At 69.6% G+C, this 111,384-nt stretch carries 110 protein-coding genes and 1 pseudogene (1 of these 111 only partly in view); 52 read left to right on the top strand and 59 right to left on the bottom strand.

The window, feature by feature from the left end; translation table 11 throughout:
- Nucleotides 1-121: 121 nt before the first annotated feature.
- The 3 genes and pseudogenes from ACWDNU_RS02245 to ACWDNU_RS02255 form a co-directional block, all read right to left on the bottom strand.
- Entirely contained in the window at nt 122-529 is a 408-nt protein-coding gene (locus tag ACWDNU_RS02245; RefSeq protein WP_449667391.1) for a CBS domain-containing protein, read from the bottom strand.
- Nucleotides 508-1,246: pseudogene (locus ACWDNU_RS02250) on the bottom strand (Acg family FMN-binding oxidoreductase). Before ACWDNU_RS02250 ends, ACWDNU_RS02245 begins: the two are co-directional and overlap by 22 nt.
- A gap of 114 nt (nt 1,247-1,360) precedes the next feature.
- On the bottom strand, nt 1,361-2,101 hold the full coding sequence (locus ACWDNU_RS02255) for a CPBP family intramembrane glutamic endopeptidase (protein ID WP_449667392.1): 741 nt from the start codon (nt 2,099-2,101) through the stop codon (nt 1,361-1,363).
- A 37-nt stretch (nt 2,102-2,138) separates the two neighbouring features.
- Here ACWDNU_RS02255 and ACWDNU_RS02260 point away from each other — a divergent pair, with 37 nt between their 5' ends.
- Nucleotides 2,139-2,618, top strand: a complete 480-nt coding sequence (locus tag ACWDNU_RS02260) for a hypothetical protein (protein ID WP_449667393.1) — start codon at nt 2,139-2,141, stop codon at nt 2,616-2,618.
- 94 nt (nt 2,619-2,712) lie between these two features.
- Here the strand turns inward: ACWDNU_RS02260 and ACWDNU_RS02265 are convergent, their stop codons facing one another.
- The gene (locus ACWDNU_RS02265; protein WP_449667394.1) at nt 2,713-4,188 is read right to left on the bottom strand and encodes a multicopper oxidase family protein; all 1,476 of its coding nucleotides are present in this window, start codon (nt 4,186-4,188) and stop codon (nt 2,713-2,715) included.
- A 376-nt stretch (nt 4,189-4,564) separates the two neighbouring features.
- Entirely contained in the window at nt 4,565-6,547 is a 1,983-nt protein-coding gene (locus tag ACWDNU_RS02270) for an APC family permease (RefSeq protein WP_449667563.1), read from the bottom strand.
- Nucleotides 6,548-6,704: 157 nt separating this feature from the next.
- On the opposite strand from ACWDNU_RS02270, the gene ACWDNU_RS02275 reads away from it, so the two are divergent.
- The 5 genes from ACWDNU_RS02275 (at nt 6,705) to ACWDNU_RS02295 (ending at nt 11,935) form a co-directional block, all read left to right on the top strand.
- Entirely contained in the window at nt 6,705-6,899 is a 195-nt protein-coding gene (locus ACWDNU_RS02275; RefSeq protein WP_449667395.1) for a hypothetical protein, read from the top strand.
- A 144-nt stretch (nt 6,900-7,043) separates the two neighbouring features.
- On the top strand, nt 7,044-8,270 hold the full coding sequence (locus ACWDNU_RS02280; protein WP_449667396.1) for a cation:proton antiporter: 1,227 nt from the start codon (nt 7,044-7,046) through the stop codon (nt 8,268-8,270).
- 39 nt (nt 8,271-8,309) lie between these two features.
- The gene (locus tag ACWDNU_RS02285) at nt 8,310-8,756 is read left to right on the top strand and encodes a CBS domain-containing protein (RefSeq protein ID WP_449667397.1); all 447 of its coding nucleotides are present in this window, start codon (nt 8,310-8,312) and stop codon (nt 8,754-8,756) included.
- 16 nt (nt 8,757-8,772) lie between these two features.
- Entirely contained in the window at nt 8,773-10,062 is a 1,290-nt protein-coding gene (locus tag ACWDNU_RS02290) for an ArsB/NhaD family transporter (protein ID WP_449667398.1), read from the top strand.
- Nucleotides 10,063-10,165: 103 nt separating this feature from the next.
- Nucleotides 10,166-11,935 carry a chloride channel protein gene (locus tag ACWDNU_RS02295; protein WP_449667399.1) on the top strand — a complete coding sequence of 590 codons (1,770 nt, stop codon included), beginning with the start codon at nt 10,166-10,168 and terminating at the stop codon, nt 11,933-11,935.
- A gap of 60 nt (nt 11,936-11,995) precedes the next feature.
- Here ACWDNU_RS02295 and ACWDNU_RS02300 read toward each other — a convergent pair whose 3' ends face one another.
- Nucleotides 11,996-12,577 (bottom strand): TetR/AcrR family transcriptional regulator, encoded by a 582-nt coding sequence (locus tag ACWDNU_RS02300; RefSeq protein ID WP_449667400.1) that lies wholly within the window; start codon nt 12,575-12,577, stop codon nt 11,996-11,998.
- A gap of 83 nt (nt 12,578-12,660) precedes the next feature.
- On the opposite strand from ACWDNU_RS02300, the gene ACWDNU_RS02305 reads away from it, so the two are divergent.
- Entirely contained in the window at nt 12,661-13,611 is a 951-nt protein-coding gene (locus tag ACWDNU_RS02305) for an NADP-dependent oxidoreductase (protein ID WP_449667401.1), read from the top strand.
- Between the two features lie 8 nt (nt 13,612-13,619).
- On the opposite strand, the gene ACWDNU_RS02310 is transcribed toward ACWDNU_RS02305, so the two are convergent.
- The 3 genes from ACWDNU_RS02310 to ACWDNU_RS02320 are packed head-to-tail and all read right to left on the bottom strand — an operon-like array spanning nt 13,620 to nt 17,210.
- Complete coding sequence (locus tag ACWDNU_RS02310) at nt 13,620-15,362, bottom strand: FAD-dependent monooxygenase (protein WP_449667402.1); 1,743 nt, start codon at nt 15,360-15,362, stop codon at nt 13,620-13,622.
- A 57-nt stretch (nt 15,363-15,419) separates the two neighbouring features.
- Entirely contained in the window at nt 15,420-16,343 is a 924-nt protein-coding gene (locus ACWDNU_RS02315) for a VOC family protein (RefSeq protein WP_449667403.1), read from the bottom strand.
- 15 nt (nt 16,344-16,358) lie between these two features.
- Nucleotides 16,359-17,210 (bottom strand): fumarylacetoacetate hydrolase family protein, encoded by an 852-nt coding sequence (locus ACWDNU_RS02320; RefSeq protein ID WP_370937131.1) that lies wholly within the window; start codon nt 17,208-17,210, stop codon nt 16,359-16,361.
- A gap of 114 nt (nt 17,211-17,324) precedes the next feature.
- On the opposite strand from ACWDNU_RS02320, the gene ACWDNU_RS02325 reads away from it, so the two are divergent.
- Nucleotides 17,325-18,005: a GntR family transcriptional regulator gene (locus ACWDNU_RS02325; RefSeq protein WP_370937130.1), complete on the top strand. Its 681-nt coding sequence runs from the start codon at nt 17,325-17,327 to the stop codon at nt 18,003-18,005.
- A gap of 47 nt (nt 18,006-18,052) precedes the next feature.
- Here ACWDNU_RS02325 and ACWDNU_RS02330 read toward each other — a convergent pair whose 3' ends face one another.
- Together ACWDNU_RS02330 and ACWDNU_RS02335 are read right to left on the bottom strand one after the other, a co-directional pair.
- Nucleotides 18,053-19,060 carry an FAD-binding oxidoreductase gene (locus tag ACWDNU_RS02330; protein WP_449667404.1) on the bottom strand — a complete coding sequence of 336 codons (1,008 nt, stop codon included), beginning with the start codon at nt 19,058-19,060 and terminating at the stop codon, nt 18,053-18,055.
- A gap of 1 nt (nt 19,061) precedes the next feature.
- On the bottom strand, nt 19,062-20,291 hold the full coding sequence (locus ACWDNU_RS02335) for a cytochrome P450 (RefSeq protein ID WP_449667405.1): 1,230 nt from the start codon (nt 20,289-20,291) through the stop codon (nt 19,062-19,064).
- 136 nt (nt 20,292-20,427) lie between these two features.
- Between ACWDNU_RS02335 and ACWDNU_RS02340 the strand changes: the two genes are divergently transcribed.
- Complete coding sequence (locus tag ACWDNU_RS02340) at nt 20,428-21,357, top strand: AraC family transcriptional regulator (RefSeq protein ID WP_449667406.1); 930 nt, start codon at nt 20,428-20,430, stop codon at nt 21,355-21,357.
- Between the two features lie 14 nt (nt 21,358-21,371).
- On the opposite strand, the gene tcuA is transcribed toward ACWDNU_RS02340, so the two are convergent.
- The 4 genes from tcuA to ACWDNU_RS02360 are packed head-to-tail and all read right to left on the bottom strand — an operon-like array spanning nt 21,372 to nt 25,496.
- The gene (gene tcuA / locus ACWDNU_RS02345) at nt 21,372-22,865 is read right to left on the bottom strand and encodes an FAD-dependent tricarballylate dehydrogenase TcuA (RefSeq protein ID WP_449667407.1); all 1,494 of its coding nucleotides are present in this window, start codon (nt 22,863-22,865) and stop codon (nt 21,372-21,374) included.
- Nucleotides 22,862-23,551: an MFS transporter gene (locus ACWDNU_RS02350; protein WP_449667408.1), complete on the bottom strand. Its 690-nt coding sequence runs from the start codon at nt 23,549-23,551 to the stop codon at nt 22,862-22,864. The genes tcuA and ACWDNU_RS02350 overlap by 4 nt, the downstream gene beginning before the upstream one ends.
- The gene (locus ACWDNU_RS02355; RefSeq protein WP_449667409.1) at nt 23,548-24,264 is read right to left on the bottom strand and encodes an MFS transporter; all 717 of its coding nucleotides are present in this window, start codon (nt 24,262-24,264) and stop codon (nt 23,548-23,550) included. Before ACWDNU_RS02355 ends, ACWDNU_RS02350 begins: the two co-directional genes overlap by 4 nt.
- A gap of 59 nt (nt 24,265-24,323) precedes the next feature.
- Nucleotides 24,324-25,496, bottom strand: a complete 1,173-nt coding sequence (locus ACWDNU_RS02360; RefSeq protein WP_449667410.1) for a PrpF domain-containing protein — start codon at nt 25,494-25,496, stop codon at nt 24,324-24,326.
- A 108-nt stretch (nt 25,497-25,604) separates the two neighbouring features.
- Between ACWDNU_RS02360 and ACWDNU_RS02365 the strand changes: the two genes are divergently transcribed.
- Entirely contained in the window at nt 25,605-26,519 is a 915-nt protein-coding gene (locus ACWDNU_RS02365; protein ID WP_449667411.1) for a LysR family transcriptional regulator, read from the top strand.
- 101 nt (nt 26,520-26,620) lie between these two features.
- Here the strand turns inward: ACWDNU_RS02365 and ACWDNU_RS02370 are convergent, their stop codons facing one another.
- Nucleotides 26,621-27,088, bottom strand: a complete 468-nt coding sequence (locus ACWDNU_RS02370) for a hypothetical protein (RefSeq protein WP_449667412.1) — start codon at nt 27,086-27,088, stop codon at nt 26,621-26,623.
- A gap of 138 nt (nt 27,089-27,226) precedes the next feature.
- On the opposite strand from ACWDNU_RS02370, the gene ACWDNU_RS02375 reads away from it, so the two are divergent.
- Nucleotides 27,227-27,358: a hypothetical protein gene (locus ACWDNU_RS02375; RefSeq protein ID WP_449667413.1), complete on the top strand. Its 132-nt coding sequence runs from the start codon at nt 27,227-27,229 to the stop codon at nt 27,356-27,358.
- Between the two features lie 58 nt (nt 27,359-27,416).
- Complete coding sequence (locus ACWDNU_RS02380; protein WP_449667414.1) at nt 27,417-27,689, top strand: hypothetical protein; 273 nt, start codon at nt 27,417-27,419, stop codon at nt 27,687-27,689.
- A 42-nt stretch (nt 27,690-27,731) separates the two neighbouring features.
- Here ACWDNU_RS02380 and ACWDNU_RS02385 read toward each other — a convergent pair whose 3' ends face one another.
- The 3 genes from ACWDNU_RS02385 to ACWDNU_RS02395 form a co-directional block, all read right to left on the bottom strand.
- Nucleotides 27,732-28,028, bottom strand: coding sequence for a DUF1905 domain-containing protein (locus ACWDNU_RS02385; RefSeq protein WP_370937120.1), 297 nt, complete (start codon nt 28,026-28,028; stop codon nt 27,732-27,734).
- Between the two features lie 81 nt (nt 28,029-28,109).
- Entirely contained in the window at nt 28,110-29,477 is a 1,368-nt protein-coding gene (locus ACWDNU_RS02390) for a sensor histidine kinase (RefSeq protein WP_449667415.1), read from the bottom strand.
- Entirely contained in the window at nt 29,474-30,154 is a 681-nt protein-coding gene (locus ACWDNU_RS02395) for a response regulator transcription factor (protein WP_370937118.1), read from the bottom strand. The genes ACWDNU_RS02390 and ACWDNU_RS02395 overlap by 4 nt, the downstream gene beginning before the upstream one ends.
- A gap of 232 nt (nt 30,155-30,386) precedes the next feature.
- Between ACWDNU_RS02395 and ACWDNU_RS02400 the strand changes: the two genes are divergently transcribed.
- The gene (locus tag ACWDNU_RS02400) at nt 30,387-30,902 is read left to right on the top strand and encodes a DUF4232 domain-containing protein (RefSeq protein ID WP_449667416.1); all 516 of its coding nucleotides are present in this window, start codon (nt 30,387-30,389) and stop codon (nt 30,900-30,902) included.
- A 37-nt stretch (nt 30,903-30,939) separates the two neighbouring features.
- On the opposite strand, the gene ACWDNU_RS02405 is transcribed toward ACWDNU_RS02400, so the two are convergent.
- Genes ACWDNU_RS02405 through ACWDNU_RS02430 form a run of 6 tightly spaced genes read right to left on the bottom strand, consistent with a single transcriptional unit; the run spans nt 30,940 to nt 38,249 of the window.
- Complete coding sequence (locus ACWDNU_RS02405) at nt 30,940-31,623, bottom strand: class II aldolase/adducin family protein (RefSeq protein ID WP_370937116.1); 684 nt, start codon at nt 31,621-31,623, stop codon at nt 30,940-30,942.
- On the bottom strand, nt 31,620-32,381 hold the full coding sequence (locus ACWDNU_RS02410) for an SDR family NAD(P)-dependent oxidoreductase (protein ID WP_449667417.1): 762 nt from the start codon (nt 32,379-32,381) through the stop codon (nt 31,620-31,622). The genes ACWDNU_RS02405 and ACWDNU_RS02410 overlap by 4 nt, the downstream gene beginning before the upstream one ends.
- Nucleotides 32,378-32,662 carry an acetone carboxylase subunit gamma gene (locus tag ACWDNU_RS02415; protein WP_370937114.1) on the bottom strand — a complete coding sequence of 95 codons (285 nt, stop codon included), beginning with the start codon at nt 32,660-32,662 and terminating at the stop codon, nt 32,378-32,380. Before ACWDNU_RS02415 ends, ACWDNU_RS02410 begins: the two co-directional genes overlap by 4 nt.
- On the bottom strand, nt 32,659-34,632 hold the full coding sequence (locus tag ACWDNU_RS02420) for a hydantoinase B/oxoprolinase family protein (RefSeq protein WP_449667418.1): 1,974 nt from the start codon (nt 34,630-34,632) through the stop codon (nt 32,659-32,661). Before ACWDNU_RS02420 ends, ACWDNU_RS02415 begins: the two co-directional genes overlap by 4 nt.
- Nucleotides 34,632-36,743: a hydantoinase/oxoprolinase family protein gene (locus tag ACWDNU_RS02425; protein WP_449667419.1), complete on the bottom strand. Its 2,112-nt coding sequence runs from the start codon at nt 36,741-36,743 to the stop codon at nt 34,632-34,634. Before ACWDNU_RS02425 ends, ACWDNU_RS02420 begins: the two co-directional genes overlap by 1 nt.
- A gap of 24 nt (nt 36,744-36,767) precedes the next feature.
- The gene (locus ACWDNU_RS02430; RefSeq protein WP_449667420.1) at nt 36,768-38,249 is read right to left on the bottom strand and encodes an aldehyde dehydrogenase family protein; all 1,482 of its coding nucleotides are present in this window, start codon (nt 38,247-38,249) and stop codon (nt 36,768-36,770) included.
- 183 nt (nt 38,250-38,432) lie between these two features.
- Between ACWDNU_RS02430 and ACWDNU_RS02435 the strand changes: the two genes are divergently transcribed.
- A complete protein-coding gene (locus ACWDNU_RS02435; protein ID WP_370937110.1) occupies nt 38,433-39,224 on the top strand; it encodes an IclR family transcriptional regulator in 792 nt (263 codons plus the stop codon).
- A gap of 46 nt (nt 39,225-39,270) precedes the next feature.
- Here the strand turns inward: ACWDNU_RS02435 and ACWDNU_RS02440 are convergent, their stop codons facing one another.
- From ACWDNU_RS02440 to ACWDNU_RS02455, 4 genes are read right to left on the bottom strand one after another with little or no spacing between them, the layout of a single operon-like run.
- On the bottom strand, nt 39,271-40,503 hold the full coding sequence (locus tag ACWDNU_RS02440; RefSeq protein ID WP_449667421.1) for an FAD-dependent oxidoreductase: 1,233 nt from the start codon (nt 40,501-40,503) through the stop codon (nt 39,271-39,273).
- Between the two features lie 8 nt (nt 40,504-40,511).
- Nucleotides 40,512-41,114 (bottom strand): maleylpyruvate isomerase family mycothiol-dependent enzyme, encoded by a 603-nt coding sequence (locus ACWDNU_RS02445; RefSeq protein ID WP_449667422.1) that lies wholly within the window; start codon nt 41,112-41,114, stop codon nt 40,512-40,514.
- A complete protein-coding gene (locus tag ACWDNU_RS02450; RefSeq protein WP_449667423.1) occupies nt 41,114-41,944 on the bottom strand; it encodes a fumarylacetoacetate hydrolase family protein in 831 nt (276 codons plus the stop codon). Before ACWDNU_RS02450 ends, ACWDNU_RS02445 begins: the two co-directional genes overlap by 1 nt.
- A complete protein-coding gene (locus ACWDNU_RS02455) occupies nt 41,941-43,083 on the bottom strand; it encodes a cupin domain-containing protein (protein ID WP_449667424.1) in 1,143 nt (380 codons plus the stop codon). The genes ACWDNU_RS02450 and ACWDNU_RS02455 overlap by 4 nt, the downstream gene beginning before the upstream one ends.
- 66 nt (nt 43,084-43,149) lie before the next feature.
- Between ACWDNU_RS02455 and ACWDNU_RS02460 the strand changes: the two genes are divergently transcribed.
- Complete coding sequence (locus ACWDNU_RS02460) at nt 43,150-43,908, top strand: IclR family transcriptional regulator (protein ID WP_449667425.1); 759 nt, start codon at nt 43,150-43,152, stop codon at nt 43,906-43,908.
- A gap of 3 nt (nt 43,909-43,911) precedes the next feature.
- Here ACWDNU_RS02460 and ACWDNU_RS02465 read toward each other — a convergent pair whose 3' ends face one another.
- From ACWDNU_RS02465 to ACWDNU_RS02480, 4 genes are all read right to left on the bottom strand, one after another.
- Complete coding sequence (locus ACWDNU_RS02465; RefSeq protein ID WP_449667426.1) at nt 43,912-44,109, bottom strand: hypothetical protein; 198 nt, start codon at nt 44,107-44,109, stop codon at nt 43,912-43,914.
- A gap of 192 nt (nt 44,110-44,301) precedes the next feature.
- Nucleotides 44,302-45,483, bottom strand: a complete 1,182-nt coding sequence (locus ACWDNU_RS02470) for an AI-2E family transporter (RefSeq protein WP_449667427.1) — start codon at nt 45,481-45,483, stop codon at nt 44,302-44,304.
- Nucleotides 45,480-45,755 (bottom strand): hypothetical protein, encoded by a 276-nt coding sequence (locus ACWDNU_RS02475; protein ID WP_449667428.1) that lies wholly within the window; start codon nt 45,753-45,755, stop codon nt 45,480-45,482. The genes ACWDNU_RS02470 and ACWDNU_RS02475 overlap by 4 nt, the downstream gene beginning before the upstream one ends.
- Nucleotides 45,756-45,778: 23 nt before the next feature.
- A complete protein-coding gene (locus ACWDNU_RS02480; RefSeq protein ID WP_449667429.1) occupies nt 45,779-46,417 on the bottom strand; it encodes a TetR/AcrR family transcriptional regulator in 639 nt (212 codons plus the stop codon).
- Nucleotides 46,418-46,549: 132 nt separating this feature from the next.
- Here ACWDNU_RS02480 and ACWDNU_RS02485 point away from each other — a divergent pair, with 132 nt between their 5' ends.
- The 5 genes from ACWDNU_RS02485 to ACWDNU_RS02505 all read left to right on the top strand — a co-directional run bounded on the left by ACWDNU_RS02485 (nt 46,550) and on the right by ACWDNU_RS02505 (nt 52,290).
- Entirely contained in the window at nt 46,550-48,109 is a 1,560-nt protein-coding gene (locus tag ACWDNU_RS02485; protein ID WP_449667430.1) for an FAD-dependent monooxygenase, read from the top strand.
- 11 nt (nt 48,110-48,120) lie between these two features.
- Nucleotides 48,121-49,032 carry a VOC family protein gene (locus ACWDNU_RS02490; protein ID WP_449667431.1) on the top strand — a complete coding sequence of 304 codons (912 nt, stop codon included), beginning with the start codon at nt 48,121-48,123 and terminating at the stop codon, nt 49,030-49,032.
- Nucleotides 49,032-49,856 (top strand): alpha/beta fold hydrolase, encoded by an 825-nt coding sequence (locus tag ACWDNU_RS02495; RefSeq protein ID WP_449667432.1) that lies wholly within the window; start codon nt 49,032-49,034, stop codon nt 49,854-49,856. The genes ACWDNU_RS02490 and ACWDNU_RS02495 overlap by 1 nt, the downstream gene beginning before the upstream one ends.
- Nucleotides 49,857-49,919: 63 nt before the next feature.
- Nucleotides 49,920-50,420, top strand: coding sequence for a GntR family transcriptional regulator (locus tag ACWDNU_RS02500; RefSeq protein WP_449667564.1), 501 nt, complete (start codon nt 49,920-49,922; stop codon nt 50,418-50,420).
- A gap of 418 nt (nt 50,421-50,838) precedes the next feature.
- Nucleotides 50,839-52,290 carry an amidase gene (locus ACWDNU_RS02505; RefSeq protein WP_449667433.1) on the top strand — a complete coding sequence of 484 codons (1,452 nt, stop codon included), beginning with the start codon at nt 50,839-50,841 and terminating at the stop codon, nt 52,288-52,290.
- Between the two features lie 65 nt (nt 52,291-52,355).
- Here ACWDNU_RS02505 and ACWDNU_RS02510 read toward each other — a convergent pair whose 3' ends face one another.
- Nucleotides 52,356-52,505 (bottom strand): hypothetical protein, encoded by a 150-nt coding sequence (locus ACWDNU_RS02510; RefSeq protein WP_449667434.1) that lies wholly within the window; start codon nt 52,503-52,505, stop codon nt 52,356-52,358.
- A gap of 95 nt (nt 52,506-52,600) precedes the next feature.
- On the opposite strand from ACWDNU_RS02510, the gene ACWDNU_RS02515 reads away from it, so the two are divergent.
- On the top strand, nt 52,601-52,750 hold the full coding sequence (locus ACWDNU_RS02515) for a hypothetical protein (RefSeq protein WP_449667435.1): 150 nt from the start codon (nt 52,601-52,603) through the stop codon (nt 52,748-52,750).
- Between the two features lie 23 nt (nt 52,751-52,773).
- Here the strand turns inward: ACWDNU_RS02515 and ACWDNU_RS02520 are convergent, their stop codons facing one another.
- From ACWDNU_RS02520 to ACWDNU_RS02530, 3 genes are all read right to left on the bottom strand, one after another.
- The gene (locus ACWDNU_RS02520; protein ID WP_449667436.1) at nt 52,774-53,988 is read right to left on the bottom strand and encodes a cytochrome P450; all 1,215 of its coding nucleotides are present in this window, start codon (nt 53,986-53,988) and stop codon (nt 52,774-52,776) included.
- 92 nt (nt 53,989-54,080) lie between these two features.
- Nucleotides 54,081-57,146 (bottom strand): BTAD domain-containing putative transcriptional regulator, encoded by a 3,066-nt coding sequence (locus ACWDNU_RS02525; RefSeq protein WP_449667437.1) that lies wholly within the window; start codon nt 57,144-57,146, stop codon nt 54,081-54,083.
- 29 nt (nt 57,147-57,175) lie between these two features.
- Nucleotides 57,176-58,000 carry a hypothetical protein gene (locus tag ACWDNU_RS02530; RefSeq protein ID WP_449667438.1) on the bottom strand — a complete coding sequence of 275 codons (825 nt, stop codon included), beginning with the start codon at nt 57,998-58,000 and terminating at the stop codon, nt 57,176-57,178.
- Between the two features lie 426 nt (nt 58,001-58,426).
- Between ACWDNU_RS02530 and ACWDNU_RS02535 the strand changes: the two genes are divergently transcribed.
- The 9 genes from ACWDNU_RS02535 to ACWDNU_RS02575 all read left to right on the top strand — a co-directional run bounded on the left by ACWDNU_RS02535 (nt 58,427) and on the right by ACWDNU_RS02575 (nt 68,034).
- Nucleotides 58,427-59,890 (top strand): hypothetical protein, encoded by a 1,464-nt coding sequence (locus tag ACWDNU_RS02535; protein WP_449667439.1) that lies wholly within the window; start codon nt 58,427-58,429, stop codon nt 59,888-59,890.
- The gene (locus ACWDNU_RS02540; protein WP_449667440.1) at nt 59,887-60,168 is read left to right on the top strand and encodes a hypothetical protein; all 282 of its coding nucleotides are present in this window, start codon (nt 59,887-59,889) and stop codon (nt 60,166-60,168) included. Before ACWDNU_RS02535 ends, ACWDNU_RS02540 begins: the two co-directional genes overlap by 4 nt.
- A 152-nt stretch (nt 60,169-60,320) precedes the next feature.
- A complete protein-coding gene (locus ACWDNU_RS02545; protein ID WP_370937081.1) occupies nt 60,321-60,635 on the top strand; it encodes a hypothetical protein in 315 nt (104 codons plus the stop codon).
- Nucleotides 60,636-60,733: 98 nt separating this feature from the next.
- Complete coding sequence (locus ACWDNU_RS02550) at nt 60,734-61,498, top strand: helix-turn-helix domain-containing protein (protein WP_449667441.1); 765 nt, start codon at nt 60,734-60,736, stop codon at nt 61,496-61,498.
- Between the two features lie 47 nt (nt 61,499-61,545).
- Nucleotides 61,546-61,959 carry a VOC family protein gene (locus ACWDNU_RS02555; RefSeq protein WP_449667442.1) on the top strand — a complete coding sequence of 138 codons (414 nt, stop codon included), beginning with the start codon at nt 61,546-61,548 and terminating at the stop codon, nt 61,957-61,959.
- 213 nt (nt 61,960-62,172) lie between these two features.
- Entirely contained in the window at nt 62,173-62,739 is a 567-nt protein-coding gene (locus ACWDNU_RS02560) for a YbaB/EbfC family nucleoid-associated protein (RefSeq protein ID WP_449667443.1), read from the top strand.
- Nucleotides 62,740-62,769: 30 nt separating this feature from the next.
- Nucleotides 62,770-63,123, top strand: a complete 354-nt coding sequence (locus ACWDNU_RS02565) for a type VII secretion target (RefSeq protein WP_449667444.1) — start codon at nt 62,770-62,772, stop codon at nt 63,121-63,123.
- Complete coding sequence (locus ACWDNU_RS02570; RefSeq protein ID WP_449667445.1) at nt 63,120-67,517, top strand: DUF6531 domain-containing protein; 4,398 nt, start codon at nt 63,120-63,122, stop codon at nt 67,515-67,517. Before ACWDNU_RS02565 ends, ACWDNU_RS02570 begins: the two co-directional genes overlap by 4 nt.
- The gene (locus ACWDNU_RS02575) at nt 67,507-68,034 is read left to right on the top strand and encodes a hypothetical protein (RefSeq protein ID WP_449667446.1); all 528 of its coding nucleotides are present in this window, start codon (nt 67,507-67,509) and stop codon (nt 68,032-68,034) included. Before ACWDNU_RS02570 ends, ACWDNU_RS02575 begins: the two co-directional genes overlap by 11 nt.
- Nucleotides 68,035-68,238: 204 nt before the next feature.
- Here ACWDNU_RS02575 and ACWDNU_RS02580 read toward each other — a convergent pair whose 3' ends face one another.
- The 3 genes from ACWDNU_RS02580 to ACWDNU_RS02590 all read right to left on the bottom strand — a co-directional run bounded on the left by ACWDNU_RS02580 (nt 68,239) and on the right by ACWDNU_RS02590 (nt 69,752).
- Complete coding sequence (locus tag ACWDNU_RS02580) at nt 68,239-68,364, bottom strand: hypothetical protein (RefSeq protein ID WP_449667447.1); 126 nt, start codon at nt 68,362-68,364, stop codon at nt 68,239-68,241.
- A complete protein-coding gene (locus ACWDNU_RS02585) occupies nt 68,361-68,774 on the bottom strand; it encodes an acyl-CoA thioesterase (protein WP_449667448.1) in 414 nt (137 codons plus the stop codon). Before ACWDNU_RS02585 ends, ACWDNU_RS02580 begins: the two co-directional genes overlap by 4 nt.
- Before the next feature lie 513 nt (nt 68,775-69,287).
- On the bottom strand, nt 69,288-69,752 hold the full coding sequence (locus ACWDNU_RS02590) for an RICIN domain-containing protein (RefSeq protein WP_449667449.1): 465 nt from the start codon (nt 69,750-69,752) through the stop codon (nt 69,288-69,290).
- 227 nt (nt 69,753-69,979) lie between these two features.
- Here ACWDNU_RS02590 and ACWDNU_RS02595 point away from each other — a divergent pair, with 227 nt between their 5' ends.
- The 4 genes from ACWDNU_RS02595 (at nt 69,980) to ACWDNU_RS02610 (ending at nt 74,839) form a co-directional block, all read left to right on the top strand.
- Nucleotides 69,980-71,914 (top strand): ATP-binding protein, encoded by a 1,935-nt coding sequence (locus ACWDNU_RS02595; RefSeq protein WP_449667450.1) that lies wholly within the window; start codon nt 69,980-69,982, stop codon nt 71,912-71,914.
- Complete coding sequence (locus ACWDNU_RS02600; protein WP_449667451.1) at nt 71,902-72,573, top strand: response regulator; 672 nt, start codon at nt 71,902-71,904, stop codon at nt 72,571-72,573. The genes ACWDNU_RS02595 and ACWDNU_RS02600 overlap by 13 nt, the downstream gene beginning before the upstream one ends.
- Before the next feature lie 169 nt (nt 72,574-72,742).
- Nucleotides 72,743-73,717, top strand: coding sequence for an alpha/beta hydrolase (locus ACWDNU_RS02605; RefSeq protein WP_449667452.1), 975 nt, complete (start codon nt 72,743-72,745; stop codon nt 73,715-73,717).
- 81 nt (nt 73,718-73,798) lie between these two features.
- Entirely contained in the window at nt 73,799-74,839 is a 1,041-nt protein-coding gene (locus ACWDNU_RS02610; protein WP_449667453.1) for a GlxA family transcriptional regulator, read from the top strand.
- Between the two features lie 8 nt (nt 74,840-74,847).
- Here the strand turns inward: ACWDNU_RS02610 and ACWDNU_RS02615 are convergent, their stop codons facing one another.
- The 3 genes from ACWDNU_RS02615 to ACWDNU_RS02625 are packed head-to-tail and all read right to left on the bottom strand — an operon-like array spanning nt 74,848 to nt 77,783.
- A complete protein-coding gene (locus tag ACWDNU_RS02615; RefSeq protein WP_449667454.1) occupies nt 74,848-75,768 on the bottom strand; it encodes an NAD-dependent epimerase/dehydratase family protein in 921 nt (306 codons plus the stop codon).
- A gap of 40 nt (nt 75,769-75,808) precedes the next feature.
- Complete coding sequence (locus ACWDNU_RS02620) at nt 75,809-76,588, bottom strand: alpha/beta fold hydrolase (RefSeq protein WP_449667455.1); 780 nt, start codon at nt 76,586-76,588, stop codon at nt 75,809-75,811.
- Nucleotides 76,575-77,783, bottom strand: a complete 1,209-nt coding sequence (locus ACWDNU_RS02625; RefSeq protein ID WP_449667456.1) for a saccharopine dehydrogenase family protein — start codon at nt 77,781-77,783, stop codon at nt 76,575-76,577. Before ACWDNU_RS02625 ends, ACWDNU_RS02620 begins: the two co-directional genes overlap by 14 nt.
- A 70-nt stretch (nt 77,784-77,853) precedes the next feature.
- Here ACWDNU_RS02625 and ACWDNU_RS02630 point away from each other — a divergent pair, with 70 nt between their 5' ends.
- The 5 genes from ACWDNU_RS02630 (at nt 77,854) to ACWDNU_RS02650 (ending at nt 82,242) form a co-directional block, all read left to right on the top strand.
- Nucleotides 77,854-78,429, top strand: a complete 576-nt coding sequence (locus ACWDNU_RS02630; protein ID WP_449667457.1) for a TetR/AcrR family transcriptional regulator — start codon at nt 77,854-77,856, stop codon at nt 78,427-78,429.
- 95 nt (nt 78,430-78,524) lie between these two features.
- Nucleotides 78,525-79,451 (top strand): acetoacetate decarboxylase family protein, encoded by a 927-nt coding sequence (locus ACWDNU_RS02635; RefSeq protein WP_370937064.1) that lies wholly within the window; start codon nt 78,525-78,527, stop codon nt 79,449-79,451.
- 7 nt (nt 79,452-79,458) lie between these two features.
- Nucleotides 79,459-81,042, top strand: coding sequence for a succinic semialdehyde dehydrogenase (locus tag ACWDNU_RS02640; protein WP_449667458.1), 1,584 nt, complete (start codon nt 79,459-79,461; stop codon nt 81,040-81,042).
- Nucleotides 81,043-81,094: 52 nt separating this feature from the next.
- Nucleotides 81,095-81,799, top strand: a complete 705-nt coding sequence (locus ACWDNU_RS02645) for a type 1 glutamine amidotransferase domain-containing protein (protein ID WP_449667459.1) — start codon at nt 81,095-81,097, stop codon at nt 81,797-81,799.
- A 311-nt stretch (nt 81,800-82,110) separates the two neighbouring features.
- Entirely contained in the window at nt 82,111-82,242 is a 132-nt protein-coding gene (locus ACWDNU_RS02650; RefSeq protein WP_449667460.1) for a hypothetical protein, read from the top strand.
- A gap of 148 nt (nt 82,243-82,390) precedes the next feature.
- Here the strand turns inward: ACWDNU_RS02650 and ACWDNU_RS02655 are convergent, their stop codons facing one another.
- Entirely contained in the window at nt 82,391-83,782 is a 1,392-nt protein-coding gene (locus ACWDNU_RS02655) for a KamA family radical SAM protein (RefSeq protein WP_370937061.1), read from the bottom strand.
- A gap of 121 nt (nt 83,783-83,903) precedes the next feature.
- Here ACWDNU_RS02655 and ACWDNU_RS02660 point away from each other — a divergent pair, with 121 nt between their 5' ends.
- Genes ACWDNU_RS02660 through ACWDNU_RS02670 form a run of 3 tightly spaced genes read left to right on the top strand, consistent with a single transcriptional unit; the run spans nt 83,904 to nt 87,926 of the window.
- Nucleotides 83,904-85,505, top strand: a complete 1,602-nt coding sequence (locus tag ACWDNU_RS02660; protein ID WP_449667461.1) for an amidohydrolase — start codon at nt 83,904-83,906, stop codon at nt 85,503-85,505.
- A gap of 10 nt (nt 85,506-85,515) precedes the next feature.
- A complete protein-coding gene (gene lnt, locus ACWDNU_RS02665) occupies nt 85,516-87,135 on the top strand; it encodes an apolipoprotein N-acyltransferase (RefSeq protein WP_449667462.1) in 1,620 nt (539 codons plus the stop codon).
- Between the two features lie 23 nt (nt 87,136-87,158).
- Nucleotides 87,159-87,926, top strand: a complete 768-nt coding sequence (locus ACWDNU_RS02670; protein ID WP_370937058.1) for a polyprenol monophosphomannose synthase — start codon at nt 87,159-87,161, stop codon at nt 87,924-87,926.
- 66 nt (nt 87,927-87,992) lie between these two features.
- Here ACWDNU_RS02670 and ACWDNU_RS02675 read toward each other — a convergent pair whose 3' ends face one another.
- From ACWDNU_RS02675 to ACWDNU_RS02685, 3 genes are all read right to left on the bottom strand, one after another.
- On the bottom strand, nt 87,993-89,075 hold the full coding sequence (locus tag ACWDNU_RS02675; RefSeq protein ID WP_449667463.1) for an SRPBCC domain-containing protein: 1,083 nt from the start codon (nt 89,073-89,075) through the stop codon (nt 87,993-87,995).
- Entirely contained in the window at nt 89,072-89,416 is a 345-nt protein-coding gene (locus ACWDNU_RS02680) for an ArsR/SmtB family transcription factor (protein ID WP_449667464.1), read from the bottom strand. Before ACWDNU_RS02680 ends, ACWDNU_RS02675 begins: the two co-directional genes overlap by 4 nt.
- Before the next feature lie 79 nt (nt 89,417-89,495).
- Nucleotides 89,496-89,933 (bottom strand): winged helix-turn-helix transcriptional regulator, encoded by a 438-nt coding sequence (locus ACWDNU_RS02685; RefSeq protein ID WP_449667465.1) that lies wholly within the window; start codon nt 89,931-89,933, stop codon nt 89,496-89,498.
- A gap of 86 nt (nt 89,934-90,019) precedes the next feature.
- On the opposite strand from ACWDNU_RS02685, the gene ACWDNU_RS02690 reads away from it, so the two are divergent.
- A complete protein-coding gene (locus tag ACWDNU_RS02690) occupies nt 90,020-91,192 on the top strand; it encodes an MFS transporter (protein WP_449667466.1) in 1,173 nt (390 codons plus the stop codon).
- Nucleotides 91,193-91,518: 326 nt separating this feature from the next.
- Here ACWDNU_RS02690 and ACWDNU_RS02695 read toward each other — a convergent pair whose 3' ends face one another.
- From ACWDNU_RS02695 to ACWDNU_RS02705, 3 genes are all read right to left on the bottom strand, one after another.
- Nucleotides 91,519-91,866: an RNA polymerase-binding protein RbpA gene (locus ACWDNU_RS02695; RefSeq protein WP_009078445.1), complete on the bottom strand. Its 348-nt coding sequence runs from the start codon at nt 91,864-91,866 to the stop codon at nt 91,519-91,521.
- Nucleotides 91,867-92,092: 226 nt separating this feature from the next.
- Entirely contained in the window at nt 92,093-92,854 is a 762-nt protein-coding gene (locus tag ACWDNU_RS02700; RefSeq protein WP_370937053.1) for a thymidine kinase, read from the bottom strand.
- 22 nt (nt 92,855-92,876) lie between these two features.
- Entirely contained in the window at nt 92,877-94,277 is a 1,401-nt protein-coding gene (locus ACWDNU_RS02705; RefSeq protein ID WP_449667467.1) for an MFS transporter, read from the bottom strand.
- A gap of 250 nt (nt 94,278-94,527) precedes the next feature.
- Between ACWDNU_RS02705 and ACWDNU_RS02710 the strand changes: the two genes are divergently transcribed.
- Nucleotides 94,528-95,232, top strand: coding sequence for a transglycosylase family protein (locus ACWDNU_RS02710; protein ID WP_449667468.1), 705 nt, complete (start codon nt 94,528-94,530; stop codon nt 95,230-95,232).
- On the opposite strand, the gene ACWDNU_RS02715 is transcribed toward ACWDNU_RS02710, so the two are convergent.
- Nucleotides 95,165-96,163, bottom strand: a complete 999-nt coding sequence (locus ACWDNU_RS02715; RefSeq protein WP_449667469.1) for a helix-turn-helix transcriptional regulator — start codon at nt 96,161-96,163, stop codon at nt 95,165-95,167. The two genes, ACWDNU_RS02710 and ACWDNU_RS02715, sit on opposite strands and share 68 nt — an antisense overlap.
- Before the next feature lie 40 nt (nt 96,164-96,203).
- Nucleotides 96,204-96,980: a glycerophosphodiester phosphodiesterase family protein gene (locus ACWDNU_RS02720; protein ID WP_449667470.1), complete on the bottom strand. Its 777-nt coding sequence runs from the start codon at nt 96,978-96,980 to the stop codon at nt 96,204-96,206.
- A 66-nt stretch (nt 96,981-97,046) separates the two neighbouring features.
- Here ACWDNU_RS02720 and ACWDNU_RS02725 point away from each other — a divergent pair, with 66 nt between their 5' ends.
- The 3 genes from ACWDNU_RS02725 (at nt 97,047) to ACWDNU_RS02735 (ending at nt 99,290) form a co-directional block, all read left to right on the top strand.
- Nucleotides 97,047-97,427: a hypothetical protein gene (locus ACWDNU_RS02725; protein WP_370937048.1), complete on the top strand. Its 381-nt coding sequence runs from the start codon at nt 97,047-97,049 to the stop codon at nt 97,425-97,427.
- A gap of 97 nt (nt 97,428-97,524) precedes the next feature.
- On the top strand, nt 97,525-98,346 hold the full coding sequence (locus ACWDNU_RS02730) for a hypothetical protein (protein WP_449667471.1): 822 nt from the start codon (nt 97,525-97,527) through the stop codon (nt 98,344-98,346).
- 44 nt (nt 98,347-98,390) lie between these two features.
- Nucleotides 98,391-99,290, top strand: a complete 900-nt coding sequence (locus ACWDNU_RS02735) for a helix-turn-helix domain-containing protein (protein ID WP_449667472.1) — start codon at nt 98,391-98,393, stop codon at nt 99,288-99,290.
- A gap of 213 nt (nt 99,291-99,503) precedes the next feature.
- Here the strand turns inward: ACWDNU_RS02735 and ACWDNU_RS02740 are convergent, their stop codons facing one another.
- The 3 genes from ACWDNU_RS02740 to ACWDNU_RS02750 form a co-directional block, all read right to left on the bottom strand.
- Nucleotides 99,504-99,968: an SRPBCC family protein gene (locus tag ACWDNU_RS02740; protein ID WP_370937046.1), complete on the bottom strand. Its 465-nt coding sequence runs from the start codon at nt 99,966-99,968 to the stop codon at nt 99,504-99,506.
- A 4-nt stretch (nt 99,969-99,972) separates the two neighbouring features.
- A complete protein-coding gene (locus ACWDNU_RS02745; protein WP_370937045.1) occupies nt 99,973-100,998 on the bottom strand; it encodes a tyrosine-type recombinase/integrase in 1,026 nt (341 codons plus the stop codon).
- A 657-nt stretch (nt 100,999-101,655) separates the two neighbouring features.
- Nucleotides 101,656-102,366, bottom strand: coding sequence for an SDR family NAD(P)-dependent oxidoreductase (locus ACWDNU_RS02750; RefSeq protein ID WP_449667473.1), 711 nt, complete (start codon nt 102,364-102,366; stop codon nt 101,656-101,658).
- A gap of 60 nt (nt 102,367-102,426) precedes the next feature.
- On the opposite strand from ACWDNU_RS02750, the gene ACWDNU_RS02755 reads away from it, so the two are divergent.
- Nucleotides 102,427-103,020, top strand: coding sequence for a hypothetical protein (locus ACWDNU_RS02755; RefSeq protein WP_449667474.1), 594 nt, complete (start codon nt 102,427-102,429; stop codon nt 103,018-103,020).
- Here ACWDNU_RS02755 and ACWDNU_RS02760 read toward each other — a convergent pair.
- Together ACWDNU_RS02760 and ACWDNU_RS02765 are read right to left on the bottom strand one after the other, a co-directional pair.
- A complete protein-coding gene (locus ACWDNU_RS02760; RefSeq protein WP_449667475.1) occupies nt 103,017-103,883 on the bottom strand; it encodes an LLM class flavin-dependent oxidoreductase in 867 nt (288 codons plus the stop codon). The genes ACWDNU_RS02755 and ACWDNU_RS02760 overlap by 4 nt on opposite strands.
- A 41-nt stretch (nt 103,884-103,924) precedes the next feature.
- Nucleotides 103,925-104,884, bottom strand: coding sequence for an EamA family transporter (locus ACWDNU_RS02765; RefSeq protein WP_449667476.1), 960 nt, complete (start codon nt 104,882-104,884; stop codon nt 103,925-103,927).
- A gap of 117 nt (nt 104,885-105,001) precedes the next feature.
- On the opposite strand from ACWDNU_RS02765, the gene ACWDNU_RS02770 reads away from it, so the two are divergent.
- The 4 genes from ACWDNU_RS02770 (at nt 105,002) to rox (ending at nt 109,505) form a co-directional block, all read left to right on the top strand.
- Entirely contained in the window at nt 105,002-105,607 is a 606-nt protein-coding gene (locus ACWDNU_RS02770) for a TetR/AcrR family transcriptional regulator (protein WP_449667477.1), read from the top strand.
- Nucleotides 105,591-107,207: an acyl-CoA dehydrogenase family protein gene (locus ACWDNU_RS02775; RefSeq protein ID WP_449667478.1), complete on the top strand. Its 1,617-nt coding sequence runs from the start codon at nt 105,591-105,593 to the stop codon at nt 107,205-107,207. The genes ACWDNU_RS02770 and ACWDNU_RS02775 overlap by 17 nt, the downstream gene beginning before the upstream one ends.
- A 52-nt stretch (nt 107,208-107,259) precedes the next feature.
- Nucleotides 107,260-107,904, top strand: coding sequence for a class I SAM-dependent DNA methyltransferase (locus tag ACWDNU_RS02780; protein ID WP_449667479.1), 645 nt, complete (start codon nt 107,260-107,262; stop codon nt 107,902-107,904).
- A 176-nt stretch (nt 107,905-108,080) separates the two neighbouring features.
- A complete protein-coding gene (gene rox / locus ACWDNU_RS02785) occupies nt 108,081-109,505 on the top strand; it encodes a rifampin monooxygenase (RefSeq protein WP_449667480.1) in 1,425 nt (474 codons plus the stop codon).
- 69 nt (nt 109,506-109,574) lie between these two features.
- Here the strand turns inward: rox and ACWDNU_RS02790 are convergent, their stop codons facing one another.
- Together ACWDNU_RS02790 and ACWDNU_RS02795 are read right to left on the bottom strand one after the other, a co-directional pair.
- Nucleotides 109,575-110,348, bottom strand: coding sequence for a PE-PPE domain-containing protein (locus ACWDNU_RS02790; RefSeq protein WP_370937036.1), 774 nt, complete (start codon nt 110,346-110,348; stop codon nt 109,575-109,577).
- Between the two features lie 179 nt (nt 110,349-110,527).
- A protein-coding gene (locus ACWDNU_RS02795) for a fumarylacetoacetate hydrolase family protein (protein WP_449667481.1) crosses the window boundary here: on the bottom strand, nt 110,528-111,384 show its 3' portion. 55 nt of this gene lie beyond the right edge of the window; the window shows 857 of its 912 coding nt (coding positions 56-912); its start codon lies beyond the right edge, outside the window; its stop codon occupies nt 110,528-110,530.

The following is a 111,384-nucleotide window of genomic DNA, read 5'->3' on the forward strand; positions in this document are numbered from 1 at the left end:
GCCGCCAGAGGTCCTCGGGTCGTACGTGAGGGGAACCCTGAGGGAATCAGATTCCCTGAGGGTTCCCCTCACGTACGTTGGCGGTGCCGGACGCGCCGGAAGCCCCGCGTTACTGCTTCGTTCAGGACGCCCCGGCGGCGGGAAGCACCCGGAGCACGTCCTGGAACGTGACCATGCCGACGAGGACGCCGTCGTTCAGCACCGGGAGCGAGCGGATCCCGGCTTCGGTCATGCGGCGGGCCAGTTCGCCGCACTCCAGATCGGCCGCCGCGCCGAGACCCGGCGTGCGCACGACCGACCCGGCAGTGCGGTGTCCGACGATCATCGCGCCGGCGTCCGGGTCCACGTCGCCGGGAATTCCCGCACGGATCACGTCCTCCTCGGTCAGCAGGCCCAGCAGCCGCCCTCGGGTGTCGACGACCGGCAGAGCGGTGAATCCGTGCCGGGCCATCAGCCTGCCCGCCTCGGGCAGGGGCGCCGAGGAGGTCACGGCGATCACCGGCGTGGTCATGATGTCGCGCGCGTGCATGGGAGTCTCCGTTCGTCGCGTCCCGATTCGGCTTCGAGCGGCTGCAGCACTTCGTCGATCCCACGTCGCGGAGTCGCTGGCAACGGGTCCGCGTTGGCCGGTGCCCAGCCCACGCGCAGGACCATCTGCGGGAACGCGCCCGAGGTGACCTTCTCCTCGAGGGTGCGGCGGACGTCGGGAAGTTCGAGCGGCTCGGTCAACGGGCAGCTGGCGAGGCCGAAACGGGTCGCGGTGAGCAGTGCGGCGCTCGGCGTCGTCGGCGAGGCGCACCATGACGCCTTCATCAGCCACGGTTTCGGCGATGGCCTCAAGATGCCCGCGCGGAACCTGCCACGAACTGTGGCGGCGGCGATCGGTGCGACGGCGGGGGATCGCGGCGGCGAGCGCGACCTCGTCGAGGGTGGGCTCGTGCCGGTGAAGTTCGATGGAAGCGAGATGCTCCGGCTCCGCCGGGTTGGGCAGCCGGTGCACTTCGGCGCGCCAGCCGAGCGCGGCGAAGGCGATCCGCGCGTGGTGCAGGGCGGCCCCGCAGCTGATCATCAGATCGCGCCCGTCCGGGTCGGTCTGGGCGAGCTGCCGCGCCGGATCGGCGTAGAGGTGCAGGGATCGGTGCCCGACCGCGAAACGCCACGGCTGGGAGTTGTGCACCGACGGCGCCCGGACGGCCGTCCCGACCGCGGTCGTGACGGTGTAGTCGTCGGGAAGTCCGCGTTCCATGGTCGGCCTGCCTTGTCGTCTCGTCCGATGATGCGTCGACAGTGGCAGGCGCCGCGGATCCCGGGGCGGGGCCGGAATCCCCAGGGCGCGGGGACTTTCGCCGGTCGCGGCCGCTCAGCGGGAGACGAGCGCCCAGGCCAGCACCAGCCCGCCCGAGTTGGTGGCCAGGTGCACCAGCATCGGGGCGAGCAGCCCGCGCCCGGTGTAGCGCCACCAGCACAGGAACACGCCCACTCCCGCCGCGGCGGCCATCGCCAGCACCGAGATCATCGGGAGCGGCAGCCCGCCGACCGTCTGGTGCACGGCCTCGTTCTGGGTGAGCGCGAGCGACGGCAGCAGATGCCAGAGTCCGAACAGCGCGGACGCGCCGAGCACTGGCCACCACCGCCAGCGTTCGCCCGCGCCGAGCAACGCCGGAAGCACGCCGCGGAACGCGACCTCTTCGATCAGGACGGTGCCGAGCGGGATCCGTACCACCGCGAGCCACATCAGCTGCCCGAATCCGTGGGAGCCGACCCGCCCGTCGTGGAACAGCACGCGCAGCGGCGGGATCGCGGCCGCGAGACCGAAACCGAGCGCCACGACCGCGAAACCGCCGAGCCCGAACCACAGCGCCCTGCGCGCGTGCTGGCGGTTGAACCCGACCTCAGCCCAGCCGACGCCGGCGCTGCGGGCAAGGACCAGCAGCACGACAGCGGTGACCGCGCCGCAGACCGGATAGGCCCAGCCGGGCAGCACCCGGTTGGCCAGCACGGTCGCCGCCGCGAGCAGCAGCACGGCGGGGAGCACAGTGAGGGCACGACGCCGGAAAGCGGTGACTTCCGGCAGTTTCGGGACAACGGCGGAGGCAGACATCGTCCTTCCAGTGTGCCTGCGGAAAGGGACAATGGCGATGCCGACCACGGAGCGCGAACCGTATCTGGATTTCCTTCGCGCGGTCAGCCTGGTCGTCGTCGTGCTGTGGCACTGGGCGTTCACGATCCCGCACTGGACGCCGACCGGTCCGCAGCCCACGAACCTGCTCGCGTACTTCCGGGGCCTGTGGGTGCTCACGTGGTTCCTGCCGGTGTTCTTCTACGTCGGCTTGCTTTCGCTGCTGGCGCTCATGGCGTGGCTGTACGAGCGGTTCGACGTCCTGGTGCTGGTCTGGCTCGGCGGCATCGCGCTGCTGGTCGCCGACGTTTGTCATCGTCGCGCTGCTGGCCTTCCGGATCGGCCTGCGCGAGATGCTGCGCCCGGCCGTCGAGCGAGGACTGGCGAAACCACGCTGGCAGCGCGCGACGGCGGTCTTCACCAGGTACTCGCTGCCGTTGTTTCTCTTCCACACCAGCGGAATGGCTCTAGCCCGCGCGGTCGTGTACTTCGGTTTTGACCGGCACGTGGCCGATGACCGCGCGCCGGATTGGATCTGGTGGGCTGAACGTCCGCTGGCGATTCTCGGTCCGTTGCTGTTCACGGTGCCGGGATCAGGTGCAGTTGAACAGGGTCATGAAGCCGTAGTCCATGTGCAGTTGCTGGTGGCAGTGCAGCAGCGAGAGACCCGGTTGGTCGGCGAGGAAGTCGAGGTCGAGCTTCTGGTAGCCGCCGAGCATGACGACGTCCTTGAACAGCCCCGCGGTGGGGGTGCCGGCGACGGCGGCGACCTCGACGGTGTGCCGGTGCAGGTGCACGGGGTGCACGTCGTCGGTGGCATTGCGCAGGCGCAGCCGGTACCGCTTGCCGCGCTGGACCGGGATCACCGGCTGGTTGAGGGCCATCGAGTAGGACTTGCCGTTGAGGGTCCAGGTGTTGAATCCGCCGACGGCGGCGTTGCGTTTCTCCACCAGCAGCTCGATGGTCTGGTCCGGCACCGCGGCGCCGGCTCCGGCGCGGGCGAAAGTCCGGTAGTCCCAGGTGAACGGGCTGGGCGCGGTCCACTGCGGGGGACCGGCGCTGCCGGCGTATTCGACAGCGATGCCCATCCCGGCGCCGCGGTCGCTGTCGGCCAGGTCGCCGAGGACCCACACTCCGGGACGGTTCATCTCCACCACCGCGGAGACGCGTTCCGAAGTGCCGATCCACAGCACCGGAACCCGCGCCTGGGCGGGCACCGGATTGCCGTCCAGCGCGACGACGCGGAAGACGTGGCCGGGCAAGGCGAGGCTGCGGATCTCGGTGGCGCTGCCGTTGAGCACGTGCAGCAGCATCCGCTGCCCGGCCCGGACCTTGATCGGTTCGCCCTGGCCGAGCTTGCGGCCGTTGACGCTGAACGCGCCGTAGCCGACCTCGTAGCCGCGCGGCATCCCGCGGCCGAGCGAATCGGCCATCGCTTTCTCGCCCCGATCCTTGAGTTCCGGATCGGGCGCACCGGCCAGGAAACCGGCGGCCATGTCCCCGCCGCGGCTGAGCGTGGGCGCGAATTCCTTCAATACCAGGAAAACTTCCTGGTCGTAGGTGCCGGGATTGAGCTTCGGCTCAATGTAGACCGGCCCGACGAGCCCGCCGTACTGGCCCTTCGCAAGATCGCTCCCGGCGGCCAGATGGCTGTGGTAGAAGCGGAATCCCGCCGGCCCGGGCGTGAACGAGACACGTCGGGTGCCGTGCGCGGGAACGAACGGAGTGCCCTCCTCCGCGGATCCGTCGACATCCGCGGGCACATGCTGGCCGTGCCAGTGCACCTGCTCCGGGACGTCAGTGTCGTTGTGAACGTCCACCACCGCCGGGCGGCCCTCGGCGAACCGCAGCAACGGACCCGGGAACTGTCCGTTGTAGGTCGTGGTGGAGAAAATGGTGTCCGGCGCGAGTTCGACCAGCCCGTTGCCGATGCGCAGCGTATAGTCGGCTTTTCCTTCCGGCAGGGGCGCGGAGGGCGACGTGTCGCAGCCCGCGACCGTGTCTGCCGCGCTGGCGGAGACCGCGGCCCCCACGGTGATCTTCAACAGGTCACGGCGATTGATCGGCATCGAGCACACGCTCCCTGGGGTGAGCACGTCCAGCCGTCAGCGGAGACCCGAGGCCGCGATTTGTGCGGCACGGCCGCGAGCCTCAAGCATCGTACTCCGATGACGGAACTCGAAAATGGGCTGGAACCCGGGAAACCTGGTACCCAGGCCGGGTGCGAACCGGGTCAACGACGCGCATGACGGAAGCAGTGCAGAACTGTGCGGAATGGTCGCCACGTCCAGATCGGGCGCGACCAGGCAAACCTCGCCGGAGTCCGGTTTTGCCAAACGTGCCAGGGAAAAGTGGACTGTGCCTCCTGCGGCGGACAGGCGGGTTCAGGCGAACTCCGCGGTCGACGCGAACGGACACGCGCGGTGCCAACACACACGGCGAGGGTCAGCTGCGCCGAGCGGTGACCCCCCTGCGGAGATCGCCCGGCAACGGACGGACGCGCTGGAGATCGCGGCGCCTGCTCGACCGCAGCTGCCACGGGACGCTGGTGACCATGACGCCTGGTTCGAACAGCAGTCGTCCCTTGAGCCGCAGGGAGCTTTGGTTGTGCAGGATGTTCTCCCACCAGCGGCCGACGACGTATTCCGGGATGTAGATGCACACCACGTCGCGTGGGCTGGACCGGGCGAAGTTCTTCACGTAGGCGACGACCGGGCGGGTGATTTCGCGGTAGGGCGATTCCACCACCTTCAACGGGATTTTGATGCCGCGGCGTTCCCATTGCCGTTGCAGCTCGCGGGTTTCGGCGTCGTCGACGTTCACGGTGATCGCGGTGAGCGTGTCGGGCCGGGTGGCGCGGGCGAAGGCGATCGCACGCTGGCTCGGTTTGTGCAGAGTGGACACGAGCACGATGGCGTGGACGCGGCTGGGCAGCAGTTCGCTTTCCTCGTCGGGAAGCAGTTCTTCGCGGACGTGGGTGTAGTGCCGGTGGACGGCGCGCATCATCGCGTACAGCGCGGGGATGGCGATCACGACGAGATAGGCCCCGTGGGTGAACTTGGTGACCAGCACGACCGCGAGGACGATCGCGGTGAGGGTCGCGCCGAGGGCGTTGATGGCGCGGGAGCGCTGGATCGCGTGCCGGTTTCCGGCGCCCGCGGCCAGTTCGCGGTTCCAGTGTCGCACCATGCCCGCCTGGCACAACGTGAACGAGGTGAACACGCCGAGGATGTAGAGCTGGATGAGCCGGGTGGTCGAGCCGTCGAACGCGTAAATCAGGACGGCGGCGATGAGGGCGAGCGCGATGATGCCGTTGGAGAACGCCAGCCGGTCGCCGCGCGTGTGCAGCTGGCGGGGGAGATAGCGGTCCTTGGCGAGGATCGAGGCCAGCAGCGGGAAGCCGTTGAACGCGGTGTTCGCGGCGAGGATCAGGATCAGCGCCGTCGTGGCCTGGAGGAAGTAGAACAGGACGGCGTGGTCGCCGCCGAAGACCGCGGCGCCGATCTGGCTGATCACGGTGCGCTGCGGGTCGGTCGCGCACTGGCCGGCGAACCCGGCCAGATCGCAGGCGTTCTCGGCGATGTGCACCTTCGTGATCAGCGCGAGCGCGGTGATGCCGCCGAACATGACGACCGCGATGACGCCCATCGCGGTCATCGTGCGGGCCGCGTTGACGGCTTTCGGCTTGCGGAACGCGGGTACGCCGTTGGAGATGGCTTCGACGCCGGTGAGCGCGGTGCAGCCGGACGAGAACGACCGCAGCAGCAGGAAAATCAGGGCGAATCCGGTCAATCCCACTTGTTCGGGACGGATCGTGTAGCCCGCGCTCTCGGCGACCGGTGCGTGCCCGGCGAGCGTGCGGGAGAAGCCGACGGCGATCATCAGCAGCACCGCGAGCACGAACAGGTAGGTCGGCGCGGCGAACGCGCGCCCGGATTCGCGGAGGCCGCGCAGGTTCATCGCGGTCAGGATGACGATGAAGCCGATGTCGAGTGCGATCCGGTGGTCGTTGAGGTCCGGCACGGCGGAGATGATGTTGTCGACGCCGGAGGCTACCGACACCGCCACGGTCATGATGTAGTCGACCATCAGCGCGCCGGCGACGACGAGCCCGGCGTGGCTGCCGAGGTTGCGCGAGGCGACCTCGTACGAGCCGCCTCCGCTGGGATAGGCCTTCACCACCTGCCGGTAGGACACGACCACCACGCTGAGCAGGACCGCGACCGCGAGCCCGACCCACGGGGCCAGCACCAGATACGTCAGCCCGCCGATCGAGAGGATCAGCAGGATCTCCTGGGTGGCGTAGGCGACCGACGACAGCGGGTCGCTGGCGAAAATGGGCAGGGCGAGCCACTTGGGCAACAGCGTTTCGCCGAGGGTGTCGCTCCGGAACGGCCGCCCGAGCACCAGCCGTTTGAGCCATGACATAGGTGCTGGCACGTACCGCAGCGTCCCTCGGGGACCGGTGCGGCAGCGTATGGATCTCGTCAGGATCCCGGCCTGACCGTAGAGATTCCGTTAACGCGCGTCAGAAATCCGTCAAAGTCGGACCTGCTGGACCGGCGGGCGCCTACCCTCCCGCGCCATGGCCGACGACCGCGTCGGGCGGATCCTTCGCGGCCCTGGCGCGCTCGTCCGGGCCGAAGCGGGCAGCTGGGACACCGGCCTCCGCTCGGACACCGAGTCGCGGCTCACCACCAGCGGTCTGTCGGTCGCGGCCGCTTTGTCCGATTGGGACGTCTGGGTCTGGCTGTACGAGGACTGTCTCCGCGATCGGTAGCTCCGCGCGTCCCGTCGTCAGCGACCCCGGTTTGCCCGGGGCTGGTCTTTGCGGCATCTTTACGCGTGGTGTGCCGGGAAGTCTGGTCGGCCTGCTCGTGCCCAGCCGGGCGACGGGCGGTCGAGCCGACCCCCGGGGAGTCCGATGGCGCTGGTGCTGGCGTTCGGCGTGGTGCTGCTGGTCAGCGTGTCGCTGTCCGGCGTGGCCGCGCGGACGGTGCTGTCGACGGCGTTGCTGTTCCTGCTCGCCGGTGCGCTGCTGGGCGACGGCGGGTTCGGCCTGATCCACATCGCGCCGCGGGATCCGCTGGTCACGTCGCTCGCCGACATCGCGTTGTTCACGGTGCTGTTCACCGACGGCCAGCGGGCGAGCGTGCCCGCGCTGCGGGAGAACTGGCGGCTGTCCGGGCGGGCGCTCGGGCTGGGGATGCCGTTGACGATGGTGGGCATCGCGGTGCCCGCGCACTTCCTGGTCGGGCTGGACTGGCCGACGTCGTTGCTGCTGGGCGCGATCCTCTCGCCGACCGACCCGGTGTTCGCCGCGGCGATCGTGGGCCGCGACGACGTGCCGTTGCGGCTGCGGCGGCTGCTGAACGTGGAGTCCGGGCTGAACGACGGGCTCGCGCTGCCGTTCGTGCTGATCTTCCTGGCGACCGCGACGCACACGTCGTCGGATCTGGGCACGGTCGCGTTCGAACTGGTGCTGGGAGTGGTGCTGGGGATCGCGATTCCCGCGCTGGTCGCGTTCGCTTGGCGGCTGCGGGTGCTGACCGCCGAGCCGCGGCTGCAGGCGCTCGGTCCGCTGGCGGTCGCGGTGCTGCTTTACGCGGCGTGCCACCTGACGGACGCGAATCCGTATCTGGCGGCGTTCGCGGCCGGCTCCACGCTGGCCACTGTGGACAAAACGGCGGCGGAGCACTTCGAGCCGCTGGGGGACTTGCTTTCGGAGATCACGAAGTTCGCCGCGCTGCTGGTGTTCGGCGCGCTGATCACGCCGGACCGGCTCTCGCATTTGAGCGTCGGCGCGTGGGTGCTCGCGGTGCTGGCCATCGTTCTGGTGCGGCCCGCGGCGCTGGCGCTGTCGCTGCTGCGGACTCCGATGTCGGGACGCGAACGCGCGACCGCCGCGTGGTTCGGGCCGAAAGGGTTCGCGTCGGTGGTGTACGGGCTGCTGGCGCTGCAGTCCGGGATCGCCGGCAGCGAGCTGGTGTTCGACCTGGTCGCGGTGACGATCGCGCTCTCGATCGTGCTGCATTCCTCCACCGACGTGCCGATCGCGAGACTGCTGCGGGTCGAGCCGCCGGACAACCTGCCCACCGGCCGTCCGGCGAGCGCGGACGGCGACCGCAAAGAGAAAGGAAAGAAATCATGAGTTCCGGCGGAGCCGCCCGGCTGGTCGTAGCCTGGGGGCATGCGCGCAGCGGAGCTGGCCGAGGAGTTCCCGGTCGTCGACCTCGATTCGGACGCGCTGGCGGCCGCGCGCCTGCTGGCCGAGCACCGGTTGCCCGGGCTGGTGGTGACGGAAGCGTCCGGGTGCCCGCACACGGTGCTGCCCGCCTCCGATGTCGTGCAGTTCCTGGTTCCGCCTTACGTGCGCGACGATCCGTCGCTGGCCGGGGTGCTGAGCGAGTCGATGGCGGACCGGGTCGCGGACAAACTCGGCGGGCGGACCGTGCGCGAGCTGCTGCCCGGCGAACCGCGGGAGCTGCCGAAGGTGGACGCCGACGACACGATCGTGGAGGTCGCCGCGACGATGGCCCGGCTGCGGTGCCCGCTCTTGGCAGTCATGCGGGACCGGACGCTGCTCGGCGTGGTGTCCGCGTCGCGGCTGCTGGAGCACGCGCTGACGCCTCGCTGATTCAGGCGGTCCGCCGGTGAGCACGGTGATCGCGGTCGTCGTGTTCGTGGTGGCTTACGTCTTCATCGCGACCGAGAAAATCCCGAAGATGACGGCCGCGCTGGCCGGGGCGGGCGTGGTGCTCGCGACCGGGGTGAGCGGGTCGGCCGACGCGTTCTTCTCCGAGGACACCGGCGTCGACTGGAACGTGCTGTTCCTGCTGCTCGGCATGATGATCATCGTCGGGATCCTGCGCCGGACCGGGGTGTTCGAGTTCGTCGCGATCTGGGCGGCCAAGCGCGCGAAGGGGTCGCCGCTGCGGATCATGCTGCTGCTGGTGCTGATCACCGCGGTCGCCTCGGCGTTCCTGGACAACGTGACCACGGTCCTGCTCATCGCCCCGGTGACGCTGCTGGTGTGCGACCGGCTCGACATCAGCCCGGTCCCGTTCCTGATCGCCGAGGTCCTCGCGTCCAACATCGGCGGCACCGCGACCCTGATCGGCGATCCGCCGAACATCATCATCGGCAGCCGCTCGGGCTTGGCGTTCAACGACTTCCTGCTCAACCTCGCGCCGATCGTCGCGATCGAACTCGTCGTGCTGGGGCTGGTGCTGCCGTGGCTGTTCCGCGGTTCGTTCACCGTCGACCCGCAGCGGGTCGACGACGTCATGGCGCTCAACGAACGCGAAGCGATCCGGCAGCCGAAGCTGCTGATCAAATCCGGCGCCGTGCTGCTGCTGGTGTTCGCCGGGTTCGTGCTGCATTCGGTGGTGCACCTGGACCCGTCGGTGGTCGCGCTGCTCGGCGCGGGCCTGCTCGTGCTGCTCTCGGGCACGCCGCCGAAGCAGTACCTGGACGGCGTCGAATGGGAAACCCTGCTGTTCTTCGCCGGTCTGTTCATCATGATCGGAGCGCTGGTCAAGACCGGCGTGATCGACTGGCTCGCGAAGCTCGCCGCCGGCGCCACCGGCGGGAACGCGCTGCTGGCGGTGTTCCTAATCCTGGGGGTGTCCGCGCTGCTGTCCGGCGTCATCGACAACATCCCCTACGTGGCAACGATGAGTCCGCTCGTGCTCGCGCTCACTCACGACATCCCGGACCCCGCGCACTCCGAAGCGCTGTGGTGGTCGCTGGCGCTCGGCGCGGACTTTGGCGGCAACATGACGGCAGTCGGGGCGAGCGCGAACGTGGTGGTGCTGGGCCTTGCCGCTCGCGCCGGAGCGCCGATCTCGTTCTGGGAATTCACCAAAAAGGGCGCGGTCGTCACGCTGATCACCGTGCTCGTCGCCGCGCCGTATCTGTGGCTGCGCTACTTCGTTTTCTGATCCGCTGTCCGGACGGCCGGGGAAGTACGTGAGGGGAACCCTCACGTACGGGTGTGAGCGATCCCGCAACCATGTCCGTACGCAATTGTTGCATACTGCATCAATGTCGTCGGGTGAGAGTGCGGGGAAACGCGGGCTGGTCGTGCCGGTGCGCCAGCCGGTGGGCCGGTGGGTGCGGGAGAGCCGGGCCGGGCTGGTCGGGCTGGCGGTGCTGATCGGCGCGGGCGCGGGGCTGGGCGCGGTGGTGTTCCGGTGGCTGATCACGTCGTTCACGCACGTGTTTTCCGGGCACGCGGACTATTCGGACGCCGGGCGGGCGGCGCATTCGTGGTTCCCGGCGCTGGGGCCGTGGTTCCTGCTGCTGGCCCCGGTAGTGGCGGGCCTGATTTACGGGCCGCTCGTGCATCGGTTCGCCCCGGAGGCGCGCGGGCACGGGGTGCCGGAGGTGATGTACGCCGTCGCCGAGCGGGGCGGGCGGATTCCGGTGCAGGTGAGCGTGGTGAAGGCGCTGGCGTCGGCGTTGACGATCGGGTCCGGCGGTTCGGTGGGCCGGGAAGGCCCGATCGTGCAGATCGGATCCGCGCTGGGCTCGGCGCTGGGACGGGCGGCGCGGCTGCCGGAATCGCGGCTGCGGGTGTTGGTGGCGTGCGGTGCGGCGGGCGGGATCGCGGCGACCTTCAACGCGCCGCTGGCCGGTCCGTTCTTCGCGATGGAACTGATCCTGCGGGACTTCGCGGCGGAATCGTTCGGCGCGGTGGTGCTCGCGAGCGTGACGGCGAGCGTCGTCGGGCGGGCGGTGCTGGGGAACGCGCCGTTCCTGGACCTGCCGCCGTTCACGCTGCGCAGTCCGGTGGAGTATCTGCTGTTCGTGGCGCTGGGCCTGGTGGTCGGCGCGTGCGGGGTCCTGTTCACCCGGGTGCTGTACTGGATCGAGGACCTGTGCGACCGGCTGTGGCGGGGTCCGGAGTGGCTGCGCCCGGTCGTCGGCGGGATCTTCCTCGGCGGATTGCTGCTCGCGCTGCCGCAGATGTACGGGGTGGGCTACCCGGTGCTGCAGAACGCGGTCGAAGGCAAGTACGTTCTCGGGTTCCTGCTGGTCCTGATGCTCGGGAAGATCGTGGCGACCAGCCTGACGATCGGCATCGGCGGCTCGGGCGGAGTGTTCGCGCCGTCGCTGTTCATCGGCGCGATGGCCGGGACCGCGTTCGGGATCGCGGTGCACGCGTGGTTCCCGTCGGTGACGGCGTCGCCGGGCGTGTACGGGCTGATCGGCATGGGAGCGGCGTTCGCCGGTTCGGCGCGGGCCCCGATCACGGCGGTGATCGTGCTGTTCGAGCTGACCGGGCAGTACTCGGTGATCCTGCCGATGCTGACCGCTATCGTGATCGCGACCGCCGTGAGCCGCGCGCTGAGCCGGGACACGATCTACACGCTGAAGCTTCGCCGCCGCGGCATCGATCTGGACAAACACCCCTCCGCCCAACGACTCGCGGGCACGAAGGTCTCCGCGGTCACCGAACCGCTGCCGGAGCCGCTGCGCGAGGACCTGCCGCTGGAACTCGCCGCGCACGCCCTCGCGCTGTCCGGCCACGGAATCCTGCCGGTGATCGACGAGGACGGCCGGTACCAGGGCTGCGCCACCGCCCGCGCGATAGCCGAGGCGGTAGCCGAGGACCACGAGGGTCGGGTCGGTGATCTCGCGGAGCTTCCTCCGCTGGTGACGAGTGATTCCACGCTCGCCGATGCGCTTGACGCGTTGAGCCAGGCTCCGGGAACCGGTCTTCCGGTGCTGACCGGGACTGATGAGCTGACGGGGTGGATCACGCACCAGTCGGTGTTGCGGGCGCTGGAACCCGCCGCGGTCAGCAGGTGAGTGTGCGGGGTGCGGCCATGCGGGTGGTCCGCACCCCGCACACCGGTCGCGGCTTCCTTCTCACTCCGCCGCTGCTGTTGGCCGGAGCCCGTCCATCAGCAGGTCGAGCAGGCGGCCGGCCATCGCCTTGTGCTCAGGTGAGCCAGCCACGGTGAAGATGCCGATGAGGGCGGCGGCGATGTCTTCGGCGGGGACGTCGGGGCGGAGTTCTCCGCTCGTGCGGCCGGCTTCGAGAAGGCCGTCGACGGCCGCGAGCAGTTCGGTTCTGGTGTGGGCGTGGACGATCTCGCCGGATTCGACCATCGCGAGGAGCGTGTCGAGCATTCCGTTCTTGGTCGCGATCCAGTCCCCGAACAGGTCCATCCAGCGGCGCAGCGCGGTGGCCGGGCCGACTTCGGCGAGCAGTTCGCGGGCACCGGCGGTGAGGCGCGAGACCTGGTCTTGGTAGACCGCGTCGACCAGTGACTCGCGGGTGGGGAAGTGCCGGTAGAGGGTCGCGATGCCGACCCCGGCTTCGCTGGCGATCGCGCGCATCGACGGTTCAGTGTCGGCCGAGGCGAACAAGCGAGTCGCGACGTCCAGCAGCTGCTGGCGGTTGCGGGTCGCGTCCGCTCTCGGCTTGGGGGTCGGTGCGGCAGCCAAAACGGATCACGCTCCACTTGTGCTAGCTTGGACGATGGAAACGGAGCATAGTCCGTTTGTGTTGGGTCAGGAGACAGGTGAGCATGAAAGAAACCAGCGCCACCACGAGCCGGGCAGTCCAGTTCGCGGCGTTCGGCGGGCCGGAAGCCTTGAACCTCAATGAAGTGCCGGTGCCGCAGGCCGGTCCGGGGCAGATTCGCGTGCGGGTCGCCGCGGCCGGGCTGAACCCGATGGACTGGTTCATGACCTCGGACGCCGAGACCGCCGCACGGTTCGGGTTGAGCCTGCCGTGCGGGTTCGGCACTGACTATGCCGGTGCGGTGGACCAGGTCGGCGACGGCGTGCGCGAGTTCGCGGTCGGGGAGCGGGTGTTCGGCGGTGTCCTGTCCCGCGCGGTCGCTGATTACGTCGTCGTGGACGTCGCGGGGACCATCGCGGTGGGCGGCGAGGCGCACCGCACTCCGGACGGTGTCGACGACCGCACCGCCAGCGCCCTGGCTATCGCGGGTTGCACGGCGGCTGCGGCGTTGGCGGTGGTCAATCCGGGCCCGGGCGACACGGTGCTCGTCGGCGGCGCGGGAGGCGGGGTCGGGGTGTTCGCTGTCCAACTCGCGCGCCTTGCCGGTGCGCGCGTGATCGGGACGGGGTCGGCGTCCTCCGCTGATGCCCTGCGCGCGCTGGGGGCTGAGCCGGTCGTCTATGGCGACGGTCTGGTCGATCGGGTCCGTGCGTTGGCTCCCGCTGGTGTCACCGCCGCGATGGACTTGCATGGAATGGAAACCGCGCAGGCCGCCCGCGAACTCGGCGTACCGGACGAGCGCATCACCACCATCGCGGGCCAGATCGACGGGATCACTCCGGCGAACGGAGCCAACGCAGCGCCCGGTGCGATCGAGGAGATCGCTGGCCTGGTGGCGGCGGGAAAGCTCCGGGTGCCGATCGCGGCGACCTTCCCGGTCGAGCAGATCCGCGCCGCGGTCGAGTTGCAGGCGGAGCGCCACGTGCACGGGAAGGTCGTCATCGATCTACAGTGACTTTCGCGTCAGCGAGCCAGCACGTGGCGGAGGGCATCGCGCAGCATTCCGGCGGGATCGTCGGCGAGATCGGCACTGCGCCAGGCGACGTGCTGGTCCGGACGGACGAGCAGGCAGCCGCGGTCGCCGATCTCGCGTACGCGTTCCCAGTCGCCGAGCGGGTCGGTGTACTCGCAGCCGAGGCCGATCTGCCGGGCGACGAGGTCGATCCCGAATTCGGTGGCCAGTTTGCCCGCCGCGTCCAGCCAGTCCTGTCCACCGATGCCGGTGAGCACGGTGAACCGGCCGCGGCCGGTGATGTCCACAGTGGACACCGGGGTTCCGGCGCGTTCGAGCCACGCGTGCGGCAACCGGGCTCCGGGATGGCTGGTCGCCTGGTAGTACAGCTCCGGGTCGCGGGCGGGGATCGGCCAGGGGGTGCCGTCGGGCGCCACCGCGGCCGAGTCGTAGCGCTGGCCGAGTTCGACGCCGTGCGCGTTGAACTGGTAGTTCTGCAGTTCGACCGCCGCGCGCAGTTCGGCGCGTCGGGCCTGGCCTTCCGGGGTGTCCGCGGCGAGGCCGGCGAGACTGCGCCAGCCCTCTTCGGTGCTCTGGCCGGGCCGGAAGCCGAATGCCTGGGAAATCGGCCGCATGTCCTCGACGCTGCGCATCGCGCGGTCGACCACCTGCTTGCCCACCGGCTGCCGTTCCGCATCGTAGGTATCGAGCAAAGCCTCTCCTGCCTCGCCGCGGACCACCGAAGCGAGTTTCCACGCCAGGTTGAACGCGTCCTGCACCGAGGTGTTGGTGCCGAGCCCGTTGGCGGGCGGGTGCCGGTGCGCGGCGTCCCCGGCCAGGAACACCCGGCCGCGCCGGTACGAGCGGGCGACCAGGTGATTGATCTGCCATTCGCTGACGGCCTTGATCCGGACGTCGACATCGGGGTCGCCGATGATCGTCGACGCTCGCGCGCGGACGGCGTCGGGCGAGAGATCGGGTTCGCCTTCGGCGGGGTCGTACATGAAGAGCATGACCCATTCGGACCACGGTTTGACGCAGATGAACGTGCCCGAGCCGACCCAATAGTCGTTGCCCGGCTGGCACATCCAGTACAGCGTCCCCGGCCGGTGCGCGGTGTAGCGGGCGAGATCGGCCTCCAGCCACACATTCGCGGCGCGGCCGAGCCCGGATTCGCCCTCGAACTCGAAGCCGAGCTGATCGGCCACGGTGCTGCGGCCGCCGTCCGCGCCGATCACGTACCGCGCGACGATTTCTTGCTCAGCACCGGTTTCCCGGTCGAGCACCACCGCGTGGACGGCGTCCGGCGTCTGCGAGATCCGCACCAGTTCGGTCGAGAACCGGAGATCGGCGCCGTGCCGTTCGGCCCCGGCGCGCAGTACTGGCTCCAGAATGTACTGCGGGATATTGCACATCGCGCTGGGGCTGGCGGCGGCGTAATCGGCGTGCCGCGCGGTGCCGCTGCCCCAGGTTTTGAGCCGGGCCAGTTCCTGTCCGGCGAAACTGGTCGCCCAGACGTTGTCGCCCATCAGCTCGTTCGGCACCGCGACTTCCCGCACGGCGTCCTCGATGCCGAGATCGCGGAAGACTTCCATGGTGCGCTGATTGGTGATGTGGGCCCGCGGCGAGTGCGCGGTGCCCGGGTATTTGGTGATCGTGACGGCACGCACGCCCTGCGCGGCGAGCAGCGCGGACGCGGTCAGGCCGGCGGGACCGGCTCCGACGACCAGTACATCGGTTGCGAAAGCGGGCATGACGGATCGACCTCCTGGGCCGCGCCCAGTCAGCAGGAATGAAGGGAGACGGCCGGGTCAGCCGGCCTGGTGCGCGCCGGTCATGAGCGCGGCCAGATCGTCGGGGTGCAGGAACGACGGCGGGGGAGGCGGGCCCCAGTTGAACAGCCCCTTGGCGCCCTCGAGGGTCTCCGGCGTCCAGAGCTGGTCGTCGAGGATGCTGTCCATGTCGGAGTAGTACTCGGAGAAGTTGCCCGCGGGATCCTTGAGGTACCAGAAGAAATTGGATCCGGCGTGGTGCCGGCCGAGGCCCCAGACGTGGCGTTCCGGATGGTCTTCGAGCATCGCGGTCGCGCCGCGGCCGACCTCGTCGACGTCCTCGACCTGCCACGACGTGTGGTGCAGGAACGCGACCGGCGCGGCGAGCGCGAGCACGTTGTGGTGGTCGGTCGAACAGCGCATGAACGCGCCGTGCCCCTTGATCGCGTCGCTGGTCTTGAACCCCAGCCCGGCGGTGAAGAACTGGATGGTGCGCTCATGGTCGGGGGAGCCGACGACGACGTGGCCGAGCTTGCGCGGACGGACCGCGCCGGAGCGCAGCACGCCGGGGGCCCGCGTGTTCGCGCGCTCCAGCCGTCCGGGCCCGTTGTACGGCGTGGGCGGCTCGGGATCCTGGTGCAGCCGTTCGGCGATTCGCACGACGACCTGGAACCCGGTGACGGGCTCGCGGGTGAACAGACTGTCGCCGGTGATCTCCGCTGGAATGTCCAAAGAGGACAGCTGGCGGCGGATGCGGGCGAGGTCGTCCGGGTGGTCGGCGCCGATGCTCAGTTCCATCAGCTGTCGTCGCGGGGAATGGACGATTTTCAGCTGACGGCCGCCGTCTCGGGTGCTGAACCAGCCGTCGGCGTCCTCGGCGAGCCCGAAATCCCGGTAGTAGCGGGCGGTGGCGGCGACGTCGGGCACGCCGACGACGAGCGAGTTCAACCGGTGCAATGCCATTGTCCAGCCCTTTCGCTAAGCGGTGACCATCCGCTGCCGCAGTTCGCCGATGCCGTGGACGTAGCTGACGAGCTGGTCGCCCGCCTGCAGGTAGCGCTGCGGCGTGCGGCCCATGCCGACGCCGGACGGGGTGCCGGTGAAGATGACGTCGCCGGGCAGCAGCGGGGTCACCGCGGACAGCCGGGCGATCAGCGCTGGCACCGAGAAGACCATCTGCGAGGTGCGGCCCTTCTGCACCTGCTCGCCGTTGACGAGCGCGCCGAGTTCGAGATCGTCGCGGTCGGGCAGCTCGTCCGGCGACACGACCACCGGGCCGAGCGGGCCGAAACCCGGGTAGGACTTGGCGAGGCTGAACTGCGGGGCGGGACCGGCCAGCTGCAGCAGCCGTTCGGAGATGTCCTGTCCGACGGTCAGCCCGGCGACGTAGTCCCAAGCCTGGTCTTCGGCGACCCGTTCGGCGCGCTTGCCGACGATCGCGACAAGCTCGACCTCCCAGTCGACGTTCCCGCCTTCCGGGATGACGACGTCGCCGTACGGGCCGGCGAGGCAGGTCGGGAATTTGGTGAACACCGGCGGCGTCTCGGGCACGGCGAAGGACGATTCGGCCGCGTGGTCGGCGTAGTTCAGGCCGATCGCGAACACCTGGCGCGGCGCCGGGACCGGATTGCCCAGCTGGTCGTCGCGCACCGGCCGTTCGAGCGCGTGCCCCTCGCCGATCGTCGCGGCGAACTCGGACAGCTCCGCCCAGCGCTCGTAGGCGTCCTGGACGTCCGGGCCGAAGCGCCCGCCGCTGGCCTCGGCCGCGTCCACGGCTTTGCCTGGTGCGGTGACCAGGGCCAGTCGTCCGTCCACAGCAGCGACTTTCATGCGGGGCTCCTTCGCATCCGGCTTCAGTGCCCTCCAGTTGTACGCGCTCAGATTCGACGAGGCAATAAACTTTCGAAAGTTGCGCCAAGATTCGTATCCGCTAGAGTGGACGGCATGGCAGGGGAAACGACGCGCGCCGAGGGCGTCTACCAGCAGCTCCGGGCGGACATCCTGGGCGGCCGGATGGTTCCCGGGCAGCGGCTCAAGTTCCCCGAACTGTGCGAGCGGTACTCGACCAGCGTCGGCGCGGCCCGCGAGGCGCTTACCCGGCTGACCGCCGAGGGGTTGGTGAAGACCAGGCCGCACCTCGGCTACACGGTCACGCCGCTGTCGCACGAGGATCTCGCCGACCTGACCAAGGCACGCCTGGAGATCGAATCCCTGGTGCTGCGGCTGTCGATCCTCGAAGGCGACGTTCAGTGGGAGGCCCGCGCGGTGGCCGCGCACCACCTGCTCGAACGGACCCCGTTCACCGACCCCGCCGACCCGGACCGCCCAGCCGACGCGTGGGTTGCCGCGCACGCTGACTTCCACTTGGCCCTGTTCGACGGCTGCCGCAACCGGCGGCTGGTCGCGACGGCGCGCGGCCTGCGTGAGGAAGCCGAGCTGTACCGGCAGTGGTCAGTCTCTTTTGGACAGGAAACTGACCGGGATCTCCCGGCCGAACACAAGGCGATCCTCGAAGCGGCGCTGGCTCGTGACGGGGACCTGGCGGCCGAGCGGCTTCGGGACCACATCGCGCACACGGCGCAGCTGCTGATCAGCTGCGCCGAGGACGAGCCGAACCGGCCGTAGTAGCGGAATTTCGTTGCCTGCGCGGGAATTTCTGCTGCCGGACCAGGTCAGGTCGTAGCCGGGGTGAAGTTCTCCCGGTGGATCATCCGCGGCGCCATCCGGCGACGTTTGAACGCTTTCACTCCGGCCTCGACCATTGGCGGAGGCCCGCAGAGCCAGCCCGACCAGCCGCGTGCGCTGGGGACGTCTTCGAGGAAGCAATCGGTCGGGAAACCGGTGCGGTGCGTGCTGTTCTCGGGCTCGTGCGACAGCACCGGCAGGAACGCGAAGCCCGGGTAGCTGTCGGCGAGTTCGGCCATCAGGTCGAGGTCGTAGAGGTCGGCCGCGCCCCGAACTCCGTGGTACAGCAACACTTTCCGGGCCGGATCCCGGGACAGCGCGGTGCGCGCGAGGCCGATCAGCGGAGCGAGACCAGTGCCGCCGCCGATGAGCACCATCGGGCCGCCGTCGTCCTCGTCGGCCGGAGGCAGGAAGAAGTCGCCGAGCGGGCCGGTGACTTGGACTTGTTCTCCGACGGAGAGGTCCGCGAAGATCCACTGCTCGGTCGCCGCGCCGCCGGGCACCAAGCGGACGTGCAGCTCCAGGACTTTGTCCTCGTCGGCGGTGTTGACCAGCGAGTACTGGCGGCGCACACCGGTGCCGGGCACGGTGAGCTCGACGTACTGGCCCGCGTGGAAGGCCAGCGGTTCAGGCAGGCCGAGCCGCAGCCGCCGGGTGTCGCGGGCGATGTCCTGGACTTCGCGGACGGTCGCGGTGAGGTCGCGCAGCGGGTGCGTGGCCCGGCCGCCGCCCGCGGTTTCGATGACGACGTTCGAGCGGAGCCGGGCCTGACACGCCAGTGCCAGGCCCGCCGCCCGCTCGTCGTCGGTCAGGGTGTCGGCGGGGGAGTCGCAGTGGTCCACGGCGCCCTCGACCACCTGCAGCTTGCAGGTGCCGCAGGTGCCCTGGTTGCAGGAGTTCGGCATCCAGACGCCGGCCCGGAGGAAGGCGTCGAGCATCGGCTGGTCTTGCCCGCACGGCACCTCCCGGCCGCCGACGGTCGCGGTGAAGGACATGTCAGACCTCCCAGGCGACGTGCAGCGACGTCGGCCCGCGGAAGCCCCAGCCCCAGAACTCGACGTCGGAGGACGTGTCGCGTTCGAGGTTCGGGATCGACTCGAACAGTTCCTCCAAGGCGATCCGCATGACGTGGTTGGCGAAGTAGATCCCGGCGCAGGCGTGGTTTCCGGCGCCGAAGGCCAGGTGCGGCAGCGGAGGCCGGTGCAGGTCGTAGCGGGTCGGGGCCTCGTAGACGCCGGTGTCGTGGTTCGCCGAACCGTAGGACAGGATCACCGGCGTGCCCGCGGGAAGGTCGACTCCCGCGACGGTGACCGCCTTGGTCGAGATCCGCGCTGTGGCCGACCAGATCGGCGAGGTCCAGCGCATCCCCTCGGAGATCGCGCGGGGGATCAGCGCCGGGTCGTCCACCACCTGCTCGAGCTGATCGGGTTCGCTGAACAGCCCGGTCAGGGTCGAGGCCATGCCGTGGCCCGGTTCCTGCATCGCGCCGAGCAGGTACACGTAGATCGTCGGGTAGATGTATTCGCGGTCGCGGGTTTTCCCCGGCGGCATCCCGTCGTGCAGCCAGTGCGAGATCGCGGTGTCGGCGGGTTCGGCGATCCACCGGTCGATCAGCGGGTCGACCGTCGCCTGGATCTCGGCCTTCGCCTCGTCGCCCTGGACGAACCCCTCCGGGTTGGCGAATTCGCCGTCCTCGGTCATCGCCGCGTTGGTGAAGGACCGGCTCAGTTTCGCGAACCACTCGCGCAGTTTGTCCGAGCTGACGTCGTGCAGCCCGAGCAGATCGCCGAGCGAGCGGACACTGACCGGTTCGCAGTACTGGGACACGAGTTCCGCGCGGCCGTCGTTCTCGAACTTCTCGAGGTAGTCCCGCGCGATGGGGCGGACGAGGTCGTCGATCCACCGGTCGACCTCGACGGGCTGGAGAGCGGGTTCGACCATCGAGCGCAGGTCGGCGTGGATGTCGCCGTTGACCCCGATGATCGCCGGATGCCCGAAGGTCCGGCCGCCCGCCGGGGTGATGACGGCCTCGAAGTCCGGGCTGGTCGCGACCTCGCGGCAGATCTCCGCGGTCGTCGCGACGTATGACCCGAGCACCGGCACGTACGCCAGCGGAGCCTCGCGGCGCAGCCGTTCGTAGGGCTCGTACGGATTGCGTTCCAGCTGGGCCATGGTGATGTCGCCGATCCAGGAAAGATCGTGGACAGCGGTGGTGTTCGTCGTCATTGACGCGGCCTCCTTCGTGCGGGTTGGACGAGAAGGTAGGTCCGCGCGGGCCGGGCCCACGACACGCGAAGCGCGGATCCGGTACGGATCGCGCGACGAATCCGGCGCGTCGCCGCAGATCAGTTAGCATGCGTCCATGTCCGCACGCCGTGGTGCGGCGCCGCGGGACTGGGAGCGAGTCTCGAAGTCGGTGGCCGACGCCTACTTTCCGCACCAGCTGACGCCGCTCGGCGGCGGCCGCGAACCGCGCCTGACCCTGCGGACGCTCGACCTCGGCCCGGTGCTGATCGGGTACGTCGGATGGGGAGCCGACGTCGAGATCGCCTGCGACTACCCGGCCGCTTACGAGGTCAACCTCCCGTTGACCGGCCACCTCGCCAGTCGCGGCAAGCACGGCCCGGTGACGTCGGTGCCCGGACAGGCGACCGTCTTCCGGGCCGACACCCCGTCGCTCATCACCCACTGGGACGCGACGTGCACCGTGCTGGGGGTGAAATTCGACCGGGACTGGCTGGACCGCGAGGCCGAGCGGGTGCTCGGCGTCGGAACCGTCCGGGTCGCGCTCCCGGACCAGCTCCGCCTCGAACACGGCCCGGCGCGCGACTGGCGGCACCTCGTCGCGGGCCTGTCGTCCCAAATGCGCGACGGTGCGTTGTTCAGCGGCCAGCCGATCGTCCGGGAACAACTGGCCGGGGCGGTCGCGGCCGGATTTCTTCTGGCTGGCTGCCCGGATTCCGGCCGCGTCCCGGCACCGCGGCCGCGGGCGATCACCCGGGTAGTCGACGCCGTCCGCGCCGATCCGGCCCGGGCGTGGACGGCCTCCGAGATGGCCGCTGTTGCCGGGACGACGGTCCGGAGGTTGCAGGAGAGTTTCCGGGAATGGGTTGGTTGCACGCCCACGGAGCATCTCGTCGGAGTCCGGTTGCAGCACGCGCGCGCGGATCTGGAGGCGCATCCGGAGTCGTCGGTGAGCGAGATTGCTGCGCGGTGGGGTTTTTCGAGCGCGAGCCGGTTCGCTGCGGCTTTTCGCCAGCGGTACGGGCATCCGCCGTCGCAAGCTCGCTGAACCCCGCCGGCGAGTCAGGCCAGCGAGCCCGCGCGCCGGCCGAAGACGACACCGGCCGCCAGTCCTGAGCCGCCCGGGTAGTTGCCGGAGAAGAGCCCGCCGAGCATCTCGCCGCATGCGTAGAGGCCGGGGAGGGGGCGGCCGCGGTCGTCGAGGACCCTTCCGTGCGGGTCGCCTTTCAGGCCGCCGAAGGTGAAAGTGATGCCGCAGGTGACGGCGTACGCGTAGAACGGCCCGGTGGTCAGGGGAGTCGCCCAGTTGCTCTTCGGCGGCATGGTGTCGGCCCGGCGGCCGTCTTTGACGTTGGGGTCGAACGGGATCGAGACGTCGATCGAGCGGTTGTAATCATTGACGGTCTTGGCCAGGCGTTCAGGATCGACACCGATCCGCGCGGCCAGTTCTTCGACGCTGTCGGCGCGGGCGACGGAGACGCCCGGCATGTCGTATTCCTCGGCGCGCAGCATCGGCCGGAGACCGGCGTCGAAAAGCTGGTAGGCGACGGAGCCGGGCTGTTCGAGGATTTCCTTGCCGTACTTGGCATAGGTGTAGTTCCGGAAGTCCGCTCCCTCGTCGAGGAACCGTTCTCCGTCGCGGTTGACGATGATGCCGAGCGGGTAGCTTTGCCGGGTGAGCCGGTTGGTCAGCTCCCGGTTGGATTCGTTGCCGGGGGTGAACGCGTCCCACTGGGTCGAGTGGCACGACTGCCAATCACCGCCCTTGGCCGCTCCGAGCGAGAGCGCGGCCGTGAGCATCTGACCGGTGTTGAAGGGCGTTCCCCGTACTTTGGCGTTTTCCCAGCCCGGGCCGAGGTGGGTTCGCCGCAGCTCCCGGTTCGCTTCGAAACCGCCCGCGGCGAGGACGACCGATTCCGCGCGCAGTTCCTCGACAATCCCGTTGTCCTGCCGGACTTTCACCCCGGCGACGGCCCCGTTCTCGGTCAGCAGGCCGAAAACGTCCTGTCCGTAACGGACTTCCGTGCCGAGCCGGTCGGCGACCCGGACGTGGTCGTGCATGAGCCCCTCCCCGCCGCCGACGTTTCCGACGTGCAGCCCGCCCCAGAACAGGTAGGTGCCGTCAGCACGTTCGTAGGCCTGCCGCTCGTACATCAGCCGGTACCTCAGGCCGAGGGAGTGCAGCCAGCGCAGTCCGGGCGCTGCCTCGTTGACCAGCGCCTCGGTGAGGTCGGGGTCGTTGCGGCCGTTCGTGACCTTCGCGAGGTCCTGGGCGTAATCGGCCGGTGAATACGGGGGCACGTCGGTGGTGGCATGGCGCTCGTCGGGTTCGACGAAATCGAGGAGATCCGTGAGACCGCGGTGGGCGATTCGAGTGGCTCCCGCGGTGTAGTAGCTGTTTCCGCCGAACTGCTCGCGCGGAGCTTTCTCGAGAATCAGCACCCGGCGGCCTCGCACCGCGGCGGCGTGCGCGGCGGTGAATGCCGCGTTGCCGCCCCCGACGACGATGACGTCAGCGGCATTTCCCGGGTTCGCGGTTCCGGCAGACGCGTTCAACGAAGTGTCCCTTCGGCGTTTTCGGTGGTGTGCACCGGGTTTTTCGGCTCAGCTGCGGCACCGGTTCGCGCGGACAGGGTTTCCAGCGGGCGTTTTCCGGTGCGCGGCCCGAAGACCGCGATCGCCAGCGCGACGATCAGCCAGCACGCCGCGATGTACACGAACACCGCTTGGTAACCGAGCCCGGCGAAGATCGACGCGACGAGCATCGGTCCGAAAATATTCGCCAGCCGTCCGGTTCCGTACACCAGTCCGTGCCCGGCGTTGCGCAGTCCGGTGGGGAAAAGCTCGGGGCTGTAGGTGTAGAGCAGCGTGGCGAAGGTCTGGATCAGGAGGTTGACGCAGAACCCGAAGACGACGATCGCGACCGGGTTGAAGGTCAGGCCGTAGGCCAGCCCGCTCGCCGCGGTGGCCAGCGCCACGACCACGAGCGGAAGCTTGCGCCCGAGCCGGTCGGTCACCGGCCAGGCGAGCAGCGCTCCGGGGACCGCGCCGATCGTGGTGAGCGCGGAGAACCCGAGGGACTTGGCGACGCTGAAGCCGTGCTGCGTCAGGAGAGTGGGAACCCAGGCCACGAAACCGTAGAAGCCGAGAGTCTGGAAGATCCATACGACCGCGAGGAACAGGGTGGTGCGGCCGTACGGGCTGGTGAACAGCTGCCGGTAGCCGCTGGGTCCCGCCTTCACCGGCGGTCCGGCCGGGACGTCGGCGATCGGCGGCAGCGGCCCGGCTCGCCGTTCCAGCTTTTCGAGGACGGCCTCGGCCGCGGGCAGCCGTCCCGGTGGACGAGCCAGCGCGGGCTTTCGGGCAGTGCCGCGAGCGCCGGGAGCGCCAGCAGGGCGGCGGATCCGAGCACGAAGACGAGCCGCCAGGAGCCGGACCCCAGCGGGACGATGCCGCGCGCCGAGAACGACATGAACGGGATTCCGGCCAGGCCGACGGCCATGACCGCCGACTGCATCCGGCCGCGCCGGGCGGCGGGCATGACCTCGGAGATGTAGGTGGTCGCGGCGACCACCATCGCGGACAGGCCGACCCCGGTCAGGAAGCGGAAGACGACGAAGCTCGGCACGTTGAACCCGGCCGCGTTGACCAGCGAGAACACCGAGAACAACGACGTCGAGCAGAGCAGGGCCCGTTTGCGGCCGATGAGGTCGGAGACCCGTCCGCCGAACGCCGCGCCGACCGCCATGCCCAGGAACGCGGCCGAGGTGACGACCGCGACGTCCGATACGGAGAATCCGAGGTGCTTGACCAGCGCCGGTGCGACGTAGGCGAAGGTGTTGAGGTCGCCGAATTCGAACAGGAACACGAAGGCCAAGGTGGCCAGTGCGAATTTGTGGGCTCTGGTGATCGGGAGACGGTCCAGGCGGGCGGCCGTCGTGAAGGGCGTGAGCACTTCTATCCTCCTTGATAGACGTGGCGTCCCGGTGCCGGGGGAGCGGACGGGCGCGCTTTTCAGAGTGACACCGCTAGTTCCGCGCCGACAGCGGGACGGATTTCCGGTTGCGTGCGGTGCGGGCGACCCGTGGTCGGGATGTGGACGACTGCGGTCGCGAGCCTGCGGGCCGCGCGGAGCAAGGAGACTGCCTCGACCACACCGGTGGCGGAGCGGGTCCAGCCGACCTCCACCACACCGGCGAGGGTCCCGATGCGCAAGGACTGACAGTCGTCGTTGACGTGGACGACGCTTCCGCGCTTCGCGGCCGCGATCGCCACCGCTACGGCTGAGGTCAGTCCGATCGCAGGGTGCGCGGCGTGCATGGAGAGCATGCGCACCGCGACGTCGTAGTCCCGCGCGCGGATCAGTTCTCCGTCGGCCGTCCGGTAATCCGCCGCGGGTCCGACTACTCCGGTCTTCGGTACCGCATTGGGCGCCGGACGGCCGGGCGGCACCAATCCGTGCAGAACGGCTCCTGCCGCACGGAAGGCGGTGAGCGTCGGCAGCCGCTCGGCGATCTCTTCGGCGGTTTCGGTCGCGGTCATCGCCAGGCCGCGGGCGTCGATCAGGATCGCGGGCGCTCCGGCGTTGACCACGCTCGTCTCGGCGGTCGCTCCGGCCGCGCTGACGAGCTGGATTGGGCGGCCAGTCGGGAACGAACGGTCGAGATCGAACGGCCCGCGGAAGGTCAATTCAACCGGCACGCCGCCCGATTCGACGCCAGGCACGGGGGTGTCCCCGATTCGCGGTGCGCGGCCGCCCGGCGTGGCGACCGCGGTCTGCAGGACGGCGCCGGTGTTGAGGTTGCGCAGCCGCACGGTCGTCACCTCGCCCTCGACCGCGACGAGTCCTTCCTGCACCGCGTAAAGACCGACCGCGGTGGCGCAGTTTCCGCAGTTGCTGCCCCATTCGACGACCCGCTCGGCGACCCCCACCTGACCGAAGAGGTAGTCGACGTCGGCACCCGGCGCGGTCGAACGGGAGACGACCGCTGCTTTCGACGTGGTCGACGTCGCTCCGCCGACTCCGTCGATCTGCCGGAGGTCGCCCGAGCCGAGCGCGCTCGCCAGCACGACGTCGAGGTCGAACGGCAACGCCGCCACCGCGTCCGCGGCGAAGAGCCAGCACTTGCTCGTGCCGCCGCGCATCCACGCACCCGCCAAGTCGACCGTGCCCGCTTGGGTATTCACCTCGAACTCCTTCGGTTGCCGTCTTCCCGAGCAAGCGTGCGCGACCGTGTCGGTTCAAACCAGCTAAAGTTCCTCAAGGTGGCTTAAGCTGAGCTGTAAGCTGTGGGGATGAGGATGGACATCCGGCGGATGCTCGTGCTGGTCGAGGTTTCCCGCGCGGGCTCGCTGACCGCGGCGGCGGAGAACCTCAGCTACACGGTTTCCGCGGTCTCGCAGCAGATCGGGCAGCTGGAGGACGAAGCCGGGCAGCCGCTGATCGAGCGACGGCCGCGGGGCGTGACGCTCACCGAGGCGGGCCGTGCCGTGGTGCGCCACGCGGAGAAGATCGAGCGGATCGTGTCGGCGGCCCACGAGGAACTGGCCGATCTTGCTGGGCTCAACACCGGAACGCTACGGCTCGGCACGGTCCCGACGGTGACCGAGTCGTTCCTGCCGACGGCGATCTCCGCGTTCCGCGAGCACCATCCCGGGGTGGACCTGCGGATCCACAGCGCACAGCTCTCCGGGCTCGAGCAGCTCCTCGAATCGCGGGAGATCGAGCTGGCCATCACCTGGGACCGCGAGCAGCCCGCGGACGGCGCCGGGAAAAGCCTGACCAGCCAGTTGATTTTCCGGGATCCGAGCGTGCTGCTGGTGCCGTCCAGCCATCAGCTGGCCGCCCGGTCGTCGGTCCGGATGGAAGAACTCCGGCACGAGCCGTGGATCATCCGGACCTCGCCGAACGTCCTGGCGCTGCTCAACGCCGCCTGCGAAGCCGCTGGCTTCGAGCCGATCGTCACCTTCGAAGCGCGCAGCTACCAGGAAGCGCAAGCGATGGTCGCCGTCGGCATGGGAATCGCGCTGGTGCCCCGGCTGTCGCTGTACAGCCTCCGCGACGACATCCGAGTCCTGACGGCGGTTTCGCCGCGCCCGCCGAGCCGCCGGATCGTGCTGGCCCACCGACGCGGGGAGCGGCTTTCGCCCGCCGGGGCGGCGATGCGGAAACTGCTGATCGAGACTGGGCGCAATTGGGTGCCCGCGTAGCCGCGGTCTTGGCATCCTGCGAGCTAGCCGCCTTGATGCGCAAACGCAGGCCAGCGGGCACCGACGAGGATCCGTCGGTGCCCGCCGCCGGGTTCGTCCGCTCAGTAGTCGAAGGACACCTGCGCCTGAGGGGAGCACACGTCGCCGCGGCCGGGCACGTCCTCGCAGACCTTGATCTTCGCGCGGGCGCTGTGCCCGTTGCCCGGCAGGCGATTGGACAGATTCGTCGGCACGTACCTCATCCGCTGAGTGCGCGGGGTTTGCTTCGTGGCGACCTTTTCCCACACCGAAGGAAGACCCGGGCCGTAAATTCGGTAGAACCAGAATTCTACTTCGACATAGACGCCTTTTCCGTTGTTGGACATATCGACGTAATTGATGCCGACCGTCGCGTATACGCCGCCGTTGTTCGCGACGTCACCGTTGGCCTTGGCGAGCGGGGTGCCCGACTTGAGGGCGGTGACCGCCCAGGTCGGATTGGCGGCACTGGCCGCCGGCGCGAACACGACACTGGCGGCGAGCCCGGTCGCGGCGGCCGCGAGAGCCACCGCGGAGCGAATCCTGGACATGTGAAGTTCTCCCTCCGATCCGGCCGCCACTGGGACGGGCGGCCGAAGGAGCGCTACGCTGCCGGACCCCGTCCTCGTCCCGTCACGGTGCGGTCCTTCCGCAGGTCAGGGCCGCAGCTGACACCAGGAGGAGGTCAGGTGTCCCCGTCTCGAGTCGACGAGATCGCCCGGCTCCTCGACTTGCGCGAAGTGTTCACGCCGGAAAAGACTGGTCAGACGTTGAACGCGAACTTGGTACCCCGCTGCCAGTCGACTACAAAGAACTTCTGAACCGCTTTCCGGGCGGTTTATTTCGAGGGATCGCTATTCACAGTCGTGCAGGCGTGGATTGAGTACAAGCGGTCTCTTCCCCGAGCCCGGCGGCTTGCTGCCTTGGGGAACTGACGGTCAAGGCGGAACCTTCTGCTGGATCACCGCATCGGCCGATCCGGATGCCTGGAAGATCGCTTACCACAGCCAAGGCGCGGACGAGTGGCGCGAACATCCGGGCCCGGCCACGCGGCTTCTGTACGAAATCCTGGCGAACGCCGGCGAGGACAACCTTCTGAAGTGGGATTTCACCGGCATCGCCGTGGAGTTCATCCGATCGTCCGCGCACTGACCGGGACTGTTCCCCGCCGGATCGGACCGGCTTCAGTGAACGTCAGAGGTCGAGGACCGTCACTGTCACCCGCGCGACGTCGCCGGGATCGAGTTTTTCGGCTTTGCGTACCGCGCGTTTGACCGGGAGCACATAGCCGCGCTCGCTGTCCGGGAAGATCGAGGTTCGCCAGGTGGTGGCGCCGACCCGGACCAGTACGCGCATCGACCCGAACCCGCGGCGCGGCCCGCCCAGTTCGCGGATTTCGTCCGAGATGTCGCCGGGCAGGCTGACGAAGGTCCAGGTGTCGGTCCGCCGTGCGTCCCAGATCCACAGTTCGGCGTCGAAGTGCACTTCCACTCCGCCAGCTTCGCACGCGACACCGACAGTTTCCGGGGCGAGCCGCGCGAAGCTCGACTTCGATGAGGTGCGGCAGGACGGTCACCCGCGAGCTTCGGGAAGCTCGACCACGAACCGCGCCCCGCCGCCGGGTCTGTCCTCTGCCCATACCCGGCCGTTGTGGCGGTACACGTGGTCCGCGACGATCGCCAGTCCGAGACCGGTTCCCGAATCAGGTTCGCGGCGTCCGGCGTGCAATCCCCGGGAGAACCGCTCGAAAATCCGCTCCCGGAGTTCGGCGGGCACCCCCTCGCCCGCGTCGTCGACCTCCAGCCGGACGACGCCGTTGCGTGCGTGTGCGGCCACTCGGACAGCGCCGCCGCCATAGCGAGCCGCGTTGTCGAGCAGGTTCGCCAGCACCCGGTCGAGGCGGCGGCGGTCGGCGGCTACCAGCAGGGGTTGCTCAGAGAGGTCCAGCGCGGGACGCGGGGCGGGGCTGCTCGCGACCCCGCTGCGGACGAGTGGGCCAAGGTCGACCAGTTCGCGTTCCTCGCCGTTGTCGGCCTGATCGACGGCCGAGATCTCCAGCAGGTCGAGCACCATCCCGCGAAACCGGTGGAGTTCGGCCAGCAGGAGTTGCAACGCTTTCTGCGCGGGCGCGGGCATGGCGTCGCGGCGGCGTTCGAGCACTTCCGCGACAGTGGTCATCGTGGTGAGCGGCGAGCGCAGTTCGTGGCTGACGTCGGCGGCGAACCGGGCGTCGCGGCGGACTCGCTGCTCCAGGGCGTCGGCGGTCGCGTTGAAGGTCGCGGCGAGGGGAGCGAGGTCCGGCCCGGCCTGTTCCGGCAGGCGGGCGCGCATGTCGCCGCGCGCGATGCGGGCGGCGGTCTCGGTGAACGCGGCGAGCGGACGCAGCGCGCGGCGGGCCGCCCAGGCGCCGAGGGCGACGCCGAACAGGCCGCACGCCACAGTGCCCGCGACGAGGATCATGCGCAGGTTGCGGAAGGTTCGCTCGAGTCCGAGCAGCGGATGAAGCTCGACGTAGAAGCCGTCCGCGGTGGTGAGTTGTTGGGCGACCGCGAGAACCGGGACCCCGTCGGCGGTGAAGCGGTCGTGCGCGGGGGCGCCGGGACGGGCCCGCGACAGCAGGCCGGGCGGGAGGGCTTCGGGCCGGATCGGGCGTCCGGCGGTGTGCCAGCCGCCGGGCAGGGACACGAGGATCGTCGAATTCGGTCCGGAGGTGAGGCCGGACAGCAGTTCGCCGAGTCCGTCGGTCTGGGTGCGGACCTCGTTGTCGACCAGCCGCGCGTTGATCCGGGAATGGCGGTCGGCGCTCTGCTGCCGCTGGTTGAGCAGATACCCGGTGGCGAGGTGCCAGGTCGCGGCCGACAGCGCGCTGACCACCACCAGCAGGCCGAGCCCGAACGCCGCGGAAACCCGCCAGCGCAAAGAAAGCCGGGCCCGGTTCACCGCTGGGGCTTGGCGCGGTAGCCGATGCCCCGGACCGTCAGCACGAGGCGCGGACAGTCGGGATCCGGCTCGACCTTGCGCCGCAACCGCCTGATGTGCACGTCGAGCAGCCGGGTGCCGCCGAAGTAGTCGCGGCCCCAGATCCGGTGCAGCAACTGCTCGCGCGTGACGACCTCGCCCTCGGCGGCGGCCAGCTCCGCCAGCAGCCGGAATTCGGTGCGGGTGAGGCGAATCGGGGAGCCGTCGCGGGAAACGGTCTCGTCGTGCGTGCTCAGCAGCAGATCGCCGACCTCGAGGCAGCACCGCCGGACCGGCGCGGCGCGCCTGAGCAACGCGCGGATCCGGGCCGCCAGCTCGCCGGCGACGAGCGGCTTGGTCACGTAGTCGTCCGCACCGGCTTCCAGGCCCGCGATGACGTCCTGGCTGTCGGCGCGAGCGGTGATGACGATGACCGGCAGATCGCCGCGCACCCGCAGCTCCTGACAGACGGCGAGCCCGTCCATGCCGGGCAGCATCAGGTCGAGCAGAACCACGTCCACGCTCACCGAATCCAGCATCGACAACGCGTCCTCGCCGCACGCGGCCTGCGTCACCATGCAGCCCTGGTCAGCGAGAGCGAGCGAAAGCGCTTCGCTGATCAGGGCGTCGTCCTCGACCAGCAAGACTCGCACCGTCATCGGGTCGCCCCTCCGCCGCGGAACATGCCCTAGAAATTGTTCCCTATCGCGGCAAGACCGGAGCCGATGCGGATTCCTTCGTGCATCGCGGCGGACAGCGAGGTTTTCAGCGGGTTCGGCCCTTTGTGTCGGCAGGCAGTGACTCAAAGAGGGTCCTTGGCCTCTCGGACGGCCGGGCGGCGCGTTGCCACGATGAAGCATCAGCGGAATCTCGGACGACGGGAGAACGACAGTGATCTCGGCCCGGTACCTCGTAATCGGCGGCGTCGTGGCCGCACTCGCCGGCACGGTCATCGCGAGCCAGCCAGCTTCCGCGCGGACGGCGTCCTGCCGGACCAGCGGATTGCACGTCGCGCTCGGCCGGGGAGAGGGGGCCGCCGGGCACTACTACGTGCCGATCGTCTTCACCAACTCCGGCCGCGGCGCCTGCGCCTTGGGCGGCCATCCCGGAGTTTCCTATGTCGCGGGCCTGGATCGGCACCAGGTGGGCGATGCCGCCGTACGGGAACCCGGAGTGGCGCCGAGGCTCACGTTGGCACCCGGCCAATCCGCGACGGCGTGGGTCGATCAGGTTAACGTCGACGTTTACGATCCGGCGAGCTGCGCGCCTCGACCGGTCTATGGGTTGCGGGTTTACCCGCCGGGCAACACCGAGTCGGCGATCGTCGCGGAACCCGGCGCGCGGGCGTGTGCGAAACACATGCCGGGCCAGCGCCCGCTGGCTGTCCGGGCGGTTCAGGAGCGCTGAGGGGTGCGCTGCCCGTCCGGACAGCGCACCTCCCAACTCAAGGCAGCTGCCGCACCAAGTAATCCCACACCGCTTGCACCGCGCGCGGATGGTAAATGTGCTCCCGCTTCGCCCGCGATTCTTCCGGCGGCGACCAACTAGGCCACCCGCCGAATGACTGCGTCAGCAGCTGCTGTTCACACGCCCGCTCCAGCACCACCGCGGCGACCGTCGCGCTCTCGACCGAATCGCCGACCGCGACGATCCCGTGGTTCACCAGGAACACCGCCCGAGCGTTGCCGAGTTCCGCTGCCAGGGACTTGCCCAACTCAGGCGTCAGGATCAGATCAGCGGTTTCCGTGTACCGCGGCACCTCAGGCGGCACGAACAGGTTCGCGGCATGGCTCACCGGCCGCAGTTCCTGTCCGGTCGCAGCGAGGGCGACGGCGTGCGGCGCATGGGTGTGCACGACCGCGTTCACATCCGGCCGCGCGGCGATGACCTCGGTGTGGATCGGGTATTCGCTGTGCCGGGGGCCGCTGCCGGAGACGACCTCGCCGTCGGCGTTGACCAGGTGCACCCGCTCCGGCGTGACCTCCTCCATGCCCCACTCGGCAGACTTGATCCACACGCCCCGGCCGTCGGCGTCGCGGCAGGAGGCGTGGCCCCAGATGAGGTCGCCTTGTCCGGCGGCGGCCAGGATCCGCGACGACAACGCGACGAGTTCCTGTTGCGTGCTCATCGGTGCACCAGCCCGCCGTTGACGCTCAGGGTCTGGCCGGTCAGGTAGCCCGCGTCGTCGCTGAGCAGGAACGCGGCCAGGCCGGTCATGTCGTCGGCCCCGGCGGGGCGATGCAGGGATTGGGCTCGCAGCATGGCCTCGCGTTGTTCCGGCGTCACGGTTTCCCGCGCGACTTCGGTGTAGACCGGGCCTGGCGAGAGAGTGTTGACCCGGATGGCGAATTCGCCGAGTTCGCGCGCCATCGAGAACGTCATGCCGTGCACGCCGCCCTTGCTGGCGACGTAGTGCAGGTAGCCGGGACGGCCGAGTTGCACCGCGTCGGAGCCGATGTTGACCACGCTGGCCGACAGCGATGCCTGCAGCAGCGGCAGCAGCTCCGACACGAGCAGCCACGGGCCGCGGAGGTTGACCGCCATCAAGCGGTCCCATTCCTCGTCCGTGATCTCCCAGAACGGCTTCATCTTGATGGTGGAGAAGATCGCGGCGTTGTTGATCAGGCCGTCGACCCGGCCGTGCGCCTCGGTCAAGAGCGCGGCGAACTCCGCGCAGCTGCTGCGGCTGGAGACGTCGAGGGCGTACGCGCTGGCTTTGCCGGGGCCGTCAAAGGACGCAGCGGTGGCTTGGATGCCCTCGAGGTTGAGGTCCGCGAGCACGACGGTCGCGCCTTCGGCGACCAGACGCCGGGCGTAAGCCGCGCCGATGCCTTGGGCCGCGCCGGTCACGACGACGACCTTTCCGGCGAGTCCGTTGAGGGTCATGTCAGGCTCCAGCTTCGGTAGGAGGGTTCGCCATCCGGGACGATCTCGGTGGACAGCAGCGTCAGGCAACCGGGGCAGAACGCCTGGCGCAGCAGCACTTTCCGGTCGACGAAGGCGGCGGGATCGGCGTGGACACCGGGTCCGGCTTCGGTCGAGGGGCGTTCGTGGCGCAGCGCGTGCGCCATCGGTTCGGCGGTGGTGTCGCCGATCCGCGTCGCGCAGTGCCTGCAGACGACGGCGCCGGTCGCGTCGTCCAAGCGGAGGTTGAGGTCGAGGTTCACTGGTGCGCTCCTTCCGGCAGGGTGAGCCCGGCGCGCTCGTACCGCAGCCGGTCGCGTTGTGCCGCAGTGGCCGCGTGGTCGGGTTCGTCGTCCACGAGCACGACGCCGTAGACCTCGACAGCCGCGAGAGCGGACACCTTGCCGTTGCGGACATCCGCGGCGACGCGCTCGGGTTCGCGGTGCAGCGGGTCGCCGATTCCGCCGCCGCCTTGCCAATGGGTGAAGTAGACGTCCGCCTCGGCGAGATCGGTTTCCAGGTGCGGCGGCAGGGTGTCCGCCTGGCCGCTCAGGTCGTCGATCGTCTGCGGGATCCGGCCGTTGGCGAGCTGGTCGCGCACGGTGGTGTCGCGGACGAGGACATCCCATTGCGTGGCAGCGGGATAACCGCCGGAGATGCCGGGAGCCTGCGGAACCGCCTTGCCGTTGGCCGAGACGACCAGGTGCACGCTGCGGGTGGGGGAGTCGTAGGGGATGAAGCAGCTCGACGCTCCGACGCCGCCGCGCCATCGGCCAGGGCCGCCGGAATCGACTTCCTCGCGCCGCCACAGGTAGAGCATCGGGAAGCTGAACTCGTTGATCTCGATGTCGGCGATCCGGCCCATCGGGATGCAGTTCTCGCCGCCGGTGTCGACGCCGTCTCCGTCGACCTTCGCGCCGAGGCCGCCGGACATCGCGTCGCACAGCATGGTGGCGAAACCGCCGCCGCGCTGATCGACGCCGGCCAGCAGGGTCAGATCCCAGGTGCCGCAGCAGACGCTCATCGCTGACCGGCTCAGCTCGGCGTGCGTGCTGAGCATCTGCGCGACGGTTTCGGAGACCGCGTTCTGCGTGGACCAGGCCGAGTTGACCGACGCTTTCCCGATGCCCGCCGGGAAGGTGCAGTTGTTGATCGTCCCGGGCTCGCTGACGATCTCGACGCACCGGTAGATCCCGCCGGGCGACCAGGAGATGTCCGGGCACAGCATGGTCAGCAGGATCGGCAGGATCCCGCCGCGCAACCCGGCGAGGGTGCAGTTGATGATCCCGTCGACCTGCGGGTCGGTGCCGGTGAAATCGAACGTCAGGGTGTCGTCCTGTTTGGACATCGCGACCACGATCTTGTGGATGTCCCGGTCGCCCGCCCGCGCGCCGTCCTGGTGCGCGACCGCCGACCACGTTCCGTCCGGCAGCGAACGCAGTTTCGTGCGCAGCTGGGATTCCGCGTCGCCCATCATTTTCTTCATCACGGCCTTGACGGTGTCCGGGCCGTACTTGTCGATGAGCGCGGTCAACCGGTCCTGTGCCACGTTGTTCGCGCCGATCTTGGCGCGCAGGTCCAGTCCGACCAGCCGCGGCACGCGGGACCGCCGCAGGTACATGTCCTCCATGTCCGAGCGCAGCCGGCCGCCTTCGACGATCTTGACCGGCGGGATCGGCAGCGCTTCCCAGAACACGTCGTGTCCTTCGACGGACCAGCTGCCCGGCGATACGCCGCCGAGGTCGACCTGGTGCGCGACGGCGCCGGTCCAGCAGAACAGCTGGCCGTCGTAGAACAGCGGCGCGAGGACGGTGACGTCGTTCTGGTGCAGACCGCCGCCGATCCACGGGTCATTGAGCAGGAACTGGTCGCCCGGCGCGATTCCCGGGTTCTCGGCGCGATGTTCCAGCGTCCAGCGCACCGCCATGTCCAAAGCGGACCCGAGCTGCATGTTGTACAGCCCGACCTGGACGGTTTCGCCGGTCTCGTCCATGATGCCCGCGCCGAAGTCGTTGCAGTCGGTCACGACGACCGAGCCGGACATCCGCTTGATCGCGTCGCCCATGTCGTCGGTGATCGCGACCAGCCGGTGCCGGACCACCTCGTAGGTGAGCGCATCGACGGCCTTGGAGCTGACGCGGTGCAGTTTCAGGTCGCCGAAGCGGGCTTCCGGGTCGAGGGGAGCGCCGGACTGGACGAATCGCTCGGATCCGGCGACGGGGATGACGGCCATCAGGAGTGTTCCTTCCGTTCGGGGAAACGGATCACGAGGTTGCCCAGCCGGTCCACAGTGGCCTGAGTGCCCGGAGGCAGGGCGACGGTGGTGGTGGGCGCTTCGACGACGGCGGGGCCTTGGATCTCGTGGCCCGCGCCGAGTGCGCGGTAGTCGTAGATCGCGGCGGGCTGGCGTCCGGTGCGCACGTCGAGCAGGACTTCTCGCTCGCCGCTCGTGGCGGGTTCGCCGGACAGGGTGCCGTGCTCGGGCAGTTCCGGCTGGATCTGCAGGATCCCGGTCGCGCGGACGCGGTAGGTGATCAGCTGCAGCCCGGCGTCGGGGAAGCCGGATCCCTTGCCGTACAACGCTTCGTAGCTTGCCTCGAAGTCTCGGCCGAGTTGTTCGACCGACTCGTCGGTCAGCTCGCCGCCTGGCACTGGAGTCGCGACTTCCGCGAGTTGCGTGGTGTAGCGGATGTCCGCTTCGCGTTCGTAGCTGATCGCGGAGAAGGTCAGGCCCTGTTCGGCCAACCGCCGTTCCAGTTCGCGTTCCAGGCCGGTGAAAACCTCGTTCGCGATGTCCGCTGCGACCGGCATCGCGACCGGCTGCGACTGTTCGGCCGTCAGCACGATGTCCGAGGCAGCCAGGCCGTAGGCGGAGAAGACCGCGGCGGTGGAACCGAGCGGGACTACGACCTCCTTGACGCCGAGGTCGGCCGAGTAGCTCGCGCAGTGCATCGGGCCCGCACCACCGAACGCGTAGAGGGTGAAGTCGCGCGGGTCCTGGCCGGAGTTGACCACGACCTTGCGCACCAGATCGGCGGTCTGGGCGTTCTGGATCGCGTAGATCGCCGCCGCCGCGTCCTCGACGGACATGCCGAGCGGCGTGGCGACCACCTTGTCGATGGCGTCGCGGGACAGCTGGACGTCGAGTTTCTTGCGCCCGCCCAGGAAGTTGTCCGGGTTGATGATGCCGAGGACGAGGTCGGCGTCGGTGACTGTCGGCTCCCAGCCGCCCTCGCCGTAACAAGCCGGTCCAGGACGTGCGCCCGCGCTGCGCGGTCCGACGCGGAGGTTGCCGCCTGGGTCGACCCAGGCGATCGCGCCGCCGCCCGCGCCGATCGTGTGGACGTCGACCATGGGCGTGCTGATCGTGTACTGGTTGAGGATCGTGCTCGTGGTGGTCACCGGTTTGCCGTCGACGACCAGCCCGACCAGGAATGTCGTACCGCCCATGTCGGTCGAGATCACCTTGTCGTGGCCCAGCGACGCGGCCATCCGCGTGCAGCCGACGACGCCGCCGGTGAGTACCGAACCGATGGTCGTGATCGCGTGCGCCGGAGCGTCCGCCGCGGTGACACAGCCGCCGGATCCCTGCATCACCAGCAGCGCGCCAGTGAGCCCGCGGGCCCGCAGTTCGGCTTCGAGCGGGCGCAGGTAATCGCCGAGCCGTGGACCGACCTGGGTGTTCATGATCGTCGTGACGTTGCGCGGGTACTCCCGGATGCGCGGGCTGACCTCGCTGGACAGCGCCACGTACACCGCCGGCGCTTCCTCCTGCACGATCTCGCGCACCCGCTGCTCGTGCGCGGGATTGCGGAACGACCACAGGAACGACACCGCGATCGCCTCGGCACCGTCGGAGAGCAGGCCGCGGACCGCGGTCCGGACGCCGTCCTCGTCGAGCGGGACGACGACGCGGCCCTGGTAGTCCACGCGCTCGTCGATCTCGCGGATCCGGTGCCGGGGCACCAAAGACGCCGGCTTCGCGGTGCGGGCCATGTGCTGGATGTCGTCGCTGCCCAGACCGGCGTAGCGGCCTTCGAGGTTCATGATGCTGATCGAGTCCGCGTGCCCGCGGGTGGTGAGGAAACCGACCTGCGCGACGTCCCCGGTCACCAGCGCGTTCAGCGTCGAAGTGGTGCCGTGCACGAGATAGTCGGTGTTGGCGAGCAGTTCGCGGACCGGGATGCCGAGCTCCGCGGCGAGCTCGTCGATCGCGGTGAGGAAGCCGGTCGCGAAATCCGGGGGAGTGGACGGGGTTTTGGCCGCGGCGAGCCGGTTGTGCTGGTCGGCGACGAACGCGTCGGTGAACGTTCCGCCGGTGTCGATGCCGATGACGTACGCCATGAGGGCCCCTTTGCCTTCGGATCGTCAGAACATGACGTTGATGGATTTGGTTTCGGTGTAGCTGAGCAGTTCTTCGAGGCTTTCCTCGCGGCCGACGCCGGAGCCCTTCACGCCGCCGAAGGGCACGTTGGGGAAATGCCGGGACGAGCCGTTGATCCAGACGAACCCGGCCTCGAACGCGCGGGCGACGCGGTGCGCGCGGGTGACGTCCGCGGTCCAGACGCTCGCGGTGAGGCCGTAGTCGACGCTGTTGGCGATGCGGACCGCTTCCGTCTCGTCGGCGAACGGGATGACCGACAGCAGCGGCCCGAAGACCTCCTCGCGGGCAATCCGCATGTCCGGGCGCACGCCGGTGAACACCGTCGGAGCCACGAACAAGCCCTCGTCCACGCCCGCCGGACGACCGCCGCCAGTAGCGACCCGCGCGCCCTCGCCGACTGCGATGTCGATGTAGGACAACGACTTCTCGTACTGCGCCCGGTTGATCATCGTGCCCTGTTCGGTGCGCTCGTCGAACGGATCGCCGATCCGGCGCGCCTCGATCAGCTCCACCACGCGGGCGACGAGCGCGTCGTGGACGTCCTGGTGCACGAGCAGCCGCGAGTTCGACCCGCAGGACTGGCCGGACCAGGTGAAGTTCATGCCGAACACCGCGCCGGCGGCCGCGGCTTCGAGGTCCGCGTCGGGGAACACCACCATCGCGTTCTTGCCGCCGAGTTCGAGGCTGACGTCCTTGACGCCGCTCTCGGCCGCCGCGCGCTGGATGGCGCGCCCGGTGGGTTCGGACCCGATGAACCCGATCCGCCGCACGTGGCGGTGCCGCACCAGCGCATCGGGCACCGCCGGTCCGTCGCCGACGACCACCGACAGCACGCCGGGCGGGAAGATGTCCTTCGCCAGCTCGGCGAGCCGCAGCGCGGAGAGCGGTGCGGCCTCCGGCGGCTTCAGGATCGTTGGGTTGCCCGCGACCAGCGGGGCGGCGATCTTGCCCGCGAACATCAGCGGATGGTTGTAGGGCACGATCCTCGCGACCACGCCGACCGGCTCGCGGGTGGTCACGTGCAGTGCGTTGCTGGCGGGCACCGTGGTGCCTTTGAGTTCGAGTGCCTGCCCGGCGAACATGCGCAGCTGCGCCACCGTCACGCCGACGTCGACTCGCGAGTTTGAGATCGGCGACCCGGCGTCCACCGTGTCGAGCAGGGCCAGTTCCTCGCCGTGGCGTTCGATCGCGTCGGCGAGTTCCGCGACGAGCTTCGCCCGCTCGACGGGCAGGGTGTCCCGCCAGACCTGTCGGGCGTCGGCTGCCGCGCGTACTGCCTCGTCGACGTCGTCGGGTCCCGCGTCGGGAACCTCGGCGATCACCGTGCCGGTGTAGGGGGACACCCGGGAGAAGGTGGCGCCGGACCGCGCCGGGACGAGTTTGCCGTCGATGAGCAGACGCCACTCGCGGTCGAGAAGTTCGGCGACCCGGGTCGGGATTTCCGGGCCGGAATGGGCTTCGAGCATCGTCGCTCCTGCGCTTCCTGAGTCCCGCGGGGACCTGGAGCCCCGCGTGCCGTCGGCTCATGCTAACCCCGCGACCCGCCGCAAAGTCTAGTCTGCGGACTTCAATTCTGTCCTCAAGAAACTCCGCCAACTCTTAGTCTTGAGAGCGCCCGCAAATGCCCTGGTCCAGATACCATGTCTGCTATGCAGACATCCGCTGCCGAGGCCGGTCCCGCGCGGCCCGCTCCCCAGTACCCGATCGAATCCGTGGACCGCGCGCTGCGGCTGCTCCGGATGTTCAGCGCCACCAGGGAACTCCGGCTCTCCGACGCGAGGGACGCGCTGGGCGTGGGGCAGTCGACCGCGCACCGGCTGATGGCGATGCTGGTCCACCACGGGTTCGTCGACCAGGACCCGGCCAGCCGCGTCTACCGCGCCGGGCCCGCGCTGGTCGAGATCGGGCTGTCGGTGGTGAACCAGATGGACCTGCGCGCGGTCGCGCGGCCGGTGCTGCAGTGGCTGTCGGAGACCACCGGGGAGACCGTGCATCTCGGTTCCCTGGAAGGGAATCAGGTCCGCTTCCTCGACGTGATCGAGAGCGACCGGGCGCTGCGGGTGTCCGGTCGCGTCGGCCGCACCCTGCCCGCGCACGCGACGAGCCTGGGCAAGGCGATGCTGGCGCACCTGCCGGACGACCAGATCGCGCAGCGCTACCCGGACGACGTCCTCGGCCAGGTCACCACGAAGACCATGACCAGCCGCAGCGCGCTCCTGGCGGAGATCGAACGGATCCGGCGGCGTGGCTACGCACTCAACGCGGGCGAAAGCGAGGACGGCGTCAGTTCGATCGGCTGCGCGGTCGCCCGCCCCGACGGCCCGCTGCTGGGCGGGCTGAGCGTCGCAGCGCCGACCGCGCGGATGACGAAAGCCCAGCGGGACGAGCACGCAGTCGCGCTGGTGGAGGGTTGTCGACGGCTGGCGGAGAAGCTGGTCTGAATAAAAGAACCGGCGGTGAACGGGTCCGTTCACCGCCGGTTTTGGGTTATCGAGTGGCAGTCAGATCGTCCGCTGCGGACAGCGGCACCGGCTCGAACATCGCCGGTTCGTCCTCCGGGAACAACGCGGTCGAGCCGTACAGCCAGTCGGTGAACGCGTAGTCGTCCGTGGCGCGGGCACGCAGCAGAGCGTTGCGTTGCTCGCGTTCGACACCGTCCAGATGCCACAGGTTTCCCCAGGCCCGGGCGGTCAGCACGACGCGGCGGCAGTGCTCCGTCCGGACTGCCTGGTACGCGGCCAGCGCACCGTCCCAATCCCCAGTGCCCAGCCGCTTCACGTGTTCGGCCAGGACCCAGCCGTCTTCGATGGCCATGATCGCGCCTTGGGCGAGGTACTGCAGGGGCGGGTGCGCGGCGTCGCCGAGCAGCGCCAGCCGGCCGTCGACCCAGCTGGAGATCGGGTTGCGGTCGAACATGCGCCACCATTTGTCCCGCCACATCCGCGGGATTCCGGCCTGCACCTCGTCGCAGGTGGCGGCGAAGGCGGTGTCCAGCTCGTCCGGCGTGCCCCAGTCCTCCAGCCCGGCCACGGCCTTCGGCGATTCGAAAACGGCTACCTGGTTGAGCAAATCGCCGCCGCGGAGTCCATAGTGGACGAAGTGGCAGCGCGGGCCGACGTACACGACGACCTCGGACAGATCGACCGGGCGGCCTACCTCGGCGATCGGCACGGTGCCGCGGTAGGCGACGTAGGCCGACGAAACCGGCTGGTCGTCCGCGAAGTGCTTACGGGCTACGGAGTGCAGGCCGTCGGCCGCAAGCACGACCGGTGCGGTGTGGACGGTGCCGTTGTCGGTCACGGCGGTCGCGGGGTCGTGGGTGTAGGATACGATCCGTTGCTCGGTAAGGAGTTCGACGCCCGCGTCGCGGCAGGCGTCGAGGAACAGCCGGTGCAGGTCGCTGCGGTGGATGACCAGATACGGGAAGCCGTAGCGCCGTTCGAGGTCGCGCAGGTCGAGCGCGGTCAGGTCGCGGCCGTCGACGGCGTCGCGCATGACCATCCGGTCCGGGACGACGCCGCGCGCCTTCGCGGTGTCCAGCAGGCCGTAGGCGTCGAGGATCCGCGTGCAGTTGGGGGCGAGCTGGATGCCCGCGCCGACCTCGCCGAATTCCTTCGCCTGCTCCAGCACCCGGACCCGCAGGCCGAGCCGGGACAGCGCGAAAGCGGTGCTCAGCCCGCCGATCCCGCCGCCGACGACGAGCACGTCAGGGGTGTCCATGGCTCTCCTCACAACCAGGGACCGAGGTCGGGGACCCCGGTGAGCGAATGCGGCCGTCCGGCGAGATACGCCGCGACGTCGGGCAGCGGCCCGTCCGGCACCGTGTCGAGGCCGCGTTTGGCCTGGATCTCGGCGACGAGCGCGGACAGGAACGCCTCCGGCAGGTCGGCGAAGGTCAATCCGGTGCCGAGGTCGACCGCGTGCACGCACACCTCGCGCGCCCGCAGCCACGGGATCTCGGAGGCGGGAACCGTCCGGCCCTGTGCGGTGACCACCTCGGTTTGCCACTGCTCCGGGGTCAGCGACGCCATCCCGGACGCGAAGGAGCGCGCCGAGCCCTGGAGCCACGAAGTGAGTTGGGCTTCGGACCGCTGTGAACCTGCTTCGATGTCGGCGTTGCGCTGCTCCGGCGAGGTGTACATCGGAGTGCGTTCGCCGGTCCGGGCCCAGTGCACGAGGTTGCCGAGGGCGTCGGCGTTGGCCGCGACGTGCGCGGCGAGGTGCTTGCGGGTCCAGCCGGGCAGCGCACTCGGCCCGGACAAGTCGGTCGCGTGGGTCAGGAACAGCTCGGTCCCGAATGCGACCCACTTCCGGGAATCACCGGGCGCCATCAGGATTCCTTCACGATCGGGTTCACGCACGCGCCGATCCCGGCGACCTCGGTGACGACGGTTTCGCCGCCGGTCAGGTAGACCTTCGGGTCGCGCGCGTGGCCGACCCCGGCGGGGGTGCCGGTCGCGATCAGGTCGCCCGGGTTGAGCTGGACGACCGTGGAGATGTACTGCACCAGGAACACCGGGTCGAACAGCAGCGTGCCGGTGTCGTCCTGCTGCATGACGCGACCGTCCACAGTGGTCTTCACCTCGAGCGCGGGACGGACGCCGCCGACCTCGTCCGGCGTGACGACGTACGGGCCGACCGGCGTCGAGGACTGCCAGATCTTGCCCTGCGTCCACTCGATGGTGCGGAACTGCCAGTCCCGGACCGAGACGTCGTTCATGACGGTGAACCCGGCGATCGCCGCCGCGGCCTCGTCCTCGCCGGCCCGCCGGACGGTCTTGCCGACCACCACGACGAGTTCGACCTCCCAGTCGAGCGCGTCGGTCTCGGACGGTTTGACGATCGGGTCCGCCGGGCCGGTCAGGGTGTCGGCGAACTTCGGGAACAGCGTCGGGTACGCGGGCAGTTCGCGGCCCATTTCCTTGATGTGATTGGTGTAGTTGTGCCCGACACAGACCACTTTGGACGGATTCGGCACGACCGGGGCGAGGTTCGCGCCCTCAGCGGGCCAAGTCTCGCCGGTCGCCTGGGCGGCGTGGGCTTCCCAGCCGTCTTGGACGAACAGCGCGCCGAGGTCGGGGAAGCCGAGGTCGACGAGCAGGTCGCCGTCGAGGCGGACGGCACGCGTGCCGCCGTTGACGCGGAGGGTGGCGAGCTTCATCGGAGAGTCTCCTGACGGTCGAGGTGGAGCGCCTCGAAGACGGGCGCGTCCGAGAAGCGGAACAGGTCGAGGGCACCGGAGTCGGAGTCCGTGGCACCGGCCTCCGACTTCACCGAGAGCGGCTGCCATGACGGGACGACGAACAGGTCCCCGCGCGAAACCGTCCATGAGGTGTCACCGACGGTGACCGTGCCAGAGCCGTCGAAGACCTGGCAGACCGACGAACCGGTCTCGCGCACCGGCGCGGTCTCGGCGCCCCGGGCCACGCGGTGGAACTCGGCGCGGATGGTCGGCAGGACGTCAGAACCGTTGTGGGGATTGGAGAACCGGACCGCCGCGTGACCTGGCTCGACCGTGCCGCCGTAGCCTTCCTTCTCCAGCTGCAATTGGTCGCGCAAGGCGGCGTCGGTGTGCTCCCATTTGTACGCCAGCAGCGGCGAACCCGGTGCGACAGTGCCGACTGACAGCGGCCGCAGACCCGGATGCGCCCACAGCCGTTCGGATCGGGACCGCTCCGGCGTCGTCCGCTCCGCTGAGCTGATCGCTTCGCGGCCGAACTCGAAGAACTGGGCGTCGATGCCGTACTGGAACGGGATGTCGAGGCCGTCGATCCAGGCCATCGGCTCGCGAGTGGCGTTGTGGTGCGCGTGCCAGTTCCAGCCCGCCTGCGGCAGGAAGTCGCCGCGGCGCATCGGGACCGCGTCGCCGCCGACGACCGTCCACACGCCCGAACCTTCGACGACGAACCGGAACGCGTTCTGCGTGTGCCGGTGCTCGGGCGCGTCCTCGCCGGGCATCAGGTACTGGATCGCGGCCCACAGCGTCGGGGTCGCGAACGGGCGGCCGCCGAGCCCCGGGTTGGCGAGCGCGATCGCCCGTCGTTCCCCGCCGCGGCCGACCGGCACGATCTCGCCGGCCTGCTCGGCGAGCCGGAGCAGGTTCTCCCACTGCCATCGGTGCGGCACCGCCCGCGAGCGCGGGTGTGCGGGCATCAGGTCGCCGATCTTTGTCCACAACGGAACGAGCAGCTCCTGTTCGAAGCCGCGGTAGAGGTCGCGCAGGGCGGGCGTGACCGCGGGCTGGTCCGGTGCGTCGACCGCGGCGAGCTGAACGGGAGTTCGCGCTGGAGTGCTGGTCATGGGGTTATGGTGGGCGCGTCCCGGTCTGCGGAAAACGGGATTCTGGTGTGCGGAAAGGCGGCCCGGATGGACAAACGGTTCAAGGCCCCGCCGCCGTATGCGGTGGCGAGCGTCGACAACGCCCTGCGGATCGCGGCGATGCTGCAGCTCGAAGGCCCGTTGACGGTGTCGGAGGTGGCCGAGCGGATCGGGGTCGCGCCGTCGACCGCGCACCGGCTGCTCGCGATGCTCGTGTACCGTGATTTCGCCGTTCAGGACGCCAACCGCGCCTACCGCGTGGGCCCGGTGCTGGAGCTGGCCGCGCACTCGCAGTCGGCCGCGTCGAAACTGCGCGCGGCGGCGCTTCCGCATCTGCGGCGGCTGGTGGACCTGCTGGACGAGTCGGTGAATCTGACCGTCCGGACGGGGGACACGGCCCGGTTCATCGCGAGCGTGGAGTGCTCGCAGGCATTGCGCGTCGGGTCACGCGAAGGGATGGTTTTCCCGGTCCATCAGACGACGGCCGGTCTGCTGCTGCTCGCCGAACTGCCGCCGGAACAGGTCGAGGAGCTCTACGCGGTCGACAAGCCCGGCGAACGACCGGATCCGGCCGAGCTGCGGGCAGATCTGGCGCGCGTGCGGCGCAGCGGTTTCGCGCTCAACCAGGGGCGTTCGGAACGCGGTGTGGCGGCGGTCGGCGTCCCGGTGCACGGTGCGGACGGGACCGTCGTCGCCGGGTTGTCGGTGTCGATGCCGAGCGTGCGGTATCAGAAAGATCGGCTGCCGACGCTGGTGGCGGCACTGCGCGCGACGGCGGCCGCGCTGGAAGCGGATCTGCGCGGGTAAACCCTATTCGAGCGCCGCCGCGAAAGCCGCGTGCACGTTGAGGAATTGTTGCACCGACAGCTCAGCTGCGGTTCCGGGGCGCTGCGGGGCCAGTTTCTTGGCCGCCCAAGCACTCCAGCGCACGTGCGCCTCGGCGACGCTCAGGTGGGCCGCTTCGGCGGCATGGCGTGCGTTTACGCCGTCCAGAATCGCTTGATGCATCAGCGCGGGTGTCGAACGCTGTTCCCACGCGCGCAAGGACGCCATCGAAGAAAGCCGGTGCAGCGTCGAGGACACTGTCGGCGGTGCCGAGCGGGGCAGTGGAAAGCCACGTTCGAGCGGTCCTCTGGGCGGTGTCGCGCCATCGGCGTTGTCAGTGATCAAACTCGTCATCAGAGTCCCTCCGACGTGCGGTTACCCGCGTCTGCGCGGGCGAAACCTTGATCGTCCGGCGGTGCGGGCGTTGCCGGGCAGCAACGGGTCGATCTCGACCGGATCCAGGTGCGGATCGCGCAGCAGGGAACCGATCGCGGCCTTCGCGACGGCCAGGATCGGCACCGCGAGCAGCGCTCCGACGATCCCGGCGATTTCCAGGCCGAGCGCGATGCCCAGCACCACGGCCAGCGGGTGCAGCCGGACCGCGCGCCCGAGCAGCAACGGCTGCAGCACATGGCTTTCCAGCTGCATCACCGCGACGACGATGGCGAGCACGATGCCCGCCGCGACGAATCCGTTGGCGACCAAGGCGATCAGCACGGCGACCGCGCCGGTCACCACCGCGCCGAGGATCGGCACGAACGCGCCGATGAAGATCAGTGCCGCCAGCGGCACCGCGAGCGGAACCCCGACCACCCAGATGCCGACGCCGATGCATACCGCGTCCACACAGGCGACGGCCACGGTCGCGCGCACGTAGCTGACCAGCGAGGCGAACCCGCGGCGACCGGCGACGTCGATCTCGTCCCGAGTGGAGGCGGGCACGATCCGCAAGAGGAAGCGCCAGATCTGATTGCCGCTGTAGAGAAAGAAAATGAGCACGAACAGCGTCAGCAGCATCTCGGTCAGCACGCCGCCGACGGTCGCGGCGGTGGAGAGCACGCGCGAGGAAATTTCGGCGGTGTTGCCCTGGATCGCGTTGACCGCTTTGTCGAGCAACTGCTGCAGCTGAGGCAGATGCAGCGGCCCGTGCTGCAGCCAGTTGTTGATCCGCGCGAGACTGGCCCCGATCTGGCTGCTCAGCTGCGGCAGGCTCGCGGTGACCGTGGTGATCACCAGCGTGAGAACCCCGCCGAGGACGGCGAGCCCGACGACGATCGCGACAAGCGTCGCCAGCGCGCGGGGCACGTGCCAGCGCACCAGCCGCTCCACCAGCGGAGCGAACAACGCCGACAGGAGCAGCGCGATCCCGATCGGCACGGTGACGCTCGCGAGGTAACCGAGCGTCCACGCGACGACGCCGAGCATGGTCAGGACCAGCAGGAACCGCCAGCTGGCCGCGGCCGCGACCCGCAGTGACCAGGGCACCGCGTCGGCGGCGTCGCGGCGGCGGTGGCGGTGGCGGTTCGCGCCCGCGATCCGGCGGGCCGGTACGCTCATCCCGCCGCCGCGTATGCGTTGGCTACGTCGGTTCGCACCACGTCGATCACCTCGCGCCGCGAATTCCCGGCGGGGATCACTCGCAAACGGCGATAACCGTGGACGGCGCGCAGCGGCCACTCCGAGCACGAGGATCGCGACTGCTGCCAGCCGCTCAGCGAGCGCGCGGGCATCGGTTGCGAGAGCCCTGAAGCCTGTCCGGCATCGGGCGGGGTGTCGTCGGGCGGGTTTGCTGCGACGGGCGAGGAGAAACGCGCATCCGCACCGTCCATTGTGGATCTTCGAGCCGGTGCGGTTAACCCTCGGCGAGCACCCGTTCCGCGATCGCGACCATGGCCTCGGTCAGCAACGCCATCTGGTCCCGCATGGACCGTTCCGGTTCCGCCTGCCACGCGACGAACGCGCCGTCGAAGCCGGCGATGCCGAAGTAGTCCAGCGCCTCGCCCACCCTCTCCGCCGCCTCCGGGCCGACGCTGGCCCACGACTGGGAGATCGTCCGGCGCATGTGCCGCCGTCCGTCGGCGCGGACGCGTTCGATGATCTCTTTCACCTCGAGGTCCGCGACCGCCTCGGCGCTCATCAGCAGGATCAGGTGCAGCCGCAGGAAGTCGGGCTTCGCCGCGAAGACCTCGCCGGTGCGCTGCAGGAACCAGCCGAGCAGTTCGGCGGGCGGCAGGTTCTCGGGCGGATTCGCCTGCGACTCGCGCAGGTGCCGGAAGAACTCGTACGCCCCGCGTTCCATGACGGCCGACAGCAGCCCGCCCTTGGACTGGAAGTGGTGGTAGATCGCGCTCTTCGGAATGCCGGTCTCGGCGCTCAGCACCGACATCGTCGTCGCGGAGTAGCCGCGTTCGGCCATGATCCGCGACGCCGTGTCGAGGATTTCCTCCCGGGAACGCCGTCCCCGCCGGTTCCCGGCCCGCGCTGTGTCCACGCCGAGAGCATAGGGCCGCCGGTTTTCTGCAGACCGGAATCGTGCGCGACGCGCTTGACGAACCCCCGGCCGAGGTGTGACCGTAGCCACTAATGAACCGAACGACCGGTCCAAAACTGTGGAGCCTGGGACATGAGTGAGCACTACGACGCCGACGTCGCCGTCGTCGGATACGGCCCGACGGGCCTGGCCGGGGCGCTGACCCTGGCCGCGAAGGGCGCGCGAGTGGCCGCGTTCGAGCGGGACCAGGACGTCTACGCCCGGGCGAGGGCGGTCACGATCAACGACTGGACGATGCGGATCCTGCAGGACCTCGGCGTCGACGACCGGGTCGAGCGCGTCGTCGAACCGCAGCGGGCGCTGCGCTGGGTGACCTACGACGGCCGCGAGGTGATGCGCGTCGAGCATCCGCCGAGCACGCTCGGCACGCGCGGGAGCAAGCCGCGGTTCTACAACATCTACCAGCCCGCCCTCGAAGCTGAACTGCGTCGCTGCGGCGAGGAGCACTCCGGTCTGGACGTGCGGTACGGCGTCGAAGTGGTCGGTGTCGAGCAGGACGCCAGTGGCGTGACCGTCACCGCGCGCGACCGCGAAACGAGGGAGGAGACCACCACTCGCACCCGGTACGCGATCGCGGCCGACGGCGGCTCGTCCCCGGTGCGCAAGATGCTCGGCATCCCGATGCACGGCGACACCGGCGACACGCTGTGGATCGTCATCGACTGCCGGGTCAAGCGCTGGTGGCCGGACCGCGACTTCCTCACCTTCTGGACCGACCGCGAACGCCCGGTCGTCGACATCGCGCTCTCGGCGGGCAACCACCGCTGGGAGATCCCGCTCAAGACCACCGAGTCCGAAGCGGACTTCCCGACCGACGCGCAGGTGTGGCCGCTGCTGCGCGCGCTGGGCGTGACCGAGGACGACGTCGAAATCCACCAGTACGCGTTCTACCGCCACCACGTTCGGATGGCCGAAACCTACCGTCAGGGAAGGATTTTCCTCGCCGGCGACTCCGCGCACCTCATGCCGCCGTGGGCGGGCGCGGGCATGCAGACCGGCATGCGCGACGCGTACGACCTGGGCTGGAAGATGGCCGGGACCGTACGCGGCGAACTGGGCGAGGACTGGCTCGACACCTACGAACCCGAGCGCCGTCCGTCGGCCGAGTTCTACACCGGGATGGCGATCGCGCTGGGCCGCGTGATCAAGCAGGAGGCGAGCCCGGCGGAGGTCGAGGCGATGAACACCGTCCCGCCTAACCTGGTCACGCCCTGGGAGCCGCCGCTCAACGCGCCGCCGACGCTGGCCGGCGGTTGGCTGCGCGGCGAGACCGGGGACGCGTCCGTCGTCGGCCGGTACCTCCCGCAGCCGCTCGCGTGCGACGCCGTCGGCCGGATCGACCGGCTGGACGCCTTGCTGCGCAAGGGTTTCGTCCTGCTCGGCAACGACCTCGACCCGGCGACCCTGCTCACGCCCGAGGAGCAGTCGGACTGGGACGCCCTCGGCGCGTCCTATGTCGCCGTCCGTCCGCGCACCGGATATACCCGGGCCGCTCATGACCTCGTGGACATCGAGGACGCGTTGCTGCCCTGGTTCGACCGATACGGCGTCCAAGCGATCGCCGTGCGTCCCGACAAGTTCGTCGCGGCGGCCGACAAAACCGGCCTCGCCGTCCCCGTTTCGCAGCGTTGAAAGGAATCTCCATGCCCGTGAAAGAGCTTGCCTACGTCGTCTACGAGGTCAGCGACCTCGCCGAATGGGAGCGCTTCGCGGTGTCCCTGCTCGGCATGCAGCTGGGGGAGAAGTCCGCTGACGGCTTCACCCTGCGCACCGACGAGAAGGCGCACCGCTGGATCCTCACCGAAGGCCCCGCCGACGACCTCGTCCGCAGCGGCTACGAGGTCTCGTCGACGGCTGAGCTGGATTCCCTCGTCGCCCAGCTGCGGAAGGCGGGCGTCGAAACCGTCGAAGGCGACCCCGAACTGGCCGCTGCGCGGAAGGTCGAGCGGATCGTGCTCGTCACGGATCCGCTGGGCAACGTGCTCGAACTCGTCACCGGCCTGGCCGACGCCGAAACCCCGTTCCACAGCGACCTGCTCCTCGGCGGTTTCGTCACCGGCACCGGGGGCGCGGGCCATCAGGTGCTGCTGGCCAAAGGCATCCCGCGCGAAACATATCTCGCCTTCTACCAGGACCTGCTCGGCTTCAAACTCAGCGACATCATCGTCGAGGAGGTCGCTCCCGGGGTCGTCGCTGATCTGGCGTTCCTGCACTGCAACCCGCGGCACCACTCCGTCGCGTTCGGGGACATGCCGCACCCGAAGCGGACGCACCATTTCATGATCGAGGTCGCCGATATCCGCGACGTCGGCCTCGCTTACGACCGGTGCCTGGACGCGAAGCAGCCGTTCGAGATGACGCTCGGCATGCACCCGAACGACCACATGTTCAGCTTCTACGTCCGGACGCCGTCGGGCTTCTCCGTCGAGTACGGCTGGGGCGGCTTGCTGATCGACGACGAGACCTGGGAAGTGCGGACACTCGACCACCTGCACTGGTGGGGCCACCGCGCGCCGGAAACCGTCGCGGAACAGCTCGCCGGAGGTGCGCTCTGATGACTTCGCGTTACGTGCAAACCCGCGACTGGAAAATCCACTACCACGAAACCGGCGAAGGCCACCCGCTTGTTCTGTTGCACGGCGGCGGCCCCGGCGCGACCGGCTGGAGTAACTACTCGCCGAATATCGAGGCGCTGTCCCGCAATTTCCGCGTGATCGCCCCCGACATGCCAGGCTGGGGCGACTCCGACGGCGCGGACTTCGCCACCCTCGACCACGTCGAAGCCGCGACCCAGCTTCTGGACGCACTGGGCATCGAAAAAGCCGCCTTCGTCGGAAACTCGATGGGCGGCCACACGTCGCTGCGGCTCGCGGTCGAACGCCCCGAACGCGTGTCGCACCTGATCACGATGGGCCCGCCGATCCAGATGAAGCCGTTCTTGTTCGGCGCGGGCGGCGGTCCGACCGAGGGCCTGAAGATCATGTTCGAGACCTACTCCGACGCGACGCCCGAAGGCATGCGCCGCCTGGTGGAAATCATGGTCTACGACAAGGCCCGGTTCGCGACGCCAGAACTGTGCCAGGAACGCTCCGACGCGGCCCTCGCCCGCCCCGAACACCTGCGCACCATCGCCGCGGCGGCCCCGAAAGCCCCGATCCCGATCTGGCTCGACCTCGCGGCGGTCTCCGGGATCACCGCACCGTCGCTGCTGATCCACGGCCGGGACGACCGCGTGGTGTCGTTCGAATCGACGCTGTTCTTGGCCGCGAATATTCCGGATTCCCGGGCGGTTTTGCTGAACCGGTGCGGGCATTGGGCGCAACTGGAACATGCGGACGAATTCAACCGGTTGGTGACGGATTTCGTACTGCACCATTGAGTCTCCGGCCAGCTGCGCGCGGGCGCGAAGATCGACCAGGAAGCGCTCGCCGACGAGTTCGGCATCAGCATGCGGCCCATCCGCGAAGCGTTGATCACCCTCGACCACGAGGGCGTCGTCGAGCACATCGCGCGCCGCGGCGCGTTCGTTGCCCGGATGACGCGCGACGACATCCGGGACCACTTCCGTGTGTTCGGCGTCGTGTCCGGATTGGCCGCGGAGCGCGCGGCGAAGAACCTGTCGCCGGAAAGCCTGCAGGCGATGCACGATCTGGCGGACCGGATGGAGTCCGCAGTGGACCGTGCCGACCAGGAACGGCTGAACTTCGAGTTCCACCGCAGGATAAACTACGCCGCCGACTCGCGCCGGCTCCTCTCGCTCCTCGGCATCCTGGGCAAGACGGTGTCGCACGGCTTTTACGAGGCACGAGGACTGGCCGGACAAGGCACGGGCCGTCCACCGGCTGGTCCTGGCGGCATTGTCGGCGCGCTCAGCCGCCCGGGCGCGCACGCTCGTGGAGAAACACCTCGCCGACGCGGGCGAGCGCGCGGTCGCTTTGCTTGAGAAGCAAGGATTCTGGGACCGCTGATCTTCAGGTCGGTTTCGGGTCCATGCCACCGGCGAGGAGGGCGTCGGATACGGCAATGCGTGCGTGAGGACGTCGCGCCGAGCGGTGAGGAGGCCCGCGTGATGGGAGCACGCAGCCAGTGGTGAGCCGGGCGCGGAGCGCAACTTCGGTGGTGGTCGCGGGGCTGGACAGTGCGGCCAGCGGATGCGGTCTCTCCCCGCGGGCCGCAGCACATTGTGGCCGGCCAGCACTGTGACGTGGTGTTGCCGGTGGTGGCGAGGAACGCCGACGGATGACCGTGACCACCTTCGCGCCCCCCCCGTCCAGTGTGGACGCTCACTCACGACGAGCCCTAGCCCCGTTGTGCGAATTCATATTTTATGGCTTCTCCCGGTACCCGTTACGGTCAAATTCATGGAGCGGAACTTTCACTCGGCCGAAGAACTCGCGGCCGCTTTGCGTGCTGGTGAAGTGACGTCGGCGGAGCTGACCGACGAGGCGATCGCCCGTATCGAGCGGGAAGACAAGGCGCTCAACGCGATCTGCGTGCCGGACTTCGACCGTGCGCGCGCCGCCGCCCGTGACGCCGACCAGGCGCGCGCCCGCGGCGAGGACCGGCCGCTGCTCGGCATTCCGGTGACCGTCAAGGAGTGCTACAACGTCGTCGGCCTGCCCACGACCTGGGGCATGCCGCAGCACCGGGACTTCATGCCCGCCGAGGACGCGGTGCAAGTGTCGCGACTCAAGTCCGCCGGCGCGGTAATCCTCGGCAAGACCAACGTGCCCTTGGGACTGCAGGGTCTGCAGAGCTCCAACCCGGTCTACGGCACCACCAACAACCCGTGGAACCACGCCCGCACCCCCGGCGGCTCCTCCGGCGGTTCGTCAGCGGCCCTCGCGGCTGGTTTCGGCGCGCTGTCCATCGGCTCCGACATCGGCGGCTCGCTGCGCACCCCCGCACATTTCTGCGGCGTCTACGGACACAAGCCTTCCCTCGGACTGGTGGCGAACCGCGGCGTGGTCACTCCGCCCGGGCCGGCGTTGCCGGTCGATCTGGACCTCGCCGTCGTCGGCCCCATGGCGCGCACCGCCCGCGACCTAGCGCTCCTGCTGGACGTCATGGCCGGACCGGACCCGCTCACATACGGCGTGGCACACGAGCTGGCCCTGCCGCCCGCACGCCACTCGCGCCTGAACGACTTCCGAGTCCTCGTCTTGGAGGACCACCCGCTCATCCCGACCAGCACCGCAGTCCGCGCGGGCGTGAATCGAGTAGCCGACGCCCTAGCCGAGGGCGGCGCCCGCGTAGAACGACACAGTTCGTTGCTGCCCGACCTGACCGAAGCCGCGACCCTCTACACCCAGCTCCTGTTCTCCGGCTCCGTCGCGCGTTTCCCCGTCGACGCGTACGAGCAGTTGCAGGCCCGCGCCGCCGGACTGAGCGCCGACGACCAGTCCCTCGACGCCTCGCGCCTGCGCGGAATGGTGCTCACTCATCGAGATTGGCTGGAGGTCAACAACCGCCGCGAACTGCACCGCCACGGCTGGCGGCAATTCTTCGCCGAGTTCGACGCCGTCGTGTGCCCGGTGACGCCGACGCCCGCGTTCCCGCACGACCACAATCCCGATCTGCTGGCTTGCCGTCTCGACATCGACGGCGTCGAGTACCCGTTCTTCGACCAGCTGGTCTGGGCCGGTGTGGCCACCATGCCCGGTCTGCCCGCCACAGCGATGCCAGCCGGCCTGTCCGCCGAGGGGCTGCCGGTCGGCGTGCAGGTGATCGGGCCGATGTTCGAGGACCGGACGCCGTTGAAACTGGCCGAACTGCTGGAGGAGCGGATCGGCGGGTTCCAGGTTCCGAGGTAGGGGATCGGTGTTCGCCTCGGAGCCGAGGGGGTCGAGGCGAACACCGACGGTCCGCTTCCGGTGTTTCAGTCCAGAATTCCCGCGCCGGCGAAGGCTCGTTCGGAGCGGATCAGCTCCAGCAGCCGTCCCATCCAGTTCCGGCCTTCTGTTCCGTGCTGATCCCAGTAGTGCGAGGACATCTCGGTGTAGAGGAGCCGCGTCGCTCCGGTCGCCATGAGGACGGCCGCGAGCTTCGGATGCTCGACGGAGCTAGCCGCCGGGCCGCAAAGGGGCGTAGCGGTACATGCGGTATGCGGTGGGAAGCGGGCCGGTGACCGTTTCCGGAGTGACGGCGAATCCGAGTCGCCGTCCCAGAATCGCCATCATCGCGATCGAACTGTCGCCGATCGTCGACGACACCGGCCGGGGCGGCGAGCCACGCCCAGTCGGGATCGAGGCGGTATCGCGCGTCGACCGGTGACGTCTCCGCTCCTAAGCAGACACTCAGCCCCAAGTAACCGGAAGCTCGTGGACCCCGTAAATGTTCATGTTCGTCCGCAACGGCACCTCCTCAGCCGGAACCGCGAGCCGCAAGTCCGGGAAACGGCGGAACAATCCCTCGAACCCAGCCCGCATCTCGATACGAGCCAGCTGCTGCCCGAGACACTGATGAATCCCGTGCCCGAACGCCACCTGCCCCCGGACCTTCCGGTGCACGTCAAGCACATCGGGGTTCTCGAAGCGACCCGGATCGCGGTTGGCGGCGAGCAGCGACACGACCACAGTCGATCCAGCCGGAATCGTCTCGCCGCCGAGCTCGACGTCCTCGGTCGCGTAGCGGTAGAAGATGTCGGCCACCGACAGGTAGCGCATCAGTTCCTCCACCGCGTTGGAGAACAGCGACGGGTCCGCGCGCAGTTCGGCCAGCGGCGCGGGGTTCTCGAGCAGCGCGAAGGCACCCAGCGACAGCATGTTCGCGGTCGTCTCGTGCCCGGCCAGCAACAGCAGGAACGACATCCCAGTCAGCTCTTCGATGCTGAGATCCTCGTCGCGAGCCAGATCAGACAGAATGTCCTCGCCAGGCTCAGCACGCTTGTCCGCACACAGCTGGCCCAGGTACCCCATCATCGCGCCAAAAGCGGCCATCTTGTCTTCGAGGTTCACGTCCCGTTCCATGAACTTCGACGAGTTCGCCTGGAAGGTCTCGCGGTCGGCGTAGGGAACGCCGAGCAGCTCGCAGATCACCAGCGACGGCACCGGAAGCGCGAACTCCCGCACGAGATCGATCGGCGGCGCCAGCTGCGCGACGGCGTCCAGCTGCTCTTCGGTGATCTTGATGATCCCGTCTTCGAGCTGCTTCATCCGCTTGACGGTGAACGCGCCGGTGAGCTTGCGCCGCAACCGGGTGTGGTCGGGGGCGTCCATGCTGATGAACAAGCCGGGGATCTGCGGCGACGGCTCGGTCGCGACCGGCATCCCCGGCGTCTCGTATGGCACGTGGACCACGCCGAGGTCCAGTCGGTTAGAGAACCGCGCGTCGGACATGACGTGGCGGACCGCGTCGTAGCCGGTGATCAGCCAGCCCTCGTGGCCGTCCGGGAACTGCATCGGGCTGACCGGGCGGGTTTCGCGCAGCGCGGTGATCGCGGCGGGCGGGTCGAACGGGCCGGCGTCGCGGTCCATCGGCAGGCCCTGGACCGGGGAAAGCTGCTGGCTCATCGGAAATCCTCTCGTGGTGGCTTGATGTCACCACGATCGCGGAGAGGCCAGACACCGGGCGGTCACGGCGCTGACACGGGCCGGGAGCCGCGTCAGGGCGCGAGGGGCGCCGCGACCAGTTCGGTCCACGAGCTCGCCGCGCCGTCCTGCGTGGCCTGGTCGAATGCTTTGTCGCGGAGGTGGTTGCGCGCCTCCTGTTCGATCCGTGTCACGTCCGGGTTCGACAGGTCTTTCCGGCCGAGTACCTGCGCGCTCGCCGCCAGCAGCCGCGCGGCGTGGTCGTACTGTGCACGCCGCAATGCCAGGTCAGCGACCCCGACGACCATCTGCGCGATCACTGGCGCGCGGCCGGTTTCCGCTGCCGCGTCGCAGGCGGCGGCACGGTGTTCGCGCGCCTTATCGAGGTCGGCGGTGAACCAGGCGTGCAGGTCGTGGGTCGCGGCCCGCAGGTGCGGTTGCCGCGCTTCTTCTCCCAGCAGGCTCATCGCCTGGCCGAATTGGTCGAAGGCGTCCTGCTCGTTGCCGTTCCACCGGGCCAATTCGGTCCGGACCAAGGCGAGCGACGCCAGCGTCCCGGGCCAGGTGACGCCTTCGGCGAGGCTTTCCGCCTCGGCCACCGCGGCGGCGCTGGCGTCCTTGTCCCCGGCGAGCCAGTGCAGCCGGGCCTGCCGCATGCGCATCTGGACGACGTCGTCGAGCGCGTCCAGTTCGGTGACGACGGCGATCGCCTGGTCGAAGTGCTCGCTGGCCTCGGCGAATTCGCCGCGCATGGCCACGCAATCGGCGAGTTCGGTCTGCGCGAACGAGATGCCGAACCGTTCGCCGAGCACCCGGAACTCGACCAGCGATTCGTCGAACCAGGATTCGCAGTCCTGGCCGAGCATCATCCGCAGCTTGCCGATGTGCAGCCGCGACAGCGCGCGCACCCACGGATCCTCGTCGCTCAGCAGTGACTCCCAGGCAGGCAGGAGCGCGTCCATGTCGTGCAGCATCATTTCCAGCGGCACCACCAGCCGCAGCGCCGCGTGGCGGTTCCGGTCGTGCTGGCCGAGTTCGTACGCCTGGTGGATCCACTTCGCGGCCTCCGGCATGTCGCCGGGTCCGGACGTGACGAACATCGAGGTCAGGGCGTACACGATGGCCTTGATCCCGTCGGGGACCTCGCCGGGGGTCGCGATCGCGGCGCTGATCAGCTCCATGCCCTCGGCCTTGCGGCCCACGAGCCACCAGTACCAGCCGCAGGCGGCGGCGAGCCGCATCGACGCGTGGGCGTCGCCGGCCGCGAGCGCGCCGCGCATCGCCGAGACGAGATTGTCGTGCTCTGCCTTGAGAACGGTGAGCCACTCCAACTGCTCGCCGCGGCGCAGGCGGGGTTCCGCGTTCTCGGCCAGCTCGGTGAAGTACGCGAGATGCGCCTGACGGGCGAGGTCCGTCTCCCCGGCCTCGGCGAGCCGTGCGGCGCTGTATTCCTTGATCGTGCCGAGCATCCGGTACCGAGGCCCGCCTTCGCCGAACGCGACGAGCAGGGACTTGTCGCTGAGCGCGGTGAGCAGGTCCAGCACCTCGTACTCGTCGACCAAGTCGCCCGCGCAGACCCGCTCCGCTGCCGCCAAGCTTGCACCGCCGGCGAACACCGACAGCCTGCTCAGCACGAGCCGTTCGCCGTCGCTGAGCAGCTCCCAGCTCCAGTCGACCATCGCGCGCAGTGTCCGGTGCCGGGGGAGAGCGGTGCGGCTGCCGCCGGTGAGCAGCCGGAACCGGTCGTCGAGGCGGTCCGCGAGCTGCTCGGCCGACAGCGTGCGGAGCCGGACCGCCGCGAGTTCGATCGCGAGCGGCATCCCGTCCAGCGCGGTGCAGATGCGGGCCAGCGTCCGGTCGTCGGCGAGGTCCTGGCGTCGCGTCGTCGCCCTGTCCCGCAGCAGCTGGACGGCCTCGGCCTGTGCGAGCGGTTCGACCGGCCACAGCGCCTCGCCGGTGATCCCCAGCGGTTCCCGGCTCGTCGCGAGGATCCGCAACCCGTGGCACTCGCCGAGCAGCCGGTGGGCGAGTGCGGCCGCGGACTCGATGACGTGCTCGCAGTTGTCCAGCACCAGCACCATTTCGCGGTCGCGGACCGCCGAGACCAGCCGGTCCACCGGATCCGCGGAGGACGCTTCCCCGAGCAGCGCGTCGCGCAGCCCGAGCCCGGACAGCGTGGCCTGCGCGACGTCGTCGCCGTTCCCGATGGCGGCCAGCTCCACCAGCCAGGCGCCGTGGTGCAGTCCGTCGACCAGCGTGCGGGCGGTTTCCGTTGCCAGCCGGGTCTTTCCCGACCCGCCGGGACCGGTCAAGGTGGTGAGCCGATGCCGCGACACCATGTCCCGGACGGCGGCGACATCGGCTTCTTTGCCGACGTAGCTGGTGAACTCGGCGCGCAGGTTGGTCTTGCGGCTTTCCTCGCGCCGTCCCACCTCGCCGCGCAGCAACGCGACGTGCAACGCGGACAGTTCGGGCGACGGATCGGCACCCAGCTCGTCGACCAGCGTCTCCCGGAGGCGCTGAAACGCTTGCAGCGCTTCGGTGTTCCGACCTGCGGCGGCGAGCGCGCGCATGAGTGCGGCGACGAGCTTTTCCCGCACCGGGTTCGCGGCCACCAGGTCGGTCAGTTCCGCGACGAGGTCCGCGCCGCGGCCGAGATCGAGTTCTGCTTCGAACCGGTCTTCCATGGCCGCCAGACGCAGAGCCTCGAGCCGGGTGGCCGCCGCGTCGAACGCCTCGCTGTCCTGCAAGCCGACGTCCTGCATCGCGGGCCCGCGCCACAATTCGAGCGCTTCGCGCAGCCGCCCAGGCCCGTGGTCGTCCCGGGCCTGGGCAACAAGCCGCTCGAAGCGCACCGCGTCGACCGCGTCCGGGTCGAGCGCGAGCCGGTAGCCGTCCGTCAGTCCTTCGACGACGGCTCCCGGCAATGCCTTGCGCAGCCGGGAAACCAGGCGTTGCAAGGCATTCGCGGCCTCGGCGGGCGGATGCTCGCCCCAGATCCAGTCGATCAGCGTCGCCTTGGGAACGACCTGGCCCGGCCGGAGCGCGAGGGCGACGAGCAGTCCGCGCAGGCGCGCGCCCGGAACGTCGGCCACGTCGCCGTCGCGGACCTCGAACGGACCCAGGATCTTGATCTGCACCTGCACGATCCTGCCATCCGATCGGGTGGTCAGGCAGCGGGATAGAGAACGATGTCGTCGAGCCGCGTGCGGGCGTGGACCTTGAGCGCGGCGCCCGAGCTGTCCGGCGCGCCGAGAGTGCTGCGGACCAGGCCTTTCGTGCTCTTCGCGTCGACGTCGGCGGCGATGCCCGCGCTGACGCCGACCTCGATCCCGCCCGCCGCGTTCGACAGCTCCACCTGGCCGCGCGTGACCCGGCCGATCCGGATCGGGCAGTTGGCCGCCTTGGCGACGACGCTGCCGTCGGCCGTCCCGATGTCGAAGCTGCCGTTCGAGCCGCCGAGGTCGATGTCGGCGCGGGCGTGGCCGATCCAGACCTTGCCGCTCGTGCCCTGATAGCGGATCTCGCCGTCGGCCTCGCCGATGCGCAGACCGGCCGTGCTGCCCTCGATGACTGCTGCGCCGGCGACGTGGCCGACCGCGAGCCCGCCCGCGCCGAGGTTGCCGTGCAGCGCGGCGACCCGGTCGAGCTGAACCTGGCCCGAGCCGATGTTGACGTCGCAGTCGCCGAGGATGCCGTCCGCCCGCACTTCGGTCCAGGCCGTGTTCAGGACGAGCTTCGATCCGGCGGGCAGTTCGATCGCGATCTCGACGGAGCCGGTCTGGCTGCCGGACTTGGTGGTCTTGACCGACAGCACGCCGTCGGCGAACTCGACCTTGGTCTTCTCGGCGACCTTCACGTCGGTGGAGTTCGCCGCGTTGACGGGCTGCACCCGGACGACGGTGTCGGTGCGCTCGCTGGCCGCGATCCGGACGCGGGCGCCGGCGGTGGTGAGGGCGGCGGTGATGGGGTTGGGGGTGGTGAACGTGGACATTTCCGGTCTCCTTGGGGTGGCTCGGTGGTTCGTTGTGACCACATTCGCCTGCCGGGGAGACACGTGGCTGTCACGGCTCAGACGCCGAGGATCGCCGGTGTCAGCGGCGGTGTCAGCGGGAACTGGCGGCGCACTGGGGGCTCGAGCCACCCGCGCTGATCGGCCACGACATCGGCGGCGGGATCGTGGTCCGGGGCATTTCGCGCCCGAGGACAATCCCGCCGCTACCGCCGAGGCGCTGCTGCGTTTGCTCGGATGATCCGGTCTGACGATAAGAAATGGTGATCGAGAACAATGCAAACGCAAGCGAAAGGGACCTGATTTCCTGCGCCACTCGGCCCAATTCGCCGCCGAATCGCTTTCGCTGCTCCCCGGTTGTGGTGAACTCGGGCGCCAGAACGTCTTCGCGATCAAAGGGGATATGTCGTGGTGATTCTTTCCTTGCTGGGTTCGAGTGTGCTGGCGGCCGGAGTGCTTACGACGTCCGGGACGGCCGTCGCGCCGGTTCCTTGCGACGCGGTCGGTCTCAGTTCCGCCATCGCATCCGCCAACGCGCATCCGGGAAGTTCGATCGACCTGGCGGAGAATTGCACGTACCAGCTCACCGCGGCGTTGCCCGCGATCACCGCGCCGACGACCGTCAACGGCCATCACGCTACTCTCGCCCGCACGCAAACTGCCGTGCCTTTTCGCATTCTCCGCACTGACGCGGCCGGGGTGTCGATTTCCGATCTTTCGGTCACCGGCGGCCGCACCGCGCCGGGAGAAGACGGCGGTGGCATCCTCAACACCGGTTCGCTCGCGCTGCTCCGGGTGACGATCCGCGGCAATTCCACCGGTGACGGCCTGCCTGCCGCGGACGGCGGGTCCGGGGGCGGCGTGTTCAGTTCGGGCGGCACGCTGTCGATCACCGACTGCACGGTCACCGGCAACGCCACGGGCAACGGCGGTCCCTGGGCCAGAGTCGGCACGGGCGGTTTCCCCGGTTCGGGCGGCAGTGGCGGCGGGGTCGCGGTCCGCCAGGGCGCCTTGACGGTCGAGCACAGTTCGGTCGGCGGAAACCGGACCGGGAGCGGCGGAGACAGCTCGACGGCTCCCGGTGCCGAGGGGGACAACTGGGCGCACGGCGGACACGGCGGCGGGATCTGGAGCACCCAGCACACCACGGTCGCCGACAGTTCCGTTTGCGACAACAAGGCGGGCGGCGGCGGGATCGGCGGACCGCTCGGAAGCTCGCCCAGCGGATCCGCCGGTCATGGCGGCCCCGGCGGAAACGGCGGCGGGGCCTACGTCGCGGGCGAGACCACGTTCGCCCGCAGCACGGTGTGCCGCAACACCTCCGGCGACGCGGGCACCGGGGGCAGCGGCACGACCCGCGGCTACGACGGTAACGCGGGCGACGGAGGCGGAATCTGGACCGGCGCGGGCGCGACGGCCCTCGACGGCACGACGATCGCCGACAACCGCACCGGCTCGCCCGGCACCGTCCGGCCGGGAACCCCCGGCTCCGGCGGCGGGGTCTACGACCACATCGGCGAGCTGACCGTCACCGGAGGCCAATTCGCGCGCAACCGCGCCGGACAAGACGGCGGAGGCGTCGCGCTGCACAGCACTCGGAAGCGGCCGCTCGCGCAGTTCCGGATAACCGGGGCGAGGATCGCCGACAACGTCGCGGGCGGCAACGGCGGCGGCATCGCGGTCTCCAACGTCCACGGCGCCGCGACCCACGTTCTGGCCGACAGCGTGGTCACCGGGAACACCGCGGCCAGGGGCGGCGGGATGCACGTCGGCTCCGGCAACACGGTGAAGCTGGACCACGCCACCGTCACCGGCAACCACCCCGACGACTGCGACCCGGTCGGCTGCCAGGGGGCCGCGCGGGTCGGATGAGGATCGTCCATCAGGGAGTCCTGACCGTGGTGAACGGGAACCTCCGCCTCGGGCGGCTGCAGACCGCTGTGCGGACGGAGTACAAGACTGGCAAGGGATACGAGCAGCTCAACCAGGAGAGCACCGTCAGCCGCCTGTTCGGGAATCTCGACTACGGCATGTGCGTCCGGAACGTCGAGACGCTCCTCGCTTGGGACCGGCAGGACGTGCATGACTGGGTGAAGGGCGCCTCCAGCTCTCCTTATCCTCCCAATCACAGTCCGGCCTGGGGCAACTAGCAGGCTTGCAGTGCGGCGGCACGCATTCGTTCGTCCGCGAGGAAGGGAGCGGTCATCGGGCTGAGCACGACGCCGGGAGACTTCCATCCGCGACGCCCGCTCATGCCGGTGAGCGTGCGTACCATTTAGTCCGTTGGCCTAGGAGGAAGCCGTTGGAGCTCACGGAGCGGCTGGCAGCAGTCACGGCGCTTTTCGAGGTGCACCGCAAGGCACCGTTCCCGAGCCGGTACCGAGGCGGCGCCGACGTGGCAGGCTTCGACATGGTGCTGCTTGATGCGCACCCCGCCGGTTGCGTTTCCACCTGGCTGCAGCGGCAGGGTCTCCTGGACGACTGGAGATGGAACATCCTCGCCGAATACAAACAGCGGCTCATCCGGGTTATCCCCGAACTGGACGCCTACGGTCGCGAGTACTACCAACGACTCCTGGACATGACGGTATTGGTACTGGAGGCGGACTCCCCGTAGCGGCGGGACTGCCGACGCGAAGACGCGGGGCGCGGTTCAAGTTCCTGCGGGTGCTCGCCGGGAGCTGACCGCGCCCGCTGGGCGCTACGATGCCGGACGTGTCGCTCGACCGCGTTGAGGGGATCCCAGGGCTGCAGTACCGGGTGTCGGACTCGCCCTACATCGAGGGCGTGTACCGGGTGGGGCCGGACGGCGGGCAGGGCGGTTTCGCGCCGGAGCGCATGGTGTCGGTCGTGAACTCGAACTGGGAGCTGCTGGTGTGGGCGTCGGCCGGGGCGACCGCTGTGTCGGTCCGCGGTCCCGAGACGCGGCCCACTGTGGTTCCGTTGGGCGGCGGGCTGGGCAGCGCCTTCGGCGTGATCTTCCGGCACGGCGCATTTCTGCGAAACCTGCCCGTGGGCGGCCTGGTGGACGGCACCGTGTCGAGCCCGTTCACGACGCCGCGCTCGTTCGTGCTGCAGAACACCGAGTGGGAGATCCCCACCTACGAGAACGCGGAAACGTTCGTGGACCGCCTGGTCCGGGCGGGATTGCTGGTGCGCGACCCGCTGGTGGCCGACGTCCTCGCCGGGGAGCGGCCGGTGCTGGTCACCCCGCGCTCGGTGCAGCGCCGGGTCTCCGCGGCCACGGGCCTGACGCAGGGCATGATCCGGCAGATCGAGCGCGCGCGGCGGGCCACGATGCTGCTGCGCCAGGGCGTGGCCGCGACCGATGTCGTGCATCTGGTCGGGTATCACGACCAGCCGCACCTGGCGCGGTCGCTGACGCGGTTCGTCGGCCGGACGGCGACCCAGCTGCGGCGGCCCGACGCCGGCGAGATGGTGTCGCTCCTGTACAAGACCGACGCCGAGGTAGCGCCGTAGGTTCTCAGTCAGCCGGAACGACCGGCCGCCGGAACCGAGGAGCACCAATGGCTTTCACACAGATCTACGTCAACTTGCCGGTCGCCGACCTGGACGCGAGCACGGCGTTCTACACGGCGCTGGGCGGCGAGCTCAACCCGCAGTTCACCGACGAGACGTCCGCGCAGGTCGTCCTCGGCGAGGCGGTGACCGTGCAGCTCATGACACACGAGCAGTTCAGCCAGTTCACCTCGCGGCCGGTGGCCTCCGGAGGCGCGATCGAGTCGATCCTCGCGTTGCCCGCCGAGTCGAAAGAGGAGGTCGACCGGCTGGCCGACGCCGCCGTCAAAGCAGGCGGGTCCGAACCGCGCCTGCCGCAGGACATGGGCTGGCTCTACAACCGCGCGGTGGACGACCCGGACGGCCACAGCTGGGAGCTGCTCTCGTTCGACGCCTCGGCAATGCCCGGCACACCGGAATGACGTTGGCTGCCTTCTGGCGGGGCTCCGGGCCGCCGCTCGGTCAGGGTTGCCGCCGAGGGCGATTCCCTCGGCGGCTTCGCTAAACGGATATTCGGAAAAACTCCGGCAAAAGGCTTGGTCCGTTCGGGTAGTTTGCTCCGCGCTGGGCCGAGAGCCGCGCGCCCGATGGTTTCCTCGGGGTGATCCCGGGCCCGATGCGCGGAGGCGGTGGAGATGAGCGATCCGTTGTCGAACGGGACCGGTGACCGGGCCGCGCAGGTGGACCAGTGGGTGGCGCGGGCGAAGGAGAAAGCTCAGCGCTACCAGGAGATGCAATCGGCGATCGGCCGGGTGTCGGTGACCGAGTCGTCCCGGGACGGGCTGGTGACCGTCACCGTGGACTCGGCCGGGAACGCGACCGACCTGCGGATCACCGACAAGGTCCGGGAACTGTCGGGCGAGCAGGTGGCGACCGCGGTGCTGACCGCGATGCGGCGTGCGCAGGCCCGGCTGCCGGAGCGGCTCGGCGAGGTGATGACCGAGACCATCGGGGACGACCGGGACACGATCGACACCGTGGTGGGCCGGTACCGGGAGAAGTTCCCGGAGCCGGAGCCCGAGACGCCCGCGCCGCCGGCGGACCCGGCCTCGCGGCAGTCCCTCGGGCAACTGGAGGAGGAGCCGCCACCGCCTACCCCCTCAACACCGAAACCGAAGCCGCCGAGCCGTCCGAAGGACGACAGCCGCGGCGACGACGGAGACGAGGGCTTCGAAGATCGGTCGTTCCTGACGAGAGGCTGACGGTTCTCGGCTGGCGAATGGGGGATCGAAGTGGGTGAAGCGGACGGCGGATACACCGTCGACCCGGAACAGCTGTCGGCGCACGCGAAAACCGTGCAGCAGGTCGGGGCCGAACTGGGGCAGGCGCTGGCGGCGGCCGAACAGGTGACGATGGGGGTGCAGGCGTACGGCCTGATCTGCGGGCCGCTGTTCGTCCCGATGGTGCTCGCGGTGTCCGCCCCTGGACTGATCACGCTGAAACTGGCGCAGGACGCGATGACATCGGTGTCGGACACCGTCTCGAAGGTCGCCGACGCCTACCGGCGGACGGAGGACGCGCACGTAACGACGCTCAAACCGCTGATGAGCCAGCTGGAGTCCGGCCGGTCAGGACCGGCGGCATGAGCAACCCGCTGGTCGCCGCCAAACAGGACTCGACGACGTGGCATTCCGGGATCAACGTCATCGACGACGCGGCGAGCGCGTACGAGGGGATCTCCTCGGGTTCGTGGATCGAGGGCGGGATCGGCGCGCTCGGCGCGGGCCTGGACGTCCTGACGATGGCGATGAACCCGGTGGGGACCTTGATCTCCTACGGGCTGAACTGGCTGATCGAGCATGTCAAGCCGTTGCAGGACGCGCTGAACCAGCTCGCCGGGGACGCGGACCAGATCGCGGCGTACGCGCAGACCTGGAAGAACGTGGCCGCCGCCGTCGACAAGGCCGCGAAGGATCTGGCCGCGGGCGTCGCGAAGGAGACCGCGCACTGGACCGGCTCGGGCGCGGACGCCTACCGCGCGAACCTCAAGGAGAAGACCGATCATCTCGGCGCCGCGTCGACCTGTGCGGCGGCGGTCGGCACGGTGGTCGAGATCGTCGGGGTGATCACCGGCGCGGTGCGGATGCTCGTCCGCGACATGGTCACCCAGGCGGTCGGAGACTTCATCCAGGACGCGCTGGAGGAGGTCTGCTCGCTCGGCCTCGGCACTCCCGTGGTGGTCGCACAGGTCGTCGAGCAGGTGTCGGCGTGGGTCGAGAAGATCGGCGCGGTCATCAAGAAGCTGATCAACTCGGTCGAAAAGCTGCGGCCGTTGATGAGCAAGCTCGAGGAGATCTTCGCGGCGGTCAAGAAAGTCATGGCCGCTCTGCACGGCCGCGCGGGCGGCGAGGAACCGCACCTCGGCGGCGAGGGCACGCACCCGTCCTCCGCCGAAGGCACGCACGCCACCGGGCCGGAGGGCAGCGCGGACCCGCGCTCCGGTTCGTTGCGGGACGACGCGGCCAACCCCGCGGACCGGGCGCAGGAACCCACCGGCCGCTGCGGGCGGAAGGAACCCGTCGACGCGGCCACCGGCGAAATGTTCATGGTGCAGACCGATGTCGAGCTGCCGGGCGTCCTGCCGCTGGTGCTGCGCCGGACCCACGTGTCCTCCTACCGTTCGGGGAGGCTGTTCGGCCCGTCCTGGTCGTCCACTTTGGACCAGCGGCTGGAGTTCGACGAGCGGGGCGTGTGCTTCGCCGGCCCCGACGGGGTGATCCTGGTCTATCCGCTCCCTCCGGCGGCCGGCGCCACGGTGCTGCCCGTCGTGGGCTCGCGATGGCCGTTGGGGCGGTCCGCGGACGGCGGGTACGTGCTCAGCCAGCCGGAAACCGGTCGGACGCTGCATTTTCCTCCGCCGGAGGACGGTCTCGCCCCGCTCGCCGTCGTCGCCGATCGCCGGGGCAACCGGATCGAGTTCGACCGCGACTCCGACGGCGTGCCCACGGCCGTGCGCCACTCGGGCGGCTACCGCGTCGCGGTGGACAGCGAGGACGGCCGGGTGACCGGACTCCGCCTCGTGAACGGGCCTGGCGACGAGATCGCGCTGACCGGGTTCGGGTACGCCGGCGCTCGGCTGGCCTCGGTCACGAACTCGTCCGGACAGGCAATGCGGTTCAGCTACGACGGAGCCGGGCGCGTCGTCCGCTGGGACGACCGGATCGGCGAGTGGTACGCCTACACCTACGACCACGAAGGCCGGTGCGTGCGGACCGACGGCGCGGGCGACATGCTGACCGGCGCCTTCGAGTACGACACCGCGAACCGGATCACCCGCGAGACCGACTCGCTCGGCAATGTCAGCACCTACCACTTCGACGAACTGCACCAGCTGACGCGAGAAGTGGACCCGCTCGGCAACGAGACCAGGTACGAGTGGGACGGGCTCCGCAGACTGGCTTCCCGCACCGACCCGACCGGCCGTACGACGCGGCACGCCTACGACGACGACGGCAATCTCGTCGCTGTCACGCGCCCGGACGGCAGCCAGAGCTTGGCCGAGTACAACGATTTCCGGCAGCCGGTGACGGTGGTGCAGCCGGACGGCGGGATCTGGCGGCGGACGTACACCGCCGCGGGCGACCTCGCCAGCGTCACCGATCCGGCGGGCGCGACGATCCGGTATTCCTACGACGCGAGGGGTTTCCTCGCCGCCATCACCGATCCGGCCGGCGGCACCAAGAGGATCGAGACCGACGCGGCCGGGCTGCCGGTGCGGGTGACCGGGCCTCGCGGCGAGGTGAGCACGTGCACCCGGGACCGGTTCGGCCGGATCGCGACCTTCACCGACGCCGGCGGGAACACCACCCGGCTGGCCTGGACGGTGGAGGGCAGGCTGCTGTCGCGGACGCTGCCGGGCGGCGCCTGCGAGCGCTGGCGCTACGACGCGGAAGGCGGCCAGACCGAGCGGGTGGACGCACTGGGCAACCGCACCCGCGTCGAGCTGACCCATTTCGGGCTGCCGAAGGTCCGGACCGAGACGGACGGATCCCGGCTCGAATACGAGTACGACACTGAGCTGCGCATCCTCGCGGTCCGCAACGCGCTCGGCCTGACCTGGCGCTACGAGTACGACGCCGCCGGACGGCTGGTCAGCGAGACGGACTTCAACGGCCGGCTGCTCCGCTACGAGCGGGACGGCGCCGGGCGCGTGGAACGACGCACGAACGGCGCCGGCGAATCCACCGTCTTCGTCCGCGACGCGCTCGGCGCGGTAGTGGAGCGCAGGTCGGCGGATGCCGTCACCACGTTCGGCTACGACGAGATGGGCCGGCTGAGCCGGGCGGTCAACGGCGACGCGGAGGTGGTCTTCGAACGGGACGCGCTCGGCCGGGTGCTGGCCGAGACGGTCAACGGTCGCACGCTCCGGTCGGAATTCGACGTCGCCGGGCGGCGGATCGCCCGCACCACGCCGACCGGGAAGCGCAGCGTCTGGGAGTACGACGCGAGCCACCGGCCGACCGCCCTGCGCACCGGCGGGCACGTGATGAGCTTCGGCTACGACCAAGCGGGCCACGAGATCGAACGGCTGCTCGACACCGGCACCGTTCTGGCACAGGCGTGGGACGCCGATCATCGGCTCCTTTCCCAGACCGTGTCCGCCGCGACGGGCGGCTCGGCGCAGCCGCGCCTGGTGCAGCGGCGGGCCTACCACTACCGGCCCGACGGCCTGCTCACCGGGATCGACGACGAACTCGCCGGACCGAGCCGGTTCGAACTCGACCAAGCCGGACGGGTCACCGGCGTAGCGGCCGCGCACGGCGTGGAGCAGTACGCCTATGCGCCGACAGGCGTCCTCGCCGCGTCGGCGCTGCCGGGCGAGATGCTCGCCCCGCGGGAGTTCGACGGCGCTCTGCTGCGCTCGTCGGGCGGGCTGCGGTACCGGCACGACGCCCAGGGCCGCGTCGTCCTGCGCCAGCGCAAGCGGCTGTCCGCGAAACCCGCGACCTGGCACTACCGCTGGGACAGCGAGGACCGTCTGGTCGGCGTCACCACTCCCGACGGGACCCGGTGGCGCTACCGTTACGACCCGCTCGGCCGCCGCATCGCCAAGCAGCGGCTCGGCCCGGACGGCGCCCAGGTGGCCGAGCAGGTCGATTTCGTCTGGGACGGCAGCACGCTCGCGGAGCAAGTGCACAACGGTTCCGCCGCGACCACCTGGGATTGGGCGCCCGGCGGACGGCAGCCGGTGAGCCAGACCCAGCGCGACCGCGGGCAGGAATGGGTCGACCGGCAGTTCTACTCGATTGTCACCGACCTCGTCGGCACCGCGGCCGAGCTCGTCGACGAACAGGGGAACGTGGCCTGGCGCCGGCAGAGTTCGCTGTGGGGAGAGATGCTCGGGCGCCGGACGGACCGGGCGAGCACGCCGCTGCGTTTCCCCGGCCAGTACTTCGACGCCGAGAGCGGGCTGCACTACAACTACCACCGCTACTACGATCCGGCCGCGGGACAGTATGTTTCGCACGATCCCCTCGGGCTCGCGCCGTCCCCGAACACCCAGGGCTACGTCGTCAACCCCACCGGCTGGATCGACCCGTTCGGCCTCGAGGGCTGCACTTTCGGCAACCAGCAACCGGAAAGCCTCGACGCGGAGCGGGAAGTGATGCGCCGCAACGGGGTCACGCCGACGACCCCCGGCACGCCCGAATTCGACGCGATGATCAACTCGGGGGACGGGCAGCTCAAGTGGGTGGTCACCGACAGCGGGGAGCTGCGCGTCGCGCCGCACACGGTGAACGGCGACGAAATCAGCCACGCCGCCATCGCGGACGGCAGCCGCGTCCGCGCGGCCGGGCAAGCGAACGTCGCGGGCGGCTCCGACGCCGGCTACTTCGGGCTCGAGATCGACAACCACAGCGGGCACTACTTCCACGGGGTGGAGCACGACGGGGACGCGGTGATCCAGGAGGGCGTCGACGCGTTCGGCCGCTACGGTGTCCCGGACACCTGGGAGAGGAGCCCGGTCGGTGGAGGCTGACGAACTCGACGCGCTGCGGTTCGCGGACCCGGCGGACCGGCGGGCCGGGCTGCTGGCCCTGCGGCCTCCGAACGCCGGGACGAACTGGTGGCTCGGCGTGGTCCAGCGCGTCACGCTGGCCGCGACCGGCCCCGCGACGCCCGAGACAGAGCGGCGCGCGTGGGCGGAGTTGGCCGTGGCCGCTTTGGAAACCGCACTCGAGACCGGCGGCCTGGACGCCCGCGAGGTGGCGACCAGGGAAGCGAGACTCTGCCTCGCCTTAGCCCCAGCCGACCGGCCGCGGAGCCTGCGGCCGGACCAGGTCGCCCGTCGTTGCCTGACCCTCGCCGGGATTTCACCTGCTGAGGTCGCCGCGACGCCCTGGTCGTTGCGGGCCGAGGACGTACCGGTGATGCGGAAGTTGCGCCGGGTCCGCATCCTGGTGGTCCCAGCGCTGGAGCTGGCGGAGCAGGTCGAGGACGAAGAGCTGCGCGGCGAACTCGCCGAGTGGCGCGACATCGTCCCGACCCTGCCCTGACCCGGCTCGGAATCCTGAGCGCAACTATGGCGCCTTTCCGGATACTCGCACCCGAACAACGAGAAGTGTCCGCCGTGCTGGAACTGCCCCGCTGCGACGTCAGCCGGATTCCCGTCCGGGTCAACGGCGGCGTCGTTGACGCCGTGGGCATTTGCGCCTGGTGGGGCAGGAGGTCCGGTACGCAGCGGCCCAGGATGCGACCGCTCAGCCCTTCGCCCAAGAGTCGCCGTTGACTGTCTGGACGCACTCCCGGCTGGCGTATTCCCGGGCGGAAGTCCGCCTGTCCGGCGGGATGAAGGCTGCCAGCGACGACCGCTCGTGCTCGGTCATCGGGCGACGGTGCGGCGCTGTCCGTCCCACATGACCAGCACCGCCTCCGACTTCGCGCGGATGGTTCCGCCGGCCGAGACTCCCTCAGAAATCAGCACGCTCGACGTGCCCAGTTCCAGGACTGCCAGGGTCACCGTCACCGGGCCGTCCGCGGGCGTGATTTCGCGGCGGTAGCCGATGTGCTGAGAGCGGAGGACGCACGGCGGATGTGGTGTGCCGAGACTGGTGACCAGCCACTCGGCCCGCGTTTCCTCCAGCAGGCCGAGATACGCGGTCGCGGTGAGGTGGCCCAGCGCGTCTGTCTCGTGGGGCCGGCGTTGATGGTCGCTTCGCCACCTGGACGCACGGTATGCAGTCCCGGCCGCGTGGCCGAGCGGGCGGGCGGGTTCGCTGCCCGGCCGGGGGAGCATCTCCCAGCCGGGCGGGTGCCGGTCTCGTTTCGGCGATGGTCCGGATCACCGGTTCAGCCGACTCGGTCGGCAGCAGGTCCGGGACAAGGCCGTCTGTTCGAAGGATTCCAGGTCCGCTGGAAAGAGGCGGTCGCCGAACGCACGACACCGTCCGACGACCGCACGTGGCGAGCCATGGCCGCGTAAGCCAAGTCCCGGAAAACGCGCCGCGCTGCTCGTATCCTTCGACGGGCCGCGAAACCCGTGTATGAAAGAACCCTCGACTGAAACGGAGCCGACACCTTGTTCCTTGCTGGCGGAGAACGACTGCCTCGTCGATAATCAGCCGGAGGTCGCTGTCTTTCGACAGCGCGAAGGTGCATAGGTTGCGGTCAGCGTTCTCATTGTCCTGATTCCATCGGCATGCCAGGCGGAATAGACCGGCAGGCCAATTCCGCCTGGCGACCGTCGTCGTTGACGCTCGAGCTTCATGCCCGGGCAGCCGTCGTCAACAGGCTGGAGATCTTCGAATGACTATTCCTGGTACCAGTGCTGGTTGGCTTGGCCGTTGCAGCTGAACATCTGAACGTTCGCTTGGTCGGCCGGGTTGGCGTAAGCGATGTCGAGGCATTTGTTGTTCAGTTGCGACTTGATCTGCATGCCGTCCCAGTACCAGTGCTGGTTGGCTTGGCCGTTGCAGCTGAACATCTGTACATTCGCTTGGTCGGCCGGGTTGGCGTAAGCGATGTCGAGGCATTTGTTGTTCAGTTGCGACTTGATCTGCATGCCGTCCCAGTACCAGTGCTGGTTGGCTTGGCCGTTGCAGCTGAACATCTGTACATTCGCTTGGTCGGTCGGGTTGGCGTAAGCGATGTCCAGGCACTTGTTGTTCAGCTGCGACTTGATCTGGAAGTCGCCCTGCGGGGCGGCCGGCGAGATGCCGGTCGTCACGCCGAACAGGAGTGCGGTGGTCGCCGCGGCGACGTGTGTGATGAGCATCAAAACTCCCCAAAATGCTTGATTAAGGATCGATGTTCCCCAGGTGCACAGCCGGCGACGGCCCGTCTGGTATTGCCGACACTGTCGGCGACGGCGCTGCCGGGTGCCGACTGTGCGAGGACAACGATCGCAGTCCGCGCAGTGCCTCCGCATCGTGACGGATACGGAAAACCGGTCTCCGTGCTGACACGGAGGCGCGCTATAGCCGAGCCCTCTACAGTGGGTTGGTGGAGCAGGGGGCTCAACGGCTGGCCGTGGTGCTGGCGCTGGCAGCTGGTGTCGTCACGGTGGCCACCGGTGTGGTGCTCGCGGTGTCGCCGGCCGGTTCGGACATCGCTCACTTCGCGGTCTGCGTCGGGCTCGCGGTGCCGGCGATGGTGCTCGGTCTGGTCGTGGCGCGGCGGCGGCCCGTCAATGTCGTCGGCCCGCTGCTGGTGATGATGGGGCTCGCGCCGTGTGTGGTCGGGCTGTTGGACATCGCCACGACGGTCGCCGCACGTCGGCCCGGAGTGTTGCCCGGCGCCAGCGTGATCGCGGCGTTGGACTGGGGCGTCTGGCCGCTGTGGTATCTGCCCGTGGCGCTGTTGACGCTGTACTTCCCGGACGGGTCGTTGCCCTCCCGGCGCTGGCGGGTTGTCGTGGTCGGGATGCCGGTGCTGATCGTCGCGTTGGCACTGCCGCAGACCGCCGGCGACGACGGTTTGCCAAACGTGTTCGCGATCGTGCTGCTCGCCGCGTTCCTGTCGATGCTGGTGGCGACCGCGACCGCCCTGGTGCGTCGTTACCGCCGGGCCGACGGCGTGCGCCGCGCGCAGCTGACCTGGTTCGTACTCGGCGGCATGTTCCTGCCCGCGACCCTGCTGTTGTGTTGGGCCAGCTACCTGTTGCTCGGCCGGGCGGACATGGTGCTGTTCGGGTTGGCGGCGTTCTATCTCGCGATCCCGGCCGCGACCGCCATCGCGATGCTCCGGCACCGGCTTTACGACCCGGGGCGGGCGCTGTCCGCCACGGTCGCCTACACCGTGGTGACCGCGGGGCTGATCGGAGTCTTCGCCGCGGTGTCCGCGCTGAGCGGAGTGCTCGCCGGCCGTGATTCCGCGGTGGTCGCCGCGGTCGTCACCGCGATCTGCGTCATCGCGCTGGCTCCCGCGCGTGATCGGGTGCAGCACGTGGTCGATCGCAGGCTTTACCCGATCCGCAGGGCCACGTTGACCGCGCTGGACGCCCTGCTCCAGAAAGTACACAGTGGACAGTCCGAACCCGAGCAGGTGGAAGCGGTACTCGGCGAGGCGCTGCGGGATCCCTCGCTGCGCGTGGGCTATCGCCTGCCGGGCCGGGACGATCTCGTCAGCGCGAACGGTGCCGCGCTCTTGTCCGCCGCGGACCGTTCGGTGCCGGTGCGGGTCGGCGATGTCGAGATCGGTGTGCTGCGCTGGACCGGCGCGGGCTCGCGTGAGCTGCTGCGCGAAGTGGCCGCGGCGTGCGCGGTGCTGGTCGAACTGGTCCGGTTGCGCATCGAACTCGCTCAGGCGCTGCGTGAGGTCGAGGTCAGCCGGAATCGGTTGCAGCAAATCGGCTATCAGGAACGACGCCGGCTCGAACGCGACCTGCACGACGGAGCCCAGCAGCGGCTGGTCACGCTCGGCGTGGCATTGCGGTTGGCGCAGCGGCAGTTGCGCGGCGGCACAATCGACGTGAACGGACTGCTCGACCACGGTGTCGCGGAACTCGGCACCGCTGTCGCCGAACTGCGCCAACTTGCGCACGGACTGCGGCCGAGCAGCCTCGACGACGGCCTCGGCCCGGCACTGGCAGCGTTGACGAGCACCCTGCCGATGTCGATCGAACTCGATATCAGTACGGGCGACCTGGCCGATGACGTCGTCACGACCGCGTACTACGTGGTCGCCGAGGCGGTCGCCAACGCGACCAAACACGCGCAGGCCAAGCGCGTCGCCGTGCGGGTCGCTCAGTGCAGCGACCGGCTGCGGGTCGAGGTGGTCGACGACGGGATCGGCGGCGCAGCGCCGGAGGCCGGATCGGGCCTGGCCGGCCTGGCCGGCCTGGCCGATCGGGTCGCCGCGGCCGGGGGCCGGCTTCGGGTCGAAAGCCCGGCGGGAGCGGGCACCCGCATTGAGGCGGAGCTGCCGTGCGCATCGTGATCGGCGAAGACTCCGTACTGTTCCGGGAGGGCCTGGCCCGCCTGCTGGAGGACACGGGACACGACATCGTCGCCAAGGCAGCGGACGCGCCCTCGGTGCTGCGCGCGGTGCACGAGACCGATCCCGACTTGGCGATCATCGACATCCGCATGCCGCCGGAGCACGCCGACGACGGCGCCCGCGTCGCCCGGCAGATCCGCGCCGACTTCCCCGAACTGGGAGTCGTACTGCTCTCCCAGCACGTCGAGAGCAAACATTCCGTCGAACTGGTCGCCAGCGGCCGATTCGGATACCTCCTCAAGGACCGGGTCTTCGACGTGGACGACTTCCTCGACGCTCTGCGGCGGGTCGCTGCGGGCGGGTCGGCGCTGGACCCCGACATCGTCACCCGCCTCATCTGCCGACGCTCGCCCGACCGGCCAATGACCGCACTGACCTCCCGTGAACGCGACGTTCTCGCCTTGATGGCCGAAGGCCGCACCAACATCGGCATCGCGCGACGGCTGTACCTGACCGCGCGGACCGTGGAGAGTCACGTCGCCAACATCCTCGCCAAACTCGACCTGACGACCGCCACCGACGAGGACCATCGCCGCGTGCTTGCCGTGCTCGCCTACCTCGGCCGCACAGGACGCACCGACACCGGACCCTCGACCTAGACCGGCAATTCCGCGTTGACGATTTCCTGTAGCCGGCCGCCGCGGCGGCCATCGCACAGATGTGTCGCGATCGCCTCCAAGGGTGTCGTTCGCGGCACTCGGCCGGGGCTCGAGCGGTCCGTAGCGTCGAATGACGCAAGGCGATCCGTCTCCGAGGGAAGGACTTCCGATGACCGATCTTCCAGCCCCGACCACGCCGTTCCTGGAGCGCGAGGCCAAGAAGCTCGCCGAGGACACCGACCCGCACCCGCGCATCTACGAGCTGCCGCCCGAGGAGGGGCGCAGGATCCTGAGCGACCTGCAGAGCGGCGAGGGTGTCGAGCGCCCGGACGTCGACGAGGAGTGGGTCGACGTCGACGCCGGCGAGTGGGGCACCGTCCGCACCCGCATCATCAAGCCCAAGGGCGCCACCGGCCCGCTGCCGGTCGTGTTCTACATCCACGGCGCCGGCTGGGTCTTCGGCGACGACAAGACCCACGACCGCCTCTTTCGCGAACTCGCCGTCGGGGCCGGCGCGGCCGGCGTTTTCCCGGTCTACGACTGGGCTCCGGAGAAGGGGTACCCCACGCAGGTCGAGCAGAACTACGCCGTCGGCCAGTGGCTGCAGGCGAACGGCGCCGAGCACGGGCTCGACACCTCCCGGGTCGCCGTCGCCGGCGAGTCCGTCGGCGGATGCATGTCCGCGGTCTTCGCGCAGATGAACAAGGACCGCGGCGGGCTGGCGCTCAAGGCGCAGATCCTGCTCTATCCCGTGACCGGGCCGGACTTCGACACCCAGTCCTACCACCAGTTCGCGGAGCACTACTACCTCACCCGCGACGGGATGAAGTGGTTCTGGGACGCGTACACGACCGACGAGAGCAAGCGCGAGGAGAAGTACGCCTCGCCGCTGCGGGCCACGCTCGAAGACCTCGCGGGACTGCCGCCCGCACTCGTCATCACCGCGGAGGCGGACGTCCTTCGGGACGGCGGCGAGCTCTACGCGAACAAGCTCCGCGAGGCCGGGGTCGAGGTGACGGGCGTCCGCATCAGCGGGACCGTGCACGACTTCATGCTGCTGGACGGCCTGCGGGACACTCCGGCCACCAACGTCGCGCGGAAGCTGTCCGTCCAGGCATTGCGCGAGGCGCTGCACCAGGAGTGACACCAGGAGCCGCGTGGGCGGCAGACTAGGCAGAGTCTGCCCGCCCACCGCCGTGCCGACCGCGGCATCCGAGGAGACACGATGAGCCCGACGGCCACAGGACCGCACGTCGACGAGACCGGTGCGCGGGTGGTCGGCGAAGTCGGCCTGCTGGAGTACGCCGACTGCCAGGTCTCGGCGATCCACGGCCTCCGCGACATCTTCCGCGTCGCCAGCGAGTACGCCGTCGAGTCGGCCGATCCTCCGAGCGTGATCAGGGTCAGCACCTGGGCCGTGTCCGCCACCGACGAGGGGCCGGTCATGGTCTGCTCCTCGGACACCCATCCCGAGCTCGAACACCGCCTCAGCCACGTCATCATCCCGCCCAGCCTCGTCGTGCCCGAACTGATGGCGTCGGTCGGCGAGCTCGCCGACTGGCTTGTCGGCCTCCGGGCCGAGGGCACCACTCTCTGTGCCGTGTGCGCAGGCGTCTTCGTGCTCGCCGAGACCCATCTGCTCGACGGCCGGGACGCCACGACCCACTGGGCGTTCGCCGAGGAGCTGGCGCGGCGCTATCCGGACGTCCGGGTGGACGCTTCCCGCATGGTGGTCGACGACCTCGACATCGTGACGGCCGCGGGGATCCTGGCGTGGGTGGACCTTGGCCTCACGCTGGTCGACCGGATGCTCGGTCCCAGCGTCATGCTGCACACGGCGCGCTTCGTCCTCGCCGACCCGCCCCGCCGGCGCCAGTCCCTCTACCAGGAGTTCACGCCTCGGCTCCAGCACGGCGACGCCGACATTCGCGAGGCGCAGGCCCGGCTGCACGCCAACCTCGACGAGCCCCACTCCGTAGAGCAGCTCGCGCAGACCGCGGCCATGCACCCGCGCACCTTCCAGCGACGGTTCAAGGAGGCCACCGGCCTGACGCCGACGGAGTACATCCAGGCGGCGCGCATCGCGAAGGCCCGCGAGTCCCTGGAGCTGACCAACGAGCCGGTCGCTCTGATCTCGCGCAGCGTCGGCTACCTCGACGTGTCGAACTTTCGGCGGCTTTTTCAGCGCGCCACGGGCGTCACGCCGTCGGAGTACCGGAACCGGTTCGGCATCGCGGCACGGGTCGGCAGCCGGCAGGACGACTAGCCGCTCGGTCAGCCGGCGAGGATCCGCTCCACGCCCTCGCGATAGGTGGTGATCCGGAAGTCGGGGAAGCGGGCCGCGAACTTCGAGCTGTCGAAGATGTTGTCGTCGCGGTAGCGGACGAGCAGTTCGTACATCTCGTCGAGGGGCTTGACGAAGCGGCGCCCGAGGCGGAAGGCGAGCATCGGCAGCACCGTGTAGCCGATCTTGCGGCCGGTCGCCGCGGCGGCGATCTCGACGAGCTGGGCGTAGGACTGCCGGTCCGGGTCGACCGGCAGATGCCACGTCTGGCCGTAGGCGTCCGGGGTGTTGCCGAGCAGGGCCAGCGCCCGGCTCGCGTCGGGGGTCCAGATCAGGGAGCGCTTGGCGCGGGCGTTGACCGGGACGAACGGCCGCTTGCCCGCCCCGATCCGGTCGAACACCAGCGTATTCGTGTAGCTCTTGGTCCGGCCGGGCCCGTAGAACTCGGGAGCGCGGCCGATGAGACCCTCGACCCGGCCCGCGCGCATGGCCTCGAGCAGCATGGCGGCGAGCTCGCCGCGGACCCGCCCCTTGCGACCGCCCGGCGCGAATGCTGTCGACTCGGTCTGCGGCGCCGACGTTCCCGGATACATGTAGGTGTTGTCGAAGAAGACGAGCTTCGTCCCGTGTTCGGCGCAGGCGTCGATGACGTTGCGCATGATGACGGGGAACTGACGCTCCCACAGCTCCGAGTCCAGGGGCAGGCCGACGGTGAGGTAGGCGATCTCGCTGCCCGCGACCGCACGGCTGGTGGCCTCGGCGTCGGTGAGGTCCGCGGCTACCAGCTCATCGGTGTCGTTGATCTTCGACGGCTTGCGGCTGACGAGCCGGATGTCCTTGGTGTGGTTGCGGTAGAGCTCGTGCACGAGCTCGTCGGCGATCGGTCCGCCGGCGCCGAGGACGGTCTGCATTCGGGTCTCCTTGAGGTGATGGGGGGGTGTCGACGGCGGCTCAGTCGCGAGCGGCGTCGTGCCACCAGAGGACGATGCGGTCGACTACCTCGGCCGGGGTGCGGACCCAGCCGACGTGGTCGTTGGTCGAACCCGGGGGCGCCTGGTCGCCGGTGTGGTGCCAGCGGGTCACCGAGGCCGGGGCGAAGAGCCGCTTGGCGAGGTCGTCGACGGCGCTGACCGGCGACAGCTTGTCGTCACCCAGACTGATGACAAGGGCAGGCGTGGTGATCGGCTGCTTGATCTCGTAGGGCGGCCGGCCGGTGAGGACCATGCGCGCCCATTCGCGCATCAACGTGCGGGCCCCGGGGCCGCCGAACGCGGGCTTCGGGAGGTAGCCGAACACCGCGGTCGCGGCCGGGACCACGAGTGCCGCCATAGCTGCGAGGTGGAGACCCCCGTAGGCGAAGTGGCGATAGTGCGGGATCGCGCCGGCGACCGTGATCACCCCGTCGGCCGGCGGCCGAGTGAGTTCGTGCCCGGCTACGAGCTGTCCGCCGAGGCTGTGCCCGAGGAGGAGCACTGGCCGTGCGGGCGACTCCGCCCGCGCGGCGGCGACTGCCTGTGCGATGTCGTCGATCTCGTCGCGGTAGGCCCAGTCCTCGCGTCGGCTCGCCCGCGGCTGCCCGCGCTCGAACCCTCGCCGGCGCAGTGCTCGGGCCTGCCACCCGCGTCGCTCGAACTCGGCGACCAGCGGCCGGTAATAGCCGGAGCCGACGGCCATCGCCGGCGAGATGAGGACGAACGGCGTGCCGGTGCTGCTCCTCTCAGCGTCCGCCATGGGTCGCCGTCGTCGAGGTGAGCACGGTGAAGCCGATGCCGGCGTCCTGGAGTCGGCGCAGCAGGTTCTCGCCCATCGCGGCAGCGGTGGTGACCTGGCCGGCGGTGGGCGGGTTGTCGTCGAAAGCCAGACACAGCGCCGACTCCGCCAGCATCTTGGCCGTCTCGGTGTAGCCGGGGTCTCCGCCGCTGACCTGGGTGTGCACGGTCTCGCCGCCGCCCTCGCCGACGAAGTCGACGGTGAACCAGGCCCGCTCGCGTCGCTCCGCCGACGGGCCCTCGCCTTGCGGGATGCGCTGGCCGATCGCGCGGCGCAAGGGCGGTACCTGAATTGCGGCCAGCGCAGCGGCGAAGCCGACCACCGCGCCGGCGACGGTCGTGACGTGCCGGGCCCCGGCGTAGTGGGAGTAGGCGAAGTCGGGTCCGTAATCCGGGCGGGCGAGCGCGGACCGCCGGACGACGTCGGGGTCGATCGTGGGCAGCGGGATCAGCCAGGTCCCGAGCACGCGGTCGCGACGGGGGCGGCCGATGCGGGCGCGAACCCGTCGTCCTCGCGGTCGCGGTTCGAGCCGGCGGCGTCCGGACGCGGCCTGCAGCATGGCGCGCGGTCGCGACAGCTGGCCGAGACCGGAGTGCAGCGTGCCGCCCGAGATGGTGGCGTTCGTGCGGACCACTCCCCGGAGGGTCACCGGCGCCCCGGACGGCAGCTGCTGGACGGTGAAGAGAGCGCCGAGATCGTGCGGGATCGAGTCGAAGCCGCAGGCATGGACGATGCGAGCACCGGTCCGCTCGGCCGTCGCGTGGTGCTCGACGTACATCCGGTCGACGAACTCGGGCTCGCCGGTGAGGTCGACGTAGTCGGTGCCGGCCGCGGCACAGGCGGCCACGAGCGGTTCGCCGTGCTTCAGGTAGGGGCCGACTGTGGTGATCACGACTCGCGCGGACTCGGCGACGCGTGTCAGGGACTGCGGATCCGAGGAGTCGGCGCGGAGCAGTGCGATGTCCTCCAGTCGCTGGTTGCTCCCGAGGAGACGGCCGCGGACGGCCTCCAGCTTGCCCTGGTTGCGTCCGGCGAGGGCGAGCCTCGCTCCGGAAGGGAGATGGGCAACGAGGTACTCGGCGGTCAGGCCGCCGGTAAAGCCGGTGGCTCCGAAGAGCACGACGTCGAAGGGGCGCGGGTTCGTGCGTGGGTCCATCGGATCTCGGCTCCTCCGGAAGTGCGCTATGTTTACAGTGCTAACCGAGCGTAGAAGGGTGAAGTAAGCGATGTCAACTTCGGAGAAGGGTGGCTACCATCACGGCGACCTGCGGGCGGCGCTGCTGTCGGCCGCGATGGAGATGCTCGAGGCCGGCGAGCCCTTCTCGCTCCGGGCCGTCGCGCGCCGGGCCGGAGTGTCGCCGACGGCGCCGTACCGCCATTTCAAGGACCGCGACGCGCTGGAGTCCGCATTGGCCGCCGAGGGGTTCCGGGATCTGCTGACGGACCTCGGCGACGGGCGCAACCCGCCGGCCTCGCTCCCGGATCTGGCCGAATTCGCGGTCGCCTATGTCGCCTTCGCGCTGCGGCGCCCGGCCCTCTTCCGCGTGATGTTCGGCAAGCCGTGCGACGACGCGGACGACGAGCGGGTCAAAGCCGCCGACGCCCTGCACGAACTGCTGGCCGCCGCGCTCGACCGGGTCTTCCCCGACGCGGACGCCTCGGCCCTGGCGTCGGCTGGCTGGGGGCTCGCGCACGGGCTGGCCTGCCTGTACCTCGACGGCAAGCTGCAGGCCGCGTCGGACGAAGAGGTCGCCGAGCGGGTCCGCGGCGCCTTTCTCGCAATCGCGTCGGTCGGCCGCTGACGCGTGTCGCGCACGTCGCAGCTCGCGTTGTTGACAGTGCTCACATGCCGTGCAATCCTCGGTGTTAACGCTGCTTACATCAGAGGAGAGGGCTCATGGCATCGACCGGCAAGCTGACCGACCGGACGGTGGAGGTCGACCTCGGAGGCCGTCTCGTCACCGTCCCCGAAGGCGGCCTCTACGACCGGTTCCGGATGAACACCGACCTCGACGAGGTCGCGCGGGACCCCCGGGTCAGCAGCGTCGACTTCTTCCGCCGGATGCCGAAGACCCGCGTGGAGTCCCGCATCGGACCGACGCTGACGCCGAACTTCTACTACCGCGTCTCCACGGCCCGGCTCACGATGCTCGCTCCGACGAAAGCCGTCCGGGCCCGCCTGCCCGAGGAGCTGGATCCGCTCGAGATCGCCCCGGGGCTCGGGATCGTCTCGGTGATGGCCTTCCGGTACGACGTGTGCGACATCGACTTCTACACCGAGGCCGCCGTCGGCATCGCCGTCAAGCCGGCTCGGCACGGCGGGCTGGGCTTCCTCGACCTGGTCGCCGGGCTCAAGAACGACTCCCTGCATTCCTACGTGCTCTCGCTTCCGGTCAACACCGAGATCGCGCAGGTGCGCGGGCACGACGGCTACGGTTTCCCCAAATGGGTCACCCGGCTCGACGTCGACATCGACGCGCGGCGCACCTCCTTCCGGGTCGCCAACGACCAGGGCGGCCTTGACCTCGCCTTCTCGGCGCCCACCCCGAAGCAGACCGCCCGGCGCACCGGCGAGCACGTCTCGACCCTGACCTCCTACACCACGATCGACGACGCCTGGCACTCCACGACCAGCCAGATCAACCTGCTCTCCGCTGGCGCCGCACGGTTCCCCCGCGGCCTGGACCTGCAGCTCGGCGAGGGCAAGATGAGCGAGGACCTGCGCTCGCTGAAGCCGGTCCGGACGATCCAGCTCGACGTCGCCACCGAAGGCCAGCTGGCCCTGCACATGCCGGTGCCCACCTCCGTCCAGGACCGGAGCTGAGGACGAGATGACCACCACGAACACGCGCCGCATCGACACCGCTCTTCCGGCTTCGCTGACGCCGGCCCGGGTCGAGCGCCTGGCCGCCCTGGTCGCCGCTGTCGGCACCCAGCGGGCAGCCACGACCTCGCCGTACACCGGCGCACCGCTCGCGGACCTGCCCGTGTCCGCCCCCGACGACGTCGACGAGGCCTTCGCCCGGGCACGCGCCGCCCAGGCCCGCTGGGCGGCCACCCCGGTGGCCGACCGCGCACGCGTCCTGCTGCGCTTCCACGACCTTGTCCTTCAGCGGCAAGAGGAGGCTCTCGACCTGATGCAGGCCGAGAGCGGCAAAACCCGCCGCGACGCCTTCCTCGAGGTCAGCGACATCGCGATCACCGCCCGCTACTACGCGCGCAGCGCACGGCGGCTGCTCTCGCCCAAGCGCCGCAGGGGCGCGATCCCGGTGCTGACCCACGCCGCCGAGCTGCACCATCCCAAGGGCGTCGTCACCGTCATCTCGCCGTGGAACTACCCGCTCAGCATGGCCGCCGGCGACGCCATCCCGGCACTGATGGCCGGCAACGCCGTCGTGCAGAAGCCCGACACCCAGACCGCGCTGACCGCGCTGTGGGCCATGGAGCTGATGCGCGAGGCCGGACTGCCGGCCGACGTGTGGCAGATGGTGGTCGGCCGCGGCAGCTCCATCGGAAACGCGCTCATGGCCGGCGCGGACTACCTGATGTTCACCGGCTCCACCGCAAGCGGGCGCCAGATCGCGCGCGACGCGGGGGAGCGGCTCATCGGCGCGTCGCTGGAGCTCGGCGGCAAGAACGCCATGGTGGTGCTCGCCGACGCCGACATCGAGAAGGCCGCCGCCGGGGCGGTCGCCGCCTGCTTCCCCTCGGCCGGGCAGCTGTGCGTGTCCGTCGAGCGGCTCTACGTCGCCGATGAGATCCACGACGCGTTCGTGGCCGCGTTCGTCGAGCGCACCCGGGCCATGCGCCTGGGCGCTGCCTACGACTACTCGATGGACATGGGCTCGCTGACCACCCCATCGCAGCTCGAGACGGTCAGCGCACACGTCGACGACGCGGTGTCGAAAGGCGCGACGGTGCTGGCCGGCGGCCGCTCCCGTCCCGACCTCGGACCGCTGTTCTACGAGCCGTCGATCCTGGCCGACGTGACGCCGGAGATGACGCTGTACGGCCACGAAACGTTCGGGCCGGTCGTCTCGATCTACCGCTACCAGTCGGTCGACGAGGCGGTGGCGATGGCCAACGCCACGCCGTACGGCCTCAACGCGAGCGTCTGGGGCCGCAACGGCGCCGCTGCCCGCAATGTGGCGCGACGGCTGCACGCCGGCACCGTCAACGTCAACGAGGCGTTCGCCGCCGCCTGGGGCAGCATCGACGCCCCCATGGGCGGCATGGGCGACTCGGGCCTCGGCCGCCGGCACGGCGCCGACGGACTGCTCAAGTACACCGAAGCCCAAACCGTCGCCCACCAGCGACTCCAGGGTTTCACTCCGCCCCGCGGAGTCGAACACGAGCAGTGGGCGCGGATCCTGACCCGGGCATTCAAGATGCTGCGGGCACTGGGCGTCCGATGACCACGAAGTCGCGACGGTTCGCCGTTCGTGCCCGCTTGAAGGAAGATCAGCCATGACCAAACGCGTTCTCCACGTCGTCACCAACGTCGGCCACTACGACGACCCGTCCCACGCCACTGGGCTGTGGCTCTCCGAGCTCACGCACTCCTGGCACGTATTCGACGAGGCGGGCTTCGACCAGACTCTGGTCAGCCCGGCAGGCGGCGCCTCGCCGCTCGAGCCCCGGTCGCTGAAGTTCCCCAACTACGACAAGACCGCCAAGGCCTGGCGCGCCGACCCCGCGAAGATGGACCTGCTCGCGACCACGAAGAGCCCCGGGGAGATCGACTCCGCCGACTTCGACGCCATCTACTTCACCGGCGGCCACGCCGTGATGTACGACTTCCCCGACTCCGCGGGTCTGCAGCGCATCACCCGCGAGATCTACGAGCGAGGCGGCGTCGTCTCCTCGGTCTGCCACGGCTACTGCGGACTGCTCAACACCCGGCTCTCCGACGGCTCGTACCTCATCAACGGCAAGCACATGACCGGCTTCGCCTGGCAGGAGGAGGTGCTCGCCCGCGTCGACAAGCTGGTGCCCTACAACGCCGAGGAACGCGCGAAGGAACGCGGCGCGCTCTACGAGAAGGCCAAGCTGCCGTTCGTCTCCTACGTCGTGACCGACGGCAACCTCGTCACCGGCCAGAACCCGGGCTCGGCCAAGGCCACGGCGCGAAAGGTCGTCGAAGCCATCGAGGGCCGGTCGTGGGCGCCGTGACCTGATCAGTTCTGCACTGGCGGAGTCTCCATTCGACTGGAAGCCGAAGTCGCCAGCTGCCTCGACGCTTGACACTCGGCCTTAGCGCGCGACCGCGTAACCGAAAGATCTGGGCGGCCTTCCCGCGCCCCGCCCCGTCTGTTCGACAAGACCGGCACGGACATTCCGGCGGAACGCTGCTCGACTGGTCCAGCGCCTCATTGCCCGGAACAACGGACGGTCGCGGGCGCTGAATTCCAGCCGAGTCGAGACTTGATTCCTGGACGGAAAAACACAGGAAATCCGAACGGGCAGCCGGGAGTATTGCGCGAGTGTCCACTGTGGAGCACCTGGGCCATGCGCCGCTCGGAATCGCGGGCGTCTCGGATGCGTTCTCGCGGCCGAGTCCTGGCTCGCACGGCCAGGCGTTTCGCCGCGCCGACGGCGACATCGCGACAGTCTGACAGGTGCCTGGCCAGCGGTATATCCGCTGGCCAGGCACCACCTTGAGGCCTTTTTCCGTGTGTGGTTCGCCTATTGCGGGGCGCGGATCCAGTGAGGTTTAGCCGCGGCCTGCGGCTCTGTCGCCCGGCCGCGGCCAAGCGCTCGGGGTCAGCGGTCCTTCTGCTCGGCCCACCACTTCTGCCCGGCCTCGGGCAGCGTCTGGATCGGGTCGTAGTACGGGTACTTCCGCTGCAACGCCTCCGGGTCCTCGTGCTCGATCCCGGTCCGGTAGTTCTTGGTCCAGTACGAAATCCCCAGATCGCGGTCGTACTCGGCGAGCTGGTGCACCCACCGCTTCCCGACGTAAGGAACGTCGCACACAATCCGCGGCGTGGCATACCCCGGCAGATATCCCATAATGGAATGCTGCAATTCCTGCGCCTCGTGCACGGAAACCCGCCAGTGCTCCGCATTCGGGATCATGTCGCACATGTAAAAATAGTAAGGCAAGATATTAGCCTCACCCTGCAAGGCAAAACAAAGATCCAAAAGCGCCGCCGGAGTAGCATTCACCCCGCGCATCAACACACCCTGATTCCGCACATCCCGCACCCCGACCTGCAACGCCGTCCGCGCCGCTTCCGCCACCAGCGGCGTCACCGACTGCGCATGGTTCACGTGCGTGTGAATAGCCAGGTTCACCCCACGGGCCTGCGCCGTAAGGGCGACCCGCTGCAGTCCCTCGGTCACCTTCGGCTGCAGCCAGTGCTGGGGCAGCGCCGCGAGCGCCTTCGTGGCCAGGCGGATGTCGCGCACGGTCTCGATGTCCATCAGCCGCATCAGGAAGGACTCCAGCTGCGGCCACGGCACGTTGGCCACGTCGCCGCCGGAGACGACCACGTCGCGGACGCCGGGGGTGCGCTTCAGGTAGTCGATCATGGCGTCCTGCCGGTCGACCGGCTTGAGCGCGAGCTTGTGCTTCTCGACCTGCTCGGTCGAGTTGCCGACGAGGTCCATCCGGGTGCAGTGCCCGCAGTACTGCGGGCAGGTCGAGATCATCTCGGCCAGCACCTTCGTCGGATAGCGGTGGGTGAGCCCCTCGACCACCCACATCTCGGCCTCGTGCAGCGAGTCGCGTTCGGCGTGCGGGTGGCTGGGCCACACCGGGTGCCGGTCGCTGCGCACGGGAAGCATGTAGCGGCGGATCGGGTCGGCGTAGAACGCCTCGGTGACCTTCGCCGGGTCGGTGCCCGCGTGCGGGGCCATCGTGTTGATCATCTGCGGCGGCAGCAGCATCGACATCGTGGCCATCTCGCGCTGGTCGGCGAGCAGGTCCTCGTAGAACCGCTCCTCCAGCAGATCGCCCATCAGGGCCCGCAGCTGCTTGGCGTTGCGCACGCAGTGCACGCGCTGCCACTGGGCGTCCCGCCACTCTGCTTCGGTGACGTCGTGCCAGCCGGGGAAGCGGCGCCAGTCGGGTTCTGCCAACTCTGCGCGGACGTACTCGTACGGCTGGTCGAAGGCGGCGGCAGTCGGCACAGGTTCCTGGATCGCAGTCATCTGTACTCCTAGTCGTCGGGAACGCGTGAAAATATCCTGCCATAACGTTAGTCGACCGTAAATCTTTCTGCAGGACGACCCGGTCTGCCCTGCTCGGGGGACCAGGCGGGAGACTCGGGGAGTGAACGACAGCACCACGCTCCTGCTCGGCGGCCGCGTCTACACCCCGTCCTCCCCTGACGCCACCGCGATGGCGGTCTCTGGCGGCGCCGTGGTGTGGGTCGGGCAGGACGCTCCGGCCCGCGCGCTGCACCCGGACGCCGAGGTGGTCGACCTGGGCGGGGCGTTCGTCGCGCCGGCGTTCGTGGACGCGCACGTGCACGCCACCTCCACCGGCCTGCACCTGACCGGCCTCGACCTGACCGCCGTCCGCAGCTCCGCCGACCTGCTCGCCGCGGTGCGCGGGGCCGTCGTTCCCGGGCAGGTCCTGCTCGCGCACGGCTGGGACGAGTCGTCCTGGACCGACCAGCGGCTCCCGAGCCGCGCCGAGCTCGACGCCGCGGCCGGGGACACGCCCGTCTACTTGAGCCGGGTCGACGTCCACTCCGCGCTGGTCTCGAGCGCGCTCACGAAACTCGCGCCCGGTGTCGAGGCCGCGGCGGGATGGTCCGCAGACGGACCGCTCACCCGCGCCGCCCACCACCTCGTCCGGGGAGCAGCCCGCGACGCGGTCACCCGGCCGCAGCGCCAAGCGGCCCAGCGCGCGTTCCTCGCGACGGCCGCCGCGCGCGGGATCGTGTCGGTGCACGAATGCGCGGGCCCGGACATCTCCGGCGAGGAAGACTTCGCCGACCTCCTGGCGCTGGCCAGCCCGGAACTGCCCGAGGTCGTCGGCTACTGGGGCCAGCTGAACGCCCTCGACAGCGCCCGCCGCCTGGGCGCGCACGGCGTCGCCGGAGACCTGTTCGTGGACGGGGCCCTCGGTTCGCGAACCGCGGCCCTCACCGCGCCGTATTCCGACGAGCCCGGCACCTCCGGCTCCCTCTACGCCGACGCCGCCGTCATCGCCGACCACCTCGTCGCCTGCACCGAGGCCGGGCTGCAGGCGGGTTTCCACGTCATCGGCGACGCCGCCGTCGGCGAGGTGATCGAGGGCTTCCGGCTCGCCGAGAAGCAGGTCGGCCAGCGTCCTCTCGCCGCGCGCCACCACCGGCTGGAGCACCTGGAGATGGTCACCCAGGACCAGGCGCGCGCACTCGCCGGATGGGGCGTCGTCGCGTCCGTGCAGCCGCTGTTCGACGAAGCCTGGGGCGGCGACTCCGGCATGTACGCCGAACGTCTCGGTGCCCGTGCGACAGCGCTGAACCCGTTCGCGCAGCTCGCTGCCGAAGGAGTCGTGCTCGCCTTCGGCAGCGACGCTCCGGTGACCGCGGTCGACCCGTGGGCCGCCGTACGCGCGGCCGTGCACCACCACACTCCCGAAGCGCGCCTCTCCGCCCGCGCGGCCTTCACCGCGCACACGCGTGCCGGACACCGAGCGGCGGGCGTCAACGACGGCGTCACCGGCAGCCTCGTCCCCGGCGCGCCCGCGCACTACGCGATCTGGGACGCGGCCGATCTCGTAGTCGCCACAGCCGACAGCCGCGTGCAGCGCTGGTCCACCGACCCGCGTTCGGGCGTGCCGCCGCTGCCGAGGCTGGAGCCGGGCGCGCCGCTGCCGCGCTGCCTGCGCACGGTCCGCGGCGGGACGGTCATCTACGACGAGTTCACACCGGCCGCTTAGAGTTCCGGGTGTGGCAGTGAGCGTGGCGGACGCCGATTCGGGCGTTCCGCACAAGACCAAGCGAAAGCGGGCGTGGAAGCCCTGGCTCGCGCGCGTACTGGCGACGGCGGCGACGGGTTACGGCTACTACCTCAGCTTCGCGCCGCGCCCGCTGTGGTGGCTGGCCCCGATCGCGTTCGCCGCGTTCGCGCTGGTCCTTCGTGGACGGTCGTTCCGCGGCGCGTTCGGGTACGGCTTCGTGTTCGGCATGGCGTTCTTCGTGCCGCTGCTGACCTGGCTGCAGGACTTCCTCGGCCGCGACTTCGGGCCGCTGCCGTGGCTGGCGCTGTCGTTCGCGCTGTCGCTCTACTTCGGACTCGCCGGGTGGCTGATCCGGGTCGTGGCGCGGCTGCCGCTGGCGCCGCTCTGGGGCGCTCTGGTGTTCGTCGCGCTCGAAACGCCGCGCACGTGGTTCCCGTTCGGCGGGTTCCCGTGGGGCCGCGTCGCGTTCAGCCAGCCCGAAGGCGCGTTCCTGCCGCTGGCGTCGGTCGGCGGCGCGCCGCTGGTCGGTTTCGCCGTCGTGCTCACCGGTTTCGGCCTGGCGGCGCTCATCGCCCGGCTGTGGCGCACGCGCAAAGCCTGGGACCGCGCGCTGGTCTGGCCCGCCGTGTTGGCCGTCCTTCCCGCCGCGGCCGGGCTCGCGGTGTGGCCGACGATCGGCACCGAGGCGCAGAACGGTTCGCTCACCGTCGCGTCCGTGCAGGGCAACGCGCCGGACATCGGCCTGGCCTTGCAGGGACAGCGCGGGGTGCTGCGCGCGAACGCCCTCGCCGAAAGCTCCCGGCTGCTGCAGAAGGTCCAATCAGGACAGGCGCCGAAGCCGGATCTGGTGCTGTGGCCGGAAACCTCGACCCCGCTCGACGGCGACGACCCGGGCGTCGACCAGATGCTGTCCGCCTTCGGGGTGCCCGGGATCATCGGCGCGCTCGTGCGCACGCCGGACGGGGCGGCGGAGAACTCCGCTGTCGTTTGGGATCCGAACACCGGCCCGGGACAGCGTTACGTCAAACAGGATCTGGTTCCTTTCGGCGAATACGTGCCCGCCCGCGCGATCGCGCGGCTGGTGACGCCGTTCATCGACGACACCCGCGACATGCGTCCCGGTGACGGCTCCAACGCCGCGCTGTCGGTCGCGGGGGCCAAGATCGGCGTGTTCATCTGCTACGAGTCGGCGTTCGACGGTCCCGCGCGCGACGCGACGAAGTCGGGTGGCGAACTGCTCGTCGTGCCGACGAACAACGCGTGGTACGGGCCGGGGGAGATGAGCTACCAGCAGTTGGCGATGGCGCGGCTGCGCGCGGTCGAACACGGGCGCGCGGTGGTGGTGTCGGCGGTGTCCGGGGTGAGCGCGCTGGTCGCCCCGGACGGGACGATCACCAGCTCCACCGGGCTTTTCACGGCGGATGCCCTGGTCGGGCGCGTGCCGCTGCGCACGCAGACTACGCTGTCGGATCGAATCGGTGCGTGGACGGAGTACGGACTGCTGGCGTTGGCGATCGCGGGTGTCGCCGGCGGGTTCGTGCTCCGTTTTCGCACCCGGCGCGGCACGGCGGCGCCGACGGGGACCACAGCAGGGGAAGCGGCGGGCTGACCCGCCGGATGCGGAGGAGACGGATGGCGCAGGCGCCGCGGGGGGCCGAAACGATCGAACCGGTGCTGGTGGTGATCCCGACCTACAACGAGCGGGAGAACCTCGGCCCGGTGCTGGACCGGCTCCACAAGGCACTCCCGGACGTCGACGTGCTCGTCGTCGACGACGGCAGCCCGGACGGCACCGGGGAGCTGGCCGACGAGCGCGCGGCCGCGGACAAGCGGGTGCACGTGCTGCACCGCACCGCGAAGGAAGGCCTCGGCAAGGCCTACATCGCCGGGTTCCATTGGGGGATGGAGCGCGGCTACGCGACGTTCGTGGAGATGGACGCCGACGGTTCGCACGCGCCGGAGGACCTGCCGCGCCTGCTGGACGCGGTCGGCGACGCGGACCTGTCGATCGGGTCGCGGTACGTGCCCGGCGGCAGCACGGTGAACTGGCCGCTGCGCCGGACCCTGCTCTCGCGCGGGGCGAACCTGTACTCGCGGATCGCGCTGGGCATCAAGGTGGCGGACATGACCGCGGGGTTCCGCGCGTACCGCCGTCCGGTGCTGGAGAAGCTGGCGCTGAACGAGGTCGCCTCGCACGGCTACTGCTTCCAGATCGACCTCACGCGCCGCACCGCGGACGCCGGGTTCGACATCGTCGAGGTGCCGATCACCTTCACCGACCGGGAGATCGGCGTGTCGAAGATGAGCGGCGGCATCATGTCCGAGGCGTTCTTCCGGGTCGCGGAGTGGGGCGTGCAGCGCCGCCTGGCCCAGCTGAAGAAGCTGCTGGGCCGAGGCTGACGGTTTTCTCTCGAACTGCCGCCGCGCCGGGATTCCTTGCCGCACAGAGGGAGTCCCGGCGCGGGCTCAGTTCAGGACGCGGTAGGTGAGGTGTTCGGCGCCCGGCGTCGACACCGCACCGAGCGGCTCCAGGCGCACAGGTGCGGGATTTCCCTTGGGGAACAACGAGGTTCCGTCGCCGAGGACGATCGGCGCGACGTGGATCCGCAGCACGTCCGCCAATCCGGCGTACAGGACCTGCGACGCGATCGACCCGCCGCCGCCCACGGTGACGTTCTTGCCGCCCGCGGCCGCGCGAGCCTGCTCGATCGCGCTTTCGAGTCCGTCGGTGACGAACCGGAACCGCTCGCCCAGCCGCACTTTTTCGGGCCGGGCATGGGTGACGACGAACACCGGCGGCGCGGGGATCCGGTCCTCGCCCTCGCCGTAGCCGTCCTCGTCGGCCCAGCCGTTCGGGCCGTCCACGACGTCGAACATGGCGCGGCCCATGACCACCGCTCCGGTGTCGGTGAACGACCGGTGCAGGATCTCCGAGTCGCGCGGCGTCGGGTCGGACACCCAGGCGTGCAGCGGTTCTCCACCGACGCCGAGCCCGTGGTCGGGACCGGCTCCCGGGGCGGTGACGTAGCCGTCCAGCGACATCGAGATGTCCACGACCACCCGGCTCGCCTCCGGCCGGTCCCCCTCGCGCGCGAGTTCGCCGAGCCGGTCCATCGAATCGCGGATCCCGCGCTCCATCCCGCTCGCGACCATGGCGTCGCGCGCCTCGACGCTCGGGAAGACCGACCGGGTCCGCAGCCGCGTCCGGCCGTCGAGGTCCTCGAAGGTCATGCTCTCCAGGCTGACGTTGCCCGGCGCGCCCTCGTACTCGAAGGTCTGGACGATCCGCTCGGCTCTCTGCACCGTGTGGAAGACGCCGCGGAAGACGTGTTCGCTGCCGTCGGTGTCGCGATGCACGTAGCGGTACGCGCCGCCGGAGTGCGCGTCGAACTCGAGGATGCGCATTTCGATGTCGCGCGGGCCGAGCCAGCGGGTGATCAGGTCCGGGTCGGTGTAAGCGCGGAACAGCTGCGCGGGCGTCGCGTCGAACTCGCGGACGACCTCGATGAACGGGCTGCCGGGCTGCGCGGTGATGGTGGTCGCGGTCATTTTCCTTGCTCCTTGGTCTCTTCGAGGACGCTGTCGAGGCGGCGGAATTCGCGTTCGCGGGTGAGCCGGTAGGCGTCGATCCAGCTGGTGAGTTCTTCGAGAGCGGCGGCGTTGAGGTGGCACGGGCGGCGCTGGCCGTCGCGGCTGCGCGTGATGAGCCCGGCCGCCTCCAGCACCTGGACGTGCCGCGACACGGCTTGCTTCGTCACCGGGAACGGCTCGGCCAGCTCGTTCACGGTCGCTTCGCCGCGCGACAGCCGGGCGATGAGCGCACGCCGGATCGGGTCGCCGAGCGCGGTGAACGCCCGGTCCAGCCGGTCCTCGACGTTGTCAACGGGCATCTTTATCAACCGATCTCTTTATCAAGCAGTACGTTGACAATAAGCCCGTGAAGTCGTCGGGGCAAGGGGCAATCGCGAGTCAGATTTTGCGCACCGAGGTCGTCCCGACGTCGACGGCCGCGCCGCTCGCGGCGACCGGTTTGAGCGGCGGAACCGGGTTTCCGGCCTCGTCGACGAGCACCGAGTGGTCTTCGCCGGGGGAGAAGGCGTGCCGCTCGCCCCACTGCCGGAGGGCGACGACGACGGTGAACAGGTCGCGCCCGGCCGGCGTGAGCGAGTAGACCTGCCGTTTGCCGGACTCCGCGGTCTGCCGGTCGAGGACGCCGCGCTCGACCAGGCGGCGCAGCCGGTCGGTGAGGATGTTGCGGGCGATGCCGGTGCGCTGCTGGAAGTCGGTGAACGCCCGCGCGCCGTCCATCGCGTCGCGGACGATCAGCAGGCTCCACCGGTCGCCGACGAGGTCCAGGGTGCGGGCCACCGGGCACGACGGGTCGGTCCAGGCCGGGTTCTCGCCCATGGGCGCCCCTCCTTGATGAGTTGCTCTTTGAAACTATTCTGCCGTACGGTGCGATCAGTTGCAATTCGCTACTGATTGGGGGAGTCATGGGCCTCACCACGGGCCGCCGGACGGTGTTCGCCGCGGTGTGCGCGGTCGCCGTCGCGAGCATTTACGCCGCTCAGCCGGTTCTGGCCGAAATCGGCGGAGACCTGGGCGTGCCGGACGCGGGGCTGGGCTGGATCGTCGCCGCCGGACAGCTCGGCTACCTGGCCGGACTCGCCGTGCTGGTCCCGCTCGGCGATCTCGTCGACCGGCGCAAGCTCATCGCCGGACACCTGCTGCTGACCGCCGTCGGCGCGGCACTCGCCGCAGCCGCCACTCAAACCTGGTTGCTGCTAACGGGTTTGGTGCTCGCGGGCCTGTTCGCGGTGGTCGTCCAGACGACAGTCGCCTACGCCGCCGCACTGTCCACTTCGGACGAACGCGGACGCACGCTCGGCGTCGTGACGTCCGGTGTCGTCATCGGCATCCTCGGCGCACGCGTAGCGGCCGGCGCACTGGCGGAACTGTGGGGTTGGCGCGGCGTCTACGTCGCTCTCGCGGTGCTGCTGGTGACGCTCGCCGGTCTCGTGCTGAAGACGATGCCGCCCGACCCGCGCCGCGACGGCACTACTTACCGCCAGGTCCTGACGTCGCTCGGCGGCCTGTTCCGCGAGCCGCTGTTCCTCTCGCGAGGGCTGATCGCGTTCTTCCTGTTCGCCTCGTTCGGCGCGCTGTGGAGCGGCCTGTCGCTGCGGCTCGCCGCGGACCCGTGGAACCTCAGCACCGCGCAGATCGGCCTGTTCGGTTTGGTCGGCCTGGCAGGTGCGCTCGGCGCCGCCCGCGCGGGACGTTGGGCGGACCGGGGCCGCGCGAGCCTCGTTACCGGCGGAGCGCTGGTGCTGCTGGCGGTGTCGTGGCTGGCCGTCGGGCAACCGTCGCTGTGGCTGTTGGGCGTGGGTGTGCTGGTGCTCGATTTCGCTGTGCAGGCAGTGCATGTCAGCAATCAGCACCTGCTCACCGCGGCGCACCCGGACCGCACCAGCAGCGTCATCGGCGGCTACATGATCTTCTACTCGCTCGGCTCCGCATTGGGCGCGGCCACGACTACCACCGCCTTCGCGGCCGCGGGTTGGACCGGTTCCAGCATCCTGGGCGCGGCGTTGGCCGGGTGTGCGTTCGCGGTGTGGGCGTTGGCTAAGGCCGGAGCTCGGCGGCTGTCGTTGCGAACGCCTTGACCAACGCGGTCTCCCCGGCAGCCTCCGGTGGCGGCAGGCTCGCGCCGACGCGGCCGCCTGAACCCCGCGGATGCCCGGCGGGGCAGGAAGGCGAACGCTGCGACGGGATGAGGCGGGGAGGGCCCGGTGCACGCGTGGGAAAGCAACAGCGACGGCGATCGACCTCCGCGCCGGGCGCGCGCTGCGTCCGCGGCACCTCGATGAGGCCCGCCCTTGGCACCTCGCCGAGGCTGTCCCGGCGTGCCGCGGACGCGAAACGGCCCCCGCGGGGGGAGGTCGCGGGGGCCGTTCCTGTTCGGTGGTGGGAGCCAGCTACTGGCCGAGGCTCAAGCGGACCGGCTGGTCCGGCGTCCCTTGAGCTCGGCGAGACGTTCGTTCAGCAGGTCCTCGAGCTCGGGGATGGAGCGGCGCTCCAGCAGCATGTCCCAGTGGGTCCTGGGGGGCTTGACCTTTTTTTGCTCGGGCTGCCCGCCGTCGACGATCTCGGATTCGCTGCCGTGCAGGCGGCACTCCCACACCGTCGGGATCTCGGCGTCGTCGGAGAACGGCACCTCGAACTCGTGGTTCTTGGGGCAGGAGTAGCGCACGGTACGGCGCGGAGCGAGGTCGTGATTGCGGTCGGTCTCGTAGCTGACCGCTCCCAGCCGGCTTCCACGGAGAACACGGTCGGCCATAGTGGGATTCCTTTCAGTCAGCTCCGGGTGGAGCCAGGGTGATGCTCACCCTATGCAACGAACGAGACATCCGAGGGATTCCCGGCACCCCATGTCGCTGCTCACGATGAGCTGCGTCACCCGTGGTCTTCAGCTTCCTCCAGAGGGAGTCGTTTCGCCCTCTGACGTGACGCGGATACCGCCTTCTTAGTGCGGATATCCCCCAGTCGGGCTAGTTAGGTTAGCTCTAGGACAACCGTAACTGACCGTGCTGGGCGGCAGCGGGTCCCAGATCCCCCGAGCGGAAGTGGCGACGGCACAGTACCTGATAACGGACCGTGACTGTTTCGGCATCAGACCGTGCTGAAGCTGAAGGTTCAACTACGGAGTGTTCGGTATCTGCTACCACAACGGTGTCTCCGTCACGGAGAATCACGTCGTCGCGGACCCGCGCGTTGAACCGGCCGGGCAGCCCGCACCAGCAGAGCACCTCGACCTGGACCGGCTGCAGTTCGTCGGCGAGTTCGAACAACCGGGCGGCTCCGGGGAACAGCCGGCTGCGGAAGTCGGTCGCGATCCCGAAGCAGTACACGTCGATGCCCGCCTCGTCGGCGAGTTCGGCGAGCTGGTCGACCTGGACGGGGGAGAGGAACTGCGCCTCGTCCACGATCACGTAGTCCACGTGCTGCCCGCGCGCCCACTGCTCGCGCACCAGGTCCCGGATGTCGGTGCCGGTCGCGACCTCGGTCGCCCGCCGGGCGATGCCGATCCGGCTGGTGATCTGCGGCGCGCCGGACCGGTCGTGGCGGACCAGCACGAGTCCGCGGCGGCCCTGGCGCGCGTGGTTGTGGTCGATCTGCAGCGCGAGCGTCGACTTCCCGCAGTCCATCGGGCCGTAGCAGAACTTCAGCCGTCCTCGCGCGGGACCGTTGCGCCGGGCTCCGGCGGGCGGGGCCGCGGAAAGCGCGTCGGTGGGGTCCTCGAGCACAACGTCGTCTGCAGCGGTCACGACGCCCGACCCTATCTGGGCCTCACAGCACCTCCGGCGGACGGTTGCCGGCGGCGGCGATCGCGCGCCGCACCGGCACCAGCGCGACGAACACGAACCCGAGCACGAAGAACACCACGAGCGCGACGATCGCCAGCCGGAACGACCCGGTCGCCTGCCCGACGCCGGCGAACACCAGCGGCCCGAGCCACGACGTGCCCTTCTCGCCCACGACGTAGAGCGAGTAGTACTGCGCGTCCTTCCCGGCCGGGATCATCTGGCTGAACAGCGACCTGGCCAGCGCGTTCGTCCCGCCCAGCACCAGCCCGATGCCGATCGCCACGGCGAAGAACTGCAGCGGCTGCTTCGGTTGCACGAAGTACGCCCCGCCGAGCACCACGGCCCAGAGCACGAGACTGACCAGGATCGTCCGCTTCGCGCCGAGGCGGCGCGCGAGCAGGCCGTGCAGGACGCCGCCGGCGTAGGCGAGGAACTGGATCACCAGCACCGTGATGATCAACACTTCGTCGGAGAACCGCAGCTCGTCCTTCCCGTACTGCGCCGAGACGGTGACGACGGTGTTGATGCCGTCCGCGAAGAGCAGGTAGCTGCCGAGGAAGGCGAGCGTGAGCGGGTACGCCTTCGCCTCGCCGAGCGTCTGGCGCAGCTCGCGGAATCCCGACCCCAGCACCGAAACCCCGCGCGCGGTCGCGGTCGGCACGTGGATGCGGGGGAGCCGCCGCAGGGTCGGGATGGTGAAGACGGCCCACCAGATGCCCGAAGTCAGGAAGCAGATCCGCACCGCCATGCCGGTGTCGATGCCGAGGGACTCGCGGCTGAGGTAGAAGGCGAGCTGCAGTGCGAGCGCGAGCCCGCCGCCGAGGTAGCCGAACGCCCAGCCCTTGGCCGAAACGTCGTCGCGCTCGTCCGGCGTCGCGATGTCCACCAGGAACGAGTAGTAGACGACCAGCGAACCGCCGTACCCGATGTTCGCGACGATGAACAGCGCCGCGCCCAGCTGCCAGTCCGACCCGGCCATGAAGAACATCAGCGCCGACGCCGCCGCGCCCAGCACGGCGAACCCGCCGAGGATCTTGCGCTTGTTGCGGCTGCGGTCGGCCACCGCGCCCGCGATCGGCAGCACCAGAACCTGCACCACGGTCGCCACCGACAGCAGGTAGCCCCACAGCGAACCGGCGGGGAAGTGGAGGCCGAACAGCGACACGTCGCAGTGGTTGAGCTTGTCGTCCACTCCGGACGCGTTGAGACAAGCCCTGTCCCCGTTAAGGGTGATGTTCTGCTTCGCGTCCGCCGCCGCGACGGTGCTCATGTACAGCGCGCCGAACACGGTCGTGACCGACGAATAGAACGGCGAGTTGGCCCAGTCGTAGAAGTACCAGCCCCACCGTTCCCGCTTGCTGTCCCGGGTCTCGGCCAGCGTCATCCACGGCTCCTCGTTCGGTCATGAATCTCCAGGTCGCGCCGGACATTACTGCCGGGAGGGCAACGGGTACCGCCGAAGGGGGCAAACCGTGTCCGGTTCGTCGCTTCCGGTTTCCGCCACGCCGCGCGCCGGAACGCGCGACACGCCGGGCCGGGCGTGTCGCTGCCGGGATATTCGGGCGTGTCATGTGAGACTGCTGTGCGTGTTGTGACTCTTGTGGTCCATGAGTCACGTGCTTAGTGTGCGTGGCATGACCAACCGCGTTCGCACTGCCAGACGGGCCGCCGCTCGAGCCTTGCTGCTCGTGGTCGCCGTCCTCGGCATGGAACTCGTCGTCACCGGCGCCGCCTCCGCGGACCCCCATTCGGGCACCTGGGCCAAGCTCCGCATGTGCGAGTCGAGCGGCCGCTACACGATCAACACCGGCAACGGCTACTACGGCGCCTACCAGTTCGACCTCTCCACGTGGCGCAGCGTCGGCGGCCAGGGCCGCCCGGACCAGGCCAGCCCCCGCGAGCAGGACTACCGCGCGCTGTACCTGTACCGGATGCGCGGCTGGCAGCCGTGGGAATGCGGCGGCATGCTCGGCCTGTCCAACGACGGCGACGGCCGCAGCAAGCGCGTCCCGTCCTGGGAAGAGGCCGCCTACATCGGCGGAGGCGGACTGCCGACCCCGCCCGCGCCCAAGCCGCAGCCCACCCCGCCGCCGGGACCGCCCGGCGCGACGCCCGCCTGGCCCGGCCTCGTCTACGCCTACGGCGACTGCGCCCCCGCGCTGCGCACGTTCCAGCTGCGGATGAACGCCTTCGGCTACGGCTTCAGCGGCACCGGCTGCTACTACGACAAGACCCGCACCGCGGTCCTGGACCTGCAGCGCGCCAACGGCATCAACGACTCGGGCCGGCTCGGTCCGAAGACGTGGAAGGCCGCGTGGGAAGGCAAGGCTCCGCGCTGACCCGCCCCGCTTCGGCGTAGCGCGCGGCGAGCTGCCGGAACGCTTCGGCGAGTTCGGCCGGGCCGACGACTTCGAGATCAGCGTCGACCCGGCCGAACGAAGCGGCCAGCCCGTGCCACGACCAAGCCCCGAGACTCACCCGGCACCGGTCCGGCCCGAGCGCCTCGATGACGCCGTCGGCCAGATAGCTCGCCGCCTCGGTCGCCGGGAGATGCAGGATCACCTCGCCACGGCAGGGCCACTCGCCGGACAGATCCGTACCGCGGAACTTGGCGGCCACGAACGCGGCGACGTCGGACAACCCGCGCTCGGCGAACCGCGGCCCGGTCGGCGTACGCGGCGTGATCCGGTCCGCGCGGAAAATGCGCCAGTCCTCGCGATCGAGATCCCACGCGACCAGATACCACCGCCGGCCCCACGTCACGAGATGATGCGGCTCCACGCGCCGAGGCGGCGTATCCGTTGGGGCGTAATCGAATCTGAGCACCTCACGGGCACGCACAGCGGCGCTCAACGCCACGAGCGTCTGCAGATCCGCGCTGGGGGCCGGACGCTCGACGGCAGTGAAGCTCAAGGCATCCACCCGATGCCGCAACCTCGAGGGCATCACCTGCCGCACGGTCTGCAACGCCCGCTTGGCCGCCTCCTCGATCCCCGCCCCGGTCGCCGCCTGCAACGCGATCGCCAGCGCGACGGCCTGGTCGTCGTCGAACAGCAACGGCGGAAGCTGCGCACCAGCGTCGAGCCGATAACCGCCGTCCGGACCCTTCGTCGTGACGATCGGATAACCCAGCTCCCGCAACCGGTCTACGTCGCGGCGCACCGTGCGCGGACTGACCTCCAGCCGTTCGGCCAGCAGCGCACCCGGCCAATCCCGCCGAGCCTGAAGCAACGAGAGCAGCGACAACAGCCGCGCGGAGGTCTTCGGCACGCCCTCGATCCTGCCTTGCGTAGCGGTCAGGTTCTGTCCGCTACTTCCACGCACCCCGCTCCTGCAGCACCTCGCGCAGCAGGTCGGGCCGGTCCGTCACGATGCCGTGCACACCCAGGTCCAGCAGGGTCCGCATCTGGTCCGCATCGTCGATCGTCCACGTGTGCACCTCGAACCCGCGCCGCACCGCCGACTTCACGAACGAACGGTCGACCACCGTCAACGGCCCCTGCCGCACCGGAACCTGCGCCAACCAGCCCGCCGAGAACCGGCTGATCGGCAGCAGCGGAGCCCACCCGTTCGCCCACAACAGGAACGCCGACCGCGGCCCCATCGCGGTCAGCAGCTTCGGCCCCGCCAGCCGCCGCAGCCGAGCGAGCCGGGAGTCCGAAAAGGACGCCGCCGCGACCCGGTCGATCGCCCCGGTCCGCTGCAGCGCCCGCACGAACGGGACTACCGCGCTGTCGGCCTTCACGTCGATGTTGAAAAACGCCTCCGGCAGCTCCTCGAGCAGATCCTCCAGCCGCGACAACGGCGCCCGGCCGTCGATCTTGACGTCCTTGAGCTGCGCCCAGGTCTGCGTCGCGATCGCCCCGCGCCCGTCGGTCGTCCGATCCAGCGTCGCGTCGTGATGGACAACGACCACGCCGTCCGACGTGGCGTGCACGTCCGTCTCCAGATAGCGATACCCCTCGGCCGCCGCGCGCTGGAACGCCGGCAGCGAGTTCTCCAGCCCCTCCAGGTCGCCGAGATGCCAGCCGCGGTGGGCGAAGGCACGGGGGAGCGAGTCGGCGAGGTACGGAAACGGTGGACGCATGCTTCCAGTCTGCGCCATCGGTGTGGCCCCGTCGTGAGAACGTGATGGACAGCTAGAGTCCGGCAGGTGAGGGAACTGGCCGAAACCGCTCTGACCGGCGACGAACGCGTCGTGCCGCGCCGCACGAACGCCCCGAAACACTGCGGCTGGTGCGGCCGCCGCCTGCCCGAAGCGGGCAACGTCGGACGCCGTCGCCGCTACTGCGGGCAATCCTGCCGCCAACGCGCCTACGAACGCCGGACCGCCCTGCAACGCAGCGGCCTGCCCGAGGACGCGGTCGTGCTGTCGGACACCGAGATCGCCGCGTTGCAGGACCGGCTCTTCCAGCTGCGTTGCGCCGCGGAGGACATCGTGACCGCTGCCCAGGACGGCGCGTCCGCGGGGGAGCTGCGGCAGCTCGCCGAGGAGATCGCCACGGCGGCGAAGGATCTCGAACAGCTTCGCTGAGGGTATTTTCCTGCCGTGAAAATCTCGCTCTGACCTGCTGACTATTTTCTGTTATGCCAATTGCCACAAGCGTCCTCACAGCCCTAGTGTTCCCGCCATGGACGAACCCCGAGGGCGAGGCCGGCCCCGCAAAAACCCCGCGGCCCCGGCACGCTGGACGCCCCCGGAAGGCTGGTCGCGACTTGTCGCCTGGATCTCCCCGGAGGAGAAGAAGGCGCTGAAACACGTCGCGGTCGAAGCGGACGTGTCGGTAGCGGACCTCGTCCGGTCGCTGGCGAGCGGACTGGCCGAGGGCGTCGTCAGCCATGAGGAATTACTGGGGCACGTCAGGAGAGGGAACCAAGTCATGGAGAAAATCCCCACGCTCTTCGAACGCGACGAGCGCTTCCAGGTGGTCGACCGGCCGCGCGCCGAATGCGCGTGGGTCTTCGACGGAGCCGGCGTGGGGACCGAGAAACTCGACGGCACCAACGTCCGCCTCACCGTCCGCTCCGGCCGGCTGGTCCGCGTCGAAAAGCGCCGGAACCCGAGCAAAGCCCAAAAACAGCAAGGAATCGTGGACGGCTGGTACGTCGACACCGACGAGACCTCCGCCGACGACAAGTGGATCCTCGCCGCCGCCGGGAACACCGACGTGTCGGAATGGGCCGACGGAGAGCACCCGTGCGAAGCGCTCGGGCCGCGCATCCAGGGCAACCCGCTGGCCTTGCCGGACCACCTCTGCGTGCCGTTCGACTTCCAGGCGCCCACGATGCTGGACGTCCCGCGCAGCTACCAGGGCCTGCGCGAGTTCCTGACCACGTTGGAGAGCAAGTTCTCGCCGGGCCGCCTCGCGGAAGGGATCGTGTTCCACCACCCGGACGGACGGCGGGCGAAGATCAAGCGCAAGGATTTCCCCCGGAGCACGACCGCTGCCTGAATTCGCGTTGACCTTCCAGCGGGTGGAAGGTGCAGATTGAGGGCATGGACGAGGCGACCGGCCGCTGCCCGATCGGGGAACTCGCTCGCCGGACCGGACTGTCCGCGCGGACGATCCGATTCTGGTCCGACAGCGGAGTAATACCGCCCGCGGACCGTTCCGCGGGCGGTTACCGGCTCTACAGCGCCGACGCGGTCGGCCGCCTCCAGCTGGTCAAGACGCTGCGCGAACTCGGCTTCGGCCTGGACGCGGTGCGCGAGGTACTCGACAGCAAGTCCACGCTGGCCGAAGTCGCCGCGAGCCACGTCCAGGCCCTCGAAGCCCAGATCCAGATCTTGCGGCTGAACCGCGCCGTCCTGCTCAACGCCCTCAGCCGGGACAACAAGACCGAAGGACTGGCCCTGATGCACGAACTCGCCCGATTGTCCGCTCGCGAACGGCACCAGCTCATCGACGGCTTCGTCGACAAGATCTTCGCCGGAGTCGACGACCCGGACGCTCTGGTCATCGCCGAATTCATGCGGGAGATGCCGCCGCAGTTGCCCGACGACCCGACTTCCGCTCAAGTGGACGCATGGATAGAGCTGGCCGAACTCGTCTCCGACGACGACTTCCAGCACACCATGCGGCAGATGGTGCTCTACGGCGAATCCGGCCACCGCATCGACTTCGGCCTCAACGTCCGGCCGTTGATCCTCGAACACGCTGGTCCCGCGGTGGAGAAGGGGATCGCACCGGAATCTGAGGCCGGTCAGGCGATCCTCGACCGCATCGTGCCCGCTGACTTCGACGCGAGTGGCCTGCTCGACTGGCTTGATCTGGTCGCCGAACCGCGCGTCGAACGCTACTGGGAGCTGCTGAGCCTGCTCGACAATCGCCCGCCGGGACCGCGCGGTGTGCCCGCTTTCGCGTGGCTCGCGGCCGCCTTGCGCGCACACCGATAACCGGTGTGGCTGAACAGGACGGCCGAAACTCCTGTTCAGCCACACCGAGCACAGGGGAGAGGCTGACGGTGGTCGCCCGCGCGGCCAGCGGCGCGTTGACGCGGCCGAGCGCCAGCATCCACCCGACCCGTTGCCGACGGGTTCGCTGGAACCCGGGCCCGGATCGCCTGTGGCGCATAGCTTGCCCGCGCCGTAAGCCGCGCGAACTCCGGCTTACGACTGCGGAAGTTCCGCCGCCCGCGCCAAATTCTCCAGCGACGCCGTCAAATTGTCCGTAGTCATGGACCGGGCACGGGTGTTGCGCATCGTGTCGTCGGGGTCCAGTTCGGTCCAGTCGTAGGTGTGCGTCACCTCCGTCCGCGTGGCGCTGAGCGGCTTCAGCTCCCAGCGCCACAAATGCCCCGGCGGTTCCTTGCCCGGCTCCGACGGACGCCACGCCACCCGGCGCGCCTCCTCGAACTCCACGATGCGGTTCTCCCGGAGCCAGCCGTTCGTGAGGGTCGTCGTGAACACCTCGCCGACCGCGCGGACACGCTGGCCCGGCTTCGCCTCGGCCAGGTTGTCGTTGCCGTCCCAGCTCGGCTGCTGCGCCGGATCGGCGATCAGCTCGAAAATCCGCTCCGCCGGTGCCTCGATTTCACGGCTGGCGCGCACGACGCGCGAAGGTTCGTCAGTCACGCACTCATGCAATCACATCGGCCTCCCGCGCAGTGCCCGCTCGAGAAGACTCCTCCCGGGCCAACCCGTTGAGCGCCCGATAAGTACGGTTGCTCGCCGCGGCGGCTCGCTGTTCCCGGCCGGTCGCCTCGATGTAGTTCTGACTCGTCGCGAGGCTCGCGTGGCCCAGCAGCGACATGATCTCCGACGCGGTCGCACCGTCCTCGGCCAGCCGCGTGGCGAAGGTGTGCCGCAGCGCGTGGAGATTCGCGCCCGTCGGCACCCGGTCGTGCAAACCCGCCCACCGATAACACGACTTCACCAGATACTCCAGCGCACCGCGGCCGATCGGGTTGCCCGCCCGGTCCCGCAGCAACGGCTCGTTGGACGAAAACCGTTGCCGGGGAAAGCGTCGACGGCACGAAGCCTGGTAGTCCTCGATCAGTTTCGCCATCGCCGGCTGCACCGGGATCGACCGGTCCCGGCTGCCCTTGCCGTGGACGTGCAGCCTCAGCTCACCGTCTCGCCCGACGACCGACCGCGGCGTGAGCGCGCGCATTTCCGCTGCCCGCAGTCCCGCGACCAGCCCGAGCGCCAGAACCAGCACATCCCGCTCCGGCCAAGGATCCCGCGCTCGGCGGGCCCCGTCGGCCGCCGCGGTGAGCAGTTGCTCGGGAGTTTCCTCGCCGCGCAACGGTTTCGGAGTGAGCGGGGGAGTCTTGGGCCGCGCGACGGCTCCCATCGGATTGCCCGGGAGCAGCCCGTCGGACACGCAGAAGGTAAGGAACTGGTTCCACGTCGACCACGCGCGCAACACCGAACTTTTCGCGTGGTTGTCGGCAAACGCGCCGAAGGCAGCCCGCAGCACCGGCGCTGTCAGCTCTTCGACGTCCGCCTCGTCCCGACCCAGCTCAGCCAGCAGGAGAGCGGTGATCCCGGCGAGATCGCGCCGATAAGCGGCAGTGGTGTGCGGCGAGTCCTTGCGCGGCCGCCGTGCCGCGAAGAACGCTTGCTGTGCCTCGGAAACGAGCATAGTGATCTTGTACCGCACAGCACCGACAATTTCGACGCTGCTTCGACACTACCTGCTGTCCGATATATGATGCATAATAGCGATTATGCATGAAACATGGCCGCGGAAGGGGTTCGGCAAGGCTTGAGAAGGGGTCGGATCCCCTTGGGGGACAGCACTTCTCGGTCAACCCGCTCGCGCCCGAATGCTCCCTGTGCGGGGCGAAAAGTCAGTGTTCACGGGTGCTTCAGTGCGGTCGCTGGATGCGGTCTGCGACGCGTTCATCTGGTCGAGTGGATCTTCAGGCCGCCTGAGCCAGCCTCGGCGCGTTCGAGAAAGTTGTTGCGCTCCAACCTCAACGTCCAGTCAGTCGTGCTTAATTCGTCACGGTGACGAATTAAGCACGACTGTACGGCGGATCCCGTCGGGGATCCCAGGCTCTTTCGCCGAGATGATGCCTGAGGCTCCGCAGGAACTTGGCCCGGGCGTCCATGTACGACGAGAGACAAGTCAGCCGACGCTCGGCGAGCTCAGGAACGCTCCAGAGGGCGCGTGTGGAGACAAGTCGTGCGACAGCATCCGGAATCCCTGGAGAAACCCCTCCTCAGCACGCTGATCAGCAGGTCACCAAAACGCCGATAATGTACATTATGTCAAGTAAGCGACCTGGTGCGCTGCCCCGTCCGCCGAAACCGGTCACCACACCAGCGGACCGTCGATGTCCACGTACATGCCGGTCGGTCCGTCCGTTCCCACCTGGGCCATCCGAACGATGATCTCCGCGCCTTCCTCAACGGACTGTCCGCCGCGACGTCCGTTGATGTCGGTGCTCGTGTAGCCGGGTTCGACGGCGTTGATCCGAATCTCCGGGAACGCCTTCGCGTACTGCACGGTCACCATGTTCACCGCAGCCTTCGAGGCCGGGTACGCCACGCCGCGGTACGCGTGCTGATGCGTCTCCTCGTCCGTCATCCTGCCCAGCGACCCCAGCGCGCTGCTGACGTTCACCACCACCGGCGCGGACGAACGTCGCAGGAGCGGCAGGAACGCGTGAAGCACCCGCACGACGCCGAAGACGTTGGTGTCGAACGTTTCCCGCATCAGGTCGGCAGTCACATCCGGGGCACCGACCGGTTGCCCATCGCTGCCCAGTTCGATGGCGATGCCTGCGTTGTTGACGAGGACGTCCAGTCCCCCGTCGGCCTCGACGGTTTTCGCCGCGGCGAGGACTGACGCGTCGTCGGTGACGTCGAGCTGAACGGTTCGCGCACCGAGCTCCGATGCGGCCCGTTGGCCTCGGGCGGCATCGCGCGCGCCGAGGTAGACGGTGTGTCCGGCGGCAACCAAGCGGCGGGCGGTTTCGTAGCCGAGTCCTTTGGTAGCACCGGTAATGAGCGTTGTGGTCATGGCCGCGAAGGTAGGTGCTGGAGCGCGGACCAGGTCAAGGATCGGTGGCAGAATGGGTAAATGCCGCTGCCGGAGCCGACGACGCACGACTGGTCCCGTGATCACGATCCTGAGCACCTGCGGTTGATCCGCGAGAACCCCGATCGGTACGCGCCGACCGGAATGTGTCACCTGATTCTCGAGGTGCTCGCCTACGCCGCGGACGAGGCGGAGGATCTGGGCGCGGGCCGGGCGGTCGTCGAATTTCACCCGGACGGTTCGGTGTCGGTCTCGGACGACGGTCGCGGGACGCAGATGGCGATCGGCGATGACGGGCGGCCGGTGCGGAAGCCGGTGATGGCGACGAAAGACTTCCGGTACTTCGATTCTCCGCCCGCCACTCCCCTCCCGGACGGGCATCCGCGGTACGGGATGTCGGTCGTCGCGGCGTTGAGCGAGTGGCTGGTGCACACGAATCGCCGTTCAGAAGGCGCGTGGACGCAGCGGTATCACCACGGTGTCCCGGCTGACGATCTCGTTGCGGTGCCTGCGGACGGCACTACCGGGACGACGGTTCGTTTCCTTCCCGCCGCCGGTCTCGAAGACGGTGTCTCCGCCGAGTCGCTGCGGCCGTTGGCGGAGCGACTCGGCGGGGTGCTGGTGGTCGAGGTCTAGCCCACTCCCCTGGGCGGTCCTTGGCTGATGCGGCGCAGGGTGGGTTCGAGGCGGTCGAGGTCGCTGGTGGTGATGAGCTGCCGTTCGTCCCACCAGGTCGCGCCGGCTTCGGCGAGCGGGGCGATCAGGTCGCGGGCCTGGGCCGGGTCGCCTGGGGTGGCGCCGCCGACGACGAATTCGAACTTCTCCCCCGCGCCGTGTTTTCGGGCGTAGGACACGACATCGCGGACGTCTTCCGCTGCCGGGACGACGCCGTGGGTGGCGTTTTTGAACAGCGGGGCGATGCCGTCCCAGCGGGCGGCGCGGCGGACCGGCCGGCGGTTGGGCCACACGGCGGCGAGCCAGACGGGCGGGCGCGGCTGTTGGACAGTGGCGGGCAGGAGGGTGACGTCGCGGGCTTGGTAGTGCTTGCCGTCGTGGTTGACGGGGTTTCCGGACCAATACTGGTCGAGGAGGCCGAGACTCTCGTCGAGATGCTCGGCCAGCAGGACCGGGTCGGTGGGCTCGCCGAAGCTGCCGAATTCGTCCTGGATCGGTCCGCCGAGGCCGGCGCCGAAGATGACGCGTCCGCCGCTGAGTGCGTCGAGGGTGGCGACCTGGCGGGCGAGGTGCTCAGGACGGCGGCGGGGCACTGCGGTGACCAGGGTGCCGAGCTTGAGGGTGGAGGTCGCGAGCGCGGCGGCGGTCAGCAGCATCCAGGGATCGCCGAACGACGTGCTGCGGCGTTCTTCCTTGTCGTGGACGACGTGGTCCCAGAGGAACAGCGCGTCCCAGCCTTCTTGTTCGGCGGCTGCCGCCACTCTCGCCACGGTCCGGGCGTCGGCGAAATCGCCGAAGTTCGGGATGTTGATCGAGAAGCGCATGCGAGGCATGGTCCCGGCGAGAGGCTTGGCGTGGCAAGCGATTATGCGCAGGTCCCCGCTTCCTCTGCGGCACGGGCCGCGTCGTGCTTGGTTCGGGCTACCGTGCTGATCGCGACGAGCGCGACGATCCCCACGACGCCCGCGAAGGTGATCGCTGACGGGGTGAGCCGCTGGTCGGGCAGCTGCAGGAAGAACGCGAACAGCGGCGAGAGCGTGAGCAGGACCGACGCGGTGATCGGCTCCGTGTGTTTGATGCCGACCTGCAGCAGGTACAGCGGCACCGCGACGCCGACGACCGCGATCATCAGGGACGGGAGGAACGCCGTCCCCACGCCGGGATGGTCGTTGAGCGCGACCAGCGTCCAGGTCACGGCCAGCATCAGGAAGAACCGCACCGCGAGCACCGACTGCGGTTTCAGGTTCGCCTCGCTGAGCCGTTTGGAGTAGATCACGTTCGTCACCGAGCCCAGTCCGGTGAGGAGGGTGAGCGCGATGCCGATCGCGGTGTCCGCGGCGGACTGTTCGCCCACCGCGCTGTGTCCGGTGAACGATCCCCAGACCAGCATCGCGATCATCACGCCGATGAACAGCGAGACGACGACCTCGGTGCGCAGCACCTTCGTCCCCGGCCGCAGTACCGGGCCGACCAGGACGGTCAGCAGCGGGCCGAGCGCGAGCCCCACGACGTTCACGATCGCCGGTTCCAGGAATTTGAGCGCGTACAGCATCGACAGCCATGTCACGGCGGTCGTCACGTTGATCATGATCACGTCGTAGCGGTGGTCGCGCAGCGGCCGCAGCGCTGCCGCCGGGCCGCGTCGGATCATGTCGCCGCCGAGGAAGAACACGGCGGCGAGCGTGAACGAGATGGCCGCGACTGTCGCAGGGTCGTGCGCTTGAAGCTGGTTGCCCGCGAAGACGTCGAGGGCGGCGGTGAGGAACGCGAAGCCGGTCAGGGGCACGAGCCCCTGGGCCAGCCGCGTTCGGGGAGTTTCGGGCACGGCAGGATCCCCCAGGACTGCGAAGTATTCGGTCACCGGAAAGTGTCCAGGGCCTGGCAAGCCGATTAGCGAAGCGACCGTTGACGCAAGTTGTGAATCGGTGGTTCACTTCTTGCCGTGGCTTACCGCAGAACGCCCAAAGTCCAGGAGCGGCTCGACGCGCTCCGGGACAGCATCCTCGACGCCACCGTGCAGCAACTGGCCGAGCACGGCTACTCGGGCTGTTCGGTAGCCGCTGTCGCCGAGCGGGCGGGCGTCGCGGTCGGCACGGTGTACCGGCACTTCCCCACCAAGGCCGACCTGGTCGTGCGGGTCTTCCGGCAGGTCGTCTCCCGCGAGGTCGAGGCGGTGCGTTCAGCGGCAGCTGGACCGGCCGATCCGGTCGCGCGCGTCGTGGCCGTGTTCGAGACGTTCGCGGTGCGGGCGTTGAAGGCACCGCGGCTGGCGTATGCGCTGCTGGCGGAGCCGGTGGACGCGGTGATCGATGCCGAGCGGCTCGAGTTCCGGCGGGTGTTCCGGGACGTCGTGGCGGAGCACGTCGCCGAAGGCGTACGGACCGGGGTGTTGCCAGCGCAGGACGCGGCGGTGAGCGCGGCGGCGTTGGTGGGCGCCGCGGCGGAAGTCTTGATCGGCCCGCTGACCAGCGGCGGGTCGGCGGAGGTCAGCGAGTTGAGCACGTTCGTCGTGCGGTCACTGGGAGGTTCGGATGCCCGCAACGCATGAGGTCGTCAATCAGGTTCCGCCGCTGGAGCACGACACCGCCGCCGATCCGGCGCTGGCGGAGGCGGTCGGGCGCACGGAGGCGTCGTGGGTCGTCGACGAACTCCACGAGCTGGGGCGGCTGGCGGGCAGCGAGCAGGTTCAGGAGTGGAGCCGGCTGGTCAACGAAAACGAGCCGGTGCTGCGCACGCACGACCGGTTCGGCCACCGGATCGACGAGGTCGAGTTCCATCCGCACTGGCACGACCTGATGAACGTCGCGGTGTCGCACGGGCTGCAGGCCGCTCCGTGGCGGGACGAGCGGCCGGGCGCGCACGCGGCGCGGGCGGCGAAGTTCTACGTCTGGAGCCAGTCCGAGGCCGGGCACACCTGCCCGATTTCCATGACGTACGCGGCGGTTCCGGCGTTGCGCGCGAATCCCGAGCTGACCGAGAAGTACGAGCCGCTGCTGGCGTCGACCGAGTACGACTTCGGGTTGCGCGAGCCGAGCGCGAAACGCGGCCTGATCGCGGGCATGTCGATGACCGAGAAGCAGGGCGGTTCGGACGTCCGCGCGAACACCACCGCGGCGCGGCCCGCGGGCGACGGGACTTACCGGCTGGTCGGGCACAAGTGGTTCACGAGCGCGCCGATGTCGGACATGTTCCTCACGCTCGCGCAGGCCCCCGGCGGGCTGTCGTGCTTCCTGCTCCCCCGGGTTCTCCCGGACGGCAGCCGGAACCCGATCCGGTTGCAGCGCTTGAAGGACAAGCTCGGCAACCGGTCGAACGCGTCGTCGGAGATCGAGTACGACGACGCGGCGGGCTGGCTTGTCGGCGAGGAGGGCCGCGGGGTCCGGACGATCATCGAGATGGTCAACAACACCCGGCTCGACTGCGCGCTCGGGAGTTCGTCGGGCATGCGGCTGGGCGCGGTCCGCGCCGTGCATCACGCGACGCACCGGTACGCGTTCGGCAAGGCGCTCGTGGACCAGCCGTTGATGGCGAATGTGCTGGCAGATCTGGTGATCGAGGCGGAAGCGGCGGTGGCGGCGTCGATGCGGCTCGCGGCCGCGGGCGACCGGCGCGACGACGAGCAGGAGCAGGCGTTCCGCCGTCTCGGGCTCGCGGTGACCAAGTACTGGGTGTGCAAGCGGGCCCCGATGCACGCGGCCGAAGCGCTGGAATGCTTTGGCGGCAACGGGTATGTCGAGGAATCGGGCATGCCGCGGCTGTACCGGGAAGCTCCGCTGATGTCGATCTGGGAGGGCTCGGGCAACGTCGCGGCGCTCGACGCGTTGCGCGCGATGGGACGGCAGCCGGAGTCGGTGGCGGCGTTCTTCGCCGAGGTGGAGCAGGCGGCGGGCGAGGACGCGCGCCTCGACGACGCGGTCGACCGGCTCAAGAAGGATCTGTCCGATGTGGACGATCTGGAGTTCAGGGCGCGGCGGGTGGTCGAGTCGATGGCGTTGGTGCTGCAGGGATCGCTGCTCGTGCGGCACGCGCCGCGCGCGGTGGCGGACGCGTTCTGCGGCACGCGGTTCGGCGGCGACTGGGGCCTGGCTTTCGGCACTTTGCCCGCTGGAACCGACACTTCCGCGATCATCGCCCGCGCCCGCGTCTAGTCCGCGCGTTTCGCCGGACAGGGGGCGGCGGCGCGGGCTACTGTCGCTGCCCGTGACCGAACCTGTTTACGTAACCGAGACGCGGACCGCGTACGACACCGTCGCCGAGTCGTACGCCGAAATGCTGAAGGATTTCCTCGACTCGAGCACGTGGGACCGGACCATGCTCGGCGCGTTCGCGGAGCTGACCGGCGAGGGACCGGTGGGCGATCTGGGCTGCGGCCCCGGCCGGCTCACCGGGTACGTCGCTTCGCTGGGGCTGGACGTTTTCGGCGTCGACCTGTCCCCCGCGATGGTCGAGGTCGCCCGCCGGACGCATCCGCACCTGCGCTTCGAGGTCGGCTCGCTGGCCGCGCTCGACCTCGCCGACGGCTCGCTCGCCGGGGCGCTCGCGTGGTACTCGCTGATCCACACTCCGCCGGAGGAGCTTCCGGTGGTGGCCAAGGAACTCGCGCGGGTGCTGCGGCCCGGCGGCTGGCTGCTGACCGCGTTCCAGGTGGGCGACAACCATCGCCGCCGCATCGAGAACGCCTACGGGCACGACATCGCGGCCGACGCGTACCGGCTCGACCCGGACTTCGTCGCGCAGCTGCTCGCCGACGCCGGGTTCGTGGTGGACGCGCGTCTGGTGCGCGAGCCGGGACCGAGCTTCGAAGCGACTCAGCAGGCGTACTTGATGGCCCGCAAGGAGGGCTGAGGAAAGTCCACTGGGGACAGAAGTGGGCAGGGAGTTCTCCCTGCCCACTTCAACATATAGCGCACCCCGGGGCTTGCGGCAAGGCCCGGGTGGTGCTCCACAATCGTCCGCCGGAGCCACTGCCCGCGGAAAGGCCGCGGGCGGAAACGGGCTCCGGGACCGGGGACGAGAAGTTCATGACGGACGTGATCGTGGTGGGGGCCGGGCCGGCGGGCGTGATGCTGGCCGCGGAGCTGCGGCTGCACGGGGTGCGCGTGGTCGTGCTGGAAAAGGAGGCGGAGCCGCCGAAGTACGTGCGCGCGCTGGGGATGCATTCGCGCAGCATGGAGGTGCTGGATCAGCGCGGGATGCTGGAGCCGTTCCTCGCCGAGGGCTCGACGCACCCGGTCGGGGGTTTCTTCGCCGGGATCGCGCGGCCCGCGCCGGAGCGGCTCGACACCTCGCATCCGTATGTGCTGGGGCTTCCGCAACCCATCACCGACCGGCTGCTGGCCGAGCACGCGGTCAAAGCGGGCGCGGAGATCCGGCGCGGATGTGAGGTCGTCGGGCTGAGCCAGGACGACGGGGTGACCGTCTCGCTGGCCGACGGCAGCGAACTGCGGGCGCGCTACCTCGTCGGCTGCGACGGCGGGCGGAGCACGGTGCGCAAGGCGCTCGGCGTCGCGTTCCCGGGCGAGCCCGCGCGGCGCGAGATTCTGCTGGGCGAGATGGAGGCGACCGCGGATCCCGCCGAAGTCGCCGCGCGGGTGATGGAAATCCGCAAGACCCAGCTGTGGTTCGGGGTCGGGCCGCTGCGCGACGGAATGTTCCGCGTGGTCGTGCCCGCGGCCGGCGTGGTCGAGGACCGGGAAGCGCGGACGCCGACGCTGGACGAGGTCAAACACCAGCTGCGGGAGTACGCGGGGACGGACTTCGGCGTCCACTCCCCTCGCTGGCTCTCGCGGTTCGGGGACGCGACCCGGCAGGCCGAGCACTACCGCGTCGGCCGGGTGCTGCTGGCCGGCGACGCGGCGCACGTCCACCCGCCGCTGGGCGGGCAGGGGCTCAACCTCGGGATCCAGGACGCGTTCAACCTCGGCTGGAAGCTCGCCGCGGAGGTCAACGGCTGGGCTCCGGAGGGCCTGCTCGACACCTACGAGGCTGAACGGCATCCGGTCGCGGACGCCGTGCTGGACAACGTCCGCGCGCAGGGCGTGGTGATGTCGCCCGATCCGGACGGGCGCGCGATGCGGCGGCTGTTGACCGAGCTGATGGCTTTCGAGGAGGTCAACCAGCTGCTGCTGGAAAAGGTGCTGGCACTCGACATCCGCTACGACTTCGGCGACGGGCATCCGCTGCTCGGGCGGCGGATGCGAGACCTGGCGCTCAAGCGAGGACGGCTGTACGAGCTGATGCACCAGGGGCGCGGGCTGCTGCTGGACCAGAACGGGCAGCTGTCGGCGGAAGGCTGGGCGGATCGGGTCGACCATGTCGTGGACGTGAGCGAAGACCTGGATGTCCCGGCTGTGCTGCTGCGACCGGACGGGCATGTGGTCTGGACCGGCGAGGATCAGCGGGAGCTGGAGACGCGCCTGTTGCATTGGTTCGGCGCGCGGCGATGAGGACATAGCAAGGCCCGAGCGGGCTTCCCGGCTTCCCTGGGGGTGCCGGGAAACCCGCTCGGGCGGCGGTCAGGGATGCACCGGACCGCCCCAGCAGTCCTGTTTGCCCAGTCGCACGGACGTGTTGGTGTAGACGCCGTCGGCGATGGTGTCGCCCATGATCGACCGCTGGTCCGCCGGGCGCGGCCACTGGTAGCACCAGTGCTGGGCGAAATAGCCGCCCGCCGCCTGGATCGGGTCGAAGTCGCAGATGCCGTCGGTCTGGATGCAGTAGCGGATCGACCGGACGCCATTGAAGTCCGGGCGGCCCGCGCCGAACGACACGTATCCGCCGAACGGCGACGGCAGGCCGGTGCCCGGCGGGAGCGTCGCGCTGATCCCGGTCCCGGCCGGGCCGGGCGGCTGCATCGGGTCGGCGAACAGCTTCGCGCTGAACTTCGCCTTGTCGACGCCGAGCTGGTCGTCGGCGATGTCGTTGAGCACCATGTTCGCCACGATCGCGCCCTGGGAGTAGCCGACGACGGTGAACTCGGCGTTCGGGTTCTCCCGGTAGGCGTCCTGGACGACCTGGCGGCCGCGGTCGTGTCCGATCGCGACGCTCCGGTCCATCGGGGTCTGGTCGCAGTTCGGCGCGCCGGCCGCTCCTGCGGGATAGTCGACGACGCGCGCGATGCCGCCTTGCAGCCACTCCGGACGGTAGACCGACGCCTTCCCGTCGCAGGTGCCGCCGATCAGGATGTAGTAGTGCGCGCCGTCCGCGGACGCCGGCGCCGCGCTGGCGAATCCCGCGCCGAGCGTGGCGACGACAGCGCCGATCAGCGCGATCCTCCTGGCTTTCTTCACAATCGGGTCCCCTCCGCGTCGAATGGTCAGCTTGTTACTGAACGCAGTCGGAAAGCTACGGAGAACCTATGAAATCCTGCTGAAAGCAAGATCGCCCCGCATGCTGGCCGAATCGCCGAACCCGCTGGTCAGGACGCACCGGCGCCGGAGACGGGTCCACCGCATCGAGTGACCCGGGATCAGCCTCGACGGGCAGGGGGAACCTCGTGCAGAGGCGGACCGGCGACCACGGTGTTGTGGACAGTGCCTATCCCTTGCACGGTCATGCGGACGGTGTCGCCGACGCGCAATGGCGGCGGTTGCCGCTCCCCGCGCCATCCCCACAGCTCGGCGAGGCAGCCGCTGCCGCAGGTTCCGGAGCCGAGCACGTCGCCGGGCCGGACCCAGGTGCCGCGGCTGGCGTAGGCGATCAGCTCGGCGAAGGTCCAGGCCATGTTCGCGAGGGTGTCGCCGCCGATGCGGGTGTCGTTGACGAAGACTTCCATGGTGAGGTCGTAGCGGCCGCCGCTTTCGCGGTCGGCGAGTTCGTCCGGGGTGACCAGCACCGGGCCGAGGGTGGTGGCGGTGTCTTTGCCTTTGGCCGGCCCGAGTCCGACGCGCATTTCGCGGCTCTGCAGATCGCGGGCCGACCAGTCGTTGAGGATGGTGAACCCGGCGATGTGGTCTGCGGCCTCGGCGACGGACAGGTTGAAGCCCGCTGTGCCGATCACGGCCGCGACTTCGAGTTCGAAATCCAGCACTTCGCACCCGGGCGGCATCGGGACCGGTGCGCCGGAGCCGATCGTCGCGTGCGGGTTGGTGAAGTAGAAGGCGGGCGCTTCGTACCAGGCGTCCGGGACCTCGCCGTTTCCGGTGATCGCGCGGAGCGAGCCCGCCGTGTGCTGTTCGAAGGTGATGAAATCGCGGATGCTGGCGACCGGCACCGGGACGGCGATCGACGCGGTTTCGTCCCAGGCCGCCTGCTGGCTCGCCGCCGCGGCATCCCCGAGCACCTCGAAGACGTCCGCGGTCTCGGGGAACAGACTGATGCGATCGC

The sequence above is a fragment of the Amycolatopsis sp. NPDC003676 genome, assembly GCF_053587275.1.

Bases quoted from the DNA above. Each gene is read 5' to 3' on its own strand.
- ACWDNU_RS02410 (WP_449667417.1), bottom strand. From the start codon at position 32,381: ATGACCCTCAACGGACTCGCCGGAAAGGTCGTCGTCGTGACCGGCGCG.
- ACWDNU_RS02645 (WP_449667459.1), top strand. From the start codon at position 81,095: ATGACCAAACGCGTTCTCCACGTCGTCACCAACGTCGGCCACTACGAC.
- ACWDNU_RS02615 (WP_449667454.1), bottom strand. From the start codon at position 75,768: ATGCAGACCGTCCTCGGCGCCGGCGGACCGATCGCCGACGAGCTCGTG.
- ACWDNU_RS02605 (WP_449667452.1), top strand. From the start codon at position 72,743: ATGACCGATCTTCCAGCCCCGACCACGCCGTTCCTGGAGCGCGAGGCC.
- ACWDNU_RS02420 (WP_449667418.1), bottom strand. From the start codon at position 34,632: ATGGCCGTCATCCCCGTCGCCGGATCCGAGCGATTCGTCCAGTCCGGC.
- ACWDNU_RS02685 (WP_449667465.1), bottom strand. From the start codon at position 89,933: ATGGGCGAGAACCCGGCCTGGACCGACCCGTCGTGCCCGGTGGCCCGC.
- ACWDNU_RS02630 (WP_449667457.1), top strand. From the start codon at position 77,854: ATGTCAACTTCGGAGAAGGGTGGCTACCATCACGGCGACCTGCGGGCG.
- ACWDNU_RS02460 (WP_449667425.1), top strand. From the start codon at position 43,150: ATGGACAAACGGTTCAAGGCCCCGCCGCCGTATGCGGTGGCGAGCGTC.
- ACWDNU_RS02610 (WP_449667453.1), top strand. From the start codon at position 73,799: ATGAGCCCGACGGCCACAGGACCGCACGTCGACGAGACCGGTGCGCGG.
- ACWDNU_RS02265 (WP_449667394.1), bottom strand. From the start codon at position 4,188: ATGCCGATCAATCGCCGTGACCTGTTGAAGATCACCGTGGGGGCCGCG.
- ACWDNU_RS02465 (WP_449667426.1), bottom strand. From the start codon at position 44,109: ATGCATCAAGCGATTCTGGACGGCGTAAACGCACGCCATGCCGCCGAA.
- ACWDNU_RS02280 (WP_449667396.1), top strand. From the start codon at position 7,044: ATGGCGCTGGTGCTGGCGTTCGGCGTGGTGCTGCTGGTCAGCGTGTCG.
- ACWDNU_RS02245 (WP_449667391.1), bottom strand. From the start codon at position 529: ATGCACGCGCGCGACATCATGACCACGCCGGTGATCGCCGTGACCTCC.
- ACWDNU_RS02430 (WP_449667420.1), bottom strand. From the start codon at position 38,249: ATGCTCGAAGCCCATTCCGGCCCGGAAATCCCGACCCGGGTCGCCGAA.
- ACWDNU_RS02625 (WP_449667456.1), bottom strand. From the start codon at position 77,783: ATGGACCCACGCACGAACCCGCGCCCCTTCGACGTCGTGCTCTTCGGA.
- ACWDNU_RS02395 (WP_370937118.1), bottom strand. From the start codon at position 30,154: ATGACGGTGCGAGTCTTGCTGGTCGAGGACGACGCCCTGATCAGCGAA.
- ACWDNU_RS02560 (WP_449667443.1), top strand. From the start codon at position 62,173: ATGAGCGATCCGTTGTCGAACGGGACCGGTGACCGGGCCGCGCAGGTG.
- ACWDNU_RS02670 (WP_370937058.1), top strand. From the start codon at position 87,159: ATGGCGCAGGCGCCGCGGGGGGCCGAAACGATCGAACCGGTGCTGGTG.
- ACWDNU_RS02635 (WP_370937064.1), top strand. From the start codon at position 78,525: ATGGCATCGACCGGCAAGCTGACCGACCGGACGGTGGAGGTCGACCTC.
- ACWDNU_RS02555 (WP_449667442.1), top strand. From the start codon at position 61,546: ATGGCTTTCACACAGATCTACGTCAACTTGCCGGTCGCCGACCTGGAC.
- ACWDNU_RS02675 (WP_449667463.1), bottom strand. From the start codon at position 89,075: ATGACCGCGACCACCATCACCGCGCAGCCCGGCAGCCCGTTCATCGAG.
- ACWDNU_RS02470 (WP_449667427.1), bottom strand. From the start codon at position 45,483: ATGAGCGTACCGGCCCGCCGGATCGCGGGCGCGAACCGCCACCGCCAC.
- ACWDNU_RS02735 (WP_449667472.1), top strand. From the start codon at position 98,391: ATGGACGAGGCGACCGGCCGCTGCCCGATCGGGGAACTCGCTCGCCGG.
- ACWDNU_RS02495 (WP_449667432.1), top strand. From the start codon at position 49,032: ATGACTTCGCGTTACGTGCAAACCCGCGACTGGAAAATCCACTACCAC.
- ACWDNU_RS02640 (WP_449667458.1), top strand. From the start codon at position 79,459: ATGACCACCACGAACACGCGCCGCATCGACACCGCTCTTCCGGCTTCG.
- ACWDNU_RS02445 (WP_449667422.1), bottom strand. From the start codon at position 41,114: ATGGCGCCCGGTGATTCCCGGAAGTGGGTCGCATTCGGGACCGAGCTG.
- ACWDNU_RS02485 (WP_449667430.1), top strand. From the start codon at position 46,550: ATGAGTGAGCACTACGACGCCGACGTCGCCGTCGTCGGATACGGCCCG.
- ACWDNU_RS02440 (WP_449667421.1), bottom strand. From the start codon at position 40,503: ATGGACACCCCTGACGTGCTCGTCGTCGGCGGCGGGATCGGCGGGCTG.
- ACWDNU_RS02710 (WP_449667468.1), top strand. From the start codon at position 94,528: ATGACCAACCGCGTTCGCACTGCCAGACGGGCCGCCGCTCGAGCCTTG.
- ACWDNU_RS02680 (WP_449667464.1), bottom strand. From the start codon at position 89,416: ATGCCCGTTGACAACGTCGAGGACCGGCTGGACCGGGCGTTCACCGCG.
- ACWDNU_RS02590 (WP_449667449.1), bottom strand. From the start codon at position 69,752: ATGCTCATCACACACGTCGCCGCGGCGACCACCGCACTCCTGTTCGGC.
- ACWDNU_RS02775 (WP_449667478.1), top strand. From the start codon at position 105,591: ATGCCCGCAACGCATGAGGTCGTCAATCAGGTTCCGCCGCTGGAGCAC.
- ACWDNU_RS02690 (WP_449667466.1), top strand. From the start codon at position 90,020: ATGGGCCTCACCACGGGCCGCCGGACGGTGTTCGCCGCGGTGTGCGCG.
- ACWDNU_RS02540 (WP_449667440.1), top strand. From the start codon at position 59,887: ATGAGGATCGTCCATCAGGGAGTCCTGACCGTGGTGAACGGGAACCTC.
- ACWDNU_RS02260 (WP_449667393.1), top strand. From the start codon at position 2,139: ATGCCGACCACGGAGCGCGAACCGTATCTGGATTTCCTTCGCGCGGTC.
- ACWDNU_RS02405 (WP_370937116.1), bottom strand. From the start codon at position 31,623: ATGAGCACGCAACAGGAACTCGTCGCGTTGTCGTCGCGGATCCTGGCC.
- rox (WP_449667480.1), top strand. From the start codon at position 108,081: ATGACGGACGTGATCGTGGTGGGGGCCGGGCCGGCGGGCGTGATGCTG.
- ACWDNU_RS02370 (WP_449667412.1), bottom strand. From the start codon at position 27,088: ATGTCCAGGATTCGCTCCGCGGTGGCTCTCGCGGCCGCCGCGACCGGG.
- ACWDNU_RS02490 (WP_449667431.1), top strand. From the start codon at position 48,121: ATGCCCGTGAAAGAGCTTGCCTACGTCGTCTACGAGGTCAGCGACCTC.
- ACWDNU_RS02330 (WP_449667404.1), bottom strand. From the start codon at position 19,060: ATGTCCTTCACCGCGACCGTCGGCGGCCGGGAGGTGCCGTGCGGGCAA.
- ACWDNU_RS02620 (WP_449667455.1), bottom strand. From the start codon at position 76,588: ATGGCGGACGCTGAGAGGAGCAGCACCGGCACGCCGTTCGTCCTCATC.
- ACWDNU_RS02750 (WP_449667473.1), bottom strand. From the start codon at position 102,366: ATGACCACAACGCTCATTACCGGTGCTACCAAAGGACTCGGCTACGAA.
- ACWDNU_RS02755 (WP_449667474.1), top strand. From the start codon at position 102,427: ATGCCGCTGCCGGAGCCGACGACGCACGACTGGTCCCGTGATCACGAT.
- ACWDNU_RS02340 (WP_449667406.1), top strand. From the start codon at position 20,428: ATGTCCGCACGCCGTGGTGCGGCGCCGCGGGACTGGGAGCGAGTCTCG.
- ACWDNU_RS02530 (WP_449667438.1), bottom strand. From the start codon at position 58,000: ATGTCCACGTTCACCACCCCCAACCCCATCACCGCCGCCCTCACCACC.
- ACWDNU_RS02310 (WP_449667402.1), bottom strand. From the start codon at position 15,362: ATGCCCGCTTTCGCAACCGATGTACTGGTCGTCGGAGCCGGTCCCGCC.
- ACWDNU_RS02335 (WP_449667405.1), bottom strand. From the start codon at position 20,291: ATGACGACGAACACCACCGCTGTCCACGATCTTTCCTGGATCGGCGAC.
- ACWDNU_RS02510 (WP_449667434.1), bottom strand. From the start codon at position 52,505: ATGGCGACCGGAGCGACGCGGCTCCTCTACACCGAGATGTCCTCGCAC.
- ACWDNU_RS02320 (WP_370937131.1), bottom strand. From the start codon at position 17,210: ATGAAAGTCGCTGCTGTGGACGGACGACTGGCCCTGGTCACCGCACCA.
- ACWDNU_RS02255 (WP_449667392.1), bottom strand. From the start codon at position 2,101: ATGTCTGCCTCCGCCGTTGTCCCGAAACTGCCGGAAGTCACCGCTTTC.
- ACWDNU_RS02730 (WP_449667471.1), top strand. From the start codon at position 97,525: ATGGACGAACCCCGAGGGCGAGGCCGGCCCCGCAAAAACCCCGCGGCC.
- ACWDNU_RS02720 (WP_449667470.1), bottom strand. From the start codon at position 96,980: ATGCGTCCACCGTTTCCGTACCTCGCCGACTCGCTCCCCCGTGCCTTC.
- ACWDNU_RS02580 (WP_449667447.1), bottom strand. From the start codon at position 68,364: ATGACCGAGCACGAGCGGTCGTCGCTGGCAGCCTTCATCCCGCCGGAC.
- ACWDNU_RS02695 (WP_009078445.1), bottom strand. From the start codon at position 91,866: ATGGCCGACCGTGTTCTCCGTGGAAGCCGGCTGGGAGCGGTCAGCTAC.
- ACWDNU_RS02305 (WP_449667401.1), top strand. From the start codon at position 12,661: ATGAAAGAAACCAGCGCCACCACGAGCCGGGCAGTCCAGTTCGCGGCG.
- ACWDNU_RS02450 (WP_449667423.1), bottom strand. From the start codon at position 41,944: ATGAAGCTCGCCACCCTCCGCGTCAACGGCGGCACGCGTGCCGTCCGC.
- ACWDNU_RS02585 (WP_449667448.1), bottom strand. From the start codon at position 68,774: ATGCTCCCCCGGCCGGGCAGCGAACCCGCCCGCCCGCTCGGCCACGCG.
- ACWDNU_RS02275 (WP_449667395.1), top strand. From the start codon at position 6,705: ATGGCCGACGACCGCGTCGGGCGGATCCTTCGCGGCCCTGGCGCGCTC.
- ACWDNU_RS02285 (WP_449667397.1), top strand. From the start codon at position 8,310: ATGCGCGCAGCGGAGCTGGCCGAGGAGTTCCCGGTCGTCGACCTCGAT.
- ACWDNU_RS02270 (WP_449667563.1), bottom strand. From the start codon at position 6,547: ATGTCATGGCTCAAACGGCTGGTGCTCGGGCGGCCGTTCCGGAGCGAC.
- ACWDNU_RS02295 (WP_449667399.1), top strand. From the start codon at position 10,166: ATGTCGTCGGGTGAGAGTGCGGGGAAACGCGGGCTGGTCGTGCCGGTG.
- ACWDNU_RS02455 (WP_449667424.1), bottom strand. From the start codon at position 43,083: ATGACCAGCACTCCAGCGCGAACTCCCGTTCAGCTCGCCGCGGTCGAC.
- ACWDNU_RS02425 (WP_449667419.1), bottom strand. From the start codon at position 36,743: ATGGCGTACGTCATCGGCATCGACACCGGCGGAACGTTCACCGACGCG.
- ACWDNU_RS02520 (WP_449667436.1), bottom strand. From the start codon at position 53,988: ATGAGCCAGCAGCTTTCCCCGGTCCAGGGCCTGCCGATGGACCGCGAC.
- ACWDNU_RS02705 (WP_449667467.1), bottom strand. From the start codon at position 94,277: ATGACGCTGGCCGAGACCCGGGACAGCAAGCGGGAACGGTGGGGCTGG.
- ACWDNU_RS02325 (WP_370937130.1), top strand. From the start codon at position 17,325: ATGGCAGGGGAAACGACGCGCGCCGAGGGCGTCTACCAGCAGCTCCGG.
- ACWDNU_RS02475 (WP_449667428.1), bottom strand. From the start codon at position 45,755: ATGGACGGTGCGGATGCGCGTTTCTCCTCGCCCGTCGCAGCAAACCCG.
- ACWDNU_RS02760 (WP_449667475.1), bottom strand. From the start codon at position 103,883: ATGCGCTTCTCGATCAACATCCCGAACTTCGGCGATTTCGCCGACGCC.
- ACWDNU_RS02655 (WP_370937061.1), bottom strand. From the start codon at position 83,782: ATGACTGCGATCCAGGAACCTGTGCCGACTGCCGCCGCCTTCGACCAG.
- ACWDNU_RS02435 (WP_370937110.1), top strand. From the start codon at position 38,433: ATGCAGACATCCGCTGCCGAGGCCGGTCCCGCGCGGCCCGCTCCCCAG.
- ACWDNU_RS02315 (WP_449667403.1), bottom strand. From the start codon at position 16,343: ATGGCATTGCACCGGTTGAACTCGCTCGTCGTCGGCGTGCCCGACGTC.
- ACWDNU_RS02570 (WP_449667445.1), top strand. From the start codon at position 63,120: ATGAGCAACCCGCTGGTCGCCGCCAAACAGGACTCGACGACGTGGCAT.
- ACWDNU_RS02505 (WP_449667433.1), top strand. From the start codon at position 50,839: ATGGAGCGGAACTTTCACTCGGCCGAAGAACTCGCGGCCGCTTTGCGT.
- ACWDNU_RS02365 (WP_449667411.1), top strand. From the start codon at position 25,605: ATGAGGATGGACATCCGGCGGATGCTCGTGCTGGTCGAGGTTTCCCGC.